The sequence below is a fragment of the Flavobacterium plantiphilum genome, from assembly GCF_046000495.1.
Lineage (GTDB): Bacteria > Bacteroidota > Bacteroidia > Flavobacteriales > Flavobacteriaceae > Flavobacterium > Flavobacterium plantiphilum.
In genome coordinates, this window is record NZ_JBELQA010000005.1 from 288,358 (window position 1) to 391,248 (window position 102,891).

A 102,891-nucleotide genomic window follows, 5' to 3' on the forward strand; every position below is an offset into this window, starting at 1 on the left:
CTTTGGTTGAGGAAATTATGACTCCTCTGGAAGTGGAAGAGTGAATAAACTGCACTTCGTCATCTTTAGTTTCAGTTATAATGCCTACATGATTGATTTTACTCCGCCCATTGGTTTTAAAAAAGATTAAATCTCCTTTTTGAGCTTTCGAAAGATTTTTTCCTAAATCAATTCCCACTTTAGATTGCTCTGCAGAACTTCGCGGGAGTTTAATGTCATATTGATTAAAAGTGGAAAAAACCAATCCGGAACAATCAAAACCTGATTTTGTGGTTCCGGCATATTTGTAGGGAGCACCCAGATTTTCCGAGGCAGTTTTGATTATTTTATCAGCCAGATGCAGGCTGTTATTTTTTTCTTTTTTGCCGGTTGCTACTGCGGTGGATTTACAGGAAGTAAAGATAATTGGTAAAAGAATGAAATACAATAACGGTTTTAAAAGGCTTTTACTATGCATTTAAATTGGCAATAATTAATTGAGCTGTTTTTTCGCTTGCTCCGGTTCCGCCCAGCTTTTGTTCTAATATATTGTACTTAGCTAATAGATTTTGACGGTATTGGGAATCCAGTATTTTAGTTAACTCCTTTTTTATGTTTTTAGTATTGCAGTCGTCCTGAATTAATTCGGTTACTACCTCTTCATCCATAATTAAGTTAACTAATGAAATGTATTTTAAGGTAATAATGCGTTTTGCGATTTGGTAGGAAATCCAGCTTCCTTTATAACAAACCACTTCCGGAACTTTAAAAAGCGCTGTTTCTAAAGTTGCTGTACCCGAAGTAACTAAGGCAGCGTGAGCAATTTTTAACAAATCATACGTCTTGTTAGCAGTAAATCGGATATTATTTTTGGTAATAAACTTTTCGTAAAAAGAAAATTCCTGACCCGGAGCTCCTGCAATTACAAACTGATAATCCGGAAAATCATCTGCTACGCTAAGCATCACCGAAAGCATTTTAGTGATTTCCTGTTTTCGGCTTCCGGGCAGTAACGCAATAATAGGTTTTTCACTTAAATTGTTTTCAGTTCTAAAAGTAGCAGCTTCTATTGGTTTTTGATTTTGAATGGCATCAATAAGCGGATGTCCCACAAATTCTACCGGATAATGATGTTTGTCTTCGTAAAAGTTTTTTTCAAAAGGTAAAATCACATACATTTTGTCTACATCTCTTTTAATCGCTTTGATTCGGTTTTCCTTCCAGGCCCATATTTGCGGAGAAATGTAGTAGTGTGTGGGAATACCCTTTTGTTTAGCCCATTGTGCAATACGCATGTTAAAACCGGGATAATCAATAAAAATAATAACATCAGGCTGAAATTGCTGAATGTCTGCTTTACAAAATTTAATATTATTTAAAATAGTTTTTAAATTAAACAGCACTTCTACAAAGCCCATAAATGCTAATTCCCGATAGTGTTTTACTAAAGTTCCTCCTGTTTTCTGCATTAAATCGCCACCCCAAAACCGGATTTCAGCATTGGAATCTTGTTTGAAAATAGCTTTCATTAAATTAGAACCATGCAAATCACCAGATGCCTCTCCGGCTATAATGTAGTATTTCATTTTAAGCTGCTTATTATAATCAGTATTCAAAATTAACCATTCCATTTTGAGGAATCAAATAAAGAGACTTTTTTAAACTTTTTATTTATTCGTTCCAGTTCCAGGTATTCAGCTGTTTTGTAGCGTGATATGCCGTTAAATCAAACTGAACCGGAACAATAGATATGTATCCGTTATTTAAGGCCCACTCATCAGTATCTTCACCCTGATCCGGATTGGTAAATTCACCTGATAACCAGTAGTAATCGCGATCATGCGGTGTTTTTCTTTTGTGAAATTTTGCAGCCCAGAAAGCTTTTGCCTGGCGGCATATCCGGATTCCTTTAATCTCTTTTTGTTTTAACTTTGGAAAATTAACATTTAAAACTACATCTTTAGGTAATTTGTTTTTTAGCGTTTCTAAAGCTATTTTTCGAATAAAAGGCTTGATTTCTTCAAAATTAGCATTCCAGTTAAAATCGGAAAGAGAAAATCCTACAGCAGGAATTCCTTCAATTCCGGCTTCAATTACGGCGCTCATTGTTCCTGAATAAATAACATTTATAGCAGAATTAGAACCATGGTTAACACCGGAAACACATAAATCAGGCTTTCTTTTAAGTACTTCTTTTACCGCTATTTTTACGCAATCTACCGGAGTGCCGGAGCAGCTGTAAATCGGAAAAGGATCCTTTTCGGTCGAAATTTTGTTTAAAAATAATGTCTCACTGGTTGTAATGGCATGTGCCATTCCACTTTGCGGTTTGTCAGGCGCTACTACAACAATATCTCCAATTTCTTTCATAACAGCTATCAAAGCCTTGATTCCGGGTGCTGTAACACCATCATCATTTGTAATTAAAATTAAGGGTTTACTTTTTGTCATTTTGTAATATTTTTTTCAACAAAAGTTCTCAGGAAGAAAAATTTTAAACAAAGTAACTAAAATTAATTTAGTTGCATGATTATTGCTATTGTAAAAAAAACATTTTTATATCTTTAACAAAAAATTAGGGATGCCTTATTATCCTTGGCATAGTTTTTCCCGTAACTTAGTTTAAAAATTTGGATGAATACTATTATTAGTCTTATGAAGAGAAATTATAAATTACTTCTTGCCGTTGTTATTTTATCGGTATCACTATTTGCTTTTAAAATAAAATCGGCTTCTGAAACCGACCCCGATAAAGATAAATTACTTTTAGAATTACTAACATTTGTAATAGAAAAAGGGCATTATGATCCTGCAGCTATTGATGATGCTTTCTCTAAAGGTGTTTATAAGGATTATATTCAGGCTTTAGATCCTTCAAAACGTTTCTTTCTGCAATCTGATATTGATGAATTTTCAAAATATGAATTAGAACTTGATGACGAACTGATCAATAAAGACCTGACATTTTTTACTTTATCTTATGAGCGTCTGATGCAGAGAATGAAAGAAAGTCAGGGGTTTTATAAAGAAATTTTAAAATCACCGTTTGACTTTACTGTTGATGAAAGTTTTAATACTGATTATGAAAAAGCTCCTTATGCTAAAGATGAAGCTGATTTAAAAGAACGCTGGAGAAAACAGTTAAAGTTAACTACGCTTTCTTCACTGACAGATAAATTGAAAATTCAGGAAAATAAAGGTAAAGTTTCTAAAGAAGAAGTTGCCATTCCGGGAAATCCATTAGAGGAAGAAGAAACAACTCAAGTGGATGAAAAAGAATCAGTAGCAGATAGCAAGCCGAAATCTTTTGAAGAATTAGAAAAAGAAACTCGTGAAAATACATCGAAATCTCTGGATGAATATTTTGGATTCATGAAAGATTTGGATAGAAATGACTGGTTTTCTGTTTATATCAATTCTATTACAGCCCGTTTTGACCCGCATACTAACTATTTTGCTCCTGAGGAGAAAGAACGTTTTGATGTAAGTATCAGTGGTACTTTAGAAGGTATTGGTGCGCGTTTACAAAAGAAAAACGATTATACTGAAATTTCTGAACTGATTTCAGGAGGACCAGCCTGGAGAGGAAAACAGCTTGAGGCGGGAGATGTGATCATGAAAGTAGCTCAGGGTAACGGTCAACCGGTAGATGTGGTAGGAATGCGTCTTGATGATGTGGTTAAAAAAATAAAAGGGCCAAAAGGAACTGAAGTGCGTTTGACTATCAAAAAAGTTGACGGTACTATTAAAGTAATTTCTATAATCAGAGATATTGTAGAAATTGAAGAGACTTATGCTAAATCCAGTGTTGTTACTAAAAACGGACTAAAATATGGCGTGATTTACCTTCCTAAATTCTATATCAATTTTGAAAACAAAGAAGGAAGAGATGCAGGAAAAGATATTGCTTTAGAAGTAGAACGCTTAAAAGAAGCTAAGGTTGATGGTATCGTTTTAGATGTTCGTGATGATGGAGGAGGATCTTTGTCGACTGTTGTAGATATTGCAGGATTATTCATTGAACAAGGACCTATTGTTCAGATTAAATCAGCAGGAAGAAAAAAAGAGGTTTTATACGACAGAGATAAAAAGATAGAGTGGGACGGACCATTAGTAATTATGGTCAATAGTTTTTCCGCTTCAGCCTCTGAAATTCTGGCAGCAGCTATTCAGGATTATAAACGTGGAGTAATCATTGGAAGTAAGCAGACATATGGTAAAGGAACAGTTCAAAATGTGATTGATCTGAATCAATTTGTACGTAGCAATGAACTTGGAGATTTAGGAGCGCTTAAAACTACTACTCAAAAATTCTACAGAATCAATGGAGGTTCTACACAATTAGAGGGAGTAAGCAGTGATGTGGTGATGCCGGACAGGTATTCTTACCTGAAAATGGGAGAGCGTGATGTGGAAAATGCAATGCCTTGGGACAAAATTGATCCTGCTGATTATTCTGTGTGGAATAATAATGGCAATTTTGCCACTGCAATTTTGCATAGTAAACAGCGTATTGCTGCTAATCCGCAATTTAAGCTGATTGAAGAGAATGCCAAATGGATTGATTCCAGAAGTGAAGAAAATGAATATAGCCTGAACATTGATAAGTTTAGAAAAGCACAAAGTGCTATTGAAGAGAAGGCTAAAAAGTACAAGCCTATTTTTGATTATAAAAATGATTTGAAATTTACGTCTTTACCATATGAAACAGAACAAATGAGTAAGGATAATGTCTTGAAAGAAAAGAGAGACCGTTGGCACGAGAGTTTATCTAAAGATATTTATGTAGAAGAAGCATTGAATGTACTGGATGACTTACAGACTAAAATTAATTTGAAAAAAACTCCCGTTCACGCCAGTAAACTAAAAAAAGAAAAATTAGCTAAAACAAATTAAAAAAAGATAAGAGAAAATAATAAAGCGCTTTGGGAATTTAGTAGTTTCCAAAGCGTTTTTTTATTAGAATACAGCTTAATATTTATGAAAAAGAAATTTATTTTTGGAGTTATTGTTTTTGGATTTGTGCTTTTATCATGTAAAGAAGCTATCTGGAATAATAAAATTGAAATACAAAATTCAGATATATCCGTTGTTAATTCAGATTATGATAATGTTAAGGTTTCAGTAAAAGATTTGGCTTTTTATTTGCCCACATCAACAACTTCGCAAATTGTAGAACATAATTATTTTACGTTGTCTTACAACGAAAAAGCGGAACAGGCAGAGTGGGTCGCTTATGAATTAAAAAAAAGTTACATTAAGAATAGTGATTTTAAACGTCCTTTTTTTATTGAGGATCCTAAAGTGAAAACTAAATCAGCCGATTGGAGAAATTATAAAAAGTCAGGTTTTGATAAAGGTCATTTATGTCCGGCTGCCGATATGGAGTTTAATATCGAGGCGTATAATGATACTTTTTATACTTCGAATATAAGTCCTCAAAATCATGATTTTAATGCCGGAATCTGGAATAGACTGGAACAAAAAGTACGGTTTTGGGCAGTTGAAAATAACGGGTTAATTATAGTGACAGGCGGCGTTTTAAAAGGAAGTTCAAAGTCTGTTGGGAAAGAAAAAGTAATTGTTCCTGACTATTTCTATAAAATTCTTTTGAAGTATTCTAAAGGAAATTACAAGATGCTGGCTTTTCTGATTCCTAATAAAAAAAGCAGTAAGCCAATTTACGATTATGTGGTTTCAGTTGATAAATTAGAAGGTATGACCGGAATTGATTTCTTCCCAAAATTAGATGACAGTATAGAGAATGATTTAGAAAAGAATGTAAATCTTACTTCCTGGATTGCTAAATAACCGTATTAATTTAAAGTAGTATTACCACTCATTTACTTTATTAGCATCCATTTTAAGGAAAATAAAAAGCAGAATCGTAAATCCCCATAATCCGGAACCTCCGTAAGAAAAGAAGGGAAGCGGAACTCCGATAGTGGGGAAAATTCCAATAACCATCGCAATATTAACAAAAAAGTGAATAAATAAAATTCCGGCGGTACAATAACCATATACCCGGCTGAATTTCGTTTTCTGCCTTTCGGCCAAATATATAATTCTTAAAATTAAGGTTACAAAAAGCCCTACAACAACAAGTGAACCAATAAAACCCCATTCTTCTCCTACTGTGGTGAAAATATAATCAGTATGCTGTTCCGGTACAAAGCCGCCCTTGGTCTGAGTTCCTTCCAGAAAGCCTTTACCAAACCAGCCTCCTGACCCAATAGCAATTTCCGACTGGTTGGTGTTATAACCAATTCCTTTTAAGTCGACGGTTTTACCAAGCAGGATATTAAAACGGTCTCTATGATGCTGTTTGAAAACATTGTCAAAAACATAATCTACAGATAAAACAAATCCTGACATTAGGACAAAGAGAATACTGCTCGCTACAATATTTCTATCTGCCAGTCTCGATTTAAAATAGACAATAATAGTAGTTAGTAAAGCAAATAATATAACATATACAGGTTCAAATATCAAGGTGAATACAAATAACAAAATGGCTATAAATCCTGTCCAGATATACCAGGCAGGTAATCCTTCTCGATATAAAACAATAAGAATCATACAATAAATTAAAGCACTTCCCGGGTCATGAGGAACGATAAGTAAGATTGGTAAGCCCAGAATGCAAAGCACCTGAATTTGTCGGTTTGTGTCTTTTAGATTAATCTGGCTGTCACTTAAATATTTTGCTATAGCAAGGGAAGTAGCTGTTTTTACAAATTCGGAAGGCTGAATACCAAAAGAACCAAAAGAGTACCAGTTAGTCTGTCCTTTAATCGTTTTACCAAAAACAAATAATCCGGCGAGAGATAATAATCCTATTATGTAAATAACGCTGGCATATTTTTCATAAAATTTTCCATCAACAGCGAGAATAATAAAGATCAAAGGAATAGTCAATAAAATAAATATCAATTGTTTTTGATACGTATCTTCGATAGAGGATAGTGATGAAGAGTAGATGTTTAACCACCCCATTATCACTAATGCACTATAGATGATGATACATATCCAGTCAATATTTTTCTTTACACTTTGATTTTTCATTTGTAAAAGAATCTCTTAATTATTTTTTTTGGTGGTATCAGTTACCGTATTTGTTTTAACCTCTTTGTATTTACGCAGGCTTGTACTGTCTTTCGGAGTGGTTTCTATAGCACTGGCTTCATTCATTCCTCCTAATTTAGCATATTGATCTTTTAAACTTTTCTCAAAAATTCTTTTTTCTAAATCTATTCTGCTGATTTTTTTTCTCAAATATTTTTCAATCATCAGGCTGGCAATTGGACCTGCTATAGAAGCTCCAAAGCCTCCGTTTTCTACTAAGACAGCTATAGCGATTTTGGGATTATCTTTTGGTGCAAAAGCAACAAAAATAGAATGATCCTGTAATTGGACTCTTTTACCTCCAATCTTCGCAAAGTTTTCTGCGGTTCCTGTTTTTCCGCATATATCAATACCATCAACTCTTAACGATCTCGCGGTTCCTAAATTGTATACGTCAAATAAACCGCTTATTATAGGTTTATAAAATTCTTTACTTATAGTAGTTACATGCTTTTCTCTGAATTTTGGATCAATAGCACCGCCTTTTATTTTTTTGATGATATGAGGAGTGTAATAATAACCTTCATTAGCTACAGTGGCCATCATATTAGCTAGTTGAATTGGGGTCATCAGGACTTCACCTTGTCCAATAGCATTAGATACAATGGTAGTACTTCTCCAGCCTCCATTAGGATAAATGCGTTTGTATGTTTTAGAAGTAGGGATATTTCCTCTTCTTCCTGTAGGCAAATCATATCCCATGAATTGCCCCAAACCAAAACTTTTAATATGATTGCTCCACACATCTACGGCATAAGAAGGCTTCACATATTTATTAATGGTTTTCATATATGCTGTAGCAAAATAAGAGTTGCAGGACTGGTATATTCCTCTGTGAAGTTGTAATGCACCACCCTGACAGTGACATCCCATAAATCGTCCTCTGGCGTAACTAAAACCGTGATGGCAAGATACAGTGGTGTTTTCGTCAATAACACCTTCCTGAAGTGCTGCTAATCCTGTCAGTATTTTAAAAGGAGAACCTGGCGGATATTCGGCTAATAATCCTCTGTCATATAATGGTTTTGCAATAGAATCATAATACAATAACGTATAATTTTTAGAACGCTGTCTTCCCACTAAAATAGAAGGGTCATAAGAAGGTGCGGTTACTAACGCCAGAATTTCTCCAGTTTTAGGTTCTATCGCCACAATACCACCTCTTTTATTGACCATTAATTGTTCTCCATAACGCTGAATTTCGGCATCAATAGTCAGATTGATATCTTCTCCCTGGACTGCAATAGTGTCATATTTGCCTTCTTTGTAAGAACCTATTAGTCGATTATATTTATCTTTCTGGAAATATTTAACTCCTTTTATACCGCGAAGAATTTCTTCATAATATTCTTCAACCCCTTGTTTACCTATTAAGTCACCACTTTTATAATAGGGGTGTTTTTCAATTACTCTTTCGTTTACCTGAGTGATAAAACCAAAAATATTGGCGCCAAAATCTACTTCATAATCCCGAAGCGAACGTTTTTGAAAATAGAAACCTTCAAATTTTCGAATTTTTTCCTGAAAAGCTGCAAATTCACTTTTGTTTAATTGAGGTAAAAATACCGAAGGAAGTCGCGGACTGTAGATTTTTGCTTTAGCAATTTTTTCTAAAAAATCTTCTTTTGTAACATCCAGTAATTTGCAGAATTCTAAAGTATCCAGATTTTTTATTTCTCTGGGAATCACCATAATGTCGTAAGAAGGCTGATTAGCTACCAGAAGTTTTCCGTTTCGGTCATAAATATATCCTCGTTCGGGGTATTCATATTGTATTTTTATAGCATTATTCTCCGATTTTAATTTGAAAGTATCATTGATTACCTGCAAATAAAAAATCCGAATTAGTAGCAAAATTGCTGCAATGATAATGATTGATGGCAGCAGAAGTTTTCTCATCGTTTATTGGGCTTAATAAGGTATATTATAATAATACAACTAATTATTGTAAATACAGTACTCAGTAAGGTTCTAATCAGAATGTCCCAAATGAAACTAACCTGAAATGCCTCTAAAATGAAAAGGGTAAAATGATGAATTACCACGGCGAGGAGGATAAATGAAAACCTTTCTGGTGTTAATGATTCGTTTAATTTAATGGTTTGGTATTCATAACTCACACCAAAAGCAAATTTAAATAAATAGGGTCTGTAAAAAGCTAAAATAAGACAGGCTGTAGCATGAATTCCTCCTGAATTAGAGAAAAAATCCATTGTTAACCCCAGTAAAAAACTGCTTATTAACAGAGATGCTCTGTTAGAATTTACAGGATATAAAATAATGAACAGAATGTAGGGTAAAGGCATTATGTAACCTAAGAAAGTCATATTGTTAAATATGATAATCTGTACGGCTAATAACAAAATAAACCGAAAAATATTGACTAACAAAGTGCTATTCATCTTTTTTACTCGTTTTTTCTAAATTATTAACTTCATCTCTGTCTTTACTTTTAATAATGTAAACATGACCTAAATTAGTCATATCATTAAATAATCGGATATTTAATGTGTAATAGTTAGTAACAGAATCAATATAAATATTATGGATTGTACCAATGTTAATGTTCTCAGGAAAAATAACCGACTGTCCTCCGGTTACAATTGTATCCCCTTTTCTGACAGATGCTAATCGGGGAACGTCTAATAACTGAACGAAACCAGTGTTTTTTCCATTCCAGGTCAATGAACCAAAATGATTTGATTTTTTAATCTTAGCGTTAATTTGTGATTTAACGTTCAGAATGCTTATTACCGTGGAGTATTTAGGAGATGTTCTGTCTATGATTCCTACAATCCCCAAGCTGTTTATAACTCCCATATCCGCCTTTACACCGTCGTTTGAGCCAGAATTTAAGGTTAAGAAGTTTTCGTGTGTATTATAGGTGTTGTGAATTACTTTTGATACCAAAACGTCTTCCGGAGCAATATTTTTCATATTTTCCAGTCGTTTTACGGTCAAAGTATCCTTCATGTTGAAGAGAACACTTTTAAGTCTGGCGTTTTCAAGTGCCAAAGCATCGTTTTCTGTTTTCAGATTTAAATATTCAGTAATATTATTTATCTTTTCATAAACACCGCCCGTTAAAAAATTTGCAGAACTGATAATTCTGCTTTTATGGTAAGAATGAGACTGTATCGTAAGCAAAAGCGAAACGCATAATAACAGCAAAAACAGTAGTCTGGTACTGTTTTTGAATATAAAATTGAATATTTGCTGCATTCTCTTATTTGATTATTGATTTCAAAATAGGCTCTGGTGTTTAATTGCTGAACTGTTATAGTTTATAAATTAAATAAATCTCTTATTTTATTAAGATGCTTTTGAATTTTCCAATATTTTTCAGTGCCATTCCTGTTCCTCTTACTACTGCTCTTAAAGGATCTTCTGCAATATATACAGGTAAATCTGTTTTTTGAGAAATACGCTTATCAAGACCTCTTAGCATAGAACCACCACCTGCAAGATAAATTCCGGTATTGTAGATATCAGCAGCTAACTCCGGTGGGGTTTGAGATAACGTTTCCATTACCGCATCTTCAATTCGCTGGATTGATTTATCTAAAGCTTTTGCAATTTCTCTATAAGAAACATCTACTTGTTTAGGTTTACCAGTCAATAAATCTCTTCCTTGTACAGACATGTCTTCAGGAGGAGTTTCTAAATCTTCAATGGCAGCTCCAATCTGGATTTTTATTTTTTCAGCTGTACTTTCACCCACAAATAAATTGTGTTGGGTACGCATATAATAAACAATGTCGTTAGTGAAAACATCACCGGCAATTTTTACCGATTTATCACATACAATTCCGCCTAATGCGATTACAGCAATTTCAGTTGTACCACCTCCAATATCAACAATCATGTTTCCTTTTGGCTGCATGATGTCTATACCGATACCGATTGCAGCTGCCATTGGCTCATGAATCAGGTATACTTCTTTTCCGTTTACGCGTTCACAAGATTCTTTTACGGCTCTCATTTCCACTTCAGTAATTCCGGATGGAATACAAACCACCATTCTTAATGCCGGTGTAAACATTTTCTTTTTTAATGCCGGGATGCTTTTGATAAACATATTAATCATCTTTTCAGAAGCATCAAAATCAGCAATTACACCGTCCTTTAAAGGCCTTATAGTTTTAATGTTTTCATGAGTTTTACCTTGCATCAGGTTGGCTTCTTTTCCAACAGCAATGATTTTGCCTGAGATCCTGTCACGGGCAACGATAGATGGACTATCAATAACTACCTTATCATTGTGAATGATTAGTGTGTTTGCGGTACCAAGGTCTATCGCAATATCCTCGGTCATGAAATCAAAAAATCCCATAAGTTTTTTAGGGGTTTAAAAGTTATAAATTAGGAGCGTACAAAGTTAGTCAAATTAATGTTTAAAATGACGTGTTCCGGTAAATACCATTGCCAAATTATTTTCGTTGCAATAGTCGATGCTTAACTGGTCTTTAATTGATCCGCCTGGCTGAATTACTGCTGTAATACCAGCTTCTTTTGCAAGAGCTACACAGTCCGGAAATGGGAAGAAAGCATCACTTGCCATAGACGCTCCTGTTAAATCAAATCCAAAATGTTTTGCTTTCTCAACTGCCTGTTGTAATGCGTCTACTCTTGAAGTTTGTCCTGTTCCGGATGAAATTAAAGTCCCGTTTTTAGCAAAAACGATTGTGTTTGATTTGGTGTTTTTACAAATTTTAGAAGCGAAAATTAAATCTTCAATTTCCTGTTCTGTCGGACTTGTAGTGGTAACGGTAGTTAAATCTTTTTTATTGTCCGTAATGTTATTTCTTTCCTGAATTAATAATCCGTTAAGACAGGTACGAACTTGTTTTTGTGGTAATTCAACATCATTTTGAACCAGAATAATTCTGTTTTTCTTTTCTTGTAAAATTGTTACTGCTTCAGCATCATACTCAGGAGCAATTACCACTTCACAGAATAATTTATTAATTTCAGTAGCTGTTGCCACATCAATTTTAGTATTTGAAATTAAAACGCCTCCAAATGCAGAAGTTGGATCGCAGGCTAATGCTGCTAAATAAGCTTCACTAATAGTGTTTCTGGAAGCTAATCCACAAGCGTTATTGTGTTTTAAGATAGCAAATGTAGGTCCGTCAGTTTTGAATTCGTTAATCAAATTAACTGCCGCATCTACATCTAATAAGTTATTGTATGATAATTCTTTTCCGTGTAATTTTTTGAACATAGCGTCAAAATCTCCAAAGAAAAATCCTTTCTGATGTGGATTTTCTCCGTAACGCAATACCTGACCGTCAGCAATACTGGCTTTATAGATAGTTTCATCAGTATTAAAGTAACTAAAAATCGCTCCGTCATAATGTGAAGATACATGGAACGCTTTAGTAGCTAATAATTTTCTGTCTTCCAGAGTAGTTGCTCCGTTTTGTTTGGTAATCATGTCTAAGAACAAAGTATATTCGTTCATAGATGGTACAATTACAGTGTCTTTAAAGTTTTTAGCGGCTGCGCGAATCAATGAAATTCCTCCGATATCAATTTTTTCAATAATATCTTGTTCACTTGCTCCGGATGCTACTGTTTTTTCAAACGGGTACAAATCAACAATAACTAAATCAATCTGCGGAATGTTGAATTCCTGCATTTGTTGAACATCACTTTCATTGTCCTGACGGTTGAGGATTCCTCCGAAAATTTTTGGGTGTAATGTTTTTACTCTTCCGCCTAAAATTTCAGGAAATGCAGTAATGTCTTCAACAGCTACAACAGGTATGCCTAAATTTTTTATAAAATCTTCTGTTCCTCCTGTAGAGTAAAGAGTTACATTTTGACTGTGTAAGAATTTAACAATAGGCTCAAGACCTTCTTTCGAGAAAACCGAAATTAATGCAGATTGAATTGTTTTAGATGTGCTCATGAATAGTTTTAATTATAAAATGCAAAAGTAGTTTTTTAATGTGAAAATTAGCTATCTGAAAATAAGATAATTTATATTTAGTTAACTTTTTTTAAATCTTAGGGAAATAGCTGTATTTTATTATGTTAAACCAATTTTATATTAGGTTTTTGAATAATATTTACAGAATTTTACCTTCTTAAAAATGGTTTTTTTATGTTACTATATCTTCGATTGTTAAAAGAAAGCTTTGCATTTGCTATCAATGCATTGCGTAATAATAAACTGAGAACCTTACTTTCGTTGCTTGGAGTCACCATTGGTATTTTTTCTATAATAGCCGTTTTAGCGGCAGTAGATTCATTAGACAGAAAGATTACCAATGATTTAAGCGGCCTGGATAAAAATACCATTTATTTAATGAAATTTTCTTTTGGACCTTCTGATATTCCAAAATGGAAAAGAGAACAATTTCCTAATGTGAAATATGACGAATATATTTATCTGAAGGGTACAATGACCAATACAGCCGAGCTGGGGTATCAGATATTTACAAAAAGTGAGACAATAAAATATGATTCGAAATTGGTGAGTGATGTTAATATTGTTCCTGTTTCCTATGAATTTGTAGATATTGAACGTCTGGAATTTGAAAAAGGAAGGTTTTATAATGAGGCAGAAGGAAATTCAGGAGCTAAGGTGGTGGTGATTGGGAGCGAAATTGCTACTACTTTGTTTGATGGTGTAGATCCAATAGGGAAAGATGTTCGGTTGTATGGGCAGCGTTTTACAGTAATAGGGGTGCTGACTAAAAAAGGAGCTGGACTTTTTGGTGACAGTAATGATTCTTCGGCTTATCTTCCGGTTAATTTTATAAGGCAAAAGTTTGGGGATAATAATACTTCTTTGACTAATGTAATTGTTTTTAAGCCTGTAGATGGTGTAGATATGGAAGCTTACAAAGCTGAGATTTCGCAAAAATTACGTGCTTATCGTGGTATTAAAGCAGGGGAAATGGACAATTTTTTTATCAATGTTTTCTCAGGATTTACTGATTTTATTGATGGGATTATTGGAAGTATGAAATTAGGAGGCTGGGTTATCAGTGGATTTTCACTATTGGTTGGTGGATTCGGAATTGCAAATATCATGTTCGTTTCGGTAAAAGAGCGTACGCATTTAATAGGAATCCAAAAATCATTAGGGGCGAAGAACAGGTTTATTTTATTCCAATTTTTATTCGAAGCGATAATTTTATCTGTAATCGGCGGTGCAATTGGTTTATTGCTGGTTTGGGGAATTGCTGTTGGTTTAACAAAAGCATTAGATTTTGAATTTGTATTGGGTATGTCTAATATTCTTTTAGGAACTGGATTAGCTGGAATCATAGGTTTGATTTCTGGAATTTTACCGGCTATATCAGCATCACGGTTAGATCCTGTGGAAGCGATTAGAACAGGAATGTAGTTTTAATTTTAGATTGCAGAATTTAGATTTCAGAGTCATTGAGAGTTCCGATAGCTATCGGAACGAAGCAATCTCATTATCAAATTCCGCCTAGTTTGAAATTTTTTGTAGGTACAAGCAAGATGCTTATACGTGTTTTTGGGTTGTTAGTTTGACTTAAAAGAGAAATTAATTTTAGTCTTATCCCATTTAATTTCATCTGAATAATAGTATTTCTCGGTTTTTTTGTAGTGAAGCACTGTATCTTCTTCTTGTGTTGTTCTTCTAATGAGATAGGTTGGAATTTTGTTGTGTTTTAAAAAGTCTAAGAAAGCGGTGTTTTTTATAGTGTCATTTTGTGATGCAATAATTAAAATTTGTCTGCCTTTTTCTTTTGATAGAATGTTTTCGTTTAGAAAATCAATTAAACTATTTTGAGGGATTTTGATAATATCTTTTGGTTTAATTCCAAGAAAATCAGGAATAGTGTCGTTCTCATGACCATAGCTACATAAAATCTGAATGAATTCTTTTTGGTAAAAATAGAGGTTGTTGTTTTTGTCAATAATGAGTTGATTGTCTGAATAAAATATTTTTTGTGGAGGCGGTGGTGGTTTTATTTTACTTTTTTTATCTATAGAATCATAGTAATTTTGAAGTTTTTTGTCTTCATAAGAAATAATGTAAGAGTTTCTTTTTGGTGCAATCTTTTCTTTTTTAATACAATTTGCAAAAAGCAAACAAACAATAATTCCTATAACTATTCTTTTCATATTCGAATGATTTAAAATAAAGATAAAAAAAAATCGCATCCCGATAGCTATCAAGATGCGATTTAATATGTTTTATGAAACTTGAAAAACTATCTAATTTCATTATTTTGAATCAAATCAATATACAAGTTAATCTTGTCTTTCAATTCTTTTCTTGGCGTGATAAAGTCTAAGAAACCGTGCTCTAAAAGGAATTCAGCCGTCTGGAAACCTTCCGGTAAATCTTTACCTGTAGTATCTTTAACAACACGTGGTCCGGCAAAACCAATTAAGGCACCGGGTTCCGCAATGTTGATGTCTCCTAACATAGCGTAAGAAGCAGTTGTTCCTCCGGTAGTTGGATCCGTACACAAAGAGATGTAAGGTAATTTAGCTTCGGAAAGTTGAGCAAGTTTAACAGATGTTTTAGCCAACTGCATTAAAGAATAAGCAGCTTCCATCATTCTGGCTCCTCCTGATTTAGAAATCATAACAAATGGTAATTTGTTTTTGATGGCATAATCAATTCCTCTGGCTATTTTTTCTCCTACAACAGCTCCCATAGAACCACCAATGAAGGCAAAATCCATACAGCAAATTACTAAATCTTTTCCTTTGGATTTACCCACTCCGGTACGTACTGCGTCTTTTAGTTTGGTTTTATCCATAACATCTTTCAGGCGATCCTCATATTTTTTTGTGTCAACAAAATGTAAAGGGTCTTTAGACGTAATGTTTGGGTCTAATTCGGTAAATTCATTGTTGTCAAATAAGATTTCGAAATAAGTAGCACTGCCTATTCTTACATGGAAACCATCTTCCGGACTTACAAATAAGTTGCGTTCCAGTTCATCAGCATCAATAATTTTACCTGTAGGAGATTTGTACCAAAGCCCTTTTGGAACATCCATTTTCTGTTCGGTAGGAGTTGTGATTCCTTTTTCGTGTCTTTTAAACCAAGCCATTTTTTTAGATTTTAGATTTTAGACTTTAGGTTTTAGATTTTAGACTATATGAAATCTAAAATCTACAACCAGAAATCTAAAATTATAGTGTATTTACATTATTCAAGTCAGCAAATGCCTGCTCAAGTCTTGCATTGAAAGTTACTTCTCCTTCACGCAACCATTTTCTTGGGTCATAATATTTTTTATTTGGTGCATCAGCTCCGGTAGGATTACCAATCTGAGTTTTTAAATAATCAAGGTTGTCTACCATGAAATCACGAATTCCTTCAGTGAAAGCAAATTGTAAATCGGTATCAATATTCATTTTGATTACTCCGTAGCTGATTCCTTCTCTGATTTCTTCAAGTGTAGAACCTGAACCACCATGGAAAACAAAATCTACCGGATTATGTCCTGTGTTGAATTTTGCCTGAACGAAATCCTGGGAATTTTTTAAGATTTTCGGAGTTAATTTTACGTTTCCTGGTTTGTAAACACCGTGAACGTTTCCAAAAGCTGCAGCAATTGTAAATTTAGGACTTACTTTAGAAAGTTCTTCGTAAGCATAAGCTACTTCTTCCGGTTGTGTGTACAATTTTGAACTGTCAACATCAGAGTTGTCAACACCATCTTCTTCACCACCTGTAATTCCAAGTTCGATTTCTAATGTCATCCCAATTTTGCTCATTCTTTCTAAGTAAGTTTTGCAAATTTCGATGTTTTCTTCGATTGGCTCTTCTGATAAGTCAATCATATGAGAACTGAATAATGATTTTCCGGTAGCAGCGAAATGTTCTTCAGATGCATCTAATAAACCATCAATCCATGGTAATAATTTTTTTGCGCAGTGGTCAGTATGCAAAATTACAGTTGTTCCGTAAGCTTCTGCTAAAGCGTGGATGCTTTTAGCTCCTGCAATTGCACCTGCAATAGCTGCTTTTTCTCCTGTATTAGAAAGTCCTTTTCCTGCATTGAATTGTGCTCCTCCGTTAGAGAATTGTATGATAACCGGTGCGTTTAATTTTGCAGCTGTTTCAAGAACTCCGTTAATTGTGTTAGATCCTGTGACGTTTACAGCTGGAAGTGCAAAGCCTTTTTCTTTTGCGTAATTAAAGATTTCCTGTACCTGATCTCCAGTTGCTACACCTGCTTTAATGTTGTGTGCCATTTTGTTTTTTGTTTTTGTTAGATTTTAGTTTTAGATTGCAAAAATAAGAATTTATTAGCATTAGAACGGATAATTTATTCCAAAATTTAAAACTGAGTTCCCAAAATTGTAGTCTCTAAACCATTTTTTACCTGATTCATCGGCGGGATTATAGGTTTTGAAACCAAAATCAAATCGGACAACAAAAAAGTTTAAATCATATCGAAGACCAAATCCGGAACCTAATGCAATATCTTTTAAACTGGAAAAATTATTAAAAGTTGATTTCTCATCGGTGACATTGTCAAAAACATTCCAGATGTTTCCTGCATCCGCAAATAATGCACCTTTTAAATCACCTAAAATTTTAAACCTGAATTCGGCGCTTGCAGCAATTTTCATATTGGCTTCGTTAAAATCATTTGTGGCTCCACTTCGTCCCGGTCCTAAACTATAAGGTTGCCAGGCACGGTTATCATTGGAACCTCCTGAAAAATAACTTCGGGAAAACGGAATATAATCAGAATTACCAAAAGGGATAGCTATACCAAAAAAACTACGTACCGCCAGTACTTTTTCATGACTCAGATCCCAATGTTTGATATAATCGAATTCTGTTTTAATGTATTCCGAATATTCTAAATCAAATATTTCGCGGTTTCCATTTTGATTCTTTTTTAAATTGGCAGCATTTCCTATTAATGATAAAAGAGAACCGGCCGATTCTATTTTGGTTTTGAAAAGATAGAAAGTGTTGTCGGCTAAATCTGTTTTTGTGGTTTTGCTGAATGAAAAATTAGTGGCCAAAATAAAATCATTTTCAGTCAGTCGCACTCTTCTTTCCTCAATACTTCTCACTTCTTTTAAATCGTTGTCAGATGGTATGAAATTTTGATTTCCGTCTAAAACATCTCTTGTAAAAGCTTTTGTTCCGGATTCTATTATCAGATCATTATTTTCGTTGAAATAGCTGCTGTCTGCATTGTAGTTTTGTGCAATTTCATTTAAAGCATTGTAAGAGGAGCCGTAGACATTAAAATAATTAGATGAATTTAAATTACGTACAAACTGAACATTAAAAAGGTCAAAACGGGCAGTATTGTACCTTTTGGGATTCCAGTTGTATGAAAAAGTTCCTGTGAAATTTTCTTTATCTAATCCGATATTTTTTTGCGTAGCATAACCTATACCAATCAATGTTGATGGAATCATGCTTTTAGGTATTATTTTTTCCGTAGAAAAAGGCATAAATATTCTTGGAAAATTTAATTTGAAGTCAACACCATATTCTGATACGTTGAAAAACTGATTGTTTGGATTGGCTAAATCTCTGGATGAACCAATGTTTGCTCTTGTGGAAATTTCGAATGTTTCAGCTCCATTAAAAATATTTCGGATACTAAGAGAAGGACTAAATGAAATTCCAATATCCTGAATGTTAGAATGTGTTAAGTCAAATGAAGCCTGAAAACTATATTTTTTTCTGGGTGTTAAATAAATTTTAGCAATAAGAGAATTGTTAAGACTGTCTTTTTTATCTACTTCATATTGAATACTTGGCGGATTAAATATTTTAAGATTGGTTAAATACCGTGATGTTAATACGGTTTTGTAATCGGCAAAAACGGTTCCTTTAGTGATAAAAATAGCATCAGTTATAGCATATGGTTTGTATTTTAATTTGTCACGGCTGTACAGGTTGAAATTTTGGTACGTAGTACTGTCAGTTATGTTTTGCTTGCTGGTATTTGGCAGATAATCCGTATAAATGTCTACACTACTGATTTTGTATAATTTAAATTTTTCTGTTTTCGTAGAATCTTTATCCTGATAGCTGTAGTCGCCGATATTTACATTTACATTCGCTTTGTTTTTCTTACCGATGGTGTCAATGTCAAAAATAATAGAAGTAGGCTGAAAATAATAAGCGCCATGATTTCTGAAATAAGTGGTAAGACGGTTTTTTTCTTCAGTAAAATCGGCTGTTTTATATTGATTTCCTGACTTTATAAGAGCATCCTCTTTGGCGTTATTGTATAGCGAATCTAAGTCCGGTGAACTGATAGTTGCCTTTATTGAGTCCAGGAAGTACGCTTTATTCGTTGTAATGCTGTATTTTATTTTACCTCTTTTCTCACTGATAATATCTTGTGTGTAACTGGTTTTAACATCAAAAAAACCATTGTTAAAATAATAATACCTAAGTCTGGAAAGTGATTTTTTAGTTTTTGCAGTGTCAATAATTACTGGCGGTTCACCAGTGTTTTTTAAAAATTCATGAATTCCGCTGTAAAAAAAAGATTTTCCTAACCGGTCTACTTGTTTTGCTGATAACCATTTGGCTTTTCGTTCGTATTTTCCGGGGTTATTCGTGAATTTTGCCTGATAAGTAGAATCAGGGTTTAAATTAGCTAAATTATATAAATTCAATCGCAAACGAAATCCCAGTAAGGTTCCGTTTGGTTTTTGATACAATTGGTTGTGAGCATCTTCATCATTAGTTTTTTTGCCATTTACTACAATCTGATTCCTTAAAAGTAGTTGTTTGCCGTCCGGAACTCTTTTTTCAGCGTTACAGGCAGATATAATTATTCCTATTAGAATAAATAGTGATATTTTTGTTGAAATTTTTTTCAAGAGGTCTAAAATATTTAATTCAAAAGTACATATTTTTATGGTTAGTAAAAACCAAATAAAACTTATAACTAGTTTACAGCAAAAAAAGTATCGGATTAGTCATCAATTATTTTTTGCAGAAGGTGTAAAGGTAATTCAGGAGCTTTTAGACTCAAATTTTGAACTGGAACATTTGTATACTACCCAATATGATTTTGAAGAAGTTTCAGGGACTAAAAAATCGTTGATTCATGAAAATGATCTGAAAAAAATTAGTGCGCTGGCAACTCCTAATAGTTGTTTGGCCGTTTTTAAAATACCTCAGGAAAAAGAAATAGCTACTTCGGGTTTGATAATTGCTTTAGACGATATCCGGGATCCGGGAAATCTAGGAACAATTTTACGTTTGTGTGACTGGTTTGGAGTCCGGCAGGTGGTTTGCTCGAAAGAAACAGTCGATATTTATAATCCAAAAGTGGTTCAGGCGACTATGGGTTCTATTACAAGAGTGAATGTAGCCTATGTTGATCTTGAGCATTATATTGCAGAAACTGATTTAACCGTTTTTGGTACTTTTATGGATGGAGAAAATATTTATCAGAGTAATCTGCCTCAGCAAGGAGTTATTATTATGGGAAATGAAGCTAATGGTATATCAGAAAGAGTTGAAGAATTAATAGGAAAACGGATTTCAATTCCGCGGTTTGGTGATTTACAAAAAACAGAAAGTTTAAATGTAGCTACAGCAACTGCAATTGTATTGAGTGAGTTTAAACGAAATTTAGCTTAGTGAAAAGTGAAGTTAATAAAGATAGCTCTGCTTTTAAGAGATTCTATATTTCCTGTCCACGGGCTATTAGGGTCATTGTCCCGGATAAGTTCATCTTTTAGGCTAAAACAACCTCTTATTGAAGGTGAAAAAATAAAATACTCTGAGAAAAAGTCAATTCCAAAACCTAATTCATAATTAGTACTCCAGGATTTTACTCGGAATTTTTGCTGCTCGTTATCGTCAATAGATTTTGAATTTGAAGATAAATTAAGAGTAGTTGATAATCCTCCTAAAATATACGGACGTATATTTCCTGTTCTCACAGAAGAGAATTTTAGCAGTAAAGGAAAATGAATGTATGTACTGTTCACATCTCTTACAGCATCAGTTTCATTAGTAAAGTTGGGATAATGTAATGTTCTTTTAGTATAATACAAACCGGGTTCGAATCGCAGATTGATGTATTCCTGCAGTTTTAAATCAGCTACAACTCCCACATTAAATCCCGTGGTTTTTTTTACCTGAATATCCGGACCTACGGTTTTGTAATCAATTTTGAAATCAAAGGAGTTAAAACCTAAATAATATCCAAAATAAAGTCGCTGTTTTTGAAAATTTTCCAAATGGATAATAGGATTTTTACTAAACATTCCTTTAGATTGTGAATATCCTAAAAAACTAAGCAGGAATAAAGTAAAGACAGCTGTTTTTTTCATGTAATTAACTTAGATTATTTTTTTGATGCTACATAAATAGTGGCAACTCCAAAAGTTTGTGGCATTGCTTTTACATCTATAAACCCAATTTTTCTTAAAATATTGTTTAATGTTTCACCATATGGAAATGCAGCTGCGGATTCAGATAAATAACCATAAGCAACATTGTCTTTAGAAAATAATTTACCAATAAGAGGAAGGATGTTTTTGGTGTAAAAACGGTATCCCTGCTTGTAAGGGGTTTGGTCAGGAACTGATGTTTCCAGAATGACAAAAGTTCCATTTGGTTTTAAAACACGTAATATTTCAGCTAAACCTTTTTCTAAGTTTTCAAAGTTTCGGACACCGAATGCAACTGTGATGGCGTCAAAATAATTGTCGCCGAAAGGAATGTTCTCTGAGTCGCCAAGAATCATTTCGATTCTGTTGGATAGATTTTTCTGAGCAATTTTTTTTACCCCTACTTCTAGCATTCCTGCTGAAATATCCAGACCTGTAATTTTTTCGGCATTGGTGTTGGCCATTAAAATAGCTAAATCACCTGTTCCTGTAGCAATATCTAAGATGGTTTTAGGTTGGCTGTCCGTAACTATTTTTAAAACTTTCTTCCTCCATTTAATATCAATTCCAAAAGAAATAACGCGATTCAGGTTGTCATAGTTTCCTGAAATGGTATCAAACATTTGTGCTACCTGCTCTTTTTTACCTAATTCAGAGTCTTTATAAGGGGTGATATTTTTTGACATTTTTTAAATTTTCACAAATATACTATAATGCCTTTTAAATTAGAACTCAAATTGATTTTCAATTTACTGTTCATATGATTCATTGTGTGAATTTGTTTGCAAATATCACTAAAAGTGGGTATTGTACGACTGATTTATAATGCAGAAGTTTACTGCATGATTTTGTTTACAATAATTAATAAGGAATTAATGATTCAACTCAGATGGCTGTTTTTTGCGTTGATAGTTTCATTTGTTCTTGTCAGCTATTTTGATGGTGCCGTTTTATATAAAAGCGGTAATTTAAAAGAAACGCAGAATACGTTCTTAGGATTAAATTTGTTTTTGGAAATTTTTATCTTTATTTCCTTTAGTACCTTTGTGGTATTTGGTATTAAGGGGTTTTTTGAGATGTTTTCTCAAAAGATTGCAAACAAAATCATTTTCCTTTCGGGGATGAGTTTGGTGTTTGTAAATTTGATATTATTATGTCAGATTGTCTTTCAGGAATAGAACATTTTTTTCTAAATTATTGTAGCAAATAAAAAAACACCTCTTATTGTGGAGGTGTTTTTTGTTTTCTGATATATGTTTCAAAACTGTAGTCATAAAGGTGTTTTTCATCTTTAGATTGAAATTCTTTATGAGTTAATTCCCAGTCTTCCGGATTTATTTCGGGGAAAAAAGCATCTGCATCAAAGTGATGATGTACTACCGTGAGTTCAATTTTATCGGAAAAAGGAATGGCTAATTTATAAATTTCTCCTCCGCCAATAATAAAAGACTCTTCGTTTTCAGGACATTTTTCAATAGCTTTTTCAATACTGTCAACAATTATACAGCCTTCTGCCTGATAATCGTTTTGCCGGGTTATTATAATATGTGTGCGGTTAGGAAGAGGTTTTGGAAAACTCTCAAAAGTTTTTCTTCCCATTATAATATGATGTCCCGTAGTCAGGCTTTTAAATCGTTTAAAGTCATTAGGTAAATGCCAGATTAATTGGTTGTCTTTTCCCAGAGCCTTGTTTTCAGCAGCAGCTGCAATCATTGTAATCATTAATGCTTATTTATAGTAGGATGTTCTTCGTTTAATTGATTGCTTAATTCGTCAATTTTTTGTTGTTGTCTGGCAACTAAACGATCGATTTGTTCTCTTTCCCAATTCTTACTCATAAAACGATCGGTTATAAAAACTTTTATAAAGTGTAAAATAAATAAAAATAACCATGCTGTAATTAACCAGATATGCCAATTTGCATTTTCATTAAAGTGAAAAACTTTTGTCGATACAAATAAAAAGATGCCTGCTAAAAACAATAAAACAAAATGAAAATAAACCCTTTTTTTTTGTTTTATACGTTTTCTGGCATATTCGTATAATTCATGTTGATCTGATTTCATAGGCTGCTTTTTTTTTGACTATAAAGATAAAATTTAATTTGGAAATGCTTGTTAGCGCAGGAGAATAAATAGAATTTAGCTTTATGCTTTTTTGTTTTTTTAAAATTTAATCCTTCAATATTTGCTTAATTTGCTAGTTTTTAACATTTTATTAAGTATTATGCTAAATCGTTCTTTTGAATGTTAAAACTTCAATTAAAATGTTTTACTTTGTTTCATAAATCTAAAAATGAAACAGTTATGTCAATTAAAAAACAATTTATAAAATCAAAACCAGTTTGTAAAGTTACATTTTCTATTGAGGCAAAAGAAGCTGCAGAAGTTTCTGTTGTAGGCGATTTTAACAATTGGAATCCTGAAGCAGGTACTTTAAGTAAATTGAAAAATGGTACTTTTAAGGGAGTTTTTGATTTAAATAAAGATACCGCTTATGAATTTAAATATTTAGTTGACGGTAAATATATCAACGAAAGTGAAGCGGATTCTTTTAAGTGGAACGAATTTGCAGGAGCTGAAAACAGCGTTTTAGAGGTATAATCTAAAACGCTTTTTTTATACCGCTACGTTTCCTTTTATGGTCTCGTGAGGTTCATAGCCCACGAGGGTAAAATCATTATAGCTGAAATCAAAAATGTCTTTTATTTCGGGATTTAAAATCATTTTTGGTAATGGTTTTGGTTCACGTGATAACTGCAATTCGATTTGTTCAAAATGATTGTTGTAAATGTGCGCATCACCAAAAGTATGGATGAATTCACCCGGTTCCAGATCGCATACCTGTGCAATCATCATAGTAAGTAAGGCGTAAGAAGCAATGTTAAATGGAACACCCAAAAAGATGTCAGCACTTCTTTGATATAGCTGGCAGGATAATTTGCCATTGGCTACATAAAACTGAAAAAAGGCATGACAGGGAGGTAAAGCAGCTTTATTGTTAGCTACATTTTCTTCAAAAGATTTTGTGGTATCCGGTAATACCGAAGGATTCCATGCTGAAACCAGCATTCTGCGACTGTTAGGATTTGTTTTTAATTCCTGAATTAAATCCGAGATCTGATCGATTTCTTCACTATTCCAATTACGCCATTGGTGACCATATACAGGACCTAAGTCTCCGTTTTTATCCGCCCATGCATCCCATATTTTTACTCCGTTTTCTTTGAGATAACTAATGTTTGTTTCCCCTTTAAGAAACCACAGTAATTCGTGTATAATAGATTTAAGGTGTAATTTTTTGGTAGTAACCATTGGGAAACCTTCGCTCAAATCGAAACGCATTTGATAACCAAAAACACTTTTAGTTCCTGTTCCTGTACGGTCACCTTTCTGGCAGCCGTTTTCCATCACATGTTTTACTAAATCTAAATATTGCTTCATTACTAATGTTGATTTGGTTATTGCTAATTTTGGTTATTCGAATTAACAAATAACCAAATTATCCATTATGATTCTCTTTTTGAAATTTCGTCTCTTATTTTTGCGGCTTTTTCATAATCTTCCTGTTCAACAGCCTGAATTAATAAATCATTTAATTCCTGAAGACTGTATTTGATGTAAGCTCTTCCGCTTTCTGCTTCGCCTGTAAAAGATTCCGGATTGGAAATAATGTCATCCATTTCCTGATTTTCTTTATCGGTTTCTGAAGGATTTGTTTTAAGATAAATACCGGCTTTGTCCAGAATATTTTTATAGGTAAAAATAGGAGCGTTAAAACGAAGGGCTAAAGCTATAGCATCAGAAGTTCGAGCATCTATAATCTCTTCAATTTTATCTCTTTCGCAAATGATACTGGAGTAAAATACGCCATCAACAAGTTTGTGAATGATAACTTGTTTTACTACAATGTCAAATCGCTCAGCAAAATTTTTAAACAAATCATGGGTTAGCGGACGTGGTGGTTTTATCTCTTTTTCTAAAGCAATAGCAATGGATTGTGCTTCGAAAGCTCCTATTACAATAGGTAATTTTCTCTCGCCGTCTACTTCATTCAAAATCAAAGCGTAGGCCCCATTTTGTGTTTGGCTGTATGAAATTCCTTTTATGGATAGTTTGACTAAGCTCATAATTGTTGAAATGAAAAATGTAGGTTTTTTTGTTTGAAATTATTTTCCGGCTGCAATATTAATTAAAAAATCTGCCAATAAGCAAAGATACAACTATCTTATTTTACTGGGCAGAATTTTTAGATTGAAAATAGTATTATGAGTTTTGTGCTTTGAATACCTTTAGTTTTTCAATTAATTCAGGAACAACCTCAAATGCATCACCAACAATTCCGTAGTCAGCCACTTTAAAGAAAGGAGCTTCAGGATCTGTATTGATAACCACTTTTACTTTTGAAGCATTGATTCCTGCAATGTGCTGGATGGCTCCGGAAATTCCAACTGCAATATACAAATTAGTAGCAACCGGTTTTCCTGTTTGTCCTACGTGTTCAGCATGTGGTCTCCATCCTAAGTCTGAAACTGGTTTAGAACAAGCTGTTGCAGCTCCTAAAACAGCAGCTAAATCTTCGATTAAGCCCCAGTTTTCCGGACCTTTTAATCCGCGACCGCCGGAAACTACAATGTCGGCATCAGCAATAGCAACTTTTCCTGATGACTTTTCAACGGATTCTGTTTTTATTCCAAAATCATTGTCTCCAATGTTTGGACTGAATGTTTCTTCAGTTAAAGCTGATGCGTTTTCAAAAATCCCATAAGAGTTTTTAGCTAAGCCAATTACTTTTACATCGGTATTGATTTCGGTTATGTTGAATGCTTTGTTAGAAAAAGCATTTCTTTTTACCTGAAACGGGCTGGTGCTTACCGGTAGTCCAACCACATTTGATGCAAATCCGGCTTCTAAACTTACCGCCAGTAAGGAAGAAAGATAGATGCTGTTTGTGCTGGAAGAAAGAATAACAAGTTTTGTATTTTCCTGTTGAGCAGCTTGTTTTATAACGTCAGCGTAAGCTTTGGCGTTAAATTCAGTTAATTTATCGTTGCTTACTTTTAATACTTTGTCTACTCCGTATTTAGATAATTCAGAAACATTTTCGATGTTTACCGTTAAAGCAGTAACAGTTGTTCCAAGGGATTCAGCTACTTTTTTAGCATAGGAAGCAATTTCAAAGGCTACTTTTTTAAATTTTCCTTCGGCTGATTCGGCATATATTAATATTGACATGATGATTTCAGATTTCAGAATTTAGATTTCAGATTTCAGAATCTGGAAACTAAAAACTCGATTTATATTATATTTTAAATTAAGGATTAAGAGAAGTTTTAAACTGCAGTTTGCAATCTAAAATCTGCAATTTAAAATCTTAAATAACCTTTGCTTCGTTGTGTAACAAATTAATTAATTCGTCTAAATTATCTACAGAGACCATTTTGATTGCTGATTTTGGAGCTGGTTTTTCAAACTTTACCGCTTTTGTATTTACAGTAGCTTCAATCGGTTCAACAACATTTAAAGTTTTTGTTCTGGCAGTCATAATACCTCTCATATTCGGAATGCGTAAATCTTTTTCTTCAACAATACCTTTTTGCCCTCCAATGATTAATGGTAACGAAGTTGTGATGGTTTCTTTTCCGCCATCAATTTCACGTACAGCTTTTACATTTGAACCATCAACAGTGATATTGATACATGAATTCAGGAAATTATATCCTAAAATTCCGGCAACCATTCCCGGAACCATTCCTCCATTATAATCTAAGGATTCTTTTCCTGCGATGATTAAATCATAACCGCCATTTTTGATTACTTCGGCTAATTGTTTAGCAACAAAAAAACCATCGGTAGGCTTAGCGTTGATACGAATTGCGTCATTAGCTCCAATGGCTAAGGCTTTTCTTAATGTAGGTTCAGTTTCCGGTCCGCCAACATTTACTACAGTGACAGTAGCTCCTTGTTGCTCCTGAAACCAGATGGCACGTGTTAGTCCGAACTCATCATTTGGATTGATAACATATTGTACGCCGTTAATATCAAATTCAGTATCAGCGTTAGTAAAATTAATTTTTGAGGTAGTATCAGGAACATGACTGATGCAAACTAGTATTTTCATGTTTGGATATTTTATAATATTCGTAGATTGAATTACAAAATTAGAACAATATTTCGAATAATTAGTCATCAATAAACACTTACCAATGAAAGACCGTTGTTTTTTGTTGTTTTGAAAAGGAAGAAATAACAGTATAAATGCGGGATATTCACATACCAACAATAAGATGTTAGATTTTAGGGCGGATTATTTAAGTTAATTTATGCATTAAATGGTTTAAAATATTTATTTTTGCTCTTCAGAAAATTCAACATACAATATAAATATGAGAACAATACAATTTAGAGAGGCCATTTGTGAAGCGATGAGCGAAGAAATGCGTCACGATGAATCCATATATTTAATGGGCGAAGAAGTTGCAGAATACAATGGAGCATACAAAGCTTCGAAAGGAATGCTTGCTGAGTTTGGTGAAAAAAGAGTTATTGATACTCCAATTGCTGAACTTGGTTTTACTGGAATAGCAGTAGGTTCTGCCATGAATGGTTGCCGACCAATTGTAGAATACATGACTTTTAACTTCTGTTTAGTAGGTATTGATCAAATTATTAATAACGCTGCCAAGATGCGTCAGATGACAGGTGGACAATTTGATGTGCCTATTGTTTTTCGTGGACCAACAGCTTCTGCAGGGCAATTAGGAGCTACTCACTCTCAGGCTTTAGAAAACTGGTTTGCTAATACTCCTGGGCTTAAAGTAATTGTTCCATCAAATCCGTATGATGCAAAAGGACTTTTAAAATCTGCCATTCGTGATAATGATCCGGTGATTTTCATGGAATCGGAGCAAATGTATGGTGACAAAGGTGAAGTTCCTGATGGAGAATATGTAATTCCTATTGGAGTTGCTGATGTGAAAAGAGAAGGGACTGATGTAACTATTGTTTCTTTTGGAAAAATTATCAAAGAAGCATTTATTGCTGCAGATGAATTGGCTAAAGAGGGAATATCTTGTGAAATTATCGATTTAAGAACGGTTCGTCCAATGGATAAAGATGCTATCTTAAAATCAGTTAAGAAAACAAATCGTTTAGTTGTTCTTGAAGAAGCCTGGCCGTTTGCCAGTATTTCTTCTGAGATTACTTATATTGTTCAGGAACAGGCTTTTGATTTTCTTGACGCTCCAATTCAGAGAATTACAACTGCTGATACACCGGCACCTTATTCTCCTGTATTGTTGAAAGATTGGTTGCCTAATGCAGCTGATGTTGTAAAAGCAGTAAAGAAAGTAATGTATAAATAATACATATCAGATACTATTGAAGCTTCATCTTACGTTAGTTTGATGAAGCTTTTTTTTTAAATTTACTACATGGATAAGAAATACCTTTTTTTAGCATTATTTATATGCACTGTTTTTTCAAGCCTTTTTGCTCAGACCAAAGTGAGCGGTATAGTAGTTGATAAATCCAATCAGCCGGTTCCTTTCGCAAATGTAGTGTTGAAAGGAGCTAATTTAGGGGTAATGTCCAATGAAGATGGTCGCTTTTATATTGAATCTCCTAAGACTTTTACTACTCTGAAAGTTACTTCAGTAGGATTTTCTGATAGTGAAATCACGTTAGAAAAAGCCGTAAACTATAATTTTAAGGTTGTACTTAAAGATACCGAAGAATTAAAAGAAGTGGTTATCTATACCGGAAAAACTTCCAAAAAAAATAATCCGGCATTAGATATTCTGAGAAAAATTTGGGAACGAAAGCGAAAGAACGGATTGTACCAGTTTGATCAGTATCAAATGGAAAAGTATGAAAAAGTAGAATTTGACATGAACACTATTGATAGTGCTTTTATGAAAAGTAAACTCTTTAAAGGAATGGAGTTTGTTTTTAAGCATGTCGATACTTCTAAAGTTACAGGGAAAACTTATTTGCCTATTTTTATAAACGAATCTTTGTCAGATGTTTACGGAAGTAATAAGCTTAATAAGGTAAAAGAGAAACTGAAAGCTAACAAGAATTCCGGATTTAGTGATAATCAGCAAATTTTATCTTTTGTTAAAGATTTATATTCAGATTATGATATCTATAATAATCATTTAACTTTTTTTGATAAAAGCTTTACCAGTCCGTTATCTAAAACAGGAATTGATGTCTATAATTATGTACTGACTGACAGTGCTTTTATTGATAAAAAATGGTGCTACAATATTTTATTTTATCCAAGAAGAAAAAATGAGCTGACTTTTAAAGGAGATTTTTGGGTTAACGATACCACTTTTGCAATCAAAAAAATTAATATGGCAGTTACTAAGAGTGCTAATATTAACTGGGTCAAAGATATTTATATCGAACAGGAATTTGAGGTGCAAAATGATTCTGTTTTCTTGTTGACTCGTGATCATATGATGTCTGATTTTGCTTTAAATAAAAAAGAAGAATCAAAAGGAGTATATGGAAAACGAACTACTTTGTATCAGAATCATCAATTTAATATTGAAAAACCGGCTTCTTTCTATAAAGAAGAAGTCAATTTTATTGATAATGAGGTCTATAATAAATCCGATAGATATTGGGATGAAAATCGTTTTGAGAACCTGAATAAAGACGAAAGAGGTATTTATAAAATGCTGGATACCTTACAAACGGTAAAAAAATTCAAGCAATTATATAATCTGGTCTCTATACTGGGAAGCGGTTACATTCAGTTTGGGCATTTTGATTACGGACCTATTTTTTCGACATTTGGTTACAATGAAGTAGAAGGTATCAGAATCCGCACCGGAGGAAGAACGTATTTTGGTCCTAATGATCCCTGGAGACTGCAAGGATATACTGCTTATGGGTTTGATGATAATAAATTTAAATACGGATTGTCCGGAAAATGGATGATTGATAAGAAAAAGCGAATTATTATTTCAGCAGGAAACAGGCGGGATGTAGAACAAATAGGAGCAAGTTTGACCACTACGAATGATGTTTTAGGAAGAAGTTTTGCTTCATCTTCGTTATTTTCAACAGGAAATAATGGAAAGCTTACTAATATAAATTTGTCTAATGCAGCTGTAGAAATAGAGCCCGTTAAAAATTTGACTTTTCAAACCGGATTTTCATATAGAACTTTAGAATCGGCTTCAGATACTTTTAGTCTGGATTATTTTACTGATGCCTCACAAACGACAACCAGAAGTGATGTAAAACAATCCGAAGTAAATTTTCAGGTGGAATTCACCCCTAACAGAAAAACGATTGGTTACGGAGTAGAAAGAAGCAATGTAGACAGTCCTTTTAGTCGCTTTTTTATCAATTACAGTCATGGTTTTAAAGGTTTGCTGGATAGTGATTTTAATTATGATAAACTGCAATTGTATTACAAACAGCCAATAATCATAGGACCTTTAGGGCGAACTGATCTCACATTAGAATTAGGTAAAATTTACGGAACAGTCCCATTAGGATTGTTGAGTGTGATTCCGGGAAATCAATCTTACTTTACAATCGAGAATACCTTTAGTAATCTTAACTTTTATGAATTTGTTTCTGATCAGTATGCAACACTGCAATGGGAACATAATTTTCAGGGACGTTTGTTTTCCAGAATTCCTTTTATGCGAAAGTTAAACTGGAGAGAAATTATAGGTGCACGAGCCGTTTACGGAACTATTTCAGACGCTAACAGGGCTATAAATGCTTCCGGATTAACCTATGTAGCACCAGAAGATATATATTGGGAATACAGTGCCGGAATAGGGAACATTTTTAAAGTTTTCAGAATTGATTTTGCCTGGCGTGGAAATTATTTAAACACACCTGATACCCAACGATTTTCTGTAAAAGGTTCCTTCGGATTTTATTTCTAGATAAACAAAAAGTAAAAGAATAATTTGAATGTCTTTTAAATAGAAATGTTTTGCTATAAAAGAGGATTTAAATTACTTTTGTGCCCAAATAAATTCAACTTAAGATAATAAATAAAAATGACTGCAGACAAAATAAACACTTTCGATGTTTTAATCGAAATTCCAAGAGGAAGTAGAAATAAATATGAATACGACTTCGAAATTAAAAGAATGCGTTTTGACAGAATGTTATTTTCTTCGATGATGTATCCTGCTGATTACGGATTTATTCCTGAAACATTAGCCTTAGACGGAGATCCTCTTGATGTATTGGTTTTGATTAATGAGCCAACATTCCCGGGATGTGTGATAGAAGTAAAACCAATTGGTGTTTTCCACATGGCAGATGATAAAGGTCCGGACGAAAAAATTATTTGCGTACCTGTTTCTGATCCTATCTGGAATTCATTGAATGATTTGTCAGATGTAAACCCTCATTTGCTAAAAGAAATTGAACACTTTTTTCAGGTGTATAAAGATCTTGAAAATAAAAAGGTAGATGTTGAAGGCTGGGGTAATTTAAGCGAGGCTAAAAACATCATCAAAGAATGTACAGATCGTTTTAATGCAATTGAAAACAAACCGGAAGGATTATTTAGTATTAAATAATTTTTACCTGCATATTTTATAAAAAAAGCAATATTCCTCCGGAGTATTGCTTTTTTTGTTTAAATTCGTTCGTATACTGTTGAATATTAACCTTAAACCAAAACGAATTTATGAATGCAATTATGATTTGGGTGCCAGTTTTTATGGCATTATTAGGACTTATTTTTATGTTTGTTAAACGTGCCTGGGTACTGAAACAAGATCCCGGCGACGGCAAAATGGCTTCAATTTCTGATTATATTTATGAAGGTGCTCTGGCTTTTCTTAAAGCAGAATACCGTTTACTGGCTGTTTTTGTGTTTTTTGCCAGTATTGTTTTAGCAGGGATTACTTTTTTGCCGGGTGTTAAAACACACTTATTGATTGTAATTGCCTTTATAATTGGCGCATTTTTTTCTGCATTAGCGGGAAATATGGGTATGAAAATCGCCACTAAAACGAATGTTCGAACTACTCAGGCTGCCCGTACCAGTTTACCTCAGGCTTTAAAAGTTTCTTTTGGCGGCGGAACTGTAATGGGATTGGGTGTGGCCGGTTTAGCAGTTTTAGGATTAACTTCTTTCTTTATTTTCTTTTTTCATTTTTTTATGGACGGAACATGGACTTCTACAGAAGACATGACCATTGTTCTGGAAACTTTAGCAGGATTCTCGCTCGGAGCGGAGTCTATAGCTCTTTTTGCCCGTGTGGGTGGCGGCATTTATACTAAAGCTGCCGATGTAGGAGCCGATTTAGTTGGGAAAGTAGAAGCAGGAATTCCGGAAGATGATCCAAGAAATCCGGCTACTATTGCTGATAATGTTGGGGATAATGTTGGGGATGTTGCCGGAATGGGAGCTGATTTGTTTGGTTCTTATGTGGCAACCGTTTTGGCAGCTATGGTTTTAGGAAACTATGTTATTAAAGATATGGGTGGAAATATTCAGGATGCTTTTGGCGGAATTGGTCCTATTTTATTACCAATGTCTATTGCAGGTTTTGGAATTTTATTTTCTATTATTGGAACATTATTAGTGAAAATTTCAGATGATAATGCTAAGGAAGCTCAGGTTCAAAAAGCTTTGAATATTGGGAACTGGGTTGCCATTGTTTTAACAGCAGTGAGTTGTTTCTTTTTAGTTCAGTATATGCTGCCTCAAACCATGAAAATGGAGTTTTTTGGTGAAGGGAGTCAGGATATTTCTTCGATGCGTGTTTTTTATGCGACAATCATTGGTTTGGTTGTAGGTGGCGTAATTTCATCTGTGACAGAATATTATACAGGCCTCGGAACAAAACCAGTGATGGCAATTGTTCAGAAATCTTCAACAGGAGCAGGAACAAACGTAATTGCAGGTTTAGCTACGGGAATGATTTCTACTTTTCCTACCGTTTTATTATTTGCAGCAGCAATTTGGTCTTCTTATGCTTTGGCTGGTTTTTACGGAGTAGCTTTAGCAGCTTCGGCTATGATGGCTACAACAGCCATGCAATTAGCTATTGATGCTTTTGGTCCTATTTCAGATAATGCCGGCGGAATTGCCGAAATGAGTGAATTGCCTAAAGAAGTTCGTACCCGTACTGATATTTTAGATTCAGTAGGGAATACTACCGCAGCAACCGGTAAAGGTTTTGCTATTGCTTCAGCAGCTTTGACTTCATTAGCATTATTTGCTGCATATGTCACTTTTACAGGAATTGACGGAATTAATATTTTTAAAGCACCAGTTTTAGCCATGTTATTTGTAGGCGGAATGATTCCGGTAGTTTTTTCGGCTTTAGCAATGAATTCAGTTGGAAAAGCAGCAATGGATATGGTGTATGAAGTACGTCGCCAGTTCAAAGAAATTCCGGGGATTATGGAAGGAACGGCAAAACCCGAATATGCTAAATGTGTAGATATTTCTACCAAAGCGGCGCTTCGCGAAATGATGTTACCGGGAGTTTTGACAATCGGCTTTCCAATAGCAATTGTTATACTGGGTAAATTAGTTTATGGAAGCAATAACCAGTTAATTGCCGAAATGCTTGGAGGTTATATGGCTGGTGTAACAGTTTCCGGAGTGCTTTGGGCTGTTTTTCAAAACAATGCAGGAGGTGCGTGGGATAATGCAAAGAAATCTTTTGAAGCAGGAGTAATGATTAATGGAGAAATGACCTATAAAGGTTCTGATGCGCATAAAGCAGCAGTAACAGGCGATACTGTTGGGGATCCTTTTAAAGATACTTCCGGACCTTCAATGAATATTTTAATTAAGTTAACTTGTTTGATAGGCTTAGTTATTGCTCCCATTCTGGGAAATGGAAGCCATACCATTGCAACAACTGCTTCTTGTTGCACGACTATCGGAACTTGTACTTCTATGTCTGAAGAAGAATGCATTGCCAAAGGTTGTACCAATAAAAACTGTGAGCATCATAATCATGCTATGATAGGACATTGTGATATGTCTAAAATGGCAACAATGTCTAAAGAGGAATGTGCTAAAATGTGTGATAGTTTGCAATGCACTCCTGAACAAAAAGAAATGTGCTTATCTCATTATGATGCAAATGGAAAGTTTATTATACCTTCAGGAACTTCTAAAGGAAGTTGTTGTGCTCATAAAAAGTAAGTTTATCATATAAAAAATGCCCCGCAATTACGGGGCATTTTTTATATGAATTTAAAACAATCCGTTTAATTCGGCGTTGATGCGTTCAATGATGTTTCCTAAGTCTTCCGGATTGTCAACAAAGTTAATTTTATCGACATCAATAATTAGTAATTTTCCTTTGTTATAGGTGTGAATCCAGGCCTCGTAGCGTTCATTCAGACGGCTTAGATAATCAATCGAAATAGAGTTTTCATATTCGCGTCCTCGTTTGTGGATTTGTCCCACTAAATTTGGAATAGAACTTCTGAGGTAAATTAATAAATCAGGTGCTTTCACAGTAGATTCCATTAACTCAAAAAGAGTAGAATAATTTTGGAAATCACGGTTCGTCATTAATCCCATGGCGTAAAGATTGGGAGCAAAGATGTAAGCATCTTCATAAATGGTGCGATCCTGAATTACCTTTTTTCCACTTTCGCGAATTTGCATCACCTGACGAAAACGACTGTTGAGGAAATAAATTTGGAGGTTGAAAGACCAGCGTTCCATTTGGTGATAAAAATCATCCAGATAAGGGTTGTCTACTACATCTTCATAATGCGGTTCCCATTTAAAGTTTTTGGATAGTAAAGCGGTTAAAGTGGTTTTTCCTGATCCTATATTTCCTGCTACTGCTATGTGCATTACGGTGTTACGATTTTAGGGGTTTTTACTTATTGATTTGTAAAAATAGGTAAATTTTAAACTTTGTCACTCTTTTTTTTAAACTAAATTATTTTGATTAAAAACAGGTTTTTTATTGAAATTCAGATGTTTTTTTGAGATATACCATTCTTATATTTTACTTCATTTTTAATAAAGCATTTATAGAAAACCAGTTTAGTGTTATTTTGTTGTCTTTGTTTTCTCCATCTAAGGACCGGTAATTCAATTGAATGTCATAATCTTTGGTGATAACTGTCTGGACGATTTTTTTGTTATTATCATGAAGCAAAGTTTTGTTTTGCAGAATGAAATTATTTATTGGTAGCGGAATGATATCATTATTGATTTTTAATTCAATTCCATAATCCTTTTTACTGTAGGTAATTGAATATTTTTTTCCATTTAAATCCAAACAATTTTCACAGTTTAAATTATTGTTATTGCTTATTTCAAAAGCAAAGTCATATCCCTGAACTTTTTCAATATTCATTCCGTCAGCATTGTAATAGCTGTAATAAAAATTTTCTTTTTTATCATTTTCATTATAGTATCTCCCGCGATAAGTATAGCCCAAGGCTTCCATGATTTGAGAATCGCCTGGGTTTTTGTCTTTTTTCTTTAAATCAGCTAATTTGTTAGCGATAGGAATTAATTCTTTGATGCCGTAATTGTCGTTAATAAAGCTTACAATACTGCTTAAGTCTTTTTCTTCTTCAATAGTTAAAGTAGATTTTTGTCTCGTAATATAATTTTCAAAGCGATCTAACTGGCTTCTTTTTGAAACCGAATCAGCACTTTGCGGACCTAATATGGTTAACAGAGCAATCAGACACATGCTAATAGGTATAAATCTTATTTGAGATTTTTGATTAAAAATAAAATATACTGTTAAAATAGTCAGCCAAATCGAAAGTGCTAATACGTAATAGCGTTCATGTGTAAATCCATAAAGATTGATTCTGTACAAAATGGCCCAAAATAAAAGTCCTATCAGAGGAACTAATAAATAATAAAACCATTTGTGAAAGGTACGCATCCAAACATTTCCTTTCTCATTTGCAATAGGGTGAATTAATAATAAAGAAAGAACTCCAAAAATGGCAAAAACTAAAATCAAATTAGAAACCCATCCTACAGGCAGAGAAAATAAAGCAATAATTTTTATTTCATAAGATAATAAAATCAAGAAATAGATACTAATTAAAGGGATTAGGACAAACTGAGTGAATTTTTTTAAAGTAATCGGGTAGTTTAAGTGTAATGGTGCATTTGGGTTGTTTGTTTCTGGAATGCCGGAAAGAAAAAATACGGTATTAAAGATTCCAAAAATCACATAAAATAAATCAAGGTAAATTTCATTGTAATAATCAATATTAAATAAATGATGAGTTGCCAGTAAAGCAAATGAAAGTCCCGCATAAATAACGATACTGTATAAAGCTGAAGTCAGGATACGAAGGAAGAGTTGTTTGTTAAATTCCCAAAAAGCACCTTCATTATATTTTTTATTAATAAATGCAGCAAAAGAAACCAGTAAATGCAAAGCCAGATTGAGCGCCAGAAACTGATAGGTTTCGAATTGCTTGATACGTTCTGAAAATTGAAATACGAACACAAAAACCAAAGCCCCTGAAATTAAACTACTAATAAATCGGAGTATGCTACTTTTTTTATCATTTAGAAAGTATAAAGAAATTGATAAGAACAAAACCAGACACAGGGAGCATCCCATAATAATTTTCGTAAACAACTCTTGGGTATGTCGATTGGTTTCATTAGTAGCATCAATTGCGCAAATGGTACCGGTAATAGCAATAATAATTTCGAGTGGAAATCGTAAAAAAGTAGTATGCGTTTCTTTGATTATTTTTTGAAAAGAAGGAAATGAAGCCATAGATTATTTTTTTACTAAGTAACAAAAAATAATCCTACAAAAAAAGGCTGCCTAAAAAGGCAGCCTTAATGTAATAGTATGATAGATGTTACAATCCAAATGCTGTTTTTATCTGGTCAACATAGTCCAGTTTTTCCCATGTAAACAATTCAACAGTTACAGTTTTTTCTTCACCTCCGGGAGCTGAGAAAGTTTTTGTAACTACTTCAGGAGTACGTCCCATGTGTCCGTAAGCTGCTGTTTCGCTGTAAATAGGATTTCTTAATTTTAAACGTTGCTCGATAAAGTAAGGACGCATGTCAAAAATAGCTTCCACTTTTTTAGCAATTTCTCCATTTGTTAAATTCACTTTGGAAGTTCCGTAAGTTTCAATAAATATGCCCATTGGTTCGGCAACACCAATTGCATAAGAAACCTGTACCAGAATTTCATCAGCAACACCTGCTGCAACTAAGTTTTTAGCGATATGACGTGTCGCATAAGCTGCACTACGGTCTACCTTACTTGGGTCTTTTCCGGAGAAAGCACCACCACCATGAGCTCCTTTTCCACCGTAAGTATCAACAATGATTTTTCTTCCTGTTAATCCGGTATCTCCGTGAGGTCCTCCAATTACGAATTTTCCTGTTGGGTTAATATGGTAGTTGATTTTATCATTAAATAAGTGAGCATGTTCCGGGTTTTTAGCAATGATTCTCGGAATCAAAATCTCAACAATGTCTTTTTTGATTTTAGCAAGCATCGCAGCTTCTTCATCAAAATCATCATGTTGCGTAGAGATTACGATTGCGTCAATGCGAACAGGGATATTGTCATCACTGTATTCTAAAGTTACCTGAGATTTAGCATCCGGACGTAAATAAGTAATTTCATTATTTTCACGTCTTAAAGCAGCCAGTTCTTTTAAAAGTTTATGAGATAAATCAAGAGCCAGAGGCATGTAGTTTTCAGTTTCATTAGTAGCATAACCAAACATCATTCCCTGATCACCCGCTCCTTGCTCTTCAGGACTTTTACGGTCAACCCCCTGATTAATATCTGCTGATTGTTCGTGAATAGCCGAAAGAATACCGCATGAATTCGCTTCAAACATATATTCGCTTTTGGTATAACCAATTTTTTTGATTACATCACGGGCAATTTGCTGAACATCAAGATATGTATTTGATTTCACCTCTCCGGCAAGAATCACCTGACCAGTTGTTACTAAAGTTTCGCAGGCAACTTTTGAGTCAGCATCAAATGCCAGGAAATTATCAATTAAAGCATCTGAAATTTGATCCGCAATTTTATCCGGATGTCCTTCACTCACAGATTCTGACGTAAATAAATAGGCCATAATTATAATTTTTTATAAATTAAGCGAGGAAAAATAATTGCAAAAAGGACTAAAGGAGAGTTTCTGCTTTAGCATTTTTTTCTACTGAAAATTTTTCAGTACTCATAATGAATTCGTTTCATTATGAAGAGGTTGCAATCAGTTCAAATTTTTCCTCTTGTATTTTGAGGTGCAAAGGTATGAAACCATTTTTGAAATGTAAATTAATCTTAGCTAATTTTTTAAAGAAAAAAAGCAGGCTTGAAAAATGTTAATTTATTTAAAAATAATAGGATTTTGAAAAAATACTTACGTAAATTTGATTCAGAAATTTAAAAAAAAATGAAAATATCAAAAGCAATGATGTGTACCATGAAACAGAATATATTCTGCGGGTTCACTATTGCTTAAATTTAAAATATAGATTTAGCAAAGCCTCCCGGGAAACCTGGAGGCTTTTTTTTTACTAATTAATCATAAACAAAATAGACATGAGTACCTTAAAATTTGAAACTAATGCTTTACATGCAGGACATGATGTAACAAAACACGCCGGAACAAGAGCTGTTCCTATTTATCAGACTTCTTCTTATGTGTTTAATAATTCAGAACATGCGGCTAATTTATTTGGTCTGGCAGAACCGGGTTATATTTACACAAGATTGAACAATCCTACTAATGATATTTTAGAACAGCGTCTGGCTGCTTTAGAAGGTGGAATTGCAGCAGTAGTTACTGCTTCAGGAACAGCAGCGATCTTTACAGCGTTGTTAGCCATACTTAAAACCGGAGATCATATTGTGGCTTCCAGCAGTTTGTACGGAGGAACTTTTAATTTATTTAGTTCAACTTTACCTCGTTTGGGAATTACAACCACTTTTGTAGATCCTTCAGATGCGGCTAATTTTGCTAAAGCCGCTACAGCAAATACAAAATTGTTTTTTGTGGAAAGTTTAGGAAATCCAAAATTAGATGTGTTGGATTTAAAAGCAATCTCGGCAGAAGCAAAAAAAATAAAAGTGCCTTTTATTGTTGATAATACGGTGGCTTCGCCGGCTTTATTGCGACCAATTGAGCATGGGGCAGATATTGTTATTCATTCTTTGACAAAATATATTGCCGGAAACGGAACTTCATTAGGAGGTGCTATTGTTGATGCGGGAACATTTGACTGGAGCAGTGGTCGTTTTCCTGAATTTACAGAGCCTAATGCTGGTTATCACGGATTAGTTTATCACGAAGCATTAGGAGCTGCAGCTTTTATTGCTAAAGTCAGAATTGAAGGTTTGCGTGATTACGGAGCAGCTTTGAGCCCGTTTAATGCGTTTCAGATTATTCAGGGATTAGAAACTTTATCAGTACGTATCCGGAAACACAGTCAGAATGCGCTGGAACTGGCACAATGGTTAGAATCTCAGGATCAGGTAGCCTGGGTAAATTATCCAGGATTGAAATCCAGCAGGTATTATGATTTAGCACAACAATATTTGCCAAAAGGGCAAAGCGGATTATTGACTTTTGGATTGAAAGGTGGTTTTGATGCCGCTAAAAAAGTAGCCGATGAAACAAAATTGTTTTCATTGCTGGCCAATATAGGTGACACCAAATCATTGGTTATTCATCCGGCAAGCACTACACATCAGCAATTGTCAGAAGAGCAACAATTAACTTCAGGAGTTTCTCAAGATTTAATTCGATTGTCAGTAGGTCTTGAAGATATCGATGATTTAAAAGCTGATTTAAAAGCTGTTTTTGATACTTTATAATTAATATTAATTTAAAATAGAATTAATATCTAATTGTGTTTTCGGTTATATCTTTGAAATAACAAATCAAAAGAGTGGAATAGAGTTAATTTTTAAATTTTCTGGAGTAAAAAAGCTCTTGTTTGGTTTGTATTTTTGGTTGACAATAGTAAATTGTCGTTAAAAAACATAAAGAACTGTTAATTAGTTATTCTAACAGAAAAAATCTTTAAAAAAATACGGGTTGTAAAGAATAATTTATATCTTTGTGACTCTAAATAAAAAGACAAAATGAATTTTATTATTTGTATAAAATCGATGGTTCAGACTAAGGAAATCTGCAGGAGTGCGATAGCTTAATTTATTTATTCAAATAAGATTAAAATATATAGCAAAAGCCTCCTGAAAAATCGGGAGGCTTTTTTGTTAAAAAGACAAATAATTAAAATTCAAAAAAAGAATAATAGATGATTATTATTAACATTAAACAGCAAAAACAGTTTACAGTCTCTATGCTTTGCGCAAAGATGCTGGTCTGTTGATATCCAAAAGAATCGTTTATAGTATATAAACCCTTTTGGTATAATAATCCAAAAGGGTTTTTTATTTAGGAATATATTTAAATCACAAACAACAATAGTCAATAATTAATTAAATTTAAACATCATGAACACAAGAAGATTAATCACTAGAGCATTAGACTTTATCAGGGAGATAAGGACTAATAACAATGAAGAAAAAGAAAATAGAATAGAATTAACAAATAATAGATTTGGTATTAATGCGGATGCTGATTTTAAAGAACAAAAAAAGGCATCTGATTCTTTAACGTTTTTGATGTATTCTAAAGAAAATGAAACACTTTTTATCTAAGCATAGCATTGTAAATATAGGTTTCAAACGCAGGTGATTTCTGAATTTTGTGTTCAGTAATGGCTTGCGTTTGTTTGTTTTGTTACAGCTGTTTTAAAAGTAAATCAGCAAAATTTGTTTGTTTGAAAAAATAGTAGTTACTTTGTGTCCTGAAAGTTCATAAACGTATTGAAATGTTATAAAGAAAGCTCGAGGGAATAGACCCAATGAAAGCTTAGCAACCCTTTGCAAACGAAGAAGGTGCTACATTCTATCCGCATAGCGGAAAAGATAACGACAATAAAGTTTACTTCTGACTTTCTTTCTAATGTTTCCATCATCAATCCTTTTAAAGATTTGAAATTGGAAAATAAACCATTACATCTTATTATATCTGATTTTGTCACCGAGAATGGTGCAAAATACCCCTCTCTGAATCTTTCGTACCAGGTTTTTGGTGCGCCTTTGCATACAGCACCTGTTATTTTGATTAATCATGCCCTGACCGGAAATTCACAAGTTGTTGGAGAAGCAGGCTGGTGGAACGATTTGGTTGGAATTGACAAAACTATTGATATCAGAAAATATACTATAATTGCTTTTGATGTGCCTGGAAATGGATTCAATTCTATTATAATTGAAAATTATCAGGATTTTATTGCCAGAGATATTGCCCGTATTTTTATTGAAGGGCTTCGCATTTTAAAAATTGATAATTTGTTTGCACTTATAGGCGGTTCTGTAGGAGGCGGAATTGCCTGGGAAATTTTGGCATTGGAACCTAAATTGGCACAGAATTTTATTCCTATTGCCACCGATTGGAAATCGACTGACTGGTTGATTGCTAATTGTTATTTACAGGAAAAAATTCTTAATAATTCTAAAAAACCAATTGAAGACGCCCGCATTCATGCGATGTTATGTTACAGAACGCCAGAGTCTTTTAAAGAAAAGTTTAATAGAAATACCACTGAAAAACTGGAAACTTTCCAGGTAGAAAGCTGGTTAAATTATCACGGTGAAAAATTAGAAAAACGATTTCAGCTTTCCGCTTATAAAATGATGAATCAATTGTTGAAAACTATTGATATTACCCGTAACCGTGGATCTTTAGAAGATGTTATTTCAAAAGTGGAAGCTAATATATATATTGTAGGCATTAATTCGGATTTGTTTTTTACGGCAAAAGAGAATAGGGAAACCTACAATGAGATTAAAAAATTTAAAAATAATGTATTCTACAGCGAGATTGATTCTCAACACGGGCACGATGCCTTTTTAATGGAATACGAACAATTAGACAATTTATTAGAGGTTGTTTTCAAAAATAAAAAACAGATGAAAGTAGTAAAGTTCGGCGGTAAATCTTTAGCCAATGGCGAAGGTATCAATAAAGTTTTGGATATTATTGTTGATAAAATAAAGCAGGAAGAAAAAATTGCAATTGTAGTTTCTGCAAGAGGAAATGCAACGGATGAGTTGGATGATATTCTGTTGATTGCTGCCAAAAACGGAAATTACAAGCCTTTGCTGGAAAGCTTTAAAAGTTATCAGAAAGACGGATTTGAGGCTGTTGATTTTTCTCATGAGTTTGCTAAGTTGGATAATCTGTTTGAAGGAGTAAGTCTGATTGGTGATTTTAGTGCTAAAATCCGTGACCAGATATTAGCTCAGGGCGAATTACTTTCGGCTAAATTGTTAGTGTTTTTACTGAAGCAAAAAGGAATTTCTGCAAAATTAGCCGATACAAGAGAATTAATTATAACCGATTCGAATTTTGGGGATGCTCAGCCTTTAGATGCTGTTTCTAAGAAAAATGTTATTCAGTTTTTCAAAGAAAATAAAGATACTGTTTTAGTAATTACCGGTTTTATAGGTTCGAATTCCAAAAATGAAACGACTACTTTAGGCAGAAACGGAAGCAATTATACGGCTTCTTTGATTGCGAATTACATCAATGCCGAAGAGTTACAAAATTATACTCATGTTGACGGAATATATACTGCCAATCCTGAGATGGTTCCGGATGCTAAAAAAATCGAGCATTTATCGTATAATGAAGCCAATGAGATGGCTAATTTTGGTGCTACCATTTTACATGCCAAAACGATTATTCCATTATTAGAAAAAAATATTCCGTTGCGAATTTTAAATACTTTTAATAATGAAAATAAAGGAACACTTATAACCTCAAAGTCAAATCAGGAAGGGATTAAGACACTTTCTGTTTTAGAGAATGTCGCTTTGGTAAACTTAGAAGGACGTGGATTATTAGGAAAAACAGGTGTTGATGCCCGTATTTTTAAAGTAATGGGAGATAATAATATCAGTGTGAGTATTATTTCTCAGGGTTCTTCCGAAAGAGGAATCGGTCTGGTTGTAAATTCCGGAGAAGCTACTAAAGCAATGATTGAATTAGAAAAAGAGTTTGAAAATGATTTCTACTCTAAGGATGTCAATAAAATTTCGGTAACGGATGATGTTTCTGTGATTTCAATCATTGGACAGGATTTGAGTACGTTTCATAAACCTTATACGGCTTTGATTCGTAATAAAATTGTACCTATTTTATTCAACAATACTGTTACGGGTAAAAATGTGAGTTTAGTAGTTAAAAAATCTGAGCTGAATAAAGCACTAAATGTTATTCACGGAGAGATTTTTGGGGTAGCTAAAAAAATCAATATTGCCGTTTTTGGTCATGGATTAGTCGGTGGAACGCTCATTAATCAAATTTTAGAATCAGCGGTTGCTATTGAGAACCGAAAAGACATCAAACTGAATGTTTTTGCTATTGCAAATTCTAAAAGTGTTTTATTAAACAAAGATGGTGTAACACCAAATTGGATCAATGAAATACAAACCAACGGTTTCTCTTATACAATAAATGATGTTATTACTTATGCCAATGAGCACCATTTAGAGAATTTAATTGCGGTTGATAATACAGCAAGTGCTGCATTTGTGGAAAATTATATTCCATTAGTGGAAAACGGATTCGATTTAGTTTCTTCTAATAAAGTCGCTAATACACTGAGTTACGGTTTTTATAAAGAATTACGAAAAGTGTTAGTTGATAATCAAAAGAATTATTTGTATGAAACAAATGTTGGTGCAGGATTACCATTAATTGATACGATTAAATTATTGCATCTTTCAGGTGAAAACATCACGAAGATCAAAGGTGTTTTCTCCGGAACGTTAAGTTATTTGTTTAATAATTTTTCGGCTAAAGATGTTCCGTTTAGCGATATTTTGAAAGAAGCAATTGATAACGGATATACCGAACCGGATCCAAGAGAAGATTTATGCGGAAATGATGTAGGTAGAAAATTATTGATTTTAGCACGCGAATTAGATTTGCAAAATGAATTTGATGAGGTTGCTATTCAGAACCTGATTCCGGAACATTTACGGGAAGGGAATGTAGCTGATTTTCTAACCAAACTAAAAGAGTTTGATCCAATTTATAATACAATAAAAGAAAATCAAAAGCCTAATCACGTGTTGCGTTATATAGGAGAATTGTCCGGAGATTTGCAAAATGACAAAGGAATATTAGAAGTTAAATTAGTTTCTGTTCCTTCTGATACGGCTTTAGGGGGATTGAAAGGTTCGGATTCATTTTTCGAGATTTATACAGAATCTTACGGAGACAGACCAATCGTAATTCAAGGAGCTGGAGCTGGTTCGGCAGTAACGGCGAGAGGTGTTTTTGGAGATATTTTAAGATTGTCTGACAAAGGATAAGATTTTAGCAAATGATATTTATAACACAATTTATATACGTATTTGAAGGAAAGGAAGAAGTTTTTCACCAGTTTGAAGCTATAGCCATTCCAACAATTTTGAAGTATAACGGACAATTATTGCTTCGGGTTAGACCTGATGAGAAAAGTTATATTGAAGGTAATATTGAAAAACCGTATGAAATTCATTTGGTGGAATTTGCTTCTGAAGAAGATTTTGAGAATTTTAAGCAGGATGAAGAGCGAAAAAAGTTTCTTCATTTGAAAGAACAGTCTATAAAATCGGTTTTGTCCATAAAAGGAACTTAACTTTGATGATAAAAGGTAAAAAATAAAAACAGCACAATGAAAATAACATTAGACAGAGTAAACGAAAACTTCCACTTTCAATTGAAAAATGAACGTGGACATATAGTAAATGTAGATGCACGCCCGGATTTTGGAGGAAATGATATGGGACCAAGTCCTATGGAATTGGTATTGATGGGAGTGGCAGGATGTAGCGGAATTGATATGATTTCGATTCTGAAAAAGCAACGTCAGGAAATTACTTCTTTCAAAGCTGAGGTTGAAGGAGAGCGCGTTCAGGTAGGAGAAGCAAAACCATTCAAAGATATTTATGTAGTTTTTTCTTTGGAAGGAAATATTAAAGAAGACAAAGCGGTTAAAGCAGCGCAATTGTCATTCGAAAAATATTGCTCGGTTTCTAAAACAGTAGAACCTACCGCAACTATTCATTATAAAGTGATTTTGAACGGAGTAGAATTAGCGAAATAGTCTTTGGCTATTAGTAAGTAGTTTTTTTAAAGAGATTAAAAATAATTAGTTTTGATTTTAAATTGTATCGTCATTTCGATAAACTTTAAACTTTAAACTTTAAACTAAAATAGAATGGATGAACAAGAATTTGGTTTTGAAACTCAAGCCATAAGAACACATATAGATAAAACACAGTATCAGGAACATTCAACGCCTTTGTTTTTGTCTTCAAGTTTTGTATTTGAAGATGCTGAGGATATGAGAGCTTCTTTTACTGAGGAAAAAGTGCGTAATATTTACAGTCGTTTCAGCAATCCAAACACAACGGAGTTTGTAGATAAGGTTTGTGCTATGGAAGGCGCCGAGGCTGGTTATGCTTTTGCAACCGGAATGGCAGCTATTTATTCAACTTTTGCAGCTTTGTTGAGTTCTGGTGATCATATTGTTTCGGCGGGAAGTGTTTTTGGTTCTACGCATGCATTGTTCATGACGTATTTTCCAAAATGGAATATCACCACTTCTTATTTTGATATCAATCAGCCGGAAACAATCGAGAGTTTTATTCAGCCAAACACTAAGATTTTATATGCTGAGACACCAACAAATCCTGGTGTGGATGTGGTTGATTTAGAATTGTTAGGGCAAATTGCTAAAAAACACAATCTGATTTTAATTATTGACAACTGTTTTGCAACACCATACATTCAACAACCTATTAAGTACGGAGCACATATTGTGATTCATTCGGCTACCAAATTAATGGATGGTCAAGGACGTGTTTTGGGTGGAGTTGCTGTTGGTAACGCCGATTTGATTCGTCAGATTTACCTTTTTTCCCGAAATACAGGTCCTGCAATGTCGCCATTTAATGCCTGGGTATTGTCGAAGAGTTTAGAAACCTTGTCGCTTCGTGTGGACAGACATTGCGAAAATGCAATGAAAGTGGCCGAGTTTTTGGAAAGTCACCCGAATGTAAACAGCGTGAAATATCCGTTTTTGAAATCGCATCCTAAATATGAAGTGGCTAAAAAACAAATGCTTTTAGGCGGAAATATTATTGCTTTTGAAATTAAAGGTGGTATTGAGGCTGGAAGAGCGTTTTTGGACAAAATAAAATTATGTTCGCTTTCAGCAAATATTGGAGATGCTAAAACAATTGTTACACATCCTGCTTCAACAACACATAGTAAATTGTCAACGGAAGAAAAATTAGCTGTTGGAATTACGGAAGGGTTGGTACGTGTTTCTGTTGGTTTAGAAACGGTAAAAGATGTTATTGCCGATTTAGAGCAGGCCTTATCTTAAAAAACAAACTTGTAAGGCTCTAAAGTCTTACATGTTTTTTTATTCATATATTTTCATCATATTTGAATAACTATTTTGATGTGATGGAAATAAAAAATATAGTTTGGAGTTTTATTCTTCTTTTTTCTGTACTCGGTTGTGAGACTAAAAAAGAGGAATTTGAATTAGAAAAAACTGTTTTTACTCAAATATTACCAAGTTTAGTGGATTCCATTTGTGTGGATAGTAGATTGGTACAGCCGCCACCAATGTTAGGTGAATATGTTACAGATAAAAATGGACATGTTTTTGTAGATTCAACCAAATCAACAAATGAACAAAAAGTCAGATATGCAAAATGGGAAAAATTAAAATTAAAAGCGCAACAAGATACATCTAGTGTTTTTATCGCATTTGACCCATTGTTAAAAAAGGCTGTTTATCATTTAAATAAAAAATTGCTAAAAAAATATCCAATTTCTGATTTCTCTCTTAAAGGAAAAGATACAATTGATAGTTTTGTTTTAGACTTTGATAGAATTAGATTAAACAGTAGGTTTAAATTAAAAAATATTTCAGAATTTCTGAATACGGATAAACATAATTATCTTCTTTTTGAATATAAGTATGATTTTATCTTTTCTGGTATACTTTATGTTTCGCGTATTCAATTTGATAAAGAAAGAAAAAAAGGAGTCTTAGAAGCCAGTTTTGATTATTGCGGTCGTTGTGGTCGAGGTTATTATATTTATATAAAGAACGTAAACGGTATTTGGATAATTGAAAAGTTAGAAAACACTTGGGTTTCGTAAAAATCTGACTTTAAAATAAAAAAATAATAATATATAATGCTTTCAAAAAAAACAAAATACGGAATTAAAGCTTTGACTTTTTTGGCGCGCCAGGAAGATCAGACGCCGGTTGCTATTGCAGATATTGCAAAGTCTGAAAATATTTCGATTAAGTTTTTGGAAAGTATTCTGTTGTTATTGCGTCATTCAGGATTTTTAGGAGCTAAAAAAGGAAAAGGCGGCGGTTATTATTTAATTAAAGAACCAAAGGATATTAATATGGCAAAAGTGTATCGTATCCTTGAAGGACCTATTGCTTTGTTGCCTTGTGCCAGTCATAATTTCTATGAGCCTTGTGATGATTGCACCGATGAAGCTAGTTGTGCGGTTAGAAAACTGATGACAGAAGTACGTGATAATACCCTGATGATTTTGGAAAATAATACGCTGGCTGATATCGCTTTTTAAACAAGTTATTCTGCCATAAAAAAAGCCCTTTCATTAAAAAAGTAATGAAAGGGCTTTTCTGTAAATTGATTTTCCTATTTAGAAAATTAATTTGTATCCTGCAAAAAACAACATGATGGCTATGGCGTTTCTTAGGTATAAGTCAGGGATTTTTCCGCTTAACATACTTCCTACAAAAATTCCCGGAAGCGATCCCATTAATAATTGTCCTAGTAATAAATAATCCATATTTCCCATTGAGGCGTGTCCTATACCTGCAACAAGAGTTAAAGGTACGGCATGAGCAATCTCGGTACCAACTAATTTTGGAGTTGGTAAAAGCGGATACAGGAAAAATAAAGTTACCGTCCCTAATGCTCCGGCTCCTATAGAGGTTAATGTTACTGTTGCACCCAGCATGATTCCAATGGCAATAGTTAATATATTTTGCGTTTTGCTCTCATGATGAAACTTATCTCCGGCATGTTTTTTTGAAAATTTAGCAATTTTTGTTTTGAATAAAATAGCTACTGACGTAAATAGCAGCGCCCATCCTAAACTGTATTTGATAACCTGGTTTATCGTTGTTACATCTGTTTTTATATTGTCTAATACCCATAAAGTTAAAAGAGCTGCGGGAATACTTCCTAAAGATAAAAATCCGGTTATTTTCCAGTTGATGTTCTTTTTTTTATTGTGTACAAATACACCGGCCATTTTAGTATATGCTGCATATAATAAGTCGGTTCCAACGGCGGTTGTTGGAGGGATTCCGAACCATAGTAAGATAGGAGTCATCAGAGAGCCTCCGCCTACACCAGTGAGTCCAACAACAAAACCCACGACCAAACCAGCAATAACTAAACCTATTTGAAAATCCATAAATTAAATTTTTTGACAAAAATACAATTATTTTATAATAATCCTATAGGCGAAGTAGAGTTTGTAAAAATATTTTAGAATCGAACCAATTAATATCTAAAATTCCCATTTTTATAAGCTGTGTAAAGTAATAAAAGTCAAAAATAGTATTGTTTAGATGTGCTGAAGATTTAATGTGTTGATACCTATTGAGTTTCAATATTAAAAAAACTGTGATATTGTTTTGTAATTTCGAAATAAGTAGTACTTTTGCGGAGTAATCTACTAAACCGATAGGGTAATAGATTTGGATTAAAATAAAAATAAAATGAGTACAGCTATAGTTCAGGCATTGTTAGAAAAAACCAAAGATTTCTCTATAGAGGAAACTTTTACTTTTTTGGCTAATGAATATAAAGATCAGGTGGTTTTTTCAACTTCTTTTGGTCAGGAAGATCAGGTGATAACCGCAATAATTGCAAAAAGTCAGGCTCCGATAACTATTTTTACTCTTGATACCGGTCGTCTTTTTCAGGAAACCTATGATGTTTTTCACAGAACACAAAAAAAATACAAATTACCTATTAAAGTGTATTTTCCGGAAGCCAAGGCGGTAGAGGAATTGTTAGAGAAAAAAGGGCCTAATAGTTTTTTTGAGTCTGTTGAAAACAGAAAAGAATGTTGTTTTATCCGTAAAGTAGTGCCGTTGAAAAAAGCATTAGCCGGAAATAAAATCTGGATAACGGGTTTAAGAGCAGAGCAGTCAGAAAACAGAAGCGATTTGCATTTGTTTGAATATGATGCTAATTTTGACCTCGTAAAATTCAATCCATTATTAAAATGGACATTAGAGGAAGTTCAAAAATACATTGATGATAATAATGTTCCACAAAACAGTCTGCACAAAAAAGGTTTTATAAGTATTGGTTGTGCTCCTTGTACACGTGCTGTAGCGCCGGGTGAAGATATAAGAGCGGGAAGATGGTATTGGGAACAAAGTCATAAAGAGTGTGGTTTACACGGAAAATAATAAAGAGAAAAGATAATAGAATAAAGAGAATAGATTTTAGAATGCAGAGAATTTTATAATCATTAAATCTTTCAATTTTTAAATTAAAAAAATGAGTTCAGTTTTAAAAACAAATGCTTTAGAGAGCGAAGCGATTTACATATTCAGAGAAGTCATTTCTCAATTTGAAAAGCCAGTACTGCTTTTTTCCGGAGGGAAAGATTCCATTACATTAGTGAGATTAGCGCAAAAAGCTTTTTTTCCGGCTAAAATTCCTTTTCCGTTATTACATGTTGATACAGGACATAACTTTCCGGAAACTATTGCATTTAGAGATAAATTAGTAGAGGAACTGGGATTGGAATTAATCGTTCGAAATGTTCAGGATGCTATTGATGAAGGAAAAGTAGTTGAAGAAACCGGAAAATATTCCAGTAGAAACAGTTTGCAGACTACAACACTTTTAGATGCTATTGAAGAGTTTAAATTTGATGCTTGTATTGGTGGAGCGCGTCGTGATGAAGAAAAAGCCAGAGCGAAAGAACGTATTTTCTCTGTTCGTGATGATTTTGGTCAGTGGGATGAAAAAAATCAGCGTCCTGAATTGTTTGATTTGTTAAACGGAAAAATTGAAAATGGGCAAAATGTACGTGTGTTCCCTATTTCAAACTGGACAGAACTTGATGTCTGGAGTTATATTGAGCAAGAGCAAATTGAGATTCCATCCATTTATTTTTCACACAAACGTAAAGTGTTTATAAGAGACGGAATGATTTGGTCACATTCTCCATTTGTTTATCAGGATGAGGATGAGGTTGTTGAAGAGAGAATTGTTCGTTTTAGAACTGTTGGAGATATGAGTTGTACCGCTGCGGTGGATTCTTACGCTGCCACAATTTCTGAAGTTGTTGGTGAAATCAGAGCTTCTACTATTTCAGAACGTGGAGCACGTATTGACGACAAACGTTCTGAAGCTGCAATGGAAAAAAGAAAACAACAAGGATACTTTTAAAATAGTAATTGAAAGATTTAAGGATTTAAAAATTAAAAGATTTAAGGAAAGGAGTTTTTAGAACTTGAAACTTTAAACCTGAAACAAAAAATATAAAATGGAAGTTTTAAAAATAGCAACGGCAGGAAGTGTAGATGACGGAAAGAGTACATTAATCGGGAGATTATTATACGATACACAATCTTTAACTACCGATAAATTAGAAGCAATTGAAAAAAGCAGTAAACAAAAAGGCTATGATTATTTAGACTTTTCATTGGCTACTGATGGATTAGTTGCTGAAAGAGAACAAGGAATTACTATTGATGTAGCCCATATTTATTTTTCTACTGCTAAGAAGAGTTATATTATCGCCGATACTCCTGGACACGTAGAATACACTCGTAACATGGTTACAGGCGCTTCAACTTCTCAGGTGTCTATCATTTTGATTGATGCCCGTAAAGGAGTAATTGAGCAAACGTACCGTCACTTTTTTATCAATAATTTATTGAGAGTAAAAGATGTTATAGTTGCTGTAAACAAAATGGATTTAGTGGATTATTCTGAGGAAGTATTCAATAAAATCAAAGCTGATTTCCAGGCATTGAATGAAAAAAGCGATTATAAAGAGCAAAATGTAAGTTATATTCCTTTAAGTGCATTAACAGGTGATAATGTTGTGGATTCATTAGGGAAAATGCCTTGGTATACCGGACAAACAATCTTACAGCATTTAGAAGCTTTAGAATCAAAAGATATTTACGATACGGGTAAAACACGTTTCCCGGTTCAGACAGTTATTCGTCCTAAAACGGAAGAGTACCATGATTTTAGAGGTTATGCCGGAAAATTATACGGAAACAATATCAAAGTGGGAGATGCTGTAACAGTATTACCATCTTTAACTGAATCTAAAGTATCTAACATTCGTTTCTTTGATCAGCAATTTGACGAAGCAGTTGCAGGTTCTTCAATCACTATTGAGTTAGAAAATGACATCAATGTGACCAGAGGAGATATGATTGTAAAATCAGATGAGTTGCCAAAGATAGAAAAAGACATTACAACAACGGTTTGTTGGATGGACAGCAAAAAATTAGTTCCTGGAACTAAATATCTGATTCAACACAATACGAACAGAGTTTTAGCAAAAGTGGATAGTATTAATAATATAATTGCTACTGATTATTCAGGTACTACTCCGGCTTCTCAATTAGCTATCAACGAAATTGGTGAAGTAACTATTAAATTAAGTAAAGCTTTATATTTTGATACTTACGAAGAGAATAAGTCAAATGGAGCGTTTATTTTGATTGATCCTAATACTAATACAACTGCAGGAGTAGGGTTTATTAGATAATTTTAGCCTTAAAAACAACAACCATTCTTCAAGCTGATGGCAGCGGTGAATGGTAAAAGTAAAAGAAATGGAAAGTTTTAGAACAGAAATAGAAAATCCGATAGTTCAACAGGAAATTATCGATTTAGAAAAAAAGATACATGCATTCCGTGGCGGAAAAATTGATGACGAGCGTTTTCGTAGTCTTCGTTTAGCTCGCGGTATTTACGGGCAACGTCAGGAAGGGGTGCAAATGATTCGTATTAAATTGCCTTACGGAAAAGTAACGAGCGAGCAATTAAGAAGAATTACTGATGTTTCAGAAAAATATTCTACAGGTCGTTTACACATAACTACGCGTCAAGATATTCAAATTCACTACGTGAGTTTGGATAGAACTCCTGAGCTTTGGGCAGATTTGGCTAAAGACGATATTACATTAAGAGAAGCTTGTGGAAACACCGTTCGTAATATTACAGGAAGTGAATTAGCAGGTGTGGATGTGGATGAACCATTTGATGTAACCCCTTATGCTCACGCTTTATTCCAATATTTATTGCGTAACCCTATATGTCAGGAAATGGGACGTAAATTCAAAATTTCGTTCTCATCTTCTGAGAAGGATACAGCTTTGAGTTATTTACACGATTTAGGATTTATTCCTAGAATTGTTGATGGACAAAAAGGATTCAAAATCATGTTAGGTGGTGGTTTAGGTTCACAACCTTCTCACGCCGAATTGCTTTCTGAATTTGTGCCTGTAAACCAAATTATCCCAACTGCCGAAGGTGTAATTCGTATTTTTGACCGTTATGGAGAAAGAGCAAAACGTCTAAAAGCACGTTTGAAATTCTTAATCAAAGATTTAGGTCGTGATGAATTCTTGCGTTTGGTTGAAGAAGAGAAAAAAGCGTTACCATTTCATTCTTATGAAATAGATACTACAGCTTTTGAAGGACCTATTACGGAACCTGTATTAGAAGTGCCAACAGTTACTATTGAAGATGTAGCTGCTTTTGAAGCTTGGAAAAAATCAAATGTTATTGCGCAAAAACAAGCGGGTTATGTGGCTATTGGTGTAAAAGTGCTTTTAGGAGATTTTTATATTGACAAAGCAAGATTATTAGCTGATTTGATCAAAAACTACGGAGCTAATGAATTGCGTTTTTCATTACGTCAAAACATTGTAATCCGTAATATTAAAGAGGAAAACTTACCGTTCTTCTATCAGGAATTAGCCAAATTAGATATGGTTAATTTAGGATACAACACAATTGGTGATATCACAGCTTGTCCTGGAACTGATACTTGTAATTTAGGGATTGCAAGTAGTACTGGTATTGCTGATGAATTAGAAAGAGTGTTGAAAACAGAATACCCACAATATCTTAATAACACCGAAATTGCTATTAAAATTAGTGGCTGTATGAATGCTTGTGGACAACACAACATGGCTGAAATTGGTTTCCAGGGAATGTCTATCAATGCAGGGAAACTAGTAGCACCAGCTTTACAAGTATTATTAGGTGGTGGAAATTTAACAAACGGAAACGGTCGTTTTGCTGATAAGGTAATCAAAATTCCTAGCCGTCGTGGACCGGAAGCCTTACGTTTAATCTTAAATGATTTTGAAGCAAATGCTAATGGAGCGAAGTTTCTTGATTATTATGATGCTAAAGGTGAAAAGTATTTCTACGAATTCTTAAAACCATTAGCAGATGTAACCAATCTTACCGAAGAAGATTTTGTGGATTGGGGTAATGCTGACAATTATGTGAAAGCAGTTGGTGTTGGAGAATGTGCCGGTGTAGTGATCGACTTAGTAGCGACTTTGTTATTTGAAGCTAAAGAAAAAATCGATTCTGCTAATGCAGCCTTGAGTGAAAATAAATGGTCAGATGCTATTTACTTAGCTTATGCCGGATTTGTAAATGGAGCTAAAGCATTATTGTTAGCTGAAAAACAAAAAACAAATACACACGCTGGAATCGTTGATTCATTTGACACTGTTTTTGTTGATGCAAATAAAATTGAATTGGGATCTTCTTTCAAAGATTTAGTGTACCAAATCAATAAAAATGAACCGACAGAGGCTTTTGCGAAACAATACATTCAGGAATCGATTACGTTTTTTGAAAAATTAGAAGCATACAGAGCAGCAGATTTAGCAAAAGCATAATCAAAATATCATGAGCAAGAAAGATGCAACAGAGAGTGGTTTACAATCAGCAGCACAAGAGCGTAATGAATTGTATCCGGTATTTTTAAAATTACACAACCTTAGCGTACTTATTGTTGGTGGAGGAAATGTAGGTTTAGAAAAACTGTCTTTCTTGCTTAAGTCTAGTCCTAATGCAAATGTCGAAGTGGTTGCTCCCCGTTTTTTACCTGAATTAGTTAGTCTTGCCGAAGCACATGCTTCCGTAAAACTGACTCAGAAAAGATTCAGGAAAAAAATGCTCAAAAAGCGCCACATGGTCATTGCCTGTACTGATGATTTAAAAGTAAATAAACGGGTGTATGAGTTATCGCGAAAAAGATATTTGATTTGCAATATCGCTGATACACCGGATTTATGTGATTATTATTTAGGTGGAATTGTAACCAAAGGCAATGTGAAAATTGCTATTTCTACCAATGGAAAGTCACCTACAACAGCAAAACGCTTGAGAGAGTTTTTTGAGGAAGTGATTCCGGAGGATATTAATAAAATGGTACAAAACTTAAATGAGTATCGCAAAACTTTAAAAGGAGATTTTGAAGATAAGGTTCAAAAAATGAATGAGATTACTCAATCATTAAAAAAATAAATAGTAAAGTGTAATTTGTAAAAAAACGAATGGTATAAATCAGCTGATAGATTTGATTTTTTTTTCGTTTCTTTGCAGCTATTAAGAATGATTATAAATAAATAGAAAATGATTGAAACAGATATCCTTATAATAGGAGCCGGTCCAACTGGTTTATTTGCCGTTTTTGAAGCAGGATTGTTAAAATTAAAATGCCACATCTTAGATGCATTGCCACAACCAGGTGGGCAATTGGCTGAATTGTATCCTAAAAAACCAATCTATGATATCCCGGGTTTTCCAGAAGTATTAGCTGGAGATTTAGTGGATAATCTGATGGAACAAATCAAGCAGTTTGAACCAGGTTTTACTTTGGGAGAACGCGCTGAAACAATCGAAAAACAAGAAGACGGTACTTTTATCGTAACTTCTAATGAAGGAACAGAATTTCATGCTAAAGTAATTGCTATTGCAGGTGGTTTAGGAAGTTTTGAACCAAGAAAACCATTAATTGACGGAATCAATTTTTACGAAGATAAAGGAGTAAAATACTTTATTAAAAACCCGGAAGAATTCAGAAACAAACGTGTAGTTATCGCCGGAGGAGGAGATTCTGCTTTAGACTGGAGTATTTTCTTAGCTGATGTTGCTTCAGAAGTAACTTTGGTTCACCGTCGTAATGAATTCCGTGGTGCTTTAGATTCTGTTGAAAAAGTACAGGAATTAAAAGATGCCGGAAAAATCCGTATGATCACTCCTGCTGAGGTAGTGGGAATCAACGGAGCGGAGCACGTAGAATCTATCGATTTAGATGAAAACGGAGCGCACCGTAAAATTGATTGCGATTATTTTATTCCACTTTTCGGATTAACGCCTAAATTAGGACCTATCGGAAATTGGGGATTAGAAATCGAGAAAAACGCGATTAAAGTAAATAATGCTTTGGATTACCAAACTAATATTCCCGGAATCTTCGCTATCGGAGATATCAATACGTACCCGGGGAAATTAAAGTTAATCCTTTGTGGTTTCCACGAAGCTACTTTAATGTGTCAGGCGGCCTACCAAATCATTAATCCAGGAAAACGTTATGTATTGAAATACACAACTGTATCAGGAGTGGATGGATTTGACGGAACTCGTAAAGAAGCACCTAAAGCAGTCGTAAAAGCGATTAACTAAAATAAAGTTACTAAGATACTGAGGTTCTGAGTTGCTAAGTTTTTTTAGTAACTCAGAACCTTTTTAGTTTCTAAATGACTTAGAATCTTAGGGTCTAAGCAACTAAGTGACCTGAAAAAAAACACTTGCAAGTGGTAACGCTATTGCTTTACTTTGCATTTCCAAATTTGAAAAATAATTTGGAGCGAAACAATTGGAATTTCAGTGATTAAGTTTTTTTTAATAAGCCACAATTGGTTACTAATTTATACATAAATAAAAGAAAAAGTCGAGCTTACAGGCGTAATAGCCAAAAGCTTAAGGCTAATAGCTAAAAGCAAAAAAATATGCCAAGCATTCAGGAAGAAATCAAAAAAAGAATACTCGTTTTAGACGGAGCCATGGGAACCATGTTGCAGCGTTATAATTTTTCGGAAGAAGATTTTAGAGGCGAACGCTTCAAAGATTTTCCGCATTCCTTAAAAGGAAACAACGATTTATTATCGCTTACACAACCTAAAGCTATTGCTGAGGTGCATGCTGCTTATTTTGAAGCAGGAGCTGATATCGTGGAAACCAATACGTTCTCAGGCACAACAATCGGTATGGCCGATTATCATATGGAAGACTTGGTGTATGAGTTGAACTACGAGTCGGCTAAAATTGCGCGTCAGGTAGCCGATGAATTTACGGCTAAAAATCCAGAGAAACCTCGTTTTGTTGCGGGTTCAATTGGACCAACAAACCGTACGGCAAGTATGTCTCCAGATGTGAATGACCCAGGATACAGAGCGGTAACTTTTGATGATTTACGCATTGCTTACAAACAGCAGGTAGAGGCGCTGATGGATGGAGGAAGTGATTTATTATTGGTTGAAACCATTTTTGATACATTAAATGCAAAAGCAGCACTTTTTGCCATCGAAGAAGTAAAAGAAGAAAGAGGAATTGATATTCCAATCATGGTTTCAGGAACCATTACTGATGCTTCCGGAAGAACACTTTCAGGGCAAACGGTAGAGGCTTTCTTGATTTCGGTTTCACACATTCCGTTGTTAAGTGTTGGTTTCAACTGTGCTTTGGGTGCCGATTTGTTAAAACCGTATTTGCAAACCCTGTCTTCGCATACGTCCTTTAACGTTTCAGCGCATCCTAATGCCGGATTGCCAAATGCCTTTGGAGAATATGACGAAACACCAGAGCAGATGCAGGCTTTTATTAAAGAATATTTAGATGATAATTTGGTAAATATCATTGGTGGTTGTTGTGGTACTACACCTGATCATATCCGTTTGATTGCAGAAGCTGCGGCACAATACAAGCCAAGAGTATCGACTGCGAGTTTGTAAATTATTGTGATTTAATAATGAATGATATTCAAAATATTCTCGATATTACATTTCCTTTTGTTGAAAAATTACTCAAGGATTATGGGGAATTTTATCCCTTAGCCTCGGTTGTAAATTTGAATCACGAAGTTGAGCAACTTTTGTTGTCTGAAGACGAAGAGAATGATTTTCCTAAGTCTACTGGTGTTATTGGAGAAATTAAAAAGGAATTAAGATGGAGAAGGGATGATTATATTGCATTTGCCATTTTTTATGATGTGAGATTGAAAGAAAAACAGACAGATGCAATCGCTGTTTTAGTTGAACATAAATTTGAGAAACAGGCATTTGTTTTTTATTATCCTTATAAATTAATTGACAATGAATTGTTTTTTTCAGATTCATGGAAGGAAATGAAAGAAATTGAAATTTTTGACAAATAATATTGACTATTGTCTGCAATCCCCCGCACAGAGAATAAAAAAAGATTTAGTTTTGTTATTCTGAGGAATGACAAAATGAGAATACAGATAATGAGATTGCTTCGTTCCTCGCAATGCTTGGACGAATAAAAATAAAATAAAAAAATGGCAGAAGCAGAAGCAAGAAAAAATTTAGTTTTATCGGGATTAGAGCCGTTGATTATTACGCCGGACAGTGTTTTTGTAAACGTGGGGGAGCGTACTAATGTAACAGGTTCTCGTAAATTTCTTCGTTTGATAAAAGAAGAGAAATACGATGAAGCCTTAGATATCGCCAGACAGCAGGTAGAAGGTGGAGCGCAAATCATCGATATCAATATGGATGAGGGAATGCTTGATGGTGAATATGCGATGGTGAAATTCCTGAATTTAATTGCTGCCGAACCGGATATTGCCCGTGTGCCTATCATGATTGACAGCTCTAAATGGCATATTATTGAAGCGGGGTTGAAAGTAGCACAAGGAAAATGTGTGGTAAATTCAATCTCGTTGAAAGAAGGCGAAGAACAATTTATTCATCATGCTAAATTGATTAAACGTTACGGAGCTGCTGCGATTATCATGGCTTTTGACGAAGTAGGTCAGGCGGATAATTACGACCGTAGAGTAGAGATTTGCCAACGTTCTTATGATATTTTGGTAAACAAAGTTGGTTTTCCGCCTGAAGATATTATTTTCGATTTGAATATATTTCCGGTAGCAACAGGAATGGAAGAACACCGTTTGAATGCCTTGGATTTCTTTAGAGGAACGAAGTGGGTTCGCGAAAATTTACCGCACGCGCACATTAGTGGAGGTGTGAGTAATGTGTCTTTTTCTTTTAGAGGAAACGATGTAGTTCGTGAAGCCATGCACTCGGTTTTCCTGTACCATGCCATTCAAAACGGGATGACTATGGGAATTGTTAATCCGGAAATGTTGACCATTTATGATGATATTCCAAAAGATTTATTAGAACATGTTGAAGATGTAATTCTGGACAGGCGTGATGATGCTACGGAACGTTTGTTGGATTTTGCTGAGAATGTAAAAGGAGGTCCCAAAACCAATGAAAAGGAAGTGCAGGAATGGCGTTTTGGAACTGTTCAGGAAAGAATTACCCACTCTTTAGTAAAAGGTATTGATACTTTTATTGAAGAAGATGTAGAAGAAGCACGACTAGCGGCAGCCAAACCAATTGAGGTTATCGAAATCAATTTGATGGCAGGTATGAATGTGGTTGGAGATTTGTTTGGTTCCGGAAAAATGTTCTTACCACAGGTAGTAAAATCGGCACGTGTCATGAAAAAAGCGGTGGCCTATTTATTGCCATTTATTGAAGCAGCCAAACAAGTGGGAGATAAAGAAGGAAATGGTAAAATATTAATGGCAACCGTAAAAGGAGATGTACATGATATTGGGAAAAACATTGTTTCGGTGGTATTGGCTTGTAATAATTACGAAATTATTGACCTTGGTGTCATGGTAGCTCCGGAAAAAATTATTGCTGCTGCATTAGAACATGAAGTAGATATTATCGGTTTGAGTGGTTTGATTACGCCTTCGCTGGACGAAATGGTATTTCTTGCCAAAGAATTGGATAGAAGAGACATGAAAATACCGGTAATGATTGGTGGAGCAACCACTTCGCGTGCGCATACTGCTGTGAAAATTGCACCACAATACAAAGCAACCGTTATTCACGTAAACGATGCATCGAGAGCGGTAACCGTTGCAGGAAATTTATTAGATCATAATAAAGAAACTTATACGGCTGGAATTCGTGAAGAATACGATGCGTTTAGAGAGCAGTTCTTGAATCGTTCGAGAGATAAAAATTTCCTCAGTATAGAAGATGCTCGTAAAAATAAATTACAGTTGGATTGGGCAAATTATACCGCTCAAAAACCAAATTTCATTGGAACTAAAAGTTTCGAGGTAGATTTGGATGTGTTAGTACCTTATATTGACTGGACGCCATTTTTTAGAACTTGGGAATTGTTCGGGAAATATCCGGCAATCTTAACGGATGAAGTAGTGGGGGAACAAGCTTCTTCAGTGTTTGCTGATGCAAAGGCCATGTTAGAAGTGATTTTGAAAGAGAAAAAATTCGTTGCCAAAGGTATTTACGGAATATATCCGGCAAACCAAGTAAATGATGATGATATTCAATTGTATGACGAAAACGGAAAAGAGTTAGAAAAATTCCTGACTTTGCGTCAGCAAGCACAAAAAACTAAAGGAGCGCCAAATATCGCTTTGGCTGATTTTATTGCGCCAAAAGACAATGGAGTAACGGATTATATGGGCGCTTTTTGTGTAACAACAGGTTTTGGAGTTGACGAATGGGCTGATGAATACCGTGATAATCTGGATGATTACAATTCGATTATGGTCAAAGCTTTAGGAGATCGTCTGGCGGAAGCATTTGCGGAATATTTACACGAGCAAATCCGTAAAGAAATTTGGGGTTATGCACCGGATGAGTCTTTAACAACGGAAGCTATGATTGAAGAAGTGTATGCAGGAATTCGTCCGGCACCTGGATATCCGGCTTGTCCGGATCACTTAGAGAAACCAACCATTTGGAAATTGTTAAAAGTAGAAGAAGAAATTGGTGTAACTTTGACCGAAAGTATGGCTATGTGGCCGGCAGCATCGGTTTCCGGGTATTATTTTGCTAATCCTGAAAGCAGGTATTTCGGATTGGGGAAAATCAAAGAAGACCAAGTAATTGATTACGCAAAACGCAGAAGTATTTCAACAGACAAAGCCACAAGATGGTTGAGTCCTAATATAGCGGATTAGATTCTGGTTGATGGTTGATAGTTGTCGGATTTTCCAATCGACATCAAGTTTTTCCAATCAACTAACAACCAATCACCATCAACTAAAAAAAAATGGAGTACGATAAATTAGAGGTTTGGATGGAAGCTAGGAAACTAGTTAATTTGTTGTATGATTCATCTAAATTATTTCCAAAAGAAGAATTGTTTGGTTTGACAAATCAAATGAGAAGAGCTGCAATTTCAATACCTTCAAATATTGCTGAAGGTTGTGGACGTCAAACATCTAAGGATACATTACACTTTTTGCATATTTCAAGAGGATCATTATATGAATTAGAAACTCAATATTATTTAGCATTGGATCAGAAATATATTGACGAAAATAATTTTAATATTGCTTTTGAACAGATTCAGAGTTGTAAAAAATTATAAAACGGATTTATAAATTATTATAAAAGTAAGATTTAGGTTAGAGGAATATAGTTAGATACAGGTTCAATCCCATCAACTATCAACCATCAACCATCAACTATAAAATAATGAAAGTAACACAGCATATAGAAAACGCAAAGGAAAAAACATTATTTTCCTTTGAAATTGTACCGCCTCAAAAAGGAAGTAACATCAATGATTTATACGTAAATATTGATCCATTAATGGAGTTTAAACCGCCATTTATAGATGTAACGACTTCGAGAGAAGAGTATGTGTATATTGAAAAAGATGGGCTTTTTGACCGTCGTATTACACGTATGCGTCCGGGAACAGTAGGAATTTGTGCTTCTATCCAGCATAAATATGGTGTTGATGCTATTCCACACGTATTGTGTGGTGGTTTTACCAAAGAAGAAACGGAATATTTATTAGTAGATTGTCATTATTTAAACATTGATAATTTAGTGGCTTTGCGTGGAGATCCAATGAAAGGTGAAAAATATTTTGAACCTGCCATTGGTGGAAATCAATACGCTGTAGATTTAGTAAAACAAATTAAGGCAATGAATGCCGGTAAGTTTTTACATGGAGAATTACCTATTGCTAATGCGCCTGATTTTTGTGTAGGTGTAGCAGGTTATCCTGAAAAACACATTGAAGCACCAAGTTTAGAAGCCGATTTGAAAAGACTGAAAGAAAAAGTAGATGCCGGTGCTGATTATGTGGTAACGCAGATGTTTTTTGATAATCAGCGTTATTTCAGGTTTGTTGAAGCGGCTCGTGCTATCGGAATTACCGTACCTATTATTCCGGGAATTAAACCAGTAGCCGTAAAACGTCATTTGCAGTTATTGCCACAGGTTTTTTGGCTGGATATGCCTGAAAGTCTGATTAGCGAAATTGAAAATGCAAAAGACAATACTGCTGTTCGTCAGATAGGGGTAGAGTTTGCTATTCAGCAGTCAAAAGAATTAATTGAATTTGGCGTGCCTTGTTTGCATTATTATTCAATGGGTAAGTCAGATAATATTCATAAAATAGCAAGCGCGATTTTTTAGGAGCTTTATCCAGCTATTCGTTACAATCTTTTCTTATCTCCAAAAAGAGATAAGAAAAGGATTTTCACTGCTATCTGGGCTAGGGCATTTGATTTTATACAAAAACAGTTGGTTTTATGTCAAAAAAAGCATCGTTTCCACAAGAGACGATGCTTTTTAGGTTTTGTATTAATTACTCTTTGCTAATCTAATCACTTCTACTTAGTGATTTCCCTAAAAATAGCTTCCAGGTTTTTATTCTTTTGGTTCAGTTGTAATGTTTTTAAACCATTGGCAGTGGCAAAGTCGAAAACAGCTGGGCGCATGTCTTTTTCGGATTGGAATGTGAGTTGCCAAGTCATATCGTGCGTATTTTTAAAAGAGACTAAATTTTCAATTTTAGCAATGGCTTGTTCTTCGATTTTATAATCAAATTCGACTTCAATGATTTGTTGTTTGTCTTCGGAGATTAAATAGTCTAATTTTTTATCGGCAACAATTTTTCCTTTGTCAATGATAATGACACGGTCGCAAATGGCTTCTACTTCCTGCATGATATGCGTAGAAAGAAAAACGGTTTTGTCTTTTCCTGCATTTTTAATAACGTTGCGTATTTCTAATAATTGGTTTGGATCTAATCCGGTTGTAGGTTCATCCAGAATTAATACATCAGGATTATGCAATAGAGCATTCGCTAATCCTACACGTTGGCGATAGCCTTTAGAAAGTTGGCCTATTTTTTTGTGAGCTTCCTGGTTTAATCCTGTTAACGCAATAACTTCATCAATTCTATTTTTGGAAACTTTGTAAACATCGGCATTAAAAGCCAGATATTCTCTCACGTATAAATCCAGATATAACGGATTATGTTCCGGTAAATAGCCAATAGAAAGCTGAACCGCTTTTGGATTAGTGATTATATCCTGTCCGTTTACTAAAGCATTTCCTTCATCGGCGGCAAGATAAGTGGTCAATATTTTCATCAAGGTTGATTTCCCAGCTCCATTTGGTCCCAGAAAGCCTACAATTTCTCCTTTTTTTATAGTAAATGAAATGCTGTCCAAAGCTTTTTGGTTGCCATAACTTTTGGAAATATTTTTTACTTCTATTGACATGCTCTTTTTTGTTTGCAAAAGTAAACAGAAATTTGTTTGAATTATTATTTTAAGAATTTTAAAAATGTATTGTTTGGATTCCTATATTTGAATGTTGTCAATAATCACTTCTTAAATTTACATATGAAAAAAACTAGTATTTTATTAGGGCTCTTTTTAGGGTGTGTTTCTCAAGCGCAAATTCAGCCAACGATTGACAAAAATAATGTTGTTAGAATTGAAACAAAATTAGCAGCAGATGAAATGGAGGGGAGAGCAATTTTTACTCCAGGCATAGAAAAAGCATCTGTCTTTATTGAAGATGAGTTTAAAAATATAGGACTTTCTTTTTATGGAGATTTGCAGAATTATCGACAAGAGTTTAATGTAAAAGGTAAAAAAGCAAATAATGTCATTGGAGTGCTTTTAGGTCGAACCAAACCGGAAGAATATGTTGTCTTTTCTGCTCATTATGATCATTTGGGTTTGGAAAGAAAGAGAAAAGACAAAGTGTATAATGGCGCAAATGATGATGCTTCCGGAACTACTGCAGTAATAGCATTGGCTAAATATTTTAAAGAAAATAATCAAAATGAAAGGACAATTATTTTTGTTGCTTTTACCGGAGAAGAAGTAGGTGGTTTTGGGTCAAAGTTTTTTTCTGATAATATTAATCCGAAACAGGTAGTTGCTATGTTTAATATTGAAATGATTGGTACGGAAAGTAAGTGGGGTAAAAATTCTGCTTATATAACAGGTTTTGAAAAATCAGATTTCGGAAAGATTTTACAGCGAAATTTAAAAGGTTCTAATTTTAATTTTAATCCAGACCCGTACCCAAGTCAGAATTTATTTTATCGTTCAGATAATGCCAGATTAGCTGCTTTAGGAGTGCCAGCGCATACGATATCTACTTCTAAAATGGATGTGGAACCTAATTATCATCAGTTGTCGGATGAGGTTGAGACATTGGACTTAAATAATATGACTGAGATAATTAAAGCTATAGCTACAAGTTCAACAAGTATTATTAGGGGAGAAGATACTCCTTCGAGAGTGATTAAATAGCTTTTTTGTTTTTTTGAAAAAAAAACAAAAATATTTTTTGTGCAATTGTAAATATGTTATATATTTGCCAGCGTTAAAAATAATCATTCGAGAGAATAATATTTAATTAAGATGTCAAATAACCGTTTCTATTTTAGCTTTTCTTTTTATTTCTTTAGCGAGAGATAAGGATTGTGCTATGGTAATTTGAAAATATAATAAAAAACAAATAAAACTAATATACAATCCTGATGAAAATCAGGATTTTTTTTTGATTAAATGGAAACAAAAATTGCGATACAAGGTATACTAGGTTCTTTTCATCATCAGGTGGCTCAGGAATATTATGAGCAAAATGTAGAGGTAGATGAGTGTCTGTCTTTTGATGAATTAGTAGACAGCCTTTTGTCTGGTAAATCAAGCCAGGCTGTAATGGCTATAGAAAATTCTATCGCAGGTCCTATTATTCCAAACTATGCATTAATTGACAAGAATAATTTACATATTATTGGGGAGCATTATTTAAGAATTCATCAAAATCTGATGGCCTTAAAAGGACAGGATATTTCAGATATCAAAGAAGTTTATTCGCATCCAATGGCGTTATTGCAGTGTATGGATTTCCTGAAAAAATATCCGCACATCAAATTAGTTGAAGATAAAGATACTGCAGAAACGGCTCGCAGAATTCAGGAAAAACAGCTAAAAGGAGTGGCTGCAATTGCAAGTAAAACAGCAGCTGAAATGTATGATTTGGAAATTTTAGCTCAGGAGATTCAAACTATAAAAAATAACATGACGCGTTTTGTTATTATAAAAAAGGAGAATTCATTTGTGCCGGAAAACGAAATTAACAGAGCTTCTTTAAAATTTGAACTGGATCATAAACGCGGAAGTTTAGCGGCAGTTTTGAATGTGATGAGTGATTGTAAAATGAATTTGACTAAAATTCAGTCGTTGCCAAAAATTGAAACGCCCTGGAAGTATTCCTTTTTTGTGGATGTTACTTTTGAGAAATACGAAGACTATGCTAAAGCAAAATCTTTGTTAGCCATTATGGCAGAATATTTTAAAGTTTTGGGAGAGTACAGAAACACAAAGCCTTAATTATTTTTGATTTAAAAAATAAAGCAAAGCAGATTATCGATTCAGGTATGTCGGGAATAGTTCAATATCAAGAGAATAAAATGATTACAACAGCAAACAGATTAAATACAGTTGAGGAATACTACTTTTCATCAAAATTGAGAGAAGTAAGGCAGTTGGCTTCAGAAGGAAAACCAATTATCAATATGGGAATTGGAAGTCCGGATTTAGCCCCTTCAAAGGCTGTAATTGATGCGGTTGCATTAGCAATACAAGATGAAAATGCACATGGTTATCAAAGTTATCAGGGTTTACCTGAGCTAAGAAAAAGCATGGCTGATTTTTATAAGAATAATTTTGATGTCGATCTAAATCCTAATTCAGAGATTTTACCTTTGATGGGTTCGAAAGAAGGAATTATGCATATTTCGCTGGCTTTCTTGAATGAAGGTGATCAGGTTTTGATTCCTAATCCGGGTTATCCAACCTATACTTCGGTAACGAATTTAGTAGGAGCAAAAGCTGTTTATTATGATTTAAAAGAAAGTAATAACTGGGAACCTGATTTTGAAGCTTTAGAACAATTAGATTTATCTAAGGTAAAGTTAATGTGGATAGGTTATCCGCACATGCCTACAGGAGCCAGAGGAAGTTTAGTCTTGTTTGAAAAATTGATAGCATTTGCTAAAAAACACAACATATTGTTAGTAAATGACAATCCGTATAGTTTTGTTTTGAACGACAATCCTATGAGTTTGTTACAGGTTGATGGTGCTAAAGAAGTAGCTCTAGAGTTGAATTCTTTGAGTAAAACTTTTAATATGGCAGGATGGCGTGTAGGAATGGTTTCCGGGAATGCGGATTTAATCGATGCTGTTTTAAGAGTTAAAAGTAATATGGATAGCGGAATGTTTTATGGAATTCAAAAAGGCGCTATCGAAGCATTAAAGAGCTCTCAATCATGGTTTGATTCCATGAATGAAATGTATAAAAAACGCCGTGTTTTAACCGAGCAATTGGCTGAAAAACTAGGTTGTAAAGTATATAAGGAAGGTGTTGGATTATTTGTTTGGGCTAAATTGCCGGAAGGAATACAATCAGCGGAGCAATTCATTGATCAGATTTTGCATGAGAAATATATTTTTATTGCACCGGGAACTATTTTTGGTTCTAATGGAGAAGGATATATTCGATTTGCATTATGTGTAAAAGAAGAAAAAGTACAGGAAGCAATAGACAGATTTTAATAAAATGAAAGTATTTGTAATAGGTATAGGATTAATAGGGGGTTCGATGGTTTTAGACATCAAAGCACTTTATCCTGAAGCTACAATTTACGGAATAGACACTAATGAAAACCATGTTGAACAAGCATTGAAGTTAGGTGTTATTGATGTTGCGGCTACAATGGAAGATTTAGCTCAGGCTGATTTTGTAATTGTTTCGGTTCCTGTAAATGTTGCTATTAGTTTATTACCTCAAGTGCTGGATTTGGTTGATGATAACGCCATTGTTTTAGAAGTGGGTTCGACAAAGAATCCAATTTGCAAAGCAATAGCAAATCATCCTAAACGAAGAAATTTTATTGCAACTCATCCTATTGCGGGAACAGAATTTTCAGGACCTTCGGCAGCATTGAGAAATTTGTTTAGAGATAAAACAAATATTATTTGCGAAGTAGAAAAAACGGCTTTTAAGTTACAGGAAAAAGCATTGGAAGTTTTTAAAAATCTGGGAATGCGTATTCGTTATATGGATCCAAAATCGCATGATAAACATATTGCTTATGTTTCGCATTTATCGCACATTAGTTCCTTTATGTTAGGAAAGACGGTAATTGAAAAAGAAAAGCACGAACAGGATATTTTTGATATGGCGGGTTCCGGTTTCGAAAGTACGGTGCGATTAGCCAAAAGTTCACCGGCAATGTGGACACCAATCTTTGAACAAAATAAAGCTCAGGTGTTAGAATCATTAGAAGAGTATATTTCTAATCTGTCACAATTTAGAGATTTATTAGCTCAGGATGATTACAAAGCGATATATGATGAAATGGCCAGTGTAAATAAAATTAGAGAAATATTAAACGGAATAAGCGTTAAAAAATAGAGAACAGAAAATAAAAACAACACAATAAAAAAGGAAATAAATAATTAAAAAAAATGGAAAACAAGAAAGAAATGAGAAATTGGTTGGATGCTTTCAAATTGAATCATCCATTTGTGATAGCAGGACCTTGTAGTGCTGAAACAGAAGAGCAAGTATTGAAAATTGCTCACGAATTGAAAAATTCTGATGTAAGTGTTTTTAGAGCAGGAATTTGGAAACCAAGAACTCGTCCAGGAGGATTTGAAGGAATTGGAGAAATAGGATTAAAATGGTTGAAAAAAGCTAAAGAAGAAACAGGATTGTTGATGGGAACTGAGGTTGCTACTGCTGCTCACTGTAAATTAGCTTTAGAATATGATATCGATGTATTATGGGTTGGAGCTCGTACAACAGCAAACCCATTTGCAGTTCAGGAAATTGCAGATACATTAGCTGGAACTGATAAAATTGTATTGGTTAAGAATCCAGTAAATCCAGATATGGCTTTATGGTTAGGTGGTGTAGAGCGTTTACACATGGCTGGTATCAAGAATTTAGGAGTTATTCATAGAGGTTTCTCTACTTATGAGAAAACAAAATACAGAAATATTCCAGAATGGCAAATTGCTATCGAATTGCAAAATAAATTCCCTGATTTACCATTAATCATTGATCCATCTCACATTACAGGAAACCGTAACATGATTCTTGAAGTAACTCAAGAAGCTTTGGATTTGAACTATGATGGTATGATTATCGAAACGCATATTGATCCAGATAATGCTTGGTCTGATGCTGCTCAACAAGTTACTCCAGATGCGTTAAAACAAATCTTGAAAGACTTAAAAATTAGAAAAGTAAGCGGAGATAGCGATTTTGAAAATAAAATGACAAAATTAAGAGCTAACATCGACGTTTTAGATGCTAATTTATTAGAGCTTTTAGGAAAAAGAATGAAAGTAGCTGACGAAATTGGTCAGGTGAAAAAAGAGAACAATGTAGCTGTGTTGCAAAACAACCGTTGGAATGAAATCCAGGAGAAAATGGTGGCAGAAGGTTCTAAAAAAGGATTGTCAGAAGAATTTATTACTAAATTATTCAAATCAATTCACCAGGAAAGTATTGAACACCAGGAAAAAATTATCAACGGATAATTGAATTTTAATCATATTTATAAAAAACCTACAAGTGATTGTAGGTTTTTTTGTATCATTGCATTGTCAAATAATTAAAAAAATAACTATGAAAAGAATTTTACTAGTCGGTGCTTTGATTTTAGGTTTAAATGTTATGAATGCTCAGAATGATGTGATTACAAAACACAATGGAGAAACTGTGAACGGAAAAGTTGTAAAACTTGAAGAATATACAATTGTGTTTAAATATGACGGAGAAGATGCTGAAAATACTTTAAGCAAATATGCAGTTGAAAAAATTGTCTATGGAAAAAGTGGTCGTGTAGAGAATATTACGGATAAAATTGAGATTAAAGGAGAAGAAGATTGGGAAAAAGTAGTTATTTTAGAAGATAAAGGATATGCAGCTGGTCTTAAAAAAGGAGAAGAAGTTAGAGGTAAAACAGGTTTGATTAATTATCATACTGGAAATACGGCAGATAAAAAAGCGGAAATGAAATTAAAAAAAGCAGCTGCAATTGTTGGTTGCCCATTTATATTAATGACCGCTGATAAAGCGACGGTTGGTTTTAATTCTAATCAATTAGGTGGTTCTCAGGCTATTAAAAAAGGTATTGGGTATAAGTACTAATTTGGTACAGTATTTTTTATTCATAAAAGCAGAAATCCCTTTGACTTAAAAAAGTTAAAGGGATTTTTTTATGCTAAATTTTCATTGAAAAGCTTAGTTTATTACTGCTTCGTAGATAAAAATAGATATTAAAATTGTTATAGTCAAGCTAATTAAAAATAATAATTGGCCTAATAAAGTCAATAAGAATGTTCTTTTCAGGCTTAAATTATTAAAAAATTGTCCATTAACCCAAAAAATGAATACCGTATCAATAATGTAAATAATTAGAGTAATAGTTCTCATTGTGCTCGTTCCATTGTAAAAATAAAGTAAAGGGAATAGGGCAATATGAACGATTAGCCTTTGAGAGGCGATGTAGGTGTTAAGAATGAAATATTCAACTAGATTATAACGTTGTTTTTTAAAAGCAATCTTGGTTCCAATAGTGTAAAGCGGAATAGTCAAAAGTGTTACCCAAGCATAATGACTACCCATCCAGTTATTAATTTCAGCAGAATCCACACCCGTTCCAGAAGTAGTGTTTGAAAATCTAATATTATAATAATGATACAAAAAACCATATAATGTTGCCATTAAAAGAACTAAAGAAATGGGTTTGAAATGTCTAACACGCTTTCCTTCAATAAATTCTCTTATAGAATGACCAGGTCTTGTGAATAGTTGTTTGACAGAGTATAAAATTCCAATATCAAAATGTAGCAAGCTGCGTCGGATTTCTTGCCATAAAAAATGAGAATTTAATTGATGTGTGGCTGTGGGCTGTCCACAATTATTACAATAATGTCCAGTGTAAATTGACCACAGTTTTTGCATATTACATCCATTGTTTATCAATTATATTATTGAGTAAGATATTGTTACCAAAGTCATTTTGATAGAAATCAAACCTTTTTAATAGATAAAAAGCACTTTCAACTGTAAACCTAAAACAAAATTTTATCTTTGCAAACATTCTAATCTAAAATCTGAATTCAGAAATCTAAAATTGCAAATGACAGGAATCGTTTATAAATCAACAGGAAGCTGGTACACCGTAAAATCCGATGAAGGGAATTTTGTGGATTGCAGGATAAAAGGAAAGTTTAGGATGAAAGGTATTAAAAGTACCAATCCTATAGCTGTGGGCGACCGGGTTGATTTTGAATTAGAAGAATCTAATGATCAAGTTACAGGAGTGATTAATACCATTCAGGACAGGAAAAATTATATTGTTCGAAAATCGGTTAATCTTTCTAAACAAACGCATATTATTGCTTCTAATATTGATATCGTTTTCTTGTTAGTCACGATTAATAATCCGCCTACAACGACTAGTTTTATAGATCGGTTTTTAGTAACTGCTGAAGCTTATGGAATTGAGGCTATTTTAGTTTTTAATAAAATAGACACTTTTGATGAAGAGGCTTTAGACGAACAGTTGTTTCTGCAATATACTTATGAAAAAATAGGCTATCAATGTTTGCGTGTTTCTGCTCAGGAAGACAAAGGTTTAGATAAATTGACTGCTTTAATGAAAGATAAAGTGAGCATGTTCTCTGGTCATTCCGGTGTGGGGAAATCCACTTTAGTAAATGCTATCGAACCGGGCTTGAATTTAAAAACCAAACAAATTTCAGATTCGCATTCGCAAGGACAACATACTACAACTTTTGCTGAAATGTTTGATCTTTCTTTTGGTGCCAAAATTATCGATACGCCAGGAATTCGTGGTTTTGGAGTGGTTGATATGGAGAAAGAAGAAATCAGTGATTATTTCCCCGAGTTTTTTAAACTAAAAGATAAATGCAAATTTAATAATTGCTTGCACAAAGAAGAACCCAAATGTGCTGTCAAAGAAGCCTTAGAAAACGAAGAGATTTCCTGGTCCCGTTATAACAGTTACTTAAAACTATTAGAAGGTGATGATGAGCATTATCGAACAGATATTTATGATGATGATCGAAAAAACAGCGATAAATCCAGAGGTTAATGAGAGCAGTCATTCAAAGAGTTGCTGAAGCTTCTGTTGCGATAGATTCCCAAATAGTAGCTTCGATTCAAAAAGGTTTATTGGTTCTTGTAGGTATTGAAGATGCCGATACTCAGGAAGATATTGATTGGCTAACGGCTAAAATCGCTAAGCTTCGAATTTTTGGTGATGAAAATGATATTATGAACTTATCGGTTCAGGATATTGATGGCGATATTATTGTGGTAAGTCAGTTTACATTGCATGCAGCTACTAAAAAAGGAAATCGCCCTTCTTATATTAAGGCATCAAAGCCTGAAATTGCTATTCCGCTTTATGAAAATTTTGTTCAAAAATTAGAACAGGAAATCGGTAAAAAAGTGCAAACTGGTCAGTTTGGAGCCGATATGAAAGTGAGCTTAATTAATGATGGTCCAGTAACTATTATCATGGATACTAAAAACAAGGAATAGCTTTTTTGTAGTATACTTTCCCATTGATTTTTTTATTGTTTTTTAATTGTTAAATTTGAGGTTGCAACAAATTTAATACTTAGTTATAACTTAATAAAGACAAGAATCTTGGCCAAAATAAACCATAATAATTATTTAGATGTTGTTGATAATATGTGGACCTCTGCAAAGGAAAAAGGAATCATGCATATTAATTCGGAGGAACAAAGTTTTAATGGTGAAAAATTCAGGATTAAAGGTCGTGATTTAATAAATTTTGGAACCTGTGGGTATTTAGGTTTAGAAATCCATCCCGATTTGATAGCGGGTTCAATTGAGTTAACAAAAAAGTTTGGAACACAATTATCGATGTCCCGGGCTTATATACGTCCCCCTTATATTCAGGAACTGGAAGAATTAATGTCTCAGGTTTTTGACGGAAACAAGGTGATTTGTTATACATCAACATCCAATGCACATATTTCTGTAATTGCTACTATTATTAAACCTGACGATTTAATAATTCTGGATCAGCAGGTTCACTTTAGTGTACAATTCCCATGTAAAAATGCTAAATTACTAGGTACAGAAGTAAAAATGGTAAGGCATTCTAATTATGAAATGCTGGAAGAAATGATTCGGGAAAACTACAACAAATACAACCGTATCTGGTATATGGCTGATGGAGTTTATTCAATGCACGGCGATTTACCGGATACCACTATTTTAAAACAGTTACTGAACAAATATCCTAAATTGCATTTGTATTTTGATGATGCACATGGAATGGGTTGGGCTGGAAAAAATGGTGCGGGCTATATTTATGAGCAATTAGGAGTTAACGAACGTATTGTTATAATTTCAACATTGGCTAAGGGGTTTGGTTGTGTAGGAGGAACGGCTATTTTTGCTGATTCGGAGATGTACAGAAGAACCGATATTTTTGGAGGTCCATTAAGTTATTCTCATCCGCTATCGCCAGCGAGTGCCGGTGCGGCAATTGCTTCTGCAAAAATTCATTTGTCGAATGATATTTATACCTATCAAGCTGAATTGAGAGATTTGATGCATTACATGAATGGGTGTTTAAAAGAAAAAAATCTGCCTAATATTTCATCACCGGATTCTCCTATTTATTTTATAGGGAGTGGTTTGAATAAAGTAACGCGTAATTTTGTTCATCGTATTTTACAGCAAGGAATTTATGTGAACACAGCTACTTTTCCGGTGGTGCCTAATGATAAATCAGGACTTCGATTTACATTAACCCGTCATAATACAAAAGCTGATATTGAGCTGTTGACTGATGCGATGGCATATCATTTGCCTAAAGCGATTGAAGAAGAAGGAGATTGTGTTGAAAGAGTGTATCAGGAATTTGGATTTCATTTGAAAAAAAAGGCAAATAATTCATTAATTAAACCGATAAATAATTCGAACTTAGTTGTTGAAGAATATACAAGTATACATGATATAAATCCTGCCGATTGGGACTGTATGTTTCAGGACAGAGGAAATATAAGTCATTCAGGAATGCGGGCAATGGAAGAAATTTTTTCCGATAATGAGAAGCCGGAAGAAAACTGGAGTTTTCATTATATTATAGTTAGAGATAAAGCAGCTAAGGTAATATTAGCTACTTTTTTTACAGGGGCCATTTATAAGGACGATATAGTTGCACCAGAAAATGTGTCTAAACAAATAGAAGAAGTACGTAAGGCTGATCCGTATTATTTGTGTTCTAAAACTTTGGCAATGGGGTCTTTGTTTTGTGAGGGTGATTTTATTTATCAGGATACGCAACATCCTGAATGGAGAAATTCGGTTAATTGTTTATTTGATTTTGTATCTAAAACAAAAAAAGAGATTAAGGCGACAACTGTTATATTTAGAGATTTTGAAAAAGAGAGTATACTTACTCAAATAATAGAAGAGGAAGGATTCGCCAAAATGAGAATGCCAAACACTAATGTTATTCAGAATCCTAAATGGGAAACTCCTGATGATTTAATGGCACTGATAAAATCCAAAAAGAAACGTGATAATATTAAACAATATGCCATTAGAAATCTGGATAAGTTTGAAATAAAAATTAAAAATGAAATTACAGATAAGGAAGCAATTTTGTATTTTAATTTATTTGAAAATGTTAAGAAAGCGAATTATTCCTATAACTTTTTTCAGTATCCTGCTAAAATGCCTGAAATTCTTTCTAAATACAAAGAATGGGAATTTATTGAAATTAGTCTGAAGGAGAATAATCAGTTAGTTGCTGTTGTTTTTAGTTATGTTGGAGATCATCATTATTGTCCGTTAATTGTTGGATTGGATTATAATTATATCGATTCACATCATGTATATAAACAGGCAATGTTTCAAATGGTAAAGAGGGGAAATGATCTTAATAAAAAAATCACATATTTAGGACTGACAGCTGATTTTGAAAAGCAAAAATATTTAGCTTTGACAATTCCTACATGGGCTTATTTAAAGGTAGACGAAACTTATAATTTAGAACTAATTGAATCGTATTCAAACGTAGGTTGAATACAAAAAATAAATTGCGAATATGAAAGAAGTGGCAAATGATTTTGTTAAATTTTGGATAGAAGATGGTATTCTTTATTCTCAATTTAAAAAACCGGTGATTATTGATATAGAAAAAGTAAAAATCTTAATTGATTTGCGTCATCAGATATCAGCCGGTGAAAAACAATATTGGTGTTATGATTTTGATGGTATTAAATCCTATGATAAAGATGCCCGTGATTATGCCGATATTCACGGACAGGAATATTTACATGCCTGTGCAGTATTATTGAATTCTCATATTACAAAATTTACTCTCAATGCTTTTATGAAATTAAAAAGACCTATAATTCCTTTAAAAGGTTTTACTAAGCAAGAGAATGCAGTGAATTGGTTGAGAGAAATTCAGGGAAAAATATAATAATTGTGACAGATTAGAGTTAATTAGAAAGTATGAAAGAAAATTACATTAAAAAAATAATCGGTTAATTTTTAAGTTACTAAGTACTTGATTTTTGATTAGTATGGCATTTTAAATATTTTAATTTAAAATTATTACAAAATGTTCTTTTTTTTGAAAGACAATTACTATCTTTCGGTTTTAATAAGTAAGATTTGTTTTCGGTTATTTTTGTATGCGAAAAATAGCTTTTAATGAAGTTAATGAGATAAATATCAAATGTCTAAATTAGAGAAAATATTAGCCTTAGTACGGTCTATAAATGAAGATGAGTTTCAGGAGCAACTCACTCATGGAGATACTTTGGATGATGTTTATGAAGAATTAGTCTTTTTATCTGAAAAAATGACTTCAAAAAAGAACAGAACAGAAGGTATTATTGAGCAGATGTCTAACTGTTATGCAGGTGATTTTTTTAATTATCTGCCTGTTTCGGATGCTAATGATGAATTAGATGTCTTTTGCATGGGGTTTAATACTTATGTGGAAGAATTAAAAGATGTCATGGTTTCTAAAAAACTATTAGAATCTATAAATGAAAAATTAGTAAAAGAAAAAGACCGTTCTGAGCAGCTGGCTTCAGCAAGAGATCAGTTCTTGTCTAATATGAGCCATGAAATTAGAACACCTCTTAATGGAATTTTAGGTTTTACAAACTTGTTGTTGAATAATCCGTCGTTAAATCCTGAACAAAAACAACAGTTAGATTTCATTAAAATGTCAGGAGATATTTTGCTGGTCATCATTAATGATATTTTGGACTTAGCCAAAATAGAATCAGGGAAAATAATACTTACTAACAAACCATTTAGTTTATCTCAACTGACCCGGTTAATTTATGACTCTTTTGCAATTAAAGCACAAGAGAAAAATATAGATTTTCAGATATTAACAAATAGTAATGTGCCTGCAATACTTATTGGAGATTCAGTTAGAATTTCTCAAATATTGTTTAATTTAATAAGCAATTCAGTCAAATTTACTCCTGAAAGAGGTAAAATCCGTTTAAAAATCAGACTGATTGAAGAAGATGAATCTTATCTTATAAAAATAATTGTAAAAGATACCGGTATAGGAATACCTTCGGATCAGTTACAGGGTATTTTTAATCCTTATATTCAGGTCAGTAATAGTGTTGCGGGGATTGAAAACGGAACAGGTCTGGGCTTGGCGATTGTTAAAAAAATAATCGATATGATGAATGGCGACATTCAGGTAAAAAGTAAATTAAATGTAGGGACTAAATTTACAGTATTGCTTCCATTCCCTAAAGGAGCATATTATTTTGAGGCATCAGAGGAGTTAATAAAAAATGAAAAAAAGCCGGTACAAGGTAACCGGAAAAGAAAAATTAAGATTTTATTAGCCGAAGACAATCATGTGAATCAAATGTTGACGCAAAAAGTATTATCACAGTTTAATATGGATTGTGTGATTGTTGCTAACGGAAAATTAGCTATTGAGGCCTTGATGAAAGAAGATTTTGACTTGATTTTAATGGATCTGATGATGCCTGTAATGAATGGTTACGAAGCAGCTTCGGCTATTAGAGACCTGAAAAATCATACTAAGAAAAATACTCCCATTATAGCATTGTCTGCTGTGGTAACAGGTTTGGTTGATGAAGCCTGTAAAGCAGTGGGTATTAACCGTTATGTCTCAAAACCGTTTAATGCTGAAGAATTACATCAGATTATTATAGAATTGCTTGAAAAGAAAAATTAAAGCAAAACTTCTCCTCTGGATTTTATACAATCCAGTTTTTTATTTCATATTAATAATAAGTATCTTAATAATAAATATCAGATTATTTGTGTTTTGTCTGATTTTTTTTATTTTTGATAATTCTATCTATTCTTAAATTCATTATGAAAATCACAAGAAATTGGTTTGTTATAGTTCTGTTGTTTTTTTTATGTAAACTACAGGCTCAGAAAAATGAATATGCCGTCTCTCTTATTGCGGATAGTTTAAAAGAAAATGCAAACGCAGTAATCCGATTAAATCAATTGGATATCGTTATTTCTTCCCAAAAAAGCATGACCATTAGAACTCACAAAATTATAACTGTTTTTAATGAAAATGGCTTGTCGGCTATTGATGCTTTTGAAAATTATGACAAAACGACTTCGGTTAAAAGTGTAGAAGCAAAAATTATCAATGCTTTTGGTAATGAAATTAAAAAAATCAAAAAGAAAGATTTTAAAGACGTAAGTGCGATAAGTGGGAGCACTCTTTTTTCAGATGCTAGGTATATTTATTTAGATTATACTCCTGTGCAATATCCTTTTACTGTAATTTATGATAGCGAAGTAGAAACTTCAAATACTGCTTTTATTCCTAACTGGTTTCCTGTTAAGGATTTTCTTGTTGGGACAGAACAAAGTATCCTAAATGTGTCTTATCCGGATGATCTTGGTTTTAAGAGTAAAGAATTTAATTTTTCAGGATTTAATATTCAGAAAACAGTAGATACAAATACGCAGCTGAGCTATAAGGCTGCAGCAATTTTTGCTCAAAAGAAAGAACCTTATTGTGCTGCTTCAACAATTTTTCCGCGATTAATGATGAGCTTAGAAAAGTTTCATCTTGAAGGTGAAGATGGTACTGCAAAATCCTGGAAAGAATTTGGAAAATGGTATTATGATGAAATTTTAAAAGGTACCACTCAGCTGTCTCCTGAAACAGTTAATAAAATTAAAGCACTTGTAGGGGATGAAAAAGATCCTGTTAGTAAAGCCCGGATTGTATATGATTATGTTCAGAAAAAATCAAGATATGTAAGTATTCAGGTGGGAATAGGAGGATGGAAACCTATGCTGGCTAATGATGTTGATCGTTTGGGTTATGGAGATTGTAAAGCATTAACCAATTATACCAGAGCACTTTTGGATGTAGTCGATGTTCCATCTTACAATACTATTCTTTACGGCGATACTTATAAAAGAGATATTATTGCTGATTTTGTTTCGATACAGGGTGATCATATGATTTTAGCAATACCGGATAAAGAGGGGTATATATGGTTGGAATGTACCAGTCAGGATAATCCTTTTGGATATCAGGGTAAATTTACAGATGACAGATCCGTATTAGTAGTAAAACCAACTGGAGGGGAAATCGTCAGAACTAAAGTTTATGAAGATAAAGATAATTTGCAGGACAGCAAAGGAACTTACAGCATTGATGAGAAAGGGAATCTGTCAGGGAATATAACTATTGCATCAGAAGGTTTTCAATACAGTAACAAAGCCGGATTAGAAAACAGCCAGCCTAATCAAAAAGAAATGCATTATAAAGACTATTGGAGTAGTATTAATAATTTGAAATTAGCTAAAATCAATTTCTATAATGATAAAAAGAAAGTGGTTTTTGTAGAAGATGTTACCATGAATGCAGCCAGTTATGCAACGGTTTCGGGGGCAAAGATGATTTTTGTTATTAATGCTTACAATCAAAATACTGGTGCTGTTAAGAGAATAAGAAATCGTAAAAACCCATTTGAAATTCAGCGTGGATATGTGGATGTAGATGAGATAGCATTGATGTTACCAACTGGGTTTGCTATTGAATTCCTGCCGTCTAATTTTGAATTAAATTCTAAGTTTGGGGAGTATAAGACTGAAATTTTAAAAAAAGATACCAATCATTTAGTTTATAGAAGAACCTTACATATCCATAAAGGTTTTTATTCTAATACTGAATATGATCAATACCGTCTTTTTATGGAACAGGTTTCCAGAAATGATAATGCTAAAATTATTTTAACCAAAATCTAAAAGTATATGAGAACAAATTTTTTATTAACAACTGTTTTTTTCTTTTTGATAATTTTTAGTTCTAAAGGACAGGACTTTCGACTGGGTAAAGTTTCTGTTGAAGAACTAAAAGAGAAAAAACATCCGAAAGATTCTTCGGCAGTAGCAGCGGTTCTTTTTGAAAAAGCAGAAAATAGGTTTGTTTACAGCCAGGATAAAGGTTTCGAAATAGAGTTAGTGGTTAAAACCAGAATAAAAATCTACAAAAAAGAAGGTTATGATTGGGCTAATAAAAAAGTCAGCTATTATTTAGTTAATAATTTAAGAGAAAAGGTTTCGTTTTCAGAAACAGTAACATATAATTTGGTAGACGGTAAAATAGAAAAAACAAAACTCAAAAGTGATGGAGAATTTGATGAGGTAATAAATAAATATTGGGGACAAAAAAAAATAACAATGCCGAATGTTAAAGAAGGTTCAATAATTGAATATCAATATACCTTGCATTCCCCTAATATAGGAAGTCCTAAAGATTGGCATTTTCAATCAGATATCCCGGTAAATTATTCGGAATATAGTAATTATGTTCCTGAATATTTTGTTTTCAATACTAATGTGAAAGGATTTATACGTCCAACAATAAATGTTGTTAAGAATTCAAGGTCAATAAGAATTGATTCTAAGGAAAGAGTAGCTAACGGTTTTGGTGGACCAGTAAGTACTAATTATACAAGCGAGGATATAGACTATACAGAAACAAAAACAACTTATTTGGCCGAGAATATGCCGGCTATACAAGATGAAGCTTTTGTTAATAACATCAGAAATTACACCACTAGTTTGGAGCAGGAATTATCTATGACTAAATTTCCTAATACTATGCAGAAAATGTATTCGAATAATTGGGAGGCTGTAGTAAAAACAATATATGAGTATGAAGATTTTGGTCCTGAATTAAATAAAACAGGATATTTTGAAGATGATTTAAAAGTGATTCTTTCCGGTTTAAATACACAACAGGAAAAAATCGCTGCAATATTAAAATTTGTAAAATCGGCTGTGAAGTGGAATGAGTATTATGGTTATTCCTGTAATGATGGAGTAAAAAAAGCTTATAAGGATAAAACAGGAAATATAGCCGAAATTAATTTAATGCTTACAGCAATGCTCCGGTATGCAGGCTTAAATGCTAATCCGGTTTTGTTGAGTACAAGATCTAATGGGATTTCGTTTTTCCCTAACAGAACTGCTTTTAATTATGTAATTGCAGCCGTTGAAAATGGGGATAACATGGTTTTATTAGATGGATCCGATCCTTTTTCAGAGCCAGATGTTTTGCCTTTTAGAACTTTAAATTGGTTAGGAAGACTGATTAGAAAAGACGGAACTTCAACAGCTGTGGATTTAATGCCTAAAAAATCCTCTCTGGAATTAAAAGCTTTGAATTATTCAATTAATGATAAAGGAGAAGTTTTAGGAAAATTGAGGAGTCAAAAAACAGCACATACTGCAATGGTTTTTAGAAACGAAATGAAGGGCGTTAAGAAGGACGATTATCTTGAAAAATTAGAAAACAACAATAATAAAATTGAAATAAATGAATATTCTTTACAAAATGACAAAGAAATTAATTTACCTGTAATTGAATCTTATTCTTTTACAGGGAATAATTTAAGTGAGATTATAGGTGGTAAAATTTATATTAATCCCTTATTGTTTCTTACCCGAAGACAAAATCCTTTTAAGCAGGATGTCAGAGAATATCCGGTAGATTATGGTTATCCTTTTCAGGACAAGTATGCTGTGAATATTCAAATACCTAAGGGTTATAAAGTAGAGAGCTTACCTCAGTCTGTAACATTGAAAATGAATGACGATTTAGGTGTGTTTAGATATTTAACTAATTTGAATGAAGATTTTATTCAGGTTTCGGTTTCAAATCAAATAAATGCTTCTATGGTTCTTTCAGAAGATTATATAGCTTTAAAATCGTATTATCAAAAAATGATTGAAAAGCAGAATGAAAAAATCGTTTTAACTAAAATCTGAAACCATGAAAAATAAGATTTTAATGATTATGGTTTTGTTGCTTTTGATGGTTCTTAGTATAAACGCACAGGACTTTCGATTAGGAAAAGTTTCTATTGGAGAACTAAAAGAAAAAATACATCCAAAAGACTCTTCAGCAGTTGGGGCTATATTATTTAAAAGAGGACGAACATATTTTAATTATGATATTAAAAAGGGTTTTTATGTTAATCATGAAATCCAGATTAGAATTAAAATATACAAAAAAGAAGGTTTAGATTGGGCTAATTTTGAAATTCCATACTATGTGGGGTATCAGAATTTAAGTGATGAAATGGTTCGTTTTTCTGACGGAGTTACCTATAATATTGAAAATGGGTCTATAGTAAAAACTAAACTAAATAATGAAGGTACTTTTAAAGATAATGTTAATGAAAACTGGAAAAAAGCAACAATAACAATGCCTAATGTAAAAGTGGGGTCGGTTATTGAGCTTAAATACATCATTATATCGGAGAATTTAACTAAATTTCCTGTGTTTCAGATTCAATATCCTATCCCGGCAAATCATGTAGAATATTGTAGTGAAATTCCGGAATATTTCATTTACAAACCATTACTTACGGGCTATGTAAAAGTAAAATCAGATTCCAAGATGGAATATGCTTCTCAAACTTATGACAATGAATACAAACAGACATCATCATTTAGTTATAAGCAAATAAAGTCAACGTTCGATGTAGATGATGTACCACCGTTGTTAAAAGAAAATTATGTAGATAATATCAATAATTATAAATCATCGTTGCAATATGAGTTAGAGACAACCAGGTATCCTAATCAGCCGGTCAAAGATTATTCTCAAACATGGGATGGTGTAGCAAGAACCATTTATGCCGATAAAACTTTTGGTAAAGAATTACAGGAGCGATTGTATCTTATAGAAGATTTAAAGAGAATTATCAATAATCAGGATAAAACTATATCGGATTCTGAAAAAACAAATATTGTTTTCCAGTTTATTCAAAATAAAATGAACTGGAATGGCAAATACGGATATTACACCGATAAAGGAGTGAAACAAGCTTATCTTGACAGGACAGGAAATGTTGCTGAAATTAATTTTAACCTAATAAATATGCTGAATTTGGCAGGGATTACAGCTAATCCTGTCTTATTAAGTACTGTTGAACATGGAATTCCTGTTTTTCCTAACAGAACTGTTTTTAATTATGTTGTTGCTGCTGTTGACGTTAACGGTGAAAGGATTTTATTGGATGCAGCTAACAAATATACCACCAACAATGTTTTACCTTTATATGCATTAAACTGGAATGGAAGACTCATACGACAGGATGAAACTTCTGAGGAGATAAAACTAATACCTGATAAGCCATCGAAGGAGTTTTTTAATTTAATAGTTTCTGTTGCTGATGACGGTAGTATATCCGGAAAATATTTAGTGCAGAAAACAGATTATGAGGCACTGGTTTTTAGAGAAAGAGAAGCTAATATGAAAAGCGAAAATTATCTTGAAAAAAAAGAAAATGAGTTTAATGGAATTAGCATAAGTGATTATAGTGTCGAAAATAAGGATACTAATTTGTCAAAAGCTGTTGTTGAAAAATTTACTTTTGCCACTAATAATCATTGTGAAGTTATAGGGGGAAAAATGTATATTAATCCAATGTTATTTTTTACAATAGATAAAAATCCTTTTGTTCAGGAAAAAAGAAAAATGCCTGTGTATTTTGGATATCCACGACAAGAAAAATACAATTTGAATTTTAAAATTCCGGAAGGCTATGAAGTGGAGTCTATTCCTAAACAACTAAAGATGGCAACTGAGGACAAGTCTTTAACTTTTTCTGTCAATAGTGTCGTGAATGGGGATAATATTCAGATAGCTGTTTCAAAAGAAATAAACATTGGAATCGCTGCTGCGGATCTTTATGAGGGTTTAAAAAGTTTCTATCAAAAAATGATTGAAATGCAACATGAAAAAATAGTGCTTAAAAGAATATAAAAAATGAACTTAAAAAACGCCCAACTAGACGTAGATACCTGGATAAAAGAACACGGTGTTCGTTATTTTAATGAATTAACTAATATGGCTCAGCTTACGGAAGAGGTAGGTGAGGTAGCCCGAATTATTGCCCGTCGTTACGGTGAGCAATCGGAAAAAGAATCAGATAAAAATAAAGATTTAGGTGAAGAACTAGCCGATGTGGTTTTTGTAGTGTTGTGTCTGGCTAATCAAACGGGAATCGATTTGCAAGCCGCTTTTGATAAAAAAATGGATTTGAAATCGGTTCGCGATAAAGACCGTCACAAAAACAACGAGAAATTGAAATAAATATCTGTTGCGAATTATGAATTGTGAGTGAGGAGTGCTAAATTGCGCCCTCAAATTATATACGTTAATTGCATAGACATTAACGAGTAATTTTATCACTAATAATTTAAAAAATGAATTTACTACTTCAGGCAACTAATAACAACCTAAATGCTCAGATAGCAGTTACAGGATCTAAAAGCGAAACGAACAGATTATTATTATTGCAGGCTTTGTTCGCTAATATTACTTTGGCGAATACCTCTAATTCTGATGATAGCGAAGTAATGCAAATGGCATTGAGCGGGAATGAAGAAGTAGTAGATATTCATCATGCAGGAACAGCTATGCGTTTTCTTACTGCTTATTTTGCGGTAAAAGAAGGTCGCGAAGTGGTTTTAACCGGTTCCAGCCGTATGCAGGAGCGTCCTGTGAAAATTTTGGTGGAAGCTTTACGTCAGTTAGGAGCCGATATTTCTTTTTTAAAAGAAGAAGGGTATCCGCCCATTAAAATTAAAGGACAAAAAATCACTAAGGCTAAAGTAAATATGGCTGCTAATGTAAGCAGTCAGTACATTTCAGCTTTATTATTAGTAGCTCCCAAATTAGAAAACGGTATCGAGCTAACGTTGGAAGGAGAAATCACTTCCATTCCTTATATCAAAATGACGCTGGCTTTATTGAATGATTTAAATATTCAAACCAGTTTTGAGGGCAATGTAATTAAAGTATGGCCTCAACAAGATGTAGAATCAAAAGTAATGACTGTGGAGTCCGATTGGAGTTCGGCTTCTTACTTTTTTAGTTTGGCAGCTCTGTCAGACGAAGCTTCTATTTCATTAACAAGCTACAAAGAATCTAGCTTGCAAGGGGATTCGGCTTTAGTAACAATCTATAAAGAAATGGGTGTTGAAACTCAGTTTAATGGCGATACTATTACTTTAACAAAAACTAAAAAATTCAAATACGAAGATGTCACTTTCGATTTGAATCATACTCCGGACATTGCGCAAACTATTGTGGTTACCTGTCTTGGTTTAGGAATTGGTTGTCACCTTACAGGTCTTCATACCTTAAAAATTAAAGAAACCGACAGGCTAGAAGCTTTACGCATTGAGTTAAGTAAACTAGGGGCTAATATTTCAGTTACTAATGATAGTTTGACTTTAGTGGCTACTTCAGATATTAATTCAAACATTCGTATTGGGACTTATAATGATCACAGAATGGCAATGGCTTTTGCTCCATTAGCCTTAAAAGTGCCAATTATTATCGAAAATGCCGATGTAGTTTCTAAATCATATCCTGATTTTTGGACTGATATGGAAAAATTAGGCTATAAAGTTTCTGATTTGGTTGGGTAAAACTTCTGGTTACATCCTTAAAATACTGACTCTTTGAGACTTTGTTGTTTTAATTTTAAATTAAACAGCAAAATACTTGACAACGCCTGTTTCACAATCGTATATTTGCAGCCGAAAGATTTTTTAGTTGTTTGTAAACTAAAATCTAAAATCTACAATTTAATCTATAATATGAAATTATCACATTTTAATTTTGACTTACCCAAAGAACTTCTGGCTGAGTTTCCAGCAGAAAACAGAGATGAAGCTCGTTTAATGGTTATTGATCGTAAAAAACAAACCATCGAGCACAAAATGTTCAAAGATGTTATCGATTATTTTGACGATGGAGATGTAATGATTTTGAACAACACTAAAGTTTTTCCTGCCCGTTTATACGGGAATAAAGAAAAAACAGGAGCAAGAATTGAAGTGTTTTTGTTAAGAGAATTAAATGCGGAACAACGTCTTTGGGACGTATTAGTAGATCCTGCACGTAAAATCAGAATTGGTAACAAATTGTATTTTGGGGATGATGATTCATTAGTTGCAGAGGTGATTGATAATACAACTTCCCGAGGAAGAACATTACGTTTTCTTTATGATGGTTCTTATGAAGAATTCAGAAATAAACTTACTGAACTTGGAGAAACTCCAATTCCTAAATATATCAACAGAGAGGTAACTCCGGAAGATGCGGAACGTTACCAGACAATTTATGCTAAAGAAGAAGGAGCTGTGGCAGCACCAACTGCAGGATTGCACTTTTCCAAGCATTTATTAAAGCGATTGGAAATTAAAGGAGTTAAATTTGCAGAAGTTACCCTTCACGTAGGTTTAGGAACTTTCAACCCGGTTGAGGTAGAAGATTTGTCTAAACATAAAATGGATTCTGAAGAATTAAAAATTACTCAGGAAGCTTGTGATATTGTGAATGAAGCTAAGGGAAAAAGAAAGCGTGTATGTGCTGTAGGAACCACATCAATGCGTGCAATTGAAAGTTCTGTTTCTTCTCAAAACACTTTGAATCCATTTGAAGGATGGACCAATAAATTCATCTTTCCACCGCATGATTTTAGTGTGGCAACTTGTATGATTACTAATTTTCATACTCCAAAATCAACTTTATTAATGATGATTTCAGCATTCTGTGGTCATGATTTAATGAAAAAAGCTTATGAAGAAGCAATCAAAGAAAAATATAAATTCTATTCTTACGGTGATGCAATGTTAATCATCTAATCACAATAAAGGTTAATTCACTAAAAAAACTCGTCTCGTTCTAAAAAACGAGACGAGTTTTTTGTTTTAAAAAAGATTTTAGTCTAATCAACCTGATATACTAATCGAACCGTAATAGTTGCTGTTTTGTTTTTAGATTGTGTGTTAAAAGAGCCACCATATGAATAATCTTCAGAGGAATTCTGACCAATAATCTGGAAAACCCCCATGTCTGATTTTTTTAAATTTCCTAAATCAGCATCTGCATTTTCAGCAATGCTTTTAGCTCTGGTGCTGGCATCTTTTGTAGCTTCGGCAATCATTTTTATCTTTAATTCCGCCAGTTTAGTGTAATAATATTCAGGTGCATTAGAGTAAAATTCGATACCTGAATTGATTAATTCACTGGATTGTCTTGATACATCTTCAATTTTATTGACTTCTTTAGATTGAATAGTGACACTTTGAGTTAAGGTGAATCCGCTAAAAAGAGTTTGTCTGACCGTTCCGTTTTCGTTATAAGTAGTCTCATAATCTTTATTGAAATTTACTGCCGAAAAAACGATTTCACTGGCTGTAATCCCTTTGCCGGATAAATAACTTTTAATTTTTTCTCTGTCGGCATCTAATGAGGCATAGGCTTCTTTTAACGTAGGGCTTTTTCTGGAAAAGGAACCACTCCAGACAATTAAGTCTGAAACAAAATCAGTTTTTCCTAATCCCGTTACACTTATCGTATCAGTGTTTTTATTCCGATTCTGAAACGCATTCGAAAATAAATAGGCTGATGTTACCATTGCAATAGCAATAATGATCACATTGAGGTTGTTTTTAAGCATAACAAAAGGGTTTAGATTCAATCAAATATAATAAAATATGGTTTTGAAGCCTCATGATTTAACTGTAATTTAATTTTGATAGGATTCTTTATAAGGTAGTTTTTCCTTTTTTAGTTACTTTTACAAAACAAAATGCAAGTCACATTATGATTTTTGAAAATACCAGAGCATTTGCGCAGCAATTGGATTCGCAGGATCCTTTACACAAATACAGAAACGAATTTTATTTTCCTGAAGTAAATAATAAAAAGGTTATTTATTTTACAGGTAATTCCTTAGGCTTACAGCCCAAACGTACTAAAGCTTATATTGACGAAATTATGAATGACTGGGCAAATCTTGCGGTTGAAGGTCATTTTTATGCTAAAAAACCCTGGTGGGATTATCAGGAACGTTTTGCTGAGCCTTTGAGTAAAATTGTAGGCGCAAAACCGTCTGAAGTTACGGTAATGAATACGCTTACGGTAAACCTCCATTTGCTGATGGTTTCTTTTTATAGGCCTACAAAAACAAGATTTAAAATAATTTGCGAAGAAAAAGCCTTTCCTTCTGACCAATATATGTTACAAAGTCAAATACGTTTTCATGGTTTTAATCCAGACGAAGCTATTGTTGAAATTAAACGTCGAGAGGGAGAACATAATATCCGTACGGAAGATGTTATTGCTAAAATTGACGAAGTTGGAGAGGAACTGGCTTTGGTTTTAATAGGCGGAGTAAATTATTACACGGGTCAGGTTTTTGATATGAAAGCCATTACAGCTGCGGGAAAAGCAGTAGGAGCTTACGTAGGTTGGGATTTAGCACATGCAGCAGGAAATGTTAAATTAGAATTGCATGATTGGGATGTAGATTTTGCCGCCTGGTGCAGTTATAAATATATGAATTCAGGACCAGGGAATGCTTCCGGTTGTTTTGTTCACGAGAAACATCATAATAATCCGGATTTGCCAAGGTTTGCCGGATGGTGGGGACATAATAAAGAGCGGCGTTTTAAAATGGAACCTGATTTTGATCCAGTTCAGGGCGCTGATGGCTGGCAAATTAGTAATTTGCCTGTTTTATCTTTGGCTCCTTATCTGGCTTCGGTAGAAATGTTTGCCGAAATAGGAATGGAGGCGCTGATTGAAAAAAGAGATAAAATTACAGCATACTTAGAATTTATTCTGCACGAAATTGACAAGGAAGTCGATAGTAATTTTGAAATTATTACACCATCAAATCCAGCCGAAAGAGCCAGTCAATTATCCGTTTTTCTTCATGGTGAAGGCCGTAGTTTATTCGATTATTTAATGAAAAATGGTGTGATTACTGATTGGAGAGAGCCTAATGTCATTCGTCTGGCACCGGTTCCTTTATATTGTTCTTTTGAAGATATGTACCATTTTGGACAAATATTAAAAAAAGGAATTTTAGAAAAATAACTCGTGAAGCCACGATTCACGAATACATATATGTTCCTGAATTCATGGCTTTTTTAGATCAAGCTATTTCTAATTTGGGGATTTCGATAGATTGCAATTCCTTTTTATAGTATTCGAATTGGCTCATTATTTCTTTTTTTGTGCTTTGAAAATCAGGAACATTAATGAATAAAATTTGGTAATATGCAATTCCTTCTAAAAGATTGTTTTTAAAAGATTCCAGTTTTTTAGTTTTTGCATTATTTATTTCGTTACCAATAGTCTGAATATCACTTTTTAAATAGTCGATGTACATTTTTAGTTCTTTTACAAAAAAATGAGGACGATTTGTAGTTCTTAAAACCGTAGTATTTCCATAAATATGCTGCAGCATTTTAGAAAGTGAAACTTCCTGATCGAAATAAGCCATATTGGGTCCCGGACAAATCACAACTCCCTGATCCTGACCTTTAATTTTTATGTTGTTTTCCAGATAAGAAGCATTGGCTAAACCTACACAAAGACATGATTTTTCGGTAATCCTGTGTTTTTCTTTTTCATAATTGGCTATTGAAAGAATGTTTTTAGTAGCTTCTAATTCCTCCAGTTTTCCATCTTGGTATTTCTTCGAAGCGGTACAAATTCCATTGCCTTGGCTGTCTTTGCTTAATGCTAAGAATTTTTTAGGACACGAACTACCGGCTTTTCTTTCCTGAATGCGTTTTTGTTTGATAATTTCGTTTGTAGTGCCTCTCAAAGTGTTGAACGGAACTCCCAAAGGCGAAATATGGCTTAAATACAAGTCTTTTTCTTTCGCATTTATCAATAGCTTACGGGTATCCGGATCAACGGATGTTGCTTCAGGAACTAATAGGAAAGGAGTTCCCCAACCCACAGAATCCGCCTGATAATAATTCAACAAAAAATCATGTTCTTCCGAAGTTCCTACACCACCCTGAACTGTAATTCTCAAGTCTAAAGATTGTTCAGGAATGTTTTTTCCTTTTTGTTCTAAAGCTTTTACCATCAATTCATGAGCGGATTGTACGAGTTGTTCTTTTTTTTCTCTGAATTCTTCCATAATAGGACCTAATAAAAGACCTTCGGTAGCAAAGGCATGTCCGCCACAATTTAATCCTGATTCGATTCGGTATTCTGAAACCCAAAGTCCTTTTTTGGCTAAAAAATTTCCCTGTATCATTGCCGATCGAAAGTCGCTCACTTTTAAAGTGATTTTCTTTTTTAACTGATTGTTCTCATCAGGGAAAAAAGCATCAAAATTTTCAAAGTAACTATATAATCTCGGATTCATTCCTGCTGAAAGTACAATGGATGAACTTACCGTACTATTGGCAAAACCTCGAAGAGCCGCATGGGCATCATTGAAAATAACGGGCAATTGTTCCTTGTTTTCAAAATTGTCTTTGTCTAATTTGGTCATAATATTAACATCAACAGCTCCGGCAGATAAATGTTTTTCTATGTAATTTTTAATATTTTCTTTCCAATGAAATCCTTCATCAATAAAAGATTGTAGCCCTTTTTTGATTTCAGATTTATTGGGCAACATGGTAATATAGTTTTCTAAGCATTCTTTGCTTTCGACCAATTCATTTTTAAAATTTTCAAATTTTTCTTTTACAATCCGATCTACTAAATTCAAATAAGAAGTGATGCGTTTGGCTCTGTAATCGGAAACTTTTTGAGATATTTCCTGATATGGAAGATTGAATTTTTGATGGTAAAAGGCATTCATTTTTTCAATCAATTCGTCATCGGCTATAGAAATTACAGATGAAATTCCATAATGAGCCACTCGGATAGGGCTGTCTATGGTATATGCTAATCCCATAACCGGAATATGGAAATTGTGTAGTGGTTTTGAGTTTTCTGTCATGTTATTACATTCATTATAATTAGTGCAAAGTTTATAAAAAGCATTGGCTTAAAAACTGATAAATATCATATTGGTGTTGGAGATACTAACTTATCTTTGATATTTTTACATTAGATAAAATAGACGATGCGATTTTGAGTTATAGTATCTGTAATAATAATTGATTAACAAAATATATCTGAAATTCAAGTAAAAACTGAGGTTATAGAGCGTTGTTCAAATAATAAATCAGTAATTTTGCCTAACTTTTTATAAAAAAAACAATGCAAACTCCCAAAAAAATAGCGGTAGTAGGTTCTGGTTTAGTAGGTTCCCTATTAGCTATTTACTTAAAAAAAGCAGGGCATACGGTTCATATTTATGATAGAAGTCCGGATATTAGAAAAATACAATTCTCAGGTCGTTCTATTAATCTGGCCATGTCAAACCGCGGCTGGAAAGCATTAGACGGTGTTGGAGTAGGAGATGCTGTCAGGGAAATTGCAATTCCGATGGATAAAAGAGCAATTCATCTTGTGGATGATTTGAAGTTTCAAAATTACGGACAAGAGGGAGAAAGTATTTATTCCATTTCGCGGGGAACATTGAACAGGAAAATGATTGATCTTGCTGAACAGGCGGGTGCCGAATTTTTCTTTGAACAAAAAATTTGGGATGTAACCTTAGCTACGGCTACTTTGCATATTGGAGAAACAGAAAGAGGAGAGTGGGAAGAACGAAAATACGATATGGTTTTTGGAGCCGATGGCGCTTTTTCAAGAATTCGTCACCGTATGCAACGTCAGAGTATGTTTAATTATTCACAGGAATTTTTAAATATCGGGTACAAAGAATTGAATATTCCTGCTAATGCGGATGGATCCCATAAATTAGATAAGAACTCTTTTCATATCTGGCCTCGTGGTGAGTATATGTTGATAGCGTTGTCTAATTTAGACGGGAGTTTTACCTGTACTTTATTTATGCCTTTTGAAGGAGAAAATTCATTTGCTTCTTTGACAGACAGAAAAGATGTGGAAGCTTTTTTTGAAAAAAACTTCCCGGATTCAGTTGAAGTAATTCCAAATCTAGCCGAAGATTTTTTCAAAAATCCAACAAGCACTTTAGTGACTATGAAGTGTTATCCCTGGACGTATGAAGATAAAATAGCTTTGATAGGAGACGCCTGTCATGCGATTGTTCCGTTTTATGGACAAGGGATGAATGCTGGTTTTGAAGATATAACGGTACTTTATGAAATGATTTTGGAATATGGAGAAGATTGGGAACGTATTTTTTCGGAGTACCAAAAATCCCGTAAACCTAATGCAGATGCAATTGCTGAACTGTCGTATCGTAATTTTATGGAAATGAGTTCTAAAACCGCAGATGATAAATTTTTGTTGCAAAAGAAGATTGAAAAATGGTTTTCTGAAAAACATCCTGATAAATGGATTCCGCTGTACAGCAGAGTAACTTTCAGTGATCGTCCATATGTGGAAGCTCTGGCAATTGGGGATTATCAAAATACGATTATGGAAGAAGTTTTAAAAATGGATAATATTGAATCTGTTTGGGATTCTGCCGAAGTCGAGAATAAGATTTTAGAGTTGTTACAATAAAAAATCAATATCAAAAATCAATTCCAATAGCTAGAATGAAATTGATTTTTGATGTTGATATTGATCTTATTTCTTTAGAATTTTAGATAAAATTCCAAAGGCTCCTCTTATGAAAGTGGCACTTGTTAATACTTTTAAAACAGATTTCCCTACTACTTCTGTGGTGCTTGGTGCTTGTCTGGTGGAGGTTCTTGTTTGTTTTACTTCTTTTTCTTCTGCTTCCTTCTTTGCTTGTTCGGTTTCTGCCTCAGCAATCTTTTTATTTAAAATTTCATAAGCACTTTCGCGGTCTATATTTTCACTGTATTTTTTTACTAATCTTGAATTCGTATTAATTTCCTGAATTTCACTTTCGGTTAGTACATCCATTCTGCTCATTGGTGCTCTTAACATTGTTGCGGCTAAAGGTGTTGGAATTCCTTTTTCGTTTAAAGCTGTTACCAGCGCTTCGCCAATACCTAAACTAGTTATTATTTCGCTGGTGTTGTAAAAATCAGAGCTGGGATAATTATCTGCTGTTTGTTTTATAGCCTGTCGGTCCTTAGCCGTAAAAGCTCTTAAAGCATGTTGGATTTTTAAACCTAATTGCGCTAATATACCGCTTGGAACATCCATTGGGTTCTGAGTGATAAAATAAATTCCAATGCCTTTGGAGCGGATTAATTTTACAATAGTTTCAATTTGGTCTAATAGAGTTTTGCTGGCTTCTTTGAATATTAAGTGTGCTTCATCAATAAAAATGATTAATTCAGGTTGTTCTGCGTCTCCCTTTTCGGGCATTTGCTGGTATACTTCTGCTAGTAAACTCAGCATGAATGTAGAAAATAATTTAGGCTTATCCTGAATGTCTGTCAGACGAAGAATATTTATATATCCCTTTCCTTCTTCATCAATTCGCATTAAATCATGAATATCAAAAGACATTTCTCCAAAAAAAAGTTCGCCTCCCTGTTGTTCTAGTTCTATGATTTTTCTTAAAATAATACCAGTAGTAGAGGTAGAGATTTTGCCATAATTCTGAGTGATTTCTTCTTTTCCTTCTTCTATAATATAATTAATGACTTTTTTGAAATCTTTAAGATCAAGCAAGGGCATCTTGTTGTCATCACAATACTTGAATATAATAGAAACAACACCTGACTGAGTATCATTTAAATCGAGTATTCGTGAGAATAATACGGGACCAAATTCTGATACTGTTGCTCGTAAACGTACACCGCTTTGTTCGGATAAACTTAGTAATTCAACAGGGAATTTAGCTGTCTTATAAGGAATGTTGATTTTATTATGCCGTTCAGTTATAAAAATTTTCTCTTCTCCTTCTTTGGCAATTCCGCTAAAATCACCCTTGATGTCCATCATTAAAACAGGAATTCCAAAAGAGGATAATTGTTCTGATAGTACTTGTATCGTCTTTGTTTTGCCTGTTCCGGTTGCTCCGGCAATTAATCCGTGTCTGTTTAATGTCTTTAATGGGATTTTTACAGCAGCTTCGCTTAAAGTTTCTCCTTCTAATATAGCGCTTCCTAATAAAATGCTTTCTCCTTTAAATTGGTATCCCTTAATGATACTTTCGATGAATTTTTCGGTTTCTTTCATAAGAATCTAAGTTAATTTGAAAAGTTTAGATGTACTGTGTTTAATACTGTTTGAGTGGTGTAATATTAGTATATACTGTAATTTTAAGCCTTTTTTTTTGTTAAATATTAAAAAAATCTATTTTTTTTATAAAGAAATCAGATGTTGAAATATTGCGCTATAAATGCATAATTTAATAAATTATTTTATCAAAATCTTTGAATTTTTATGATGATATTGATAATAAAACAATGTTTAGTTTTTTTTAACACCAATTTACAAATGATTAATTTGAATATAACGAAAAAAAATTTTTTTATTTGAACTAAACATATAAATTTGCGGGACTACAAGTTAATAATAACTAAAATAAAATTATTTAAAACTATTAAAATTTAAAAAAAAATGGCAAACGTTAAAAAAGAAAGCAGTTCAAAAGGTGGAGGAATGGTTTCAGGAATCATTATTGTATTATGTGTGGTGGTGGGAATTTTGATTTGGAAATTTGTTATGGGGTCGCCTGCTAACTTTGAGGGAGGAAATCCAGAAACTGGTCACCCAATTAATACGCTGGGAATGGTTTATCACGGAGGAATCATTGTACCATGTTTATTAGGAATGTTATTAATGGTAATCACTTTTTCTATTGAGAGATTTTTTGTAATTACTAAAGCTGCAGGTAAAGGAAATTTAGATACTTTCATGGCGTCAGTACAATCAAGCATCAAAGGTGGTCATATTGAAGAAGCTATTGCTGCTTGTGATAAACAACAAGGTTCAGTTGCAAATGCAATTAAATCAGCATTAGTGAAATATCAGGATGTTAAGAAAGAAGGATTCAACAGTGAGGAAGCTTCTGAAACTATCCATAAAGAAGTAGAAGAGGTTACTTCTCTTGAAATGCCAATGTTAGAGAAAAATATGACTATTATTTCTTCATTAGTATCTTTAGGTACACTTGGTGGGTTATTAGGTACAGTATCAGGGATGATTAAAGCGTTTGGTGCATTAGCTTCTGCAGGAACTCCGGATCAGGCGGCACTTGCAACTGGTATTTCTGAAGCACTTGTTAATACAGCAACAGGTATTGCTACTTCTATTTTGGCAATTATTGCTTACAACTTCTTTACTTCAAAAATTGATGATTTAACTTATTCAATTGATGAGGCAGGAACTACAATCGTAAATACATACAGAAAGTTCAGAGGAAGCTTGAAACAATAATCATTTTGATATCATTGTATCAAAATAAAAAATAAAAAGAATGGCTAAAATAAAAATGAAAAAGAAGTCGACATCGACAGACATGACTGCCATGTGTGATGTTGCATTCCTTTTGCTTACCTTCTTTATTTTGACAGCTACTGCTAAAATTCCTGAGGCACTGCCTGTGGATACACCTGCATCAACCACGCAAGTAAAGTTGCCGGATTCAGATTTAGCAACAGTTATTGTAGGTAAAGATAATGGTAAAAATAAAGTGTTTTTTGATTTAAAAGGCAAGGATGTTCGTAAAAGAACATTAGAGTTGATGTCCGAAAAGTACGGAGTTACTTTTTCAGACGAGGATAAAGATAAATTTGCATTAATGTCTGATTTTGGTGTGCCAATAGGAAGTCTGAAGCAAATTATCGATATGAAATCTGCGGACAGAATAAAAGCAGATCAACCTGGTATTCCGATGGACTCTCTTGATAATCAATTGAAAGAATGGATTTATAATGCTCGTAAAGCTAATAATGAGTATAATAATTCTATAGGAAGTAAGCAAGAATTGCAGATTGCAATAAAAGGCGATGCTAAAGAAGAGTATCCTGTTATCAGAAAGATAATGGATATTTTGCAAGATCAAAATGTAAATACTTTTAGCTTAGTAACCGGATTAAGAGGAAAAGATTTTTAATTAAAAAAAACACACTAAAATGGCTGAATTAAATACCGGCGACAGTGGTGGTGGAAAAGGCGGCAAAGTAAGAAGTAAAAAACAAAATTCGAAGGTAGATTTAACTGCTATGGTGGATTTAGCTTTCTTGCTAATTACTTTCTTTATGCTTACCACTTCGTTATCAAAACCTCAAGCGATGAGTTTAGGTTTGCCAGATAAAAACCCCAAAGAGGAATCGAAAGATATGAAGGTTGATGAGAATCGTACGATGACTGTCATGTTGGGAGATAATGATAAAATGTACTATTATATGGGTATAATTAATACTCCGATGGTACCAAAAGAAATTGCTTACGGTAAAGAAGGAATTCGTAAAGAATTGTTGAAAAGAAAAAAAGAAGTTGCGGCCTATACTGCAGCTAAAGGGAAGCCTGATCAGGGAATGATTGTTATTATTAAACCTACTAAAAAGTCAACTTACAAAAACGTTGTTGATATTTTAGATGAAATGGCAATTTCAGCAATTCCTACCTATACAATCAGTAATGATTTTTTACCTGAGGAACAAAAATTGTTAGAAGGAAAATAAGAGCAATCTTATTTCTTAATAACCTAATAATTAAGAAAAATGAAATTAGATATATTAAAAAATTCATGGGTTGATATCGTTTTTGAAGGACGTAATAAACTTTATGGAGCTTATGACTTGAGAAAGTCTAGCGGTAAGACATCAACTAAGGCACTTATCATTGGGGCTTTATTTTTTAGTCTGGCGGTTAGCGCTCCTCTTATTATCAGCATGATTCCTAAAGGGGAAGAAGAAGAGGATGTTTCAGTAAAAGTAGTTAAGCTTACAGATGTTAAATTGCCTCCTAAGAAGGTAGAGCCTCCAAAATTGAATGCGCCACCACCGCCACCACCGCCACCGGCAGTAGATCAGGTGAAATTTGTTAAGCCAGTTGTGGCGAAGGCTGAAGAGGTAGTAGAAGAACCACCTAAGATTGAAGAAATCAAAGACAAGAAAATCGGAGCAGAAACAATCAAGGGAGATCCTGATGCGGTATTAACTGTAGCTCCGGCTGGAAAAGGTCCTAAAACAAGTCAGGTAGTTGAGGAAACAGGGGATGAGATTTATAACACTGCCGGTATTGAAGTAAAGCCTGAGTTTCCGGGTGGTATGGATAAATTTTATTCTTTTGTTGGTAAAAACTATCGTACACCGGATGAAGGTGGTCTAAAAGGTAAAGTTTATGTGACTTTTGTTGTTGAGAAAGACGGGTCTTTAACTGATATTAAAGTATTGAGAGATATTGGTTATGGAACAGGAAAAGAAGCGATAAGAGTTCTGCAAAAATGCCCAAAATGGAATCCGGGAATCCAAAACGGAAAACCGGTTAGGGTATTGTACTCTCTGCCAATTACAATTGTAAGTCAGGATTAATGTTGAAGAGATTTATTATAAACATTCAGAAGAAATCGCTTAAAGAGCGATTTCTTCTCGTTATAGCCATTTTGTTTTTTGTAATCTATCTGATTTTAGGTTTGATTGTTCTGTTTATGAAGGATTTGCCATTGGATATGCCAAAGAATTACAGAATTGCTTTTGGACTGCTTTTGATTGTGTATGCTTTTATTCGATGTATAAGAATTATTAATGATAATAAAGAATAGGTATGAAAAAAATAGCACTGTTATGGTTGGGTCTTTTGTTTTTTGGAATAGTTTTTTTTATTTCATGTAAGCAATCAAACTCTCAAAAAGATAAAGAATCAATTCTTAAAGGTACAATTACGATACTTGTAGACGAGACCGTAAAACCTTTAGTTGAAGATCAGATAGCTGTTTTTGAAAGTACTTATAAGGCAAAAATTATTCTTGAAGCTAAATCCGAAAAGGAATTAATGCAATCTTTGCTTAAAGATACTTCTCGTGTTGTGGTAATGTCAAGACCTTTGAATCCCGACGAACTAAAGTTTTTTGAAAAAGCAAAAATTAAACCTAAGACCACTAAATTCGCTACTGATGCCATTGCTTTAATCTCCAATAAAAAAGAATCGGATACTTTAATTGCTGTTAAAGATATTGTGGCTTTTCTCAAGGGTGATCTTGAGACTAAGATTGAAGGTTTGGTTTTTGATAATCCCAATTCAAGTACTGTTCGTTATTTTACGGCTTTAGCAGGAATTTCGGAATTGCCTAAAAAGGGGGTGTATTCTTTTAAGTCTAATGAAGAGGTTATCAAATTTGTAGCTGAAAATGAAGGTATGATAGGTGTTATTGGTGTTAATTGGTTGTTTCAGCCTACAGCTAATATTAATGATTATTTAACTAATATTAACGTCTTGGATGTTGAAGGTTTAAATAAAAATTCTTATTTTGCGCCTTCTCAAAACAATTTGGCAGAAGGAACTTATCCTTTGGCACGTGATTTGTTTATTATTAATTGTCAGGGTTATTCAGGATTAGGGATGGGGTTTTCTTCATTTTTAGCGGGTGAAATCGGACAAAGAATTGTTTTGAAATCGGGGCTTTTACCGGCTAATATGCCTGGTAGAAAAATTTTGATTAAAACAAATTGAAATAATAATGAGAGTGAAATATGAAAATGAATAAATTAAATAAAGTTACAATGAACAAAATTAAATTTTTAAGTGTTGCACTTTTTGCATCTGCTTCTCTGTTGCATGCGCAAGATATTGATGAAGTAAAAAAGCAAATTGATGCAGAGCAATTTCAAAAAGCAAAAACATCTTTAAAATCAATTATAAAAGGAGATCCTTCTGAAGGTAAGGCCTATTTTCTGTTAGGGAATATTTATTTAAAACAAAGTATTGCTGATTCAGCCAAGATTACTTACGATGAAGGTTTGAAAGCGAAAGACAATGCTCATTTTAATAATATTGGACTGGGGCAAATTGATTTGGAAAACAATAATCCAACAGCAGCAAAAGCTAAATTCGAATCTGTAAAAAAAGAAATGCGTAAAAAAGATTTCGAAGAATATATTTATATTGCTAAAGCTTATATGAATAATTCTAATCCGGATTACAAAGCTGCTCTTGCTACTTTAGAATTAGCAAAAGAAAAAAATGCTGATGAGCCACAAGTTCTTTTAACTTTTGGAGATGCATATTATGGAGACAAAAATCAGAATCAGGCATTTTCAAATTACCGTAATGCTTTTCAGGCTGACAATAGTTTGATTAGAGCAAAAGTTCAGTTAGGTGTTTTGTTAAAAGGAGCCAAAGCTTATCAGGAAGCTGTAGCTGCTTACAATGAGGTAATTGCTTTAAGTCCTAATTATGCTCCGGTTTACAGAGAATTAGCTGAAACTTATTATTACTGGGCATTAAATGTACCTGGTCGTTACGATCAGTATATAAAAGAAGCTTTGTCTTATTATGAAAAATATATGACTCTTACAGATTATTCATTAGATTCCCGTATGAGACATGCTGATTTCTTAATCTTAGCAAAAGATTATAAAGCTTTAGAAATTGAGGCTAATAAAATGAAAGAATTGGATAAAGTAAATCCAAGGATTCTTAGATATTTAGGCTATGCTGCTTTTGAAAACGGTCATATTGATGAGGCTATTTCTTCATTGGATGAGTTTATTAAAAACCCATCTAATAAAGTGATTTCTTTGGATTATTTATATTTGGGACAGGCTAAAATTAAAAAAGGAACTAATGCTGATGCAACTGCTGTAGATCCGGCATTGTATGCAGAGGGAATCGAGCTTATTAAGAAAGCGGTTGAACTGGAGCCTTCTGTGGCTGACGGCTTAGGTGATTTAGGTAAAGAATATTACGAGAAAAAAATGTTTAAGGAAGCGGCAGCTATTTTAGAGATTGCTACTTCTTATAAAGAAAGCAGAAGTTTCTTGATTGATAATTATTATTTAGGAAATGCAATTTATTTTGATAATGCAGGAAAACCTGTAGCTGAAAGAGATACTATTGCATTGAAGAAAGCTGATATTGCTTATGGAAATGTATTAGAAGCTTCTCCTGAAACTGTTGATGCGTATGTGTCCAGAGCAAGAACTAATAGTTTGTTAGAAGATGATCAGGCGATGATTAAGTATTATCAGGAATATATAGACCATGTTACTGCTAAAGGGGCTGAAGAATTAGCTAAACCAACGGTTAAAGCAAAATTAGTCGAAGCTTACAGTACTATGGCTGCAGGATATGCTAACTTTGATAAACCTAAAGCGATAGAGTATTTTAATAAAGCTTTAGAAGTTGATCCTACAAATGAATATTCAATTCAGGCATTGAAGACACTCCAGTAATTGATTTAAATAAAATGATGAAAGCCAGTAGAAATACTGGCTTTTTTAGATTTCTATGGTAAGCATTTGTAGTTTATTGAGCGATGTCTTTTGTAAATTAGTTATCTTTGCTCCCTTAACTTGTAAAAATGCTATCAAAAGAAATTCAATTAGAAGTGAACAAAGGTGCTATGTTGCCTTTGATGGAGGAATTTTATACTATTCAGGGAGAAGGATTTCATACGGGAACAGCAGCTTATTTTATTAGAATTGGCGGGTGTGATGTGGGATGCCACTGGTGCGATGTCAAAGAAAGCTGGAATGCTGAATTACATCCTCCTACAAATATTCATCAGATTGTAGATAATGCAGATAAGTATGCTGACACAATAGTTGTTACTGGTGGTGAGCCATTAATGTGGGATATGACGCTATTGACACATAAGCTGAAAAGTAGAAATCTAAAAGTTCATATAGAAACGTCGGGTGCTTATCCGCTTTCAGGTTCTTGGGATTGGATTTGTCTTTCGCCAAAAAAAAACAAGTTGCCTACAGAAACAGTTTATGATGCGGCTCACGAATTAAAAGTAATTATTCATAATAAGCACGATTTTGTTTTTGCTGAAGAGCAAGCGCAGAAAGTAAATAAGAATGCCATTTTATTTTTGCAGCCCGAATGGAGTAAAAAAGAAGAAATGACTCCTTTAATTGTGGATTATGTGATGAATAATCCAAAATGGAGGGTTTCGTTGCAAACACATAAATATCTCAATATACCATAATAGAAATCCCAAACTAATTTCAGTGTTTGGGATTTTTTTTGTGCTTTTTATATCGATAGCTTTGCCAGATAATCATAATGTTCGCCTTCTGAAAGCAATTCGCATTGCAATCCATTGTCATTTGCGGCATTTTGAAGGGTGTTGTAATCCAGATAAAGCCAGGGGAAAGTGTCTTCTTTTTCTCCTTTGTAGCTAATTGTAAATTCCAATTCTCCATAATAGCCATTGGCAGGAATTTCGTAAGCACCGTCTTCGTCTTCGTCAAACATATAAATGATATCGGAACTGTCAATTAAAATTTGTCCTCCCGGATTTAATAAAAATTTTAATTTTTGAAGAAATTTAGGAGTGTTTTTTAGAGTGCCAAAAATTCCGGTTCCGTTCATTAAAAGTAGAATGCTGTCGAATTTTTCATTTTCGAAAGTCAAAATATCTTGGACATAAGCATTTTTTAGACCACGAAGTTGACATGCCTGTATGGCATTTGGAGAAATGTCAATTGCTGTAGTTTCTAAATTTCTTTCGTTTTGTAAATACAAACTATGGCTTCCTGCGCCACAACCGATATCCAGAACTTTCCCTTTTGCCATTTGTAATGCTTTTTGTTCTATAGCTGGCATTTCATTGAAATTTCTAAATAAATAAGCAACACTCATTTCGTCTTCTTCTGAAATAGTTGTTTCGGTAATCAAATCTTCCGGAGCATTATTTGTTTGGTAGTCTAGAATAGCTTTGCCAAAAAGGTCTTTCATGGTACTTTATTTTGTTGATTCGGTTATTTGTTAATTCGTTTTTGTGTAATTTTGCAGCTCATTTATCAAGTAATTAAATTGGCAAATCCACAAATCGACATACTACAAAAGCTGGCCAAAGATAAGCAACTCGAGAATAAAAAGTATTTTGATAAGCTTAAAAAGAAAACGCCGAAGAATTTAGATTATATAATGCAGGATTTGCATGAGGCTGAATTTAAAAAAACAAACTGTCTGGAATGTGCTAATTGTTGTAAAACAACCGGTCCGTTGTTTACTTCTTCCGATATCGAGCGCATAGCAAAGCATCTTCGTCAGAAACCACAACAGTTTATTGATCAGTATTTACGCATTGATGAAGATAATGATTATGTGTTACAGACTCTTCCTTGTTCCTTTTTAGATTCCGATAACACTTGTTTTATTTATGATGTGCGTCCTAAGGCTTGTCGTGAATTTCCTCATACTGACAGGAAAAAGTTTCAGCAAATTTCAGCAATAACAATAAAAAATATTTCTATTTGTCCGGCAGTGTATAATATTGTTGAAGAAATGAAAAGGAAATTACCGTTGTAAGTGATTTTGTTTGCGGATATATGCATTGTTGTTCTTTGATTGCTTTTTTTCTTGTAAGTTCTCTTAAGAAGCAAGAATAAAACAGTATTTTTGAAAATCAATTTTGAAATTAAAACACTTGAATCTAGAATATTTCATCGCAAAAAGATTAATAACTGCTAAAGAAAATAAAAGCAGTATCTCTGCACCTATAATAAAAATTGCAATTTCAGCTATTGCAATCGGAATGATTATGATGATTGTGTCTGTGGCGACAGGTATTGGTCTTCAGCAAAAAATCAGAGAGAAAATCTCAGCCTTCAATGGTCATATCATCATTGCTAACTATGATAGTAATCAGTCGGAAACAACTTTGGTTCCGGTGTCCAAGAATCAAAAATTTTATCCAAAATTCAATTCGGTTCCTGAAGTAGATCATATTCAGGCTGTTGCCAGTAAGGCCGGAATTATAAGAACAGCTGATGCATTTGAGGGAATTGTTTTTAAGGGTGTTGGTGCTGACTATAAATGGGATAATATTAGTGAATATCTTGTTTCGGGCAGATTGCCTAATTTAGTAGATGCTCTTAATTCTGAGGTGTTGATTTCTCAATATCTGGCAAATAGATTAAAGCTTAAAGTTGGAGATGGTTTTAATACATTCTTCATGAAAGAAGGGGAGAATAAGCTGCCTAATGTAAGAAGGTTTAAGATTGTCGGAATTTTTAATTCTGGTTTTCAGGAATTTGATGCTACTTATGTGTTAGGTGATATCAGGCACATGCAACGAATAAATAAGTGGAAACCAGATCAGGTAGGAGGGTTTGAAGTTTTTGTGAATGATTTTGATGATATAAAAGGAGTTGGAGAAAAAGTGTATGAGCATACAGGTTCTACTTTGGATGCAAAAACGATTGTAGAAAAATACAGTTATATTTTTGAATGGTTACAATTGTTTGACTTTAATATTGTTGTTATACTAATCATAATGATATTGGTAGCAACCATAAATATGGTAGTGGCATTGTTGGTTTTGATTTTGGAACGAACTCAAATGATAGGAATCTTAAAGGCTATTGGTGCAAATAACTGGTCTATCAGAAAAATGTTTCTTTATAATGCTTCTTATTTAATCTTTCGCGGATTGCTCTGGGGGAATTTAATAGGTGTGAGTATTTTGCTTATTCAAAAATACTTTGGAATTATTGAGCTTAATCCTGAAAATTACTATGTAAATGAAGCGCCGGTATATATAAATGTTTTTTATATTTTGTTGTTGAATCTTTTAACGGTTGGGGTTTGTTTTTTGGTTTTGCTAATTCCTTCCTATATCATAACTAAAATTACACCTGTAAAAGCAATTCGTTTCGATTAATTCAGGTTGTTACAAACAGTATTCGTTGTCTTTTTGATCTTTTTTATGTAGCATTCTCCTGCTATCCGCTTCAATCTTACTCGCCGAACCCCGGCAAGTAAGGATTTCCGCTGCTATCAGGGTTAGGGGATGGTGCTTACAAGAAAAATGTTCATCATTAATATATAGTAAAGAGTGGTATTTGATTCAAAAATGCTCTGCGGTTCTCTGTGCCTTCATGGTAAATCTTGTTGAAATCCGATAAGATGTTTTTCTAAATTCTTACAAATGATAAAAAACCTAAAATCCAAGTGGTGTATTTTCAGTGAGTTAAAAAAAAGATTAAAAATAGTTGGTTTAAAAGTATTGAATAACGGTATGAAGTAACTACTTTTGCACCCGCAACAACGCAGACGTTCATATAAAGACTGGCAAGAAAAACGAATTTAAATCAAACGAAAGTT

The 102,891-nt window shown here is 33.6% G+C and carries 89 protein-coding genes and 1 riboswitch (1 of these 90 only partly in view); of the genes, 58 read left to right on the forward strand and 31 right to left on the reverse strand.

What is annotated here, in order from left to right:
• From ABS764_RS10575 to surE, 3 genes are all read right to left on the reverse strand, one after another.
• Window positions 1-457 carry the 5' portion of a C40 family peptidase gene (locus tag ABS764_RS10575; protein WP_408081764.1) on the reverse strand. It extends 50 nt beyond the left edge of the window, so 457 of the gene's 507 nt are visible here — the first part of the coding sequence; the start codon lies at window positions 455-457; its stop codon lies off the left edge, out of view.
• Window positions 450-1,565 (reverse strand): lipid-A-disaccharide synthase, encoded by a 1,116-nt coding sequence (gene lpxB, locus ABS764_RS10580; RefSeq protein WP_408081852.1) that lies wholly within the window; start codon window positions 1,563-1,565, stop codon window positions 450-452. Before lpxB ends, ABS764_RS10575 begins: the two co-directional genes overlap by 8 nt.
• A gap of 85 nt (window positions 1,566-1,650) precedes the next feature.
• Window positions 1,651-2,430, reverse strand: coding sequence for a 5'/3'-nucleotidase SurE (gene surE, locus ABS764_RS10585; RefSeq protein ID WP_408081765.1), 780 nt, complete (start codon window positions 2,428-2,430; stop codon window positions 1,651-1,653).
• A gap of 183 nt (window positions 2,431-2,613) precedes the next feature.
• Between surE and ABS764_RS10590 the strand changes: the two genes are divergently transcribed.
• Both ABS764_RS10590 and ABS764_RS10595 read left to right on the forward strand, forming a co-directional pair.
• Window positions 2,614-4,875 carry a carboxy terminal-processing peptidase gene (locus ABS764_RS10590; RefSeq protein WP_408081766.1) on the forward strand — a complete coding sequence of 754 codons (2,262 nt, stop codon included), beginning with the start codon at window positions 2,614-2,616 and terminating at the stop codon, window positions 4,873-4,875.
• A gap of 84 nt (window positions 4,876-4,959) precedes the next feature.
• Window positions 4,960-5,790, forward strand: a complete 831-nt coding sequence (locus ABS764_RS10595; protein ID WP_408081767.1) for a DNA/RNA non-specific endonuclease — start codon at window positions 4,960-4,962, stop codon at window positions 5,788-5,790.
• 21 nt (window positions 5,791-5,811) lie between these two features.
• Here the strand turns inward: ABS764_RS10595 and rodA are convergent, their stop codons facing one another.
• From rodA to purH, 6 genes are all read right to left on the reverse strand, one after another.
• The gene (gene rodA / locus ABS764_RS10600) at window positions 5,812-7,044 is read right to left on the reverse strand and encodes a rod shape-determining protein RodA (protein WP_408081768.1); all 1,233 of its coding nucleotides are present in this window, start codon (window positions 7,042-7,044) and stop codon (window positions 5,812-5,814) included.
• Window positions 7,045-7,059: 15 nt separating this feature from the next.
• The gene (mrdA, locus tag ABS764_RS10605) at window positions 7,060-9,003 is read right to left on the reverse strand and encodes a penicillin-binding protein 2 (protein WP_408081769.1); all 1,944 of its coding nucleotides are present in this window, start codon (window positions 9,001-9,003) and stop codon (window positions 7,060-7,062) included.
• Window positions 9,000-9,506: a rod shape-determining protein MreD gene (locus ABS764_RS10610; protein WP_408081770.1), complete on the reverse strand. Its 507-nt coding sequence runs from the start codon at window positions 9,504-9,506 to the stop codon at window positions 9,000-9,002. The genes mrdA and ABS764_RS10610 overlap by 4 nt, the downstream gene beginning before the upstream one ends.
• Entirely contained in the window at window positions 9,499-10,326 is an 828-nt protein-coding gene (gene mreC, locus ABS764_RS10615; protein ID WP_408081771.1) for a rod shape-determining protein MreC, read from the reverse strand. The genes ABS764_RS10610 and mreC overlap by 8 nt, the downstream gene beginning before the upstream one ends.
• Before the next feature lie 82 nt (window positions 10,327-10,408).
• A complete protein-coding gene (locus ABS764_RS10620; protein WP_408081772.1) occupies window positions 10,409-11,437 on the reverse strand; it encodes a rod shape-determining protein in 1,029 nt (342 codons plus the stop codon).
• A gap of 54 nt (window positions 11,438-11,491) precedes the next feature.
• Window positions 11,492-13,018, reverse strand: a complete 1,527-nt coding sequence (gene purH, locus ABS764_RS10625; RefSeq protein ID WP_408081773.1) for a bifunctional phosphoribosylaminoimidazolecarboxamide formyltransferase/IMP cyclohydrolase — start codon at window positions 13,016-13,018, stop codon at window positions 11,492-11,494.
• 195 nt (window positions 13,019-13,213) lie between these two features.
• Here purH and ABS764_RS10630 point away from each other — a divergent pair, with 195 nt between their 5' ends.
• Window positions 13,214-14,464: an ABC transporter permease gene (locus ABS764_RS10630; protein ID WP_408081774.1), complete on the forward strand. Its 1,251-nt coding sequence runs from the start codon at window positions 13,214-13,216 to the stop codon at window positions 14,462-14,464.
• 146 nt (window positions 14,465-14,610) lie between these two features.
• Here the strand turns inward: ABS764_RS10630 and ABS764_RS10635 are convergent, their stop codons facing one another.
• From ABS764_RS10635 to tamL, 4 genes are all read right to left on the reverse strand, one after another.
• Complete coding sequence (locus tag ABS764_RS10635) at window positions 14,611-15,216, reverse strand: hypothetical protein (RefSeq protein WP_408081775.1); 606 nt, start codon at window positions 15,214-15,216, stop codon at window positions 14,611-14,613.
• An 89-nt stretch (window positions 15,217-15,305) separates the two neighbouring features.
• Entirely contained in the window at window positions 15,306-16,160 is an 855-nt protein-coding gene (gene accD, locus ABS764_RS10640) for an acetyl-CoA carboxylase, carboxyltransferase subunit beta (RefSeq protein WP_408081776.1), read from the reverse strand.
• Window positions 16,161-16,242: 82 nt separating this feature from the next.
• Entirely contained in the window at window positions 16,243-17,310 is a 1,068-nt protein-coding gene (gene fbaA / locus ABS764_RS10645) for a class II fructose-bisphosphate aldolase (RefSeq protein WP_408081777.1), read from the reverse strand.
• A 60-nt stretch (window positions 17,311-17,370) separates the two neighbouring features.
• Window positions 17,371-19,926 carry a translocation and assembly module lipoprotein TamL gene (tamL, locus tag ABS764_RS10650; protein WP_408081778.1) on the reverse strand — a complete coding sequence of 852 codons (2,556 nt, stop codon included), beginning with the start codon at window positions 19,924-19,926 and terminating at the stop codon, window positions 17,371-17,373.
• Between the two features lie 37 nt (window positions 19,927-19,963).
• Between tamL and ABS764_RS10655 the strand changes: the two genes are divergently transcribed.
• Window positions 19,964-20,695, forward strand: coding sequence for a TrmH family RNA methyltransferase (locus ABS764_RS10655; RefSeq protein WP_408081779.1), 732 nt, complete (start codon window positions 19,964-19,966; stop codon window positions 20,693-20,695).
• Here ABS764_RS10655 and porT read toward each other — a convergent pair.
• Window positions 20,692-21,393, reverse strand: a complete 702-nt coding sequence (gene porT / locus ABS764_RS10660; protein ID WP_408081780.1) for a type IX secretion/gliding motility protein PorT/SprT — start codon at window positions 21,391-21,393, stop codon at window positions 20,692-20,694. The two genes, ABS764_RS10655 and porT, sit on opposite strands and share 4 nt — an antisense overlap.
• Window positions 21,394-21,407: 14 nt before the next feature.
• Window positions 21,408-22,139: a bifunctional demethylmenaquinone methyltransferase/2-methoxy-6-polyprenyl-1,4-benzoquinol methylase UbiE gene (ubiE, locus tag ABS764_RS10665; protein WP_408081781.1), complete on the reverse strand. Its 732-nt coding sequence runs from the start codon at window positions 22,137-22,139 to the stop codon at window positions 21,408-21,410.
• A 189-nt stretch (window positions 22,140-22,328) separates the two neighbouring features.
• On the opposite strand from ubiE, the gene ABS764_RS10670 reads away from it, so the two are divergent.
• On the forward strand, window positions 22,329-22,631 hold the full coding sequence (locus tag ABS764_RS10670) for a hypothetical protein (protein WP_408081782.1): 303 nt from the start codon (window positions 22,329-22,331) through the stop codon (window positions 22,629-22,631).
• 43 nt (window positions 22,632-22,674) lie between these two features.
• Here ABS764_RS10670 and ABS764_RS10675 read toward each other — a convergent pair whose 3' ends face one another.
• Window positions 22,675-23,175 carry a dihydrofolate reductase gene (locus ABS764_RS10675; protein ID WP_408081783.1) on the reverse strand — a complete coding sequence of 167 codons (501 nt, stop codon included), beginning with the start codon at window positions 23,173-23,175 and terminating at the stop codon, window positions 22,675-22,677.
• On the reverse strand, window positions 23,175-23,519 hold the full coding sequence (locus ABS764_RS10680) for a 2TM domain-containing protein (protein WP_408081784.1): 345 nt from the start codon (window positions 23,517-23,519) through the stop codon (window positions 23,175-23,177). Before ABS764_RS10680 ends, ABS764_RS10675 begins: the two co-directional genes overlap by 1 nt.
• Window positions 23,520-23,759: 240 nt before the next feature.
• Here ABS764_RS10680 and ABS764_RS10685 point away from each other — a divergent pair, with 240 nt between their 5' ends.
• On the forward strand, window positions 23,760-24,056 hold the full coding sequence (locus ABS764_RS10685; RefSeq protein WP_408081785.1) for an isoamylase early set domain-containing protein: 297 nt from the start codon (window positions 23,760-23,762) through the stop codon (window positions 24,054-24,056).
• A gap of 15 nt (window positions 24,057-24,071) precedes the next feature.
• Here ABS764_RS10685 and ABS764_RS10690 read toward each other — a convergent pair whose 3' ends face one another.
• The 4 genes from ABS764_RS10690 to ABS764_RS10705 form a co-directional block, all read right to left on the reverse strand.
• A complete protein-coding gene (locus ABS764_RS10690; protein ID WP_408081786.1) occupies window positions 24,072-24,896 on the reverse strand; it encodes a thymidylate synthase in 825 nt (274 codons plus the stop codon).
• 65 nt (window positions 24,897-24,961) lie between these two features.
• Window positions 24,962-25,582 carry a bifunctional nuclease domain-containing protein gene (locus ABS764_RS10695; RefSeq protein ID WP_408081787.1) on the reverse strand — a complete coding sequence of 207 codons (621 nt, stop codon included), beginning with the start codon at window positions 25,580-25,582 and terminating at the stop codon, window positions 24,962-24,964.
• Window positions 25,583-25,718: 136 nt separating this feature from the next.
• A complete protein-coding gene (locus ABS764_RS10700) occupies window positions 25,719-26,687 on the reverse strand; it encodes an electron transfer flavoprotein subunit alpha/FixB family protein (protein ID WP_408081788.1) in 969 nt (322 codons plus the stop codon).
• Between the two features lie 139 nt (window positions 26,688-26,826).
• Window positions 26,827-27,573, reverse strand: a complete 747-nt coding sequence (locus ABS764_RS10705; RefSeq protein ID WP_408081789.1) for an electron transfer flavoprotein subunit beta/FixA family protein — start codon at window positions 27,571-27,573, stop codon at window positions 26,827-26,829.
• Between the two features lie 265 nt (window positions 27,574-27,838).
• On the opposite strand from ABS764_RS10705, the gene ABS764_RS10710 reads away from it, so the two are divergent.
• From ABS764_RS10710 to ABS764_RS10725, 4 genes are all read left to right on the forward strand, one after another.
• Window positions 27,839-28,816, forward strand: a complete 978-nt coding sequence (locus ABS764_RS10710) for a pyruvate dehydrogenase complex E1 component subunit beta (protein ID WP_408081790.1) — start codon at window positions 27,839-27,841, stop codon at window positions 28,814-28,816.
• A gap of 69 nt (window positions 28,817-28,885) precedes the next feature.
• Complete coding sequence (locus ABS764_RS10715; protein WP_408081791.1) at window positions 28,886-31,372, forward strand: DUF5686 and carboxypeptidase-like regulatory domain-containing protein; 2,487 nt, start codon at window positions 28,886-28,888, stop codon at window positions 31,370-31,372.
• Window positions 31,373-31,489: 117 nt separating this feature from the next.
• A complete protein-coding gene (locus ABS764_RS10720) occupies window positions 31,490-32,020 on the forward strand; it encodes an inorganic diphosphatase (protein ID WP_408081792.1) in 531 nt (176 codons plus the stop codon).
• 110 nt (window positions 32,021-32,130) lie between these two features.
• Window positions 32,131-34,614 carry a sodium-translocating pyrophosphatase gene (locus ABS764_RS10725; protein ID WP_408081793.1) on the forward strand — a complete coding sequence of 828 codons (2,484 nt, stop codon included), beginning with the start codon at window positions 32,131-32,133 and terminating at the stop codon, window positions 34,612-34,614.
• A gap of 51 nt (window positions 34,615-34,665) precedes the next feature.
• Here the strand turns inward: ABS764_RS10725 and ABS764_RS10730 are convergent, their stop codons facing one another.
• The 3 genes from ABS764_RS10730 to metK all read right to left on the reverse strand — a co-directional run bounded on the left by ABS764_RS10730 (window position 34,666) and on the right by metK (window position 38,534).
• Window positions 34,666-35,280, reverse strand: a complete 615-nt coding sequence (locus ABS764_RS10730; protein ID WP_408081794.1) for a deoxynucleoside kinase — start codon at window positions 35,278-35,280, stop codon at window positions 34,666-34,668.
• A gap of 157 nt (window positions 35,281-35,437) precedes the next feature.
• On the reverse strand, window positions 35,438-37,195 hold the full coding sequence (locus tag ABS764_RS10735) for a DUF4153 domain-containing protein (RefSeq protein ID WP_408081795.1): 1,758 nt from the start codon (window positions 37,193-37,195) through the stop codon (window positions 35,438-35,440).
• Between the two features lie 88 nt (window positions 37,196-37,283).
• Entirely contained in the window at window positions 37,284-38,534 is a 1,251-nt protein-coding gene (metK, locus tag ABS764_RS10740) for a methionine adenosyltransferase (RefSeq protein WP_408081796.1), read from the reverse strand.
• A gap of 470 nt (window positions 38,535-39,004) precedes the next feature.
• On the opposite strand from metK, the gene ABS764_RS10745 reads away from it, so the two are divergent.
• From ABS764_RS10745 to ABS764_RS10780, 8 genes are all read left to right on the forward strand, one after another.
• On the forward strand, window positions 39,005-40,279 hold the full coding sequence (locus tag ABS764_RS10745; protein WP_408081797.1) for an O-acetylhomoserine aminocarboxypropyltransferase/cysteine synthase family protein: 1,275 nt from the start codon (window positions 39,005-39,007) through the stop codon (window positions 40,277-40,279).
• A gap of 645 nt (window positions 40,280-40,924) precedes the next feature.
• Window positions 40,925-41,131 carry a hypothetical protein gene (locus tag ABS764_RS10750; RefSeq protein WP_408081798.1) on the forward strand — a complete coding sequence of 69 codons (207 nt, stop codon included), beginning with the start codon at window positions 40,925-40,927 and terminating at the stop codon, window positions 41,129-41,131.
• Window positions 41,132-41,304: 173 nt separating this feature from the next.
• A riboswitch (SAM riboswitch) is annotated at window positions 41,305-41,408 on the forward strand.
• A 65-nt stretch (window positions 41,409-41,473) separates the two neighbouring features.
• Window positions 41,474-44,860, forward strand: a complete 3,387-nt coding sequence (gene thrA, locus ABS764_RS10755) for a bifunctional aspartate kinase/homoserine dehydrogenase I (RefSeq protein WP_408081853.1) — start codon at window positions 41,474-41,476, stop codon at window positions 44,858-44,860.
• An 11-nt stretch (window positions 44,861-44,871) separates the two neighbouring features.
• Window positions 44,872-45,168 carry a hypothetical protein gene (locus ABS764_RS10760; protein WP_408081799.1) on the forward strand — a complete coding sequence of 99 codons (297 nt, stop codon included), beginning with the start codon at window positions 44,872-44,874 and terminating at the stop codon, window positions 45,166-45,168.
• 36 nt (window positions 45,169-45,204) lie between these two features.
• Complete coding sequence (locus ABS764_RS10765) at window positions 45,205-45,636, forward strand: OsmC family protein (RefSeq protein WP_408081800.1); 432 nt, start codon at window positions 45,205-45,207, stop codon at window positions 45,634-45,636.
• A 114-nt stretch (window positions 45,637-45,750) separates the two neighbouring features.
• The gene (locus tag ABS764_RS10770) at window positions 45,751-46,923 is read left to right on the forward strand and encodes a trans-sulfuration enzyme family protein (RefSeq protein WP_408081801.1); all 1,173 of its coding nucleotides are present in this window, start codon (window positions 45,751-45,753) and stop codon (window positions 46,921-46,923) included.
• Window positions 46,924-47,006: 83 nt separating this feature from the next.
• Entirely contained in the window at window positions 47,007-47,714 is a 708-nt protein-coding gene (locus tag ABS764_RS10775; protein WP_408081802.1) for a hypothetical protein, read from the forward strand.
• Window positions 47,715-47,750: 36 nt separating this feature from the next.
• Window positions 47,751-48,161 carry an RrF2 family transcriptional regulator gene (locus ABS764_RS10780; protein ID WP_408081803.1) on the forward strand — a complete coding sequence of 137 codons (411 nt, stop codon included), beginning with the start codon at window positions 47,751-47,753 and terminating at the stop codon, window positions 48,159-48,161.
• 78 nt (window positions 48,162-48,239) lie between these two features.
• Here the strand turns inward: ABS764_RS10780 and ABS764_RS10785 are convergent, their stop codons facing one another.
• On the reverse strand, window positions 48,240-49,022 hold the full coding sequence (locus ABS764_RS10785; protein WP_408081804.1) for a sulfite exporter TauE/SafE family protein: 783 nt from the start codon (window positions 49,020-49,022) through the stop codon (window positions 48,240-48,242).
• A gap of 307 nt (window positions 49,023-49,329) precedes the next feature.
• Here ABS764_RS10785 and ABS764_RS10790 point away from each other — a divergent pair, with 307 nt between their 5' ends.
• The 11 genes from ABS764_RS10790 to metF all read left to right on the forward strand — a co-directional run bounded on the left by ABS764_RS10790 (window position 49,330) and on the right by metF (window position 62,364).
• A complete protein-coding gene (locus ABS764_RS10790; RefSeq protein ID WP_408081805.1) occupies window positions 49,330-50,031 on the forward strand; it encodes a phosphoadenylyl-sulfate reductase in 702 nt (233 codons plus the stop codon).
• Between the two features lie 91 nt (window positions 50,032-50,122).
• Window positions 50,123-51,022 (forward strand): sulfate adenylyltransferase subunit CysD, encoded by a 900-nt coding sequence (gene cysD, locus ABS764_RS10795; RefSeq protein WP_408081806.1) that lies wholly within the window; start codon window positions 50,123-50,125, stop codon window positions 51,020-51,022.
• A gap of 97 nt (window positions 51,023-51,119) precedes the next feature.
• Entirely contained in the window at window positions 51,120-52,364 is a 1,245-nt protein-coding gene (locus tag ABS764_RS10800; protein WP_408081807.1) for a sulfate adenylyltransferase subunit 1, read from the forward strand.
• A 67-nt stretch (window positions 52,365-52,431) separates the two neighbouring features.
• Entirely contained in the window at window positions 52,432-54,522 is a 2,091-nt protein-coding gene (locus ABS764_RS10805) for a nitrite reductase (protein ID WP_408081808.1), read from the forward strand.
• A gap of 10 nt (window positions 54,523-54,532) precedes the next feature.
• The gene (locus ABS764_RS10810; RefSeq protein WP_408081809.1) at window positions 54,533-55,153 is read left to right on the forward strand and encodes a precorrin-2 dehydrogenase/sirohydrochlorin ferrochelatase family protein; all 621 of its coding nucleotides are present in this window, start codon (window positions 54,533-54,535) and stop codon (window positions 55,151-55,153) included.
• A 108-nt stretch (window positions 55,154-55,261) separates the two neighbouring features.
• On the forward strand, window positions 55,262-56,314 hold the full coding sequence (locus ABS764_RS10815) for an NAD(P)/FAD-dependent oxidoreductase (RefSeq protein ID WP_408081810.1): 1,053 nt from the start codon (window positions 55,262-55,264) through the stop codon (window positions 56,312-56,314).
• A 326-nt stretch (window positions 56,315-56,640) separates the two neighbouring features.
• The gene (locus ABS764_RS10820) at window positions 56,641-57,642 is read left to right on the forward strand and encodes a homocysteine S-methyltransferase family protein (protein ID WP_408081811.1); all 1,002 of its coding nucleotides are present in this window, start codon (window positions 56,641-56,643) and stop codon (window positions 57,640-57,642) included.
• Between the two features lie 17 nt (window positions 57,643-57,659).
• Window positions 57,660-58,064 (forward strand): hypothetical protein, encoded by a 405-nt coding sequence (locus ABS764_RS10825; protein WP_408081812.1) that lies wholly within the window; start codon window positions 57,660-57,662, stop codon window positions 58,062-58,064.
• Between the two features lie 144 nt (window positions 58,065-58,208).
• Window positions 58,209-60,890, forward strand: a complete 2,682-nt coding sequence (metH, locus tag ABS764_RS10830) for a methionine synthase (RefSeq protein WP_408081813.1) — start codon at window positions 58,209-58,211, stop codon at window positions 60,888-60,890.
• A 92-nt stretch (window positions 60,891-60,982) separates the two neighbouring features.
• Entirely contained in the window at window positions 60,983-61,303 is a 321-nt protein-coding gene (locus tag ABS764_RS10835; protein WP_408081814.1) for a four helix bundle protein, read from the forward strand.
• 107 nt (window positions 61,304-61,410) lie between these two features.
• Complete coding sequence (gene metF / locus ABS764_RS10840; protein WP_408081815.1) at window positions 61,411-62,364, forward strand: methylenetetrahydrofolate reductase [NAD(P)H]; 954 nt, start codon at window positions 61,411-61,413, stop codon at window positions 62,362-62,364.
• A gap of 197 nt (window positions 62,365-62,561) precedes the next feature.
• Here metF and gldA read toward each other — a convergent pair whose 3' ends face one another.
• Window positions 62,562-63,458 carry a gliding motility-associated ABC transporter ATP-binding subunit GldA gene (gene gldA, locus ABS764_RS10845; RefSeq protein ID WP_408081816.1) on the reverse strand — a complete coding sequence of 299 codons (897 nt, stop codon included), beginning with the start codon at window positions 63,456-63,458 and terminating at the stop codon, window positions 62,562-62,564.
• Between the two features lie 123 nt (window positions 63,459-63,581).
• Here gldA and ABS764_RS10850 point away from each other — a divergent pair, with 123 nt between their 5' ends.
• From ABS764_RS10850 to ABS764_RS10875, 6 genes are all read left to right on the forward strand, one after another.
• Window positions 63,582-64,505 carry a M20/M25/M40 family metallo-hydrolase gene (locus ABS764_RS10850; RefSeq protein WP_408081817.1) on the forward strand — a complete coding sequence of 308 codons (924 nt, stop codon included), beginning with the start codon at window positions 63,582-63,584 and terminating at the stop codon, window positions 64,503-64,505.
• 258 nt (window positions 64,506-64,763) lie between these two features.
• The gene (locus ABS764_RS10855) at window positions 64,764-65,591 is read left to right on the forward strand and encodes a prephenate dehydratase (RefSeq protein WP_408081818.1); all 828 of its coding nucleotides are present in this window, start codon (window positions 64,764-64,766) and stop codon (window positions 65,589-65,591) included.
• An 80-nt stretch (window positions 65,592-65,671) separates the two neighbouring features.
• Window positions 65,672-66,817 (forward strand): pyridoxal phosphate-dependent aminotransferase, encoded by a 1,146-nt coding sequence (locus tag ABS764_RS10860; protein ID WP_408081819.1) that lies wholly within the window; start codon window positions 65,672-65,674, stop codon window positions 66,815-66,817.
• A 4-nt stretch (window positions 66,818-66,821) separates the two neighbouring features.
• Complete coding sequence (locus ABS764_RS10865) at window positions 66,822-67,679, forward strand: prephenate dehydrogenase (protein ID WP_408081820.1); 858 nt, start codon at window positions 66,822-66,824, stop codon at window positions 67,677-67,679.
• A gap of 53 nt (window positions 67,680-67,732) precedes the next feature.
• Window positions 67,733-68,812 (forward strand): chorismate mutase, encoded by a 1,080-nt coding sequence (locus ABS764_RS10870; RefSeq protein ID WP_408081821.1) that lies wholly within the window; start codon window positions 67,733-67,735, stop codon window positions 68,810-68,812.
• Between the two features lie 88 nt (window positions 68,813-68,900).
• Window positions 68,901-69,425 (forward strand): hypothetical protein, encoded by a 525-nt coding sequence (locus ABS764_RS10875; RefSeq protein WP_408081822.1) that lies wholly within the window; start codon window positions 68,901-68,903, stop codon window positions 69,423-69,425.
• Between the two features lie 93 nt (window positions 69,426-69,518).
• Here the strand turns inward: ABS764_RS10875 and ABS764_RS10880 are convergent, their stop codons facing one another.
• Window positions 69,519-70,241: a DUF3667 domain-containing protein gene (locus tag ABS764_RS10880; protein ID WP_408081823.1), complete on the reverse strand. Its 723-nt coding sequence runs from the start codon at window positions 70,239-70,241 to the stop codon at window positions 69,519-69,521.
• A gap of 178 nt (window positions 70,242-70,419) precedes the next feature.
• On the opposite strand from ABS764_RS10880, the gene rsgA reads away from it, so the two are divergent.
• The 11 genes from rsgA (at window position 70,420) to queA (ending at window position 85,523) form a co-directional block, all read left to right on the forward strand.
• Entirely contained in the window at window positions 70,420-71,397 is a 978-nt protein-coding gene (rsgA, locus tag ABS764_RS10885; protein ID WP_408081824.1) for a ribosome small subunit-dependent GTPase A, read from the forward strand.
• Window positions 71,397-71,849, forward strand: coding sequence for a D-aminoacyl-tRNA deacylase (gene dtd, locus ABS764_RS10890; RefSeq protein ID WP_408081825.1), 453 nt, complete (start codon window positions 71,397-71,399; stop codon window positions 71,847-71,849). The genes rsgA and dtd overlap by 1 nt, the downstream gene beginning before the upstream one ends.
• A gap of 108 nt (window positions 71,850-71,957) precedes the next feature.
• The gene (locus ABS764_RS10895; RefSeq protein ID WP_408081826.1) at window positions 71,958-74,375 is read left to right on the forward strand and encodes an aminotransferase class I/II-fold pyridoxal phosphate-dependent enzyme; all 2,418 of its coding nucleotides are present in this window, start codon (window positions 71,958-71,960) and stop codon (window positions 74,373-74,375) included.
• A 22-nt stretch (window positions 74,376-74,397) separates the two neighbouring features.
• A complete protein-coding gene (locus tag ABS764_RS10900) occupies window positions 74,398-74,778 on the forward strand; it encodes a DUF7793 family protein (protein WP_408081827.1) in 381 nt (126 codons plus the stop codon).
• A 258-nt stretch (window positions 74,779-75,036) separates the two neighbouring features.
• On the forward strand, window positions 75,037-76,542 hold the full coding sequence (locus ABS764_RS10905; protein WP_408081828.1) for an ATP-binding protein: 1,506 nt from the start codon (window positions 75,037-75,039) through the stop codon (window positions 76,540-76,542).
• Between the two features lie 143 nt (window positions 76,543-76,685).
• Window positions 76,686-78,596 carry a DUF3857 domain-containing protein gene (locus tag ABS764_RS10910; protein ID WP_408081829.1) on the forward strand — a complete coding sequence of 637 codons (1,911 nt, stop codon included), beginning with the start codon at window positions 76,686-76,688 and terminating at the stop codon, window positions 78,594-78,596.
• Window positions 78,597-78,602: 6 nt separating this feature from the next.
• Window positions 78,603-80,624: a DUF3857 domain-containing protein gene (locus tag ABS764_RS10915; RefSeq protein WP_408081830.1), complete on the forward strand. Its 2,022-nt coding sequence runs from the start codon at window positions 78,603-78,605 to the stop codon at window positions 80,622-80,624.
• Between the two features lie 4 nt (window positions 80,625-80,628).
• Window positions 80,629-82,629: a DUF3857 domain-containing protein gene (locus ABS764_RS10920; RefSeq protein ID WP_408081831.1), complete on the forward strand. Its 2,001-nt coding sequence runs from the start codon at window positions 80,629-80,631 to the stop codon at window positions 82,627-82,629.
• Window positions 82,630-82,632: 3 nt separating this feature from the next.
• Window positions 82,633-82,959: a nucleotide pyrophosphohydrolase gene (locus ABS764_RS10925; protein WP_035661076.1), complete on the forward strand. Its 327-nt coding sequence runs from the start codon at window positions 82,633-82,635 to the stop codon at window positions 82,957-82,959.
• Window positions 82,960-83,072: 113 nt separating this feature from the next.
• Complete coding sequence (aroA, locus tag ABS764_RS10930) at window positions 83,073-84,302, forward strand: 3-phosphoshikimate 1-carboxyvinyltransferase (RefSeq protein ID WP_408081832.1); 1,230 nt, start codon at window positions 83,073-83,075, stop codon at window positions 84,300-84,302.
• Between the two features lie 171 nt (window positions 84,303-84,473).
• On the forward strand, window positions 84,474-85,523 hold the full coding sequence (gene queA, locus ABS764_RS10935; protein WP_408081833.1) for a tRNA preQ1(34) S-adenosylmethionine ribosyltransferase-isomerase QueA: 1,050 nt from the start codon (window positions 84,474-84,476) through the stop codon (window positions 85,521-85,523).
• A gap of 83 nt (window positions 85,524-85,606) precedes the next feature.
• On the opposite strand, the gene ABS764_RS10940 is transcribed toward queA, so the two are convergent.
• Window positions 85,607-86,341, reverse strand: coding sequence for an SIMPL domain-containing protein (locus tag ABS764_RS10940; RefSeq protein WP_408081834.1), 735 nt, complete (start codon window positions 86,339-86,341; stop codon window positions 85,607-85,609).
• 146 nt (window positions 86,342-86,487) lie between these two features.
• Here ABS764_RS10940 and kynU point away from each other — a divergent pair, with 146 nt between their 5' ends.
• Window positions 86,488-87,765, forward strand: a complete 1,278-nt coding sequence (kynU, locus tag ABS764_RS10945) for a kynureninase (protein WP_408081835.1) — start codon at window positions 86,488-86,490, stop codon at window positions 87,763-87,765.
• 58 nt (window positions 87,766-87,823) lie between these two features.
• Here kynU and ABS764_RS10950 read toward each other — a convergent pair whose 3' ends face one another.
• Window positions 87,824-89,641, reverse strand: a complete 1,818-nt coding sequence (locus ABS764_RS10950; protein WP_408081836.1) for a hypothetical protein — start codon at window positions 89,639-89,641, stop codon at window positions 87,824-87,826.
• Window positions 89,642-89,904: 263 nt separating this feature from the next.
• Between ABS764_RS10950 and ABS764_RS10955 the strand changes: the two genes are divergently transcribed.
• Window positions 89,905-91,242, forward strand: a complete 1,338-nt coding sequence (locus tag ABS764_RS10955) for an FAD-dependent oxidoreductase (RefSeq protein WP_408081837.1) — start codon at window positions 89,905-89,907, stop codon at window positions 91,240-91,242.
• Between the two features lie 66 nt (window positions 91,243-91,308).
• Here ABS764_RS10955 and ABS764_RS10960 read toward each other — a convergent pair whose 3' ends face one another.
• Window positions 91,309-92,841, reverse strand: a complete 1,533-nt coding sequence (locus tag ABS764_RS10960; RefSeq protein ID WP_408081838.1) for a helicase HerA-like domain-containing protein — start codon at window positions 92,839-92,841, stop codon at window positions 91,309-91,311.
• 384 nt (window positions 92,842-93,225) lie between these two features.
• Here ABS764_RS10960 and ABS764_RS10965 point away from each other — a divergent pair, with 384 nt between their 5' ends.
• The 8 genes from ABS764_RS10965 to ABS764_RS11000 all read left to right on the forward strand — a co-directional run bounded on the left by ABS764_RS10965 (window position 93,226) and on the right by ABS764_RS11000 (window position 99,766).
• Window positions 93,226-94,044 carry a MotA/TolQ/ExbB proton channel family protein gene (locus tag ABS764_RS10965; RefSeq protein WP_408081839.1) on the forward strand — a complete coding sequence of 273 codons (819 nt, stop codon included), beginning with the start codon at window positions 93,226-93,228 and terminating at the stop codon, window positions 94,042-94,044.
• Window positions 94,045-94,084: 40 nt separating this feature from the next.
• Window positions 94,085-94,723: an ExbD/TolR family protein gene (locus tag ABS764_RS10970; protein WP_408081840.1), complete on the forward strand. Its 639-nt coding sequence runs from the start codon at window positions 94,085-94,087 to the stop codon at window positions 94,721-94,723.
• Window positions 94,724-94,742: 19 nt separating this feature from the next.
• Entirely contained in the window at window positions 94,743-95,294 is a 552-nt protein-coding gene (locus ABS764_RS10975; RefSeq protein WP_408081841.1) for an ExbD/TolR family protein, read from the forward strand.
• 39 nt (window positions 95,295-95,333) lie between these two features.
• Window positions 95,334-96,146, forward strand: a complete 813-nt coding sequence (locus ABS764_RS10980) for an energy transducer TonB (RefSeq protein WP_408081842.1) — start codon at window positions 95,334-95,336, stop codon at window positions 96,144-96,146.
• Window positions 96,146-96,376 (forward strand): hypothetical protein, encoded by a 231-nt coding sequence (locus ABS764_RS10985; RefSeq protein WP_408081843.1) that lies wholly within the window; start codon window positions 96,146-96,148, stop codon window positions 96,374-96,376. Before ABS764_RS10980 ends, ABS764_RS10985 begins: the two co-directional genes overlap by 1 nt.
• A 2-nt stretch (window positions 96,377-96,378) precedes the next feature.
• Window positions 96,379-97,284: a PstS family phosphate ABC transporter substrate-binding protein gene (locus ABS764_RS10990; protein ID WP_408081844.1), complete on the forward strand. Its 906-nt coding sequence runs from the start codon at window positions 96,379-96,381 to the stop codon at window positions 97,282-97,284.
• Between the two features lie 50 nt (window positions 97,285-97,334).
• Window positions 97,335-99,005 carry a tetratricopeptide repeat protein gene (locus tag ABS764_RS10995; protein ID WP_408081845.1) on the forward strand — a complete coding sequence of 557 codons (1,671 nt, stop codon included), beginning with the start codon at window positions 97,335-97,337 and terminating at the stop codon, window positions 99,003-99,005.
• Between the two features lie 128 nt (window positions 99,006-99,133).
• On the forward strand, window positions 99,134-99,766 hold the full coding sequence (locus ABS764_RS11000) for a 7-carboxy-7-deazaguanine synthase QueE (RefSeq protein ID WP_408081846.1): 633 nt from the start codon (window positions 99,134-99,136) through the stop codon (window positions 99,764-99,766).
• A gap of 47 nt (window positions 99,767-99,813) precedes the next feature.
• On the opposite strand, the gene ABS764_RS11005 is transcribed toward ABS764_RS11000, so the two are convergent.
• Complete coding sequence (locus ABS764_RS11005) at window positions 99,814-100,518, reverse strand: class I SAM-dependent methyltransferase (protein ID WP_408081847.1); 705 nt, start codon at window positions 100,516-100,518, stop codon at window positions 99,814-99,816.
• Between the two features lie 78 nt (window positions 100,519-100,596).
• On the opposite strand from ABS764_RS11005, the gene ABS764_RS11010 reads away from it, so the two are divergent.
• A complete protein-coding gene (locus ABS764_RS11010) occupies window positions 100,597-101,094 on the forward strand; it encodes a YkgJ family cysteine cluster protein (RefSeq protein ID WP_408081848.1) in 498 nt (165 codons plus the stop codon).
• Between the two features lie 118 nt (window positions 101,095-101,212).
• On the forward strand, window positions 101,213-102,448 hold the full coding sequence (locus ABS764_RS11015; RefSeq protein WP_408081849.1) for an ABC transporter permease: 1,236 nt from the start codon (window positions 101,213-101,215) through the stop codon (window positions 102,446-102,448).
• Window positions 102,449-102,891 lie beyond the last annotated feature (443 nt).

Excerpts from the sequence above, each read along its gene's own strand:
- lpxB (WP_408081852.1), bottom strand. The coding sequence starts at position 1,565 with ATGAAATACTACATTATAGCCGGAGAGGCATCTGGTGATTTGCATGGT.
- surE (WP_408081765.1), bottom strand. The coding sequence starts at position 2,430 with ATGACAAAAAGTAAACCCTTAATTTTAATTACAAATGATGATGGTGTT.
- ABS764_RS10590 (WP_408081766.1), top strand. The coding sequence starts at position 2,614 with ATGAATACTATTATTAGTCTTATGAAGAGAAATTATAAATTACTTCTT.
- ABS764_RS10595 (WP_408081767.1), top strand. The coding sequence starts at position 4,960 with ATGAAAAAGAAATTTATTTTTGGAGTTATTGTTTTTGGATTTGTGCTT.
- rodA (WP_408081768.1), bottom strand. The coding sequence starts at position 7,044 with ATGAAAAATCAAAGTGTAAAGAAAAATATTGACTGGATATGTATCATC.
- mrdA (WP_408081769.1), bottom strand. The coding sequence starts at position 9,003 with ATGAGAAAACTTCTGCTGCCATCAATCATTATCATTGCAGCAATTTTG.
- ABS764_RS10610 (WP_408081770.1), bottom strand. The coding sequence starts at position 9,506 with ATGAATAGCACTTTGTTAGTCAATATTTTTCGGTTTATTTTGTTATTA.
- mreC (WP_408081771.1), bottom strand. The coding sequence starts at position 10,326 with ATGCAGCAAATATTCAATTTTATATTCAAAAACAGTACCAGACTACTG.
- ABS764_RS10620 (WP_408081772.1), bottom strand. The coding sequence starts at position 11,437 with ATGGGATTTTTTGATTTCATGACCGAGGATATTGCGATAGACCTTGGT.
- purH (WP_408081773.1), bottom strand. The coding sequence starts at position 13,018 with ATGAGCACATCTAAAACAATTCAATCTGCATTAATTTCGGTTTTCTCG.
- ABS764_RS10630 (WP_408081774.1), top strand. The coding sequence starts at position 13,214 with ATGTTACTATATCTTCGATTGTTAAAAGAAAGCTTTGCATTTGCTATC.
- ABS764_RS10635 (WP_408081775.1), bottom strand. The coding sequence starts at position 15,216 with ATGAAAAGAATAGTTATAGGAATTATTGTTTGTTTGCTTTTTGCAAAT.
- accD (WP_408081776.1), bottom strand. The coding sequence starts at position 16,160 with ATGGCTTGGTTTAAAAGACACGAAAAAGGAATCACAACTCCTACCGAA.
- fbaA (WP_408081777.1), bottom strand. The coding sequence starts at position 17,310 with ATGGCACACAACATTAAAGCAGGTGTAGCAACTGGAGATCAGGTACAG.
- ABS764_RS10655 (WP_408081779.1), top strand. The coding sequence starts at position 19,964 with ATGGTTAGTAAAAACCAAATAAAACTTATAACTAGTTTACAGCAAAAA.
- porT (WP_408081780.1), bottom strand. The coding sequence starts at position 21,393 with ATGAAAAAAACAGCTGTCTTTACTTTATTCCTGCTTAGTTTTTTAGGA.
- ubiE (WP_408081781.1), bottom strand. The coding sequence starts at position 22,139 with ATGTCAAAAAATATCACCCCTTATAAAGACTCTGAATTAGGTAAAAAA.
- ABS764_RS10670 (WP_408081782.1), top strand. The coding sequence starts at position 22,329 with ATGATTCAACTCAGATGGCTGTTTTTTGCGTTGATAGTTTCATTTGTT.
- ABS764_RS10675 (WP_408081783.1), bottom strand. The coding sequence starts at position 23,175 with ATGATTACAATGATTGCAGCTGCTGCTGAAAACAAGGCTCTGGGAAAA.
- ABS764_RS10680 (WP_408081784.1), bottom strand. The coding sequence starts at position 23,519 with ATGAAATCAGATCAACATGAATTATACGAATATGCCAGAAAACGTATA.
- ABS764_RS10685 (WP_408081785.1), top strand. The coding sequence starts at position 23,760 with ATGTCAATTAAAAAACAATTTATAAAATCAAAACCAGTTTGTAAAGTT.
- ABS764_RS10690 (WP_408081786.1), bottom strand. The coding sequence starts at position 24,896 with ATGAAGCAATATTTAGATTTAGTAAAACATGTGATGGAAAACGGCTGC.
- ABS764_RS10695 (WP_408081787.1), bottom strand. The coding sequence starts at position 25,582 with ATGAGCTTAGTCAAACTATCCATAAAAGGAATTTCATACAGCCAAACA.
- ABS764_RS10700 (WP_408081788.1), bottom strand. The coding sequence starts at position 26,687 with ATGTCAATATTAATATATGCCGAATCAGCCGAAGGAAAATTTAAAAAA.
- ABS764_RS10705 (WP_408081789.1), bottom strand. The coding sequence starts at position 27,573 with ATGAAAATACTAGTTTGCATCAGTCATGTTCCTGATACTACCTCAAAA.
- ABS764_RS10710 (WP_408081790.1), top strand. The coding sequence starts at position 27,839 with ATGAGAACAATACAATTTAGAGAGGCCATTTGTGAAGCGATGAGCGAA.
- ABS764_RS10715 (WP_408081791.1), top strand. The coding sequence starts at position 28,886 with ATGGATAAGAAATACCTTTTTTTAGCATTATTTATATGCACTGTTTTT.
- ABS764_RS10720 (WP_408081792.1), top strand. The coding sequence starts at position 31,490 with ATGACTGCAGACAAAATAAACACTTTCGATGTTTTAATCGAAATTCCA.
- ABS764_RS10725 (WP_408081793.1), top strand. The coding sequence starts at position 32,131 with ATGAATGCAATTATGATTTGGGTGCCAGTTTTTATGGCATTATTAGGA.
- ABS764_RS10730 (WP_408081794.1), bottom strand. The coding sequence starts at position 35,280 with ATGCACATAGCAGTAGCAGGAAATATAGGATCAGGAAAAACCACTTTA.
- ABS764_RS10735 (WP_408081795.1), bottom strand. The coding sequence starts at position 37,195 with ATGGCTTCATTTCCTTCTTTTCAAAAAATAATCAAAGAAACGCATACT.
- metK (WP_408081796.1), bottom strand. The coding sequence starts at position 38,534 with ATGGCCTATTTATTTACGTCAGAATCTGTGAGTGAAGGACATCCGGAT.
- ABS764_RS10745 (WP_408081797.1), top strand. The coding sequence starts at position 39,005 with ATGAGTACCTTAAAATTTGAAACTAATGCTTTACATGCAGGACATGAT.
- ABS764_RS10750 (WP_408081798.1), top strand. The coding sequence starts at position 40,925 with ATGAACACAAGAAGATTAATCACTAGAGCATTAGACTTTATCAGGGAG.
- ABS764_RS10760 (WP_408081799.1), top strand. The coding sequence starts at position 44,872 with ATGATATTTATAACACAATTTATATACGTATTTGAAGGAAAGGAAGAA.
- ABS764_RS10765 (WP_408081800.1), top strand. The coding sequence starts at position 45,205 with ATGAAAATAACATTAGACAGAGTAAACGAAAACTTCCACTTTCAATTG.
- ABS764_RS10770 (WP_408081801.1), top strand. The coding sequence starts at position 45,751 with ATGGATGAACAAGAATTTGGTTTTGAAACTCAAGCCATAAGAACACAT.
- ABS764_RS10775 (WP_408081802.1), top strand. The coding sequence starts at position 47,007 with ATGGAAATAAAAAATATAGTTTGGAGTTTTATTCTTCTTTTTTCTGTA.
- ABS764_RS10780 (WP_408081803.1), top strand. The coding sequence starts at position 47,751 with ATGCTTTCAAAAAAAACAAAATACGGAATTAAAGCTTTGACTTTTTTG.
- ABS764_RS10785 (WP_408081804.1), bottom strand. The coding sequence starts at position 49,022 with ATGGATTTTCAAATAGGTTTAGTTATTGCTGGTTTGGTCGTGGGTTTT.
- ABS764_RS10790 (WP_408081805.1), top strand. The coding sequence starts at position 49,330 with ATGAGTACAGCTATAGTTCAGGCATTGTTAGAAAAAACCAAAGATTTC.
- cysD (WP_408081806.1), top strand. The coding sequence starts at position 50,123 with ATGAGTTCAGTTTTAAAAACAAATGCTTTAGAGAGCGAAGCGATTTAC.
- ABS764_RS10800 (WP_408081807.1), top strand. The coding sequence starts at position 51,120 with ATGGAAGTTTTAAAAATAGCAACGGCAGGAAGTGTAGATGACGGAAAG.
- ABS764_RS10805 (WP_408081808.1), top strand. The coding sequence starts at position 52,432 with ATGGAAAGTTTTAGAACAGAAATAGAAAATCCGATAGTTCAACAGGAA.
- ABS764_RS10810 (WP_408081809.1), top strand. The coding sequence starts at position 54,533 with ATGAGCAAGAAAGATGCAACAGAGAGTGGTTTACAATCAGCAGCACAA.
- ABS764_RS10815 (WP_408081810.1), top strand. The coding sequence starts at position 55,262 with ATGATTGAAACAGATATCCTTATAATAGGAGCCGGTCCAACTGGTTTA.
- ABS764_RS10820 (WP_408081811.1), top strand. The coding sequence starts at position 56,641 with ATGCCAAGCATTCAGGAAGAAATCAAAAAAAGAATACTCGTTTTAGAC.
- ABS764_RS10825 (WP_408081812.1), top strand. The coding sequence starts at position 57,660 with ATGAATGATATTCAAAATATTCTCGATATTACATTTCCTTTTGTTGAA.
- metH (WP_408081813.1), top strand. The coding sequence starts at position 58,209 with ATGGCAGAAGCAGAAGCAAGAAAAAATTTAGTTTTATCGGGATTAGAG.
- ABS764_RS10835 (WP_408081814.1), top strand. The coding sequence starts at position 60,983 with ATGGAGTACGATAAATTAGAGGTTTGGATGGAAGCTAGGAAACTAGTT.
- metF (WP_408081815.1), top strand. The coding sequence starts at position 61,411 with ATGAAAGTAACACAGCATATAGAAAACGCAAAGGAAAAAACATTATTT.
- gldA (WP_408081816.1), bottom strand. The coding sequence starts at position 63,458 with ATGTCAATAGAAGTAAAAAATATTTCCAAAAGTTATGGCAACCAAAAA.
- ABS764_RS10850 (WP_408081817.1), top strand. The coding sequence starts at position 63,582 with ATGAAAAAAACTAGTATTTTATTAGGGCTCTTTTTAGGGTGTGTTTCT.
- ABS764_RS10855 (WP_408081818.1), top strand. The coding sequence starts at position 64,764 with ATGGAAACAAAAATTGCGATACAAGGTATACTAGGTTCTTTTCATCAT.
- ABS764_RS10860 (WP_408081819.1), top strand. The coding sequence starts at position 65,672 with ATGATTACAACAGCAAACAGATTAAATACAGTTGAGGAATACTACTTT.
- ABS764_RS10865 (WP_408081820.1), top strand. The coding sequence starts at position 66,822 with ATGAAAGTATTTGTAATAGGTATAGGATTAATAGGGGGTTCGATGGTT.
- ABS764_RS10870 (WP_408081821.1), top strand. The coding sequence starts at position 67,733 with ATGGAAAACAAGAAAGAAATGAGAAATTGGTTGGATGCTTTCAAATTG.
- ABS764_RS10875 (WP_408081822.1), top strand. The coding sequence starts at position 68,901 with ATGAAAAGAATTTTACTAGTCGGTGCTTTGATTTTAGGTTTAAATGTT.
- ABS764_RS10880 (WP_408081823.1), bottom strand. The coding sequence starts at position 70,241 with ATGCAAAAACTGTGGTCAATTTACACTGGACATTATTGTAATAATTGT.
- rsgA (WP_408081824.1), top strand. The coding sequence starts at position 70,420 with ATGACAGGAATCGTTTATAAATCAACAGGAAGCTGGTACACCGTAAAA.
- dtd (WP_408081825.1), top strand. The coding sequence starts at position 71,397 with ATGAGAGCAGTCATTCAAAGAGTTGCTGAAGCTTCTGTTGCGATAGAT.
- ABS764_RS10900 (WP_408081827.1), top strand. The coding sequence starts at position 74,398 with ATGAAAGAAGTGGCAAATGATTTTGTTAAATTTTGGATAGAAGATGGT.
- ABS764_RS10905 (WP_408081828.1), top strand. The coding sequence starts at position 75,037 with ATGTCTAAATTAGAGAAAATATTAGCCTTAGTACGGTCTATAAATGAA.
- ABS764_RS10910 (WP_408081829.1), top strand. The coding sequence starts at position 76,686 with ATGAAAATCACAAGAAATTGGTTTGTTATAGTTCTGTTGTTTTTTTTA.
- ABS764_RS10915 (WP_408081830.1), top strand. The coding sequence starts at position 78,603 with ATGAGAACAAATTTTTTATTAACAACTGTTTTTTTCTTTTTGATAATT.
- ABS764_RS10920 (WP_408081831.1), top strand. The coding sequence starts at position 80,629 with ATGAAAAATAAGATTTTAATGATTATGGTTTTGTTGCTTTTGATGGTT.
- ABS764_RS10925 (WP_035661076.1), top strand. The coding sequence starts at position 82,633 with ATGAACTTAAAAAACGCCCAACTAGACGTAGATACCTGGATAAAAGAA.
- aroA (WP_408081832.1), top strand. The coding sequence starts at position 83,073 with ATGAATTTACTACTTCAGGCAACTAATAACAACCTAAATGCTCAGATA.
- queA (WP_408081833.1), top strand. The coding sequence starts at position 84,474 with ATGAAATTATCACATTTTAATTTTGACTTACCCAAAGAACTTCTGGCT.
- ABS764_RS10940 (WP_408081834.1), bottom strand. The coding sequence starts at position 86,341 with ATGCTTAAAAACAACCTCAATGTGATCATTATTGCTATTGCAATGGTA.
- kynU (WP_408081835.1), top strand. The coding sequence starts at position 86,488 with ATGATTTTTGAAAATACCAGAGCATTTGCGCAGCAATTGGATTCGCAG.
- ABS764_RS10950 (WP_408081836.1), bottom strand. The coding sequence starts at position 89,641 with ATGACAGAAAACTCAAAACCACTACACAATTTCCATATTCCGGTTATG.
- ABS764_RS10955 (WP_408081837.1), top strand. The coding sequence starts at position 89,905 with ATGCAAACTCCCAAAAAAATAGCGGTAGTAGGTTCTGGTTTAGTAGGT.
- ABS764_RS10960 (WP_408081838.1), bottom strand. The coding sequence starts at position 92,841 with ATGAAAGAAACCGAAAAATTCATCGAAAGTATCATTAAGGGATACCAA.
- ABS764_RS10965 (WP_408081839.1), top strand. The coding sequence starts at position 93,226 with ATGGCAAACGTTAAAAAAGAAAGCAGTTCAAAAGGTGGAGGAATGGTT.
- ABS764_RS10970 (WP_408081840.1), top strand. The coding sequence starts at position 94,085 with ATGGCTAAAATAAAAATGAAAAAGAAGTCGACATCGACAGACATGACT.
- ABS764_RS10975 (WP_408081841.1), top strand. The coding sequence starts at position 94,743 with ATGGCTGAATTAAATACCGGCGACAGTGGTGGTGGAAAAGGCGGCAAA.
- ABS764_RS10980 (WP_408081842.1), top strand. The coding sequence starts at position 95,334 with ATGAAATTAGATATATTAAAAAATTCATGGGTTGATATCGTTTTTGAA.
- ABS764_RS10985 (WP_408081843.1), top strand. The coding sequence starts at position 96,146 with ATGTTGAAGAGATTTATTATAAACATTCAGAAGAAATCGCTTAAAGAG.
- ABS764_RS10990 (WP_408081844.1), top strand. The coding sequence starts at position 96,379 with ATGAAAAAAATAGCACTGTTATGGTTGGGTCTTTTGTTTTTTGGAATA.
- ABS764_RS10995 (WP_408081845.1), top strand. The coding sequence starts at position 97,335 with ATGAACAAAATTAAATTTTTAAGTGTTGCACTTTTTGCATCTGCTTCT.
- ABS764_RS11000 (WP_408081846.1), top strand. The coding sequence starts at position 99,134 with ATGCTATCAAAAGAAATTCAATTAGAAGTGAACAAAGGTGCTATGTTG.
- ABS764_RS11005 (WP_408081847.1), bottom strand. The coding sequence starts at position 100,518 with ATGAAAGACCTTTTTGGCAAAGCTATTCTAGACTACCAAACAAATAAT.